Source organism: Streptomyces sp. YKOK-I1 (assembly GCF_054660435.1).
Map to the genome: position 1 here is coordinate 9441817 of NZ_BAAGDR010000001.1, position 113109 is coordinate 9554925.

97 protein-coding genes and 5 pseudogenes (2 of these 102 cut by a window edge) are annotated in these 113109 nt (G+C 73.5%); 57 read left to right on the plus strand and 45 right to left on the minus strand.

Features of this window, described 5'->3' with window-relative positions:
- A protein-coding gene (locus ACYQ8Q_RS42015; protein ID WP_460072332.1) for a glycosyl hydrolase crosses the window boundary here: on the plus strand, window positions 1-1560 show its 3' portion. 1455 nt of this gene lie to the left of the window's left edge; only the last 1560 of its 3015 coding nucleotides appear in the window; its start codon lies off the left edge, out of view; it ends in the stop codon at window positions 1558-1560.
- A 13-nt stretch (window positions 1561-1573) separates the two neighbouring features.
- Here ACYQ8Q_RS42015 and ACYQ8Q_RS42020 read toward each other — a convergent pair whose 3' ends face one another.
- The gene (locus tag ACYQ8Q_RS42020) at window positions 1574-2494 is read right to left on the minus strand and encodes an SGNH/GDSL hydrolase family protein (protein ID WP_460072334.1); all 921 of its coding nucleotides are present in this window, start codon (window positions 2492-2494) and stop codon (window positions 1574-1576) included.
- Window positions 2495-2674: 180 nt separating this feature from the next.
- A complete protein-coding gene (locus ACYQ8Q_RS42025; RefSeq protein ID WP_460072335.1) occupies window positions 2675-3562 on the minus strand; it encodes an oxygenase MpaB family protein in 888 nt (295 codons plus the stop codon).
- Between the two features lie 130 nt (window positions 3563-3692).
- On the opposite strand from ACYQ8Q_RS42025, the gene ACYQ8Q_RS42030 reads away from it, so the two are divergent.
- From ACYQ8Q_RS42030 to ACYQ8Q_RS42040, 3 genes and pseudogenes are all read left to right on the plus strand, one after another.
- Window positions 3693-4034 carry a WhiB family transcriptional regulator gene (locus ACYQ8Q_RS42030; RefSeq protein ID WP_460072336.1) on the plus strand — a complete coding sequence of 114 codons (342 nt, stop codon included), beginning with the start codon at window positions 3693-3695 and terminating at the stop codon, window positions 4032-4034.
- Between the two features lie 9 nt (window positions 4035-4043).
- Window positions 4044-4403, plus strand: a pseudogene (locus tag ACYQ8Q_RS42035) (SDR family oxidoreductase); the annotation flags it as partial.
- Between the two features lie 158 nt (window positions 4404-4561).
- A complete protein-coding gene (locus ACYQ8Q_RS42040; RefSeq protein ID WP_460072338.1) occupies window positions 4562-5353 on the plus strand; it encodes a LamG domain-containing protein in 792 nt (263 codons plus the stop codon).
- 12 nt (window positions 5354-5365) lie between these two features.
- Here the strand turns inward: ACYQ8Q_RS42040 and ACYQ8Q_RS42045 are convergent, their stop codons facing one another.
- From ACYQ8Q_RS42045 to ACYQ8Q_RS42055, 3 genes are all read right to left on the minus strand, one after another.
- Entirely contained in the window at window positions 5366-5740 is a 375-nt protein-coding gene (locus ACYQ8Q_RS42045; protein ID WP_460072340.1) for a roadblock/LC7 domain-containing protein, read from the minus strand.
- Between the two features lie 67 nt (window positions 5741-5807).
- Complete coding sequence (locus tag ACYQ8Q_RS42050) at window positions 5808-6665, minus strand: hypothetical protein (protein ID WP_460072342.1); 858 nt, start codon at window positions 6663-6665, stop codon at window positions 5808-5810.
- Window positions 6662-7012, minus strand: coding sequence for a hypothetical protein (locus tag ACYQ8Q_RS42055; RefSeq protein WP_460072344.1), 351 nt, complete (start codon window positions 7010-7012; stop codon window positions 6662-6664). The genes ACYQ8Q_RS42050 and ACYQ8Q_RS42055 overlap by 4 nt, the downstream gene beginning before the upstream one ends.
- A gap of 164 nt (window positions 7013-7176) precedes the next feature.
- Between ACYQ8Q_RS42055 and ACYQ8Q_RS42060 the strand changes: the two genes are divergently transcribed.
- The 3 genes from ACYQ8Q_RS42060 to ACYQ8Q_RS42070 all read left to right on the plus strand — a co-directional run bounded on the left by ACYQ8Q_RS42060 (window position 7177) and on the right by ACYQ8Q_RS42070 (window position 9445).
- The gene (locus tag ACYQ8Q_RS42060; RefSeq protein WP_460072346.1) at window positions 7177-7542 is read left to right on the plus strand and encodes a hypothetical protein; all 366 of its coding nucleotides are present in this window, start codon (window positions 7177-7179) and stop codon (window positions 7540-7542) included.
- Between the two features lie 418 nt (window positions 7543-7960).
- Window positions 7961-8137, plus strand: a complete 177-nt coding sequence (locus tag ACYQ8Q_RS42065; protein WP_199844660.1) for a hypothetical protein — start codon at window positions 7961-7963, stop codon at window positions 8135-8137.
- A 45-nt stretch (window positions 8138-8182) separates the two neighbouring features.
- The gene (locus ACYQ8Q_RS42070) at window positions 8183-9445 is read left to right on the plus strand and encodes an aminotransferase class V-fold PLP-dependent enzyme (protein ID WP_460072348.1); all 1263 of its coding nucleotides are present in this window, start codon (window positions 8183-8185) and stop codon (window positions 9443-9445) included.
- On the opposite strand, the gene ACYQ8Q_RS42075 is transcribed toward ACYQ8Q_RS42070, so the two are convergent.
- Together ACYQ8Q_RS42075 and ACYQ8Q_RS42080 are read right to left on the minus strand one after the other, a co-directional pair.
- The gene (locus ACYQ8Q_RS42075) at window positions 9426-10316 is read right to left on the minus strand and encodes a hypothetical protein (protein WP_460072350.1); all 891 of its coding nucleotides are present in this window, start codon (window positions 10314-10316) and stop codon (window positions 9426-9428) included. The two genes, ACYQ8Q_RS42070 and ACYQ8Q_RS42075, sit on opposite strands and share 20 nt — an antisense overlap.
- Window positions 10313-11971, minus strand: a complete 1659-nt coding sequence (locus ACYQ8Q_RS42080) for a serine/threonine-protein kinase (protein ID WP_460072352.1) — start codon at window positions 11969-11971, stop codon at window positions 10313-10315. The genes ACYQ8Q_RS42075 and ACYQ8Q_RS42080 overlap by 4 nt, the downstream gene beginning before the upstream one ends.
- Window positions 11972-12171: 200 nt before the next feature.
- Between ACYQ8Q_RS42080 and ACYQ8Q_RS42085 the strand changes: the two genes are divergently transcribed.
- From ACYQ8Q_RS42085 to ACYQ8Q_RS42100, 4 genes are all read left to right on the plus strand, one after another.
- Complete coding sequence (locus ACYQ8Q_RS42085; RefSeq protein WP_460072354.1) at window positions 12172-12864, plus strand: FG-GAP repeat domain-containing protein; 693 nt, start codon at window positions 12172-12174, stop codon at window positions 12862-12864.
- A 211-nt stretch (window positions 12865-13075) separates the two neighbouring features.
- A complete protein-coding gene (locus ACYQ8Q_RS42090) occupies window positions 13076-13483 on the plus strand; it encodes a hypothetical protein (RefSeq protein ID WP_460072356.1) in 408 nt (135 codons plus the stop codon).
- A gap of 766 nt (window positions 13484-14249) precedes the next feature.
- Window positions 14250-16370: an NAD-dependent DNA ligase LigA gene (gene ligA / locus ACYQ8Q_RS42095; RefSeq protein WP_460072357.1), complete on the plus strand. Its 2121-nt coding sequence runs from the start codon at window positions 14250-14252 to the stop codon at window positions 16368-16370.
- A 28-nt stretch (window positions 16371-16398) separates the two neighbouring features.
- Window positions 16399-16932: an AAA family ATPase gene (locus ACYQ8Q_RS42100; RefSeq protein ID WP_460072359.1), complete on the plus strand. Its 534-nt coding sequence runs from the start codon at window positions 16399-16401 to the stop codon at window positions 16930-16932.
- Between the two features lie 13 nt (window positions 16933-16945).
- Here ACYQ8Q_RS42100 and ACYQ8Q_RS42105 read toward each other — a convergent pair whose 3' ends face one another.
- The 5 genes from ACYQ8Q_RS42105 to ACYQ8Q_RS42125 all read right to left on the minus strand — a co-directional run bounded on the left by ACYQ8Q_RS42105 (window position 16946) and on the right by ACYQ8Q_RS42125 (window position 23862).
- The gene (locus ACYQ8Q_RS42105; RefSeq protein ID WP_460072360.1) at window positions 16946-17818 is read right to left on the minus strand and encodes a PaaX family transcriptional regulator; all 873 of its coding nucleotides are present in this window, start codon (window positions 17816-17818) and stop codon (window positions 16946-16948) included.
- Between the two features lie 52 nt (window positions 17819-17870).
- Window positions 17871-19247, minus strand: coding sequence for an alpha/beta hydrolase family protein (locus ACYQ8Q_RS42110; protein WP_460072362.1), 1377 nt, complete (start codon window positions 19245-19247; stop codon window positions 17871-17873).
- On the minus strand, window positions 19244-20593 hold the full coding sequence (locus ACYQ8Q_RS42115) for an MFS transporter (RefSeq protein WP_460072364.1): 1350 nt from the start codon (window positions 20591-20593) through the stop codon (window positions 19244-19246). Before ACYQ8Q_RS42115 ends, ACYQ8Q_RS42110 begins: the two co-directional genes overlap by 4 nt.
- A 78-nt stretch (window positions 20594-20671) precedes the next feature.
- Complete coding sequence (locus tag ACYQ8Q_RS42120) at window positions 20672-22345, minus strand: FAD-dependent monooxygenase (RefSeq protein WP_460072366.1); 1674 nt, start codon at window positions 22343-22345, stop codon at window positions 20672-20674.
- A gap of 38 nt (window positions 22346-22383) precedes the next feature.
- Window positions 22384-23862 carry a glutamate-cysteine ligase family protein gene (locus ACYQ8Q_RS42125; protein WP_460072368.1) on the minus strand — a complete coding sequence of 493 codons (1479 nt, stop codon included), beginning with the start codon at window positions 23860-23862 and terminating at the stop codon, window positions 22384-22386.
- Between the two features lie 319 nt (window positions 23863-24181).
- Between ACYQ8Q_RS42125 and ACYQ8Q_RS42130 the strand changes: the two genes are divergently transcribed.
- Window positions 24182-24742, plus strand: a complete 561-nt coding sequence (locus ACYQ8Q_RS42130; protein ID WP_460072370.1) for a histidine phosphatase family protein — start codon at window positions 24182-24184, stop codon at window positions 24740-24742.
- A 3-nt stretch (window positions 24743-24745) separates the two neighbouring features.
- Here the strand turns inward: ACYQ8Q_RS42130 and ACYQ8Q_RS42135 are convergent, their stop codons facing one another.
- Entirely contained in the window at window positions 24746-29737 is a 4992-nt protein-coding gene (locus ACYQ8Q_RS42135) for a hypothetical protein (RefSeq protein ID WP_460072371.1), read from the minus strand.
- Window positions 29738-30783: 1046 nt separating this feature from the next.
- On the minus strand, window positions 30784-32031 hold the full coding sequence (locus ACYQ8Q_RS42140; protein WP_460072373.1) for an ROK family transcriptional regulator: 1248 nt from the start codon (window positions 32029-32031) through the stop codon (window positions 30784-30786).
- Window positions 32032-32284: 253 nt separating this feature from the next.
- Here ACYQ8Q_RS42140 and ACYQ8Q_RS42145 point away from each other — a divergent pair, with 253 nt between their 5' ends.
- The 8 genes from ACYQ8Q_RS42145 to gap all read left to right on the plus strand — a co-directional run bounded on the left by ACYQ8Q_RS42145 (window position 32285) and on the right by gap (window position 41606).
- A complete protein-coding gene (locus ACYQ8Q_RS42145) occupies window positions 32285-33661 on the plus strand; it encodes an extracellular solute-binding protein (protein ID WP_460072375.1) in 1377 nt (458 codons plus the stop codon).
- A complete protein-coding gene (locus ACYQ8Q_RS42150) occupies window positions 33658-34584 on the plus strand; it encodes a carbohydrate ABC transporter permease (protein ID WP_460072377.1) in 927 nt (308 codons plus the stop codon). The genes ACYQ8Q_RS42145 and ACYQ8Q_RS42150 overlap by 4 nt, the downstream gene beginning before the upstream one ends.
- The gene (locus tag ACYQ8Q_RS42155) at window positions 34584-35480 is read left to right on the plus strand and encodes a carbohydrate ABC transporter permease (RefSeq protein ID WP_460072379.1); all 897 of its coding nucleotides are present in this window, start codon (window positions 34584-34586) and stop codon (window positions 35478-35480) included. Before ACYQ8Q_RS42150 ends, ACYQ8Q_RS42155 begins: the two co-directional genes overlap by 1 nt.
- Before the next feature lie 36 nt (window positions 35481-35516).
- Entirely contained in the window at window positions 35517-38597 is a 3081-nt protein-coding gene (locus ACYQ8Q_RS42160) for an alpha-mannosidase (RefSeq protein WP_460072381.1), read from the plus strand.
- Between the two features lie 13 nt (window positions 38598-38610).
- Window positions 38611-39156: a DinB family protein gene (locus ACYQ8Q_RS42165; RefSeq protein ID WP_460072383.1), complete on the plus strand. Its 546-nt coding sequence runs from the start codon at window positions 38611-38613 to the stop codon at window positions 39154-39156.
- Window positions 39153-39503 carry a hypothetical protein gene (locus tag ACYQ8Q_RS42170; RefSeq protein WP_460072385.1) on the plus strand — a complete coding sequence of 117 codons (351 nt, stop codon included), beginning with the start codon at window positions 39153-39155 and terminating at the stop codon, window positions 39501-39503. Before ACYQ8Q_RS42165 ends, ACYQ8Q_RS42170 begins: the two co-directional genes overlap by 4 nt.
- Window positions 39504-39520: 17 nt before the next feature.
- A complete protein-coding gene (locus tag ACYQ8Q_RS42175; RefSeq protein ID WP_460072387.1) occupies window positions 39521-40477 on the plus strand; it encodes a GlxA family transcriptional regulator in 957 nt (318 codons plus the stop codon).
- Window positions 40478-40607: 130 nt separating this feature from the next.
- Complete coding sequence (gap, locus tag ACYQ8Q_RS42180) at window positions 40608-41606, plus strand: type I glyceraldehyde-3-phosphate dehydrogenase (protein ID WP_460072389.1); 999 nt, start codon at window positions 40608-40610, stop codon at window positions 41604-41606.
- 20 nt (window positions 41607-41626) lie between these two features.
- Here the strand turns inward: gap and ACYQ8Q_RS42185 are convergent, their stop codons facing one another.
- Both ACYQ8Q_RS42185 and ACYQ8Q_RS42190 read right to left on the minus strand, forming a co-directional pair.
- Complete coding sequence (locus ACYQ8Q_RS42185; RefSeq protein ID WP_460072391.1) at window positions 41627-43375, minus strand: glycoside hydrolase family 3 protein; 1749 nt, start codon at window positions 43373-43375, stop codon at window positions 41627-41629.
- Window positions 43376-43400: 25 nt separating this feature from the next.
- Complete coding sequence (locus ACYQ8Q_RS42190; protein ID WP_460072393.1) at window positions 43401-44732, minus strand: MFS transporter; 1332 nt, start codon at window positions 44730-44732, stop codon at window positions 43401-43403.
- A 214-nt stretch (window positions 44733-44946) separates the two neighbouring features.
- Here ACYQ8Q_RS42190 and ACYQ8Q_RS42195 point away from each other — a divergent pair, with 214 nt between their 5' ends.
- The 3 genes from ACYQ8Q_RS42195 to ACYQ8Q_RS42205 all read left to right on the plus strand — a co-directional run bounded on the left by ACYQ8Q_RS42195 (window position 44947) and on the right by ACYQ8Q_RS42205 (window position 46465).
- Window positions 44947-45597: a TetR family transcriptional regulator gene (locus ACYQ8Q_RS42195; protein WP_460072394.1), complete on the plus strand. Its 651-nt coding sequence runs from the start codon at window positions 44947-44949 to the stop codon at window positions 45595-45597.
- A gap of 302 nt (window positions 45598-45899) precedes the next feature.
- Window positions 45900-46226, plus strand: a complete 327-nt coding sequence (locus tag ACYQ8Q_RS42200; protein WP_460072396.1) for a hypothetical protein — start codon at window positions 45900-45902, stop codon at window positions 46224-46226.
- Between the two features lie 17 nt (window positions 46227-46243).
- Window positions 46244-46465 (plus strand): hypothetical protein, encoded by a 222-nt coding sequence (locus tag ACYQ8Q_RS42205; protein ID WP_460072398.1) that lies wholly within the window; start codon window positions 46244-46246, stop codon window positions 46463-46465.
- Window positions 46466-46638: 173 nt separating this feature from the next.
- Here the strand turns inward: ACYQ8Q_RS42205 and ACYQ8Q_RS42210 are convergent, their stop codons facing one another.
- A complete protein-coding gene (locus tag ACYQ8Q_RS42210) occupies window positions 46639-47727 on the minus strand; it encodes a LacI family DNA-binding transcriptional regulator (RefSeq protein ID WP_460072400.1) in 1089 nt (362 codons plus the stop codon).
- Between the two features lie 231 nt (window positions 47728-47958).
- On the opposite strand from ACYQ8Q_RS42210, the gene ACYQ8Q_RS42215 reads away from it, so the two are divergent.
- Genes ACYQ8Q_RS42215 through ACYQ8Q_RS42240 form a run of 6 tightly spaced genes read left to right on the plus strand, consistent with a single transcriptional unit; the run spans window position 47959 to window position 57355 of the window.
- Window positions 47959-49248 (plus strand): ABC transporter substrate-binding protein, encoded by a 1290-nt coding sequence (locus ACYQ8Q_RS42215; RefSeq protein WP_460072402.1) that lies wholly within the window; start codon window positions 47959-47961, stop codon window positions 49246-49248.
- 5 nt (window positions 49249-49253) lie between these two features.
- Window positions 49254-50162: a carbohydrate ABC transporter permease gene (locus ACYQ8Q_RS42220; protein ID WP_460072404.1), complete on the plus strand. Its 909-nt coding sequence runs from the start codon at window positions 49254-49256 to the stop codon at window positions 50160-50162.
- Entirely contained in the window at window positions 50159-51010 is an 852-nt protein-coding gene (locus ACYQ8Q_RS42225; protein ID WP_460072406.1) for a carbohydrate ABC transporter permease, read from the plus strand. The genes ACYQ8Q_RS42220 and ACYQ8Q_RS42225 overlap by 4 nt, the downstream gene beginning before the upstream one ends.
- Before the next feature lie 28 nt (window positions 51011-51038).
- Window positions 51039-52286, plus strand: a complete 1248-nt coding sequence (locus ACYQ8Q_RS42230) for a glycoside hydrolase 5 family protein (RefSeq protein ID WP_460072408.1) — start codon at window positions 51039-51041, stop codon at window positions 52284-52286.
- Window positions 52283-54283, plus strand: coding sequence for an endo-beta-N-acetylglucosaminidase (locus ACYQ8Q_RS42235; protein ID WP_460072410.1), 2001 nt, complete (start codon window positions 52283-52285; stop codon window positions 54281-54283). The genes ACYQ8Q_RS42230 and ACYQ8Q_RS42235 overlap by 4 nt, the downstream gene beginning before the upstream one ends.
- 27 nt (window positions 54284-54310) lie before the next feature.
- Window positions 54311-57355, plus strand: coding sequence for an alpha-mannosidase (locus tag ACYQ8Q_RS42240; protein WP_460072412.1), 3045 nt, complete (start codon window positions 54311-54313; stop codon window positions 57353-57355).
- A gap of 58 nt (window positions 57356-57413) precedes the next feature.
- Here ACYQ8Q_RS42240 and ACYQ8Q_RS42245 read toward each other — a convergent pair.
- Window positions 57414-57924, minus strand: a pseudogene (locus ACYQ8Q_RS42245) (DUF2079 domain-containing protein); the annotation flags it as partial.
- Between ACYQ8Q_RS42245 and ACYQ8Q_RS42250 the strand changes: the two are divergent.
- Window positions 57880-58002, plus strand: coding sequence for a hypothetical protein (locus tag ACYQ8Q_RS42250; protein WP_460073781.1), 123 nt, complete (start codon window positions 57880-57882; stop codon window positions 58000-58002). The pseudogene ACYQ8Q_RS42245 and the gene ACYQ8Q_RS42250 sit on opposite strands and share 45 nt — an antisense overlap.
- Before the next feature lie 30 nt (window positions 58003-58032).
- On the opposite strand, the gene ACYQ8Q_RS42255 is transcribed toward ACYQ8Q_RS42250, so the two are convergent.
- Window positions 58033-58512: a nuclear transport factor 2 family protein gene (locus ACYQ8Q_RS42255; RefSeq protein WP_460072414.1), complete on the minus strand. Its 480-nt coding sequence runs from the start codon at window positions 58510-58512 to the stop codon at window positions 58033-58035.
- A 167-nt stretch (window positions 58513-58679) separates the two neighbouring features.
- Here ACYQ8Q_RS42255 and ACYQ8Q_RS42260 point away from each other — a divergent pair, with 167 nt between their 5' ends.
- Window positions 58680-59369, plus strand: a complete 690-nt coding sequence (locus ACYQ8Q_RS42260; protein WP_460072416.1) for a hypothetical protein — start codon at window positions 58680-58682, stop codon at window positions 59367-59369.
- A 35-nt stretch (window positions 59370-59404) separates the two neighbouring features.
- Here ACYQ8Q_RS42260 and ACYQ8Q_RS42265 read toward each other — a convergent pair.
- Both ACYQ8Q_RS42265 and ACYQ8Q_RS42270 read right to left on the minus strand, forming a co-directional pair.
- Window positions 59405-60083 (minus strand): annotated as a pseudogene (locus ACYQ8Q_RS42265) (Rossmann-fold NAD(P)-binding domain-containing protein); the annotation flags it as partial.
- Window positions 60084-60107: 24 nt separating this feature from the next.
- Complete coding sequence (locus tag ACYQ8Q_RS42270) at window positions 60108-60701, minus strand: TetR/AcrR family transcriptional regulator (RefSeq protein WP_460072417.1); 594 nt, start codon at window positions 60699-60701, stop codon at window positions 60108-60110.
- Between the two features lie 158 nt (window positions 60702-60859).
- On the opposite strand from ACYQ8Q_RS42270, the gene ACYQ8Q_RS42275 reads away from it, so the two are divergent.
- From ACYQ8Q_RS42275 to ACYQ8Q_RS42290, 4 genes are all read left to right on the plus strand, one after another.
- Complete coding sequence (locus ACYQ8Q_RS42275; protein ID WP_460072419.1) at window positions 60860-61876, plus strand: patatin-like phospholipase family protein; 1017 nt, start codon at window positions 60860-60862, stop codon at window positions 61874-61876.
- Between the two features lies 1 nt (window position 61877).
- A complete protein-coding gene (locus ACYQ8Q_RS42280; protein ID WP_460072421.1) occupies window positions 61878-63368 on the plus strand; it encodes a flavin-containing monooxygenase in 1491 nt (496 codons plus the stop codon).
- Window positions 63369-63515: 147 nt separating this feature from the next.
- A complete protein-coding gene (locus tag ACYQ8Q_RS42285; protein ID WP_460072422.1) occupies window positions 63516-64850 on the plus strand; it encodes a cytochrome P450 in 1335 nt (444 codons plus the stop codon).
- A 130-nt stretch (window positions 64851-64980) separates the two neighbouring features.
- Window positions 64981-66042, plus strand: coding sequence for a chitinase (locus tag ACYQ8Q_RS42290; protein ID WP_460072424.1), 1062 nt, complete (start codon window positions 64981-64983; stop codon window positions 66040-66042).
- A 74-nt stretch (window positions 66043-66116) separates the two neighbouring features.
- Here ACYQ8Q_RS42290 and ACYQ8Q_RS42295 read toward each other — a convergent pair whose 3' ends face one another.
- The 6 genes from ACYQ8Q_RS42295 to ACYQ8Q_RS42320 form a co-directional block, all read right to left on the minus strand.
- On the minus strand, window positions 66117-67352 hold the full coding sequence (locus ACYQ8Q_RS42295; RefSeq protein ID WP_460072426.1) for a cytochrome P450: 1236 nt from the start codon (window positions 67350-67352) through the stop codon (window positions 66117-66119).
- Between the two features lie 33 nt (window positions 67353-67385).
- Window positions 67386-68777, minus strand: a complete 1392-nt coding sequence (locus ACYQ8Q_RS42300; protein ID WP_460072428.1) for an NAD(P)/FAD-dependent oxidoreductase — start codon at window positions 68775-68777, stop codon at window positions 67386-67388.
- Window positions 68774-69016 carry a ferredoxin gene (locus ACYQ8Q_RS42305; RefSeq protein WP_460072430.1) on the minus strand — a complete coding sequence of 81 codons (243 nt, stop codon included), beginning with the start codon at window positions 69014-69016 and terminating at the stop codon, window positions 68774-68776. Before ACYQ8Q_RS42305 ends, ACYQ8Q_RS42300 begins: the two co-directional genes overlap by 4 nt.
- Window positions 69017-69129: 113 nt before the next feature.
- A complete protein-coding gene (locus ACYQ8Q_RS42310; protein ID WP_460072432.1) occupies window positions 69130-69771 on the minus strand; it encodes a hypothetical protein in 642 nt (213 codons plus the stop codon).
- Window positions 69772-69898: 127 nt separating this feature from the next.
- On the minus strand, window positions 69899-70399 hold the full coding sequence (locus tag ACYQ8Q_RS42315; RefSeq protein WP_460072434.1) for a GNAT family N-acetyltransferase: 501 nt from the start codon (window positions 70397-70399) through the stop codon (window positions 69899-69901).
- Window positions 70400-70447: 48 nt separating this feature from the next.
- Window positions 70448-72472, minus strand: coding sequence for a SpoIIE family protein phosphatase (locus ACYQ8Q_RS42320; RefSeq protein ID WP_460072435.1), 2025 nt, complete (start codon window positions 72470-72472; stop codon window positions 70448-70450).
- Window positions 72473-72695: 223 nt separating this feature from the next.
- Between ACYQ8Q_RS42320 and ACYQ8Q_RS42325 the strand changes: the two genes are divergently transcribed.
- The 3 genes from ACYQ8Q_RS42325 (at window position 72696) to ACYQ8Q_RS42335 (ending at window position 75615) form a co-directional block, all read left to right on the plus strand.
- A complete protein-coding gene (locus ACYQ8Q_RS42325; RefSeq protein WP_460072437.1) occupies window positions 72696-73196 on the plus strand; it encodes a hypothetical protein in 501 nt (166 codons plus the stop codon).
- Between the two features lie 226 nt (window positions 73197-73422).
- Complete coding sequence (gene ctaD / locus ACYQ8Q_RS42330) at window positions 73423-75063, plus strand: aa3-type cytochrome oxidase subunit I (RefSeq protein WP_460073726.1); 1641 nt, start codon at window positions 73423-73425, stop codon at window positions 75061-75063.
- 3 nt (window positions 75064-75066) lie between these two features.
- On the plus strand, window positions 75067-75615 hold the full coding sequence (locus ACYQ8Q_RS42335; RefSeq protein WP_460072439.1) for a hypothetical protein: 549 nt from the start codon (window positions 75067-75069) through the stop codon (window positions 75613-75615).
- On the opposite strand, the gene ACYQ8Q_RS42340 is transcribed toward ACYQ8Q_RS42335, so the two are convergent.
- The 4 genes from ACYQ8Q_RS42340 to ACYQ8Q_RS42355 form a co-directional block, all read right to left on the minus strand.
- The gene (locus ACYQ8Q_RS42340; RefSeq protein WP_460073728.1) at window positions 75612-76379 is read right to left on the minus strand and encodes a GNAT family N-acetyltransferase; all 768 of its coding nucleotides are present in this window, start codon (window positions 76377-76379) and stop codon (window positions 75612-75614) included. The genes ACYQ8Q_RS42335 and ACYQ8Q_RS42340 overlap by 4 nt on opposite strands.
- 64 nt (window positions 76380-76443) lie before the next feature.
- On the minus strand, window positions 76444-78117 hold the full coding sequence (locus ACYQ8Q_RS42345) for a serine/threonine-protein kinase (protein ID WP_460072440.1): 1674 nt from the start codon (window positions 78115-78117) through the stop codon (window positions 76444-76446).
- Between the two features lie 137 nt (window positions 78118-78254).
- On the minus strand, window positions 78255-81164 hold the full coding sequence (locus ACYQ8Q_RS42350) for a poly(A) polymerase (RefSeq protein ID WP_460072442.1): 2910 nt from the start codon (window positions 81162-81164) through the stop codon (window positions 78255-78257).
- On the minus strand, window positions 81164-83017 hold the full coding sequence (locus ACYQ8Q_RS42355; protein ID WP_460072444.1) for an RNA ligase family protein: 1854 nt from the start codon (window positions 83015-83017) through the stop codon (window positions 81164-81166). The genes ACYQ8Q_RS42350 and ACYQ8Q_RS42355 overlap by 1 nt, the downstream gene beginning before the upstream one ends.
- Window positions 83018-83168: 151 nt before the next feature.
- Between ACYQ8Q_RS42355 and ACYQ8Q_RS42360 the strand changes: the two genes are divergently transcribed.
- Together ACYQ8Q_RS42360 and ACYQ8Q_RS42365 are read left to right on the plus strand one after the other, a co-directional pair.
- The gene (locus ACYQ8Q_RS42360; RefSeq protein ID WP_460072446.1) at window positions 83169-83870 is read left to right on the plus strand and encodes an SDR family oxidoreductase; all 702 of its coding nucleotides are present in this window, start codon (window positions 83169-83171) and stop codon (window positions 83868-83870) included.
- A gap of 46 nt (window positions 83871-83916) precedes the next feature.
- Window positions 83917-84492: a TetR/AcrR family transcriptional regulator gene (locus tag ACYQ8Q_RS42365; protein ID WP_460072448.1), complete on the plus strand. Its 576-nt coding sequence runs from the start codon at window positions 83917-83919 to the stop codon at window positions 84490-84492.
- 299 nt (window positions 84493-84791) lie between these two features.
- Here ACYQ8Q_RS42365 and ACYQ8Q_RS42370 read toward each other — a convergent pair whose 3' ends face one another.
- Genes ACYQ8Q_RS42370 through ACYQ8Q_RS42380 form a run of 3 tightly spaced genes read right to left on the minus strand, consistent with a single transcriptional unit; the run spans window position 84792 to window position 86884 of the window.
- Window positions 84792-85247 (minus strand): Lrp/AsnC family transcriptional regulator, encoded by a 456-nt coding sequence (locus ACYQ8Q_RS42370; protein WP_460072450.1) that lies wholly within the window; start codon window positions 85245-85247, stop codon window positions 84792-84794.
- A gap of 60 nt (window positions 85248-85307) precedes the next feature.
- The gene (locus ACYQ8Q_RS42375; RefSeq protein ID WP_460072452.1) at window positions 85308-86207 is read right to left on the minus strand and encodes an amidohydrolase family protein; all 900 of its coding nucleotides are present in this window, start codon (window positions 86205-86207) and stop codon (window positions 85308-85310) included.
- A complete protein-coding gene (locus tag ACYQ8Q_RS42380) occupies window positions 86204-86884 on the minus strand; it encodes a TetR/AcrR family transcriptional regulator (RefSeq protein WP_460072453.1) in 681 nt (226 codons plus the stop codon). The genes ACYQ8Q_RS42375 and ACYQ8Q_RS42380 overlap by 4 nt, the downstream gene beginning before the upstream one ends.
- A 231-nt stretch (window positions 86885-87115) precedes the next feature.
- On the opposite strand from ACYQ8Q_RS42380, the gene ACYQ8Q_RS42385 reads away from it, so the two are divergent.
- From ACYQ8Q_RS42385 to ACYQ8Q_RS42395, 3 genes and pseudogenes are all read left to right on the plus strand, one after another.
- Window positions 87116-88078, plus strand: a complete 963-nt coding sequence (locus ACYQ8Q_RS42385; RefSeq protein ID WP_460072455.1) for a D-alanyl-D-alanine carboxypeptidase family protein — start codon at window positions 87116-87118, stop codon at window positions 88076-88078.
- A 137-nt stretch (window positions 88079-88215) separates the two neighbouring features.
- Window positions 88216-88663 (plus strand): annotated as a pseudogene (locus tag ACYQ8Q_RS42390) (sensor histidine kinase); the annotation flags it as partial.
- Window positions 88660-89232 carry a response regulator transcription factor gene (locus ACYQ8Q_RS42395; protein ID WP_460072456.1) on the plus strand — a complete coding sequence of 191 codons (573 nt, stop codon included), beginning with the start codon at window positions 88660-88662 and terminating at the stop codon, window positions 89230-89232. The pseudogene ACYQ8Q_RS42390 and the gene ACYQ8Q_RS42395, both read left to right, overlap by 4 nt.
- A 26-nt stretch (window positions 89233-89258) precedes the next feature.
- Here ACYQ8Q_RS42395 and ACYQ8Q_RS42400 read toward each other — a convergent pair whose 3' ends face one another.
- Window positions 89259-90638 carry a hypothetical protein gene (locus tag ACYQ8Q_RS42400; protein ID WP_460072458.1) on the minus strand — a complete coding sequence of 460 codons (1380 nt, stop codon included), beginning with the start codon at window positions 90636-90638 and terminating at the stop codon, window positions 89259-89261.
- Between the two features lie 113 nt (window positions 90639-90751).
- Here ACYQ8Q_RS42400 and ACYQ8Q_RS42405 point away from each other — a divergent pair, with 113 nt between their 5' ends.
- Window positions 90752-92011, plus strand: coding sequence for a molybdopterin-dependent oxidoreductase (locus ACYQ8Q_RS42405; RefSeq protein WP_460072460.1), 1260 nt, complete (start codon window positions 90752-90754; stop codon window positions 92009-92011).
- 301 nt (window positions 92012-92312) lie between these two features.
- Here ACYQ8Q_RS42405 and ACYQ8Q_RS42410 read toward each other — a convergent pair whose 3' ends face one another.
- Genes ACYQ8Q_RS42410 through ACYQ8Q_RS42420 form a run of 3 tightly spaced genes read right to left on the minus strand, consistent with a single transcriptional unit; the run spans window position 92313 to window position 94371 of the window.
- Complete coding sequence (locus ACYQ8Q_RS42410; RefSeq protein WP_460072462.1) at window positions 92313-93053, minus strand: methyltransferase domain-containing protein; 741 nt, start codon at window positions 93051-93053, stop codon at window positions 92313-92315.
- Window positions 93050-93670, minus strand: coding sequence for a TIGR04282 family arsenosugar biosynthesis glycosyltransferase (locus ACYQ8Q_RS42415; RefSeq protein WP_460072463.1), 621 nt, complete (start codon window positions 93668-93670; stop codon window positions 93050-93052). Before ACYQ8Q_RS42415 ends, ACYQ8Q_RS42410 begins: the two co-directional genes overlap by 4 nt.
- Window positions 93667-94371 carry a glycosyltransferase family 2 protein gene (locus tag ACYQ8Q_RS42420; protein WP_460072465.1) on the minus strand — a complete coding sequence of 235 codons (705 nt, stop codon included), beginning with the start codon at window positions 94369-94371 and terminating at the stop codon, window positions 93667-93669. Before ACYQ8Q_RS42420 ends, ACYQ8Q_RS42415 begins: the two co-directional genes overlap by 4 nt.
- Window positions 94372-94485: 114 nt before the next feature.
- On the opposite strand from ACYQ8Q_RS42420, the gene ACYQ8Q_RS42425 reads away from it, so the two are divergent.
- Together ACYQ8Q_RS42425 and ACYQ8Q_RS42430 are read left to right on the plus strand one after the other, a co-directional pair.
- Window positions 94486-95193, plus strand: a complete 708-nt coding sequence (locus ACYQ8Q_RS42425; RefSeq protein ID WP_460072467.1) for a response regulator transcription factor — start codon at window positions 94486-94488, stop codon at window positions 95191-95193.
- A gap of 2 nt (window positions 95194-95195) precedes the next feature.
- Entirely contained in the window at window positions 95196-96308 is a 1113-nt protein-coding gene (locus ACYQ8Q_RS42430) for a sensor histidine kinase (protein ID WP_460072469.1), read from the plus strand.
- Window positions 96309-96330: 22 nt separating this feature from the next.
- Here ACYQ8Q_RS42430 and ACYQ8Q_RS42435 read toward each other — a convergent pair whose 3' ends face one another.
- Window positions 96331-97332 carry an NAD-dependent epimerase/dehydratase family protein gene (locus ACYQ8Q_RS42435; protein ID WP_460072471.1) on the minus strand — a complete coding sequence of 334 codons (1002 nt, stop codon included), beginning with the start codon at window positions 97330-97332 and terminating at the stop codon, window positions 96331-96333.
- 125 nt (window positions 97333-97457) lie between these two features.
- On the opposite strand from ACYQ8Q_RS42435, the gene ACYQ8Q_RS42440 reads away from it, so the two are divergent.
- Complete coding sequence (locus tag ACYQ8Q_RS42440) at window positions 97458-98186, plus strand: flavodoxin family protein (protein WP_460072472.1); 729 nt, start codon at window positions 97458-97460, stop codon at window positions 98184-98186.
- A 23-nt stretch (window positions 98187-98209) separates the two neighbouring features.
- Here ACYQ8Q_RS42440 and ACYQ8Q_RS42445 read toward each other — a convergent pair whose 3' ends face one another.
- Window positions 98210-98722: an N-acetyltransferase family protein gene (locus tag ACYQ8Q_RS42445; protein WP_460072473.1), complete on the minus strand. Its 513-nt coding sequence runs from the start codon at window positions 98720-98722 to the stop codon at window positions 98210-98212.
- A gap of 22 nt (window positions 98723-98744) precedes the next feature.
- Here ACYQ8Q_RS42445 and ACYQ8Q_RS42450 point away from each other — a divergent pair, with 22 nt between their 5' ends.
- The 3 genes from ACYQ8Q_RS42450 to ACYQ8Q_RS42460 are packed head-to-tail and all read left to right on the plus strand — an operon-like array spanning window position 98745 to window position 101173.
- The gene (locus ACYQ8Q_RS42450) at window positions 98745-99341 is read left to right on the plus strand and encodes a helix-turn-helix domain-containing protein (RefSeq protein ID WP_460072474.1); all 597 of its coding nucleotides are present in this window, start codon (window positions 98745-98747) and stop codon (window positions 99339-99341) included.
- Window positions 99338-100570 carry an MFS transporter gene (locus tag ACYQ8Q_RS42455; protein WP_460072475.1) on the plus strand — a complete coding sequence of 411 codons (1233 nt, stop codon included), beginning with the start codon at window positions 99338-99340 and terminating at the stop codon, window positions 100568-100570. The genes ACYQ8Q_RS42450 and ACYQ8Q_RS42455 overlap by 4 nt, the downstream gene beginning before the upstream one ends.
- 9 nt (window positions 100571-100579) lie before the next feature.
- Complete coding sequence (locus ACYQ8Q_RS42460; RefSeq protein WP_460072477.1) at window positions 100580-101173, plus strand: 3'-5' exonuclease; 594 nt, start codon at window positions 100580-100582, stop codon at window positions 101171-101173.
- Between the two features lie 102 nt (window positions 101174-101275).
- On the opposite strand, the gene ACYQ8Q_RS42465 is transcribed toward ACYQ8Q_RS42460, so the two are convergent.
- Entirely contained in the window at window positions 101276-101935 is a 660-nt protein-coding gene (locus tag ACYQ8Q_RS42465; protein WP_460072479.1) for a maltokinase N-terminal cap-like domain-containing protein, read from the minus strand.
- A gap of 39 nt (window positions 101936-101974) precedes the next feature.
- Entirely contained in the window at window positions 101975-102940 is a 966-nt protein-coding gene (locus ACYQ8Q_RS42470; RefSeq protein ID WP_460072481.1) for a DMT family transporter, read from the minus strand.
- A 30-nt stretch (window positions 102941-102970) separates the two neighbouring features.
- On the opposite strand from ACYQ8Q_RS42470, the pseudogene ACYQ8Q_RS42475 reads away from it, so the two are divergent.
- The 3 genes and pseudogenes from ACYQ8Q_RS42475 to ACYQ8Q_RS42485 all read left to right on the plus strand — a co-directional run.
- Window positions 102971-103270: pseudogene (locus ACYQ8Q_RS42475) on the plus strand (GntR family transcriptional regulator); the annotation flags it as partial.
- 252 nt (window positions 103271-103522) lie between these two features.
- Complete coding sequence (locus ACYQ8Q_RS42480) at window positions 103523-104899, plus strand: aminotransferase-like domain-containing protein (RefSeq protein ID WP_460073730.1); 1377 nt, start codon at window positions 103523-103525, stop codon at window positions 104897-104899.
- A gap of 78 nt (window positions 104900-104977) precedes the next feature.
- A complete protein-coding gene (locus ACYQ8Q_RS42485) occupies window positions 104978-105943 on the plus strand; it encodes a D-2-hydroxyacid dehydrogenase family protein (protein ID WP_460072483.1) in 966 nt (321 codons plus the stop codon).
- Here ACYQ8Q_RS42485 and ACYQ8Q_RS42490 read toward each other — a convergent pair.
- The 3 genes from ACYQ8Q_RS42490 to ACYQ8Q_RS42500 all read right to left on the minus strand — a co-directional run bounded on the left by ACYQ8Q_RS42490 (window position 105871) and on the right by ACYQ8Q_RS42500 (window position 108342).
- Entirely contained in the window at window positions 105871-106098 is a 228-nt protein-coding gene (locus ACYQ8Q_RS42490) for a hypothetical protein (RefSeq protein WP_460073783.1), read from the minus strand. The two genes, ACYQ8Q_RS42485 and ACYQ8Q_RS42490, sit on opposite strands and share 73 nt — an antisense overlap.
- A gap of 123 nt (window positions 106099-106221) precedes the next feature.
- On the minus strand, window positions 106222-107439 hold the full coding sequence (locus tag ACYQ8Q_RS42495; protein ID WP_460073732.1) for a GNAT family N-acetyltransferase: 1218 nt from the start codon (window positions 107437-107439) through the stop codon (window positions 106222-106224).
- Window positions 107440-107781: 342 nt separating this feature from the next.
- Complete coding sequence (locus ACYQ8Q_RS42500) at window positions 107782-108342, minus strand: MFS transporter (protein ID WP_460072485.1); 561 nt, start codon at window positions 108340-108342, stop codon at window positions 107782-107784.
- 242 nt (window positions 108343-108584) lie between these two features.
- Here ACYQ8Q_RS42500 and ACYQ8Q_RS42505 point away from each other — a divergent pair, with 242 nt between their 5' ends.
- The 4 genes from ACYQ8Q_RS42505 to ACYQ8Q_RS42520 all read left to right on the plus strand — a co-directional run.
- Window positions 108585-109835, plus strand: a complete 1251-nt coding sequence (locus ACYQ8Q_RS42505; protein ID WP_460072486.1) for a tryptophan 2,3-dioxygenase — start codon at window positions 108585-108587, stop codon at window positions 109833-109835.
- 40 nt (window positions 109836-109875) lie between these two features.
- Window positions 109876-111159 carry a hypothetical protein gene (locus ACYQ8Q_RS42510; RefSeq protein WP_460072488.1) on the plus strand — a complete coding sequence of 428 codons (1284 nt, stop codon included), beginning with the start codon at window positions 109876-109878 and terminating at the stop codon, window positions 111157-111159.
- Between the two features lie 63 nt (window positions 111160-111222).
- A complete protein-coding gene (locus ACYQ8Q_RS42515; RefSeq protein ID WP_460072489.1) occupies window positions 111223-111477 on the plus strand; it encodes a phosphopantetheine-binding protein in 255 nt (84 codons plus the stop codon).
- On the plus strand, window positions 111474-113109 hold the start of the coding sequence (locus ACYQ8Q_RS42520) for an amino acid adenylation domain-containing protein (RefSeq protein WP_460072491.1). Its footprint extends 2801 nt past the window's final position; only the first 1636 of its 4437 coding nucleotides appear in the window; the start codon lies at window positions 111474-111476; its stop codon lies off the right edge, out of view. Before ACYQ8Q_RS42515 ends, ACYQ8Q_RS42520 begins: the two co-directional genes overlap by 4 nt.

Genomic DNA, 113109 nt, shown 5'->3' on the forward strand with positions numbered 1-113109 from the left:
ACCGTCCCCGGGGCGAGCTGGCCCGGCTTCGCCGCCTTCAGCCCCTACAACGGCACACCCGGCTACGGCGAGTCCTGGGGACCGCGCCAGCCGACCTGGCGCCATGTGAACGACATCGCCGACTACCTCGGCCGCGTCCACACCGTCCTGCAGTCCGGCACCGCCCGCGCGGACGTCGCGATCCTCCGCCAGACCGGCTACACCGCGACCGGCATCGGCGCCTCCTGGTTCACCGCCTCCGGGATCCCGCTCGGCTGGACCCACCAGTTCCTCAGCGGTCCCCTGCTGAACCTGCCCAACGCCACCGTGCGCGGCGGCCGTCTCGCCCCCGACGGCCCCGCCTACAAGGCCCTGTTCGTCGAAGGGGACTTCTTCTACGGCTCCACCCCCACCCTCGCCCTCACCGACGCCCGCCGACTACTGACCCTCGCCCGCGCCGGACTACCCGTAGTCCTGCTGGGCGCCTTCGACCAGGCGCTCACCCCCGGAGTGCCGGACGAGGGCGAGACGGACGGGCTGCGGGAGATCCTCGCCCGCCTGCTCGCCCTGCCCACCGTCGTCCGCGTCACCGACAAGGCGGCCGTCGGCGACGCCCTCGCCGGCCTGGGCGTCACCGCCGACGTGCGCCACGCCACCGCCTCCACCCTCCTCAACGCCCACCGTGCCACCGAGGACGCCGACTTCTACTACCTCTGCAACGGCAAGCACGCGGAGACCGTCAAACCGCCCGTGGCCGCGATCGACCACGACGTCACCCTGCGCCGCACCCGGGGCCGCACGAGCGTGCCGTATCTGCTCGACCCCTGGACCGGCCGGGCCGCGCGCCTCGCCCGCTACACCGAGGACGGCGACGACATCACGCTCCGGGTCGCCCTCCAACCCGGTCAGACCGTGATCGTGGCACTCGGCCGCCCCGGCCTCTTCGGCGACCGCCACGGGAACCGCCCGCACGCCGTCGCCACCGACGCACCCGAAGTCCTGTACGCGGACGGGAGGTTGGCGATCCGTGCGGCCGCTCCCGGCACCTACACCACCCGTCTGTCCACGGGGCGTACGGTCACCACCACCGTCGCGGCCGTGCCCGACGCGGTCACCCCGGAGCGCTGGGACCTGGAGGTCGAGGACTGGTTGCCGGGAGCCGGTCCGGCACAGACCGAACGCCTGCGCCGGACCCTCGTGCTCGACACCCTGCTGCCCTGGTCGCGCATCCCCGACCTCGCCGACTCCGCGGGCATCGGCCGCTACCGTACGACGGTCACCCTGCCGGACGACTGGACGGACGCCCACGACGCCCGGCTGGAGCTCGGCCAGGTCAGCGACACCGCACAGGTCACCGTGAACGGGACACGCGCACCGGCGGTCGACCGTCTCCACCCCGTGGTGGAGGTCGGCACGCTGCTGCGCCCCGGCCGGAACCTGATCGAGGTGGAGGTCGCGACCCCGCTCGTCAACCGTCTGAGGGTGGCGCAGCCCGCCGTCTTCGGCACCGTCGCCCGCCAGGACCACGGACTGTCCGGGCCGGTGCGGCTGGTGCCGTACGTCCGCCGGGTGCTGTCCTGACCGCAGGCAGGCGTCAGCGGTCGTGCCGTCCCTGGCCGAGGCGGTGCAGGACGGCCTCGGCCATGGCGGCCTCGCCCTTGGCGTTGGGGTGGGCGGGAGCCGCCGGGGACGCGGGCCGCAGCGGTTCGATCCAGCGGTCCGCCGCGGGCTTGCACATGTCGTGCCCGACGGTCGGCCCGTAGGTGTCGACGTACTCCGCCCGGCTCCCGTAAGCCACCAGACGCAGCATCAGATTGACGCGCTTCTCGGTGTCCCGGAGGTAGGGGAAGTCCCCCGCCGCGAAGGGCACCGAGGGAGCGCAGCCGCTGCCGTCGTCGGGCAGGAGGTCCGGATAGCCGACGACGAGCACCCGCGCGTGCGGCGCCCGGCGGTGCACGTCCCGCAGCACCTGGGCCACCTTGGGCGCCGTCCGGGCGATCGTGACGCTCAACTGGTCGACCCCGGAGGCCCCGTAGTACTTCTGGCAGGGGTTGCCGGCCGGGTCCTGCGCGGCCAGCGCGGCGCAGGTCCCGATGATGGTGCCGAAACCGATGTCGTTGCCGCCGATCTGCACGGTCACCAGGTCGGTGTTGCGGCCCACCGCGTCGAGCTGGGGACCGTTGGTGCCCTGCGCCTTCCACATCTCCTCGGTCGTCGCCCCGGAGCAGCTGACGTCCTTGAAGGGCGTCGTACCGAGCCGTGCGGCGACGAGTGAGGGGTAGTTGTGGTCGGACCGGGCGCAAGGGGCGTCCACCTGCTGGGGGATGAGAGGACCGGAGGTGTACGAGTCCCCGAGGGCCACGTACGCCGTCGTCCTCCCGCCGCCCCCGCCGCCGTGTGCCGCCGCGGGCACCGCCGATGCGGCGACCAGGGCGCAACCACCCAGGACCGCAAGGAAGGTGACCCCTCGGCGACGCTGTCCGACCGAAGTCTGTCCGCGTACCTCGCGCTGCATCGCAGCTCCTCCCCCGAGCCCGTCCGGGCCGGCGCCGGCGGCCCGGACGGCCGCCGTGCTGTTCGCCGCAGTTTGTATACCGCCCGGTAGCCCGCCAGGGCCAGAGGTGGGAAGGAGTGTGTTCGCGCGTCTGTACGGGAGTCGAGGGACCGGGGCCCGCGGGTGCGGGCCGTCACGGCATCAGCCGGCCGCCGTGGTCACGCGCTGCCGGGCCGGTGCCATCGCCCAGCGGATCGTCGCGGTCGTGGCGCGGCCGAGCGGCAGCAGGCAGACGTCCTCGACCAACGGCACTCTGGGCAGCCGCAGTTGCTCGGAAGCCCAACGCGGCAGCAGCGCCACGGCATTGGCGGCGAGCACCCCGTACGGGAGCCGCGCGACAAGCGGTACGGGAGGGTGCAGCAGCAGGAAACGCGCGGCCTCCCGGGCCTGTGCGGTGACCGCCAGCTCCGGACGGTACGCCGTCAGCCGCTCCGTGAGTTCCGCTCTGCTCCGGGGCGGACCGGGGATGCCCAGCTCCAGCGCCACCCGCGCCATGTCCTCGACATAGCCGTCGCACTCGTCGTCCGACAGGGGACGTGCGCCGTAGCGCTGATGGGCGCGCAGGAAGCTGTCCGTCTCGGCGAGGTGCACCCACCCGAGCAGATGGGGATCGGAGGCGTGGTACGGCTCTCCGTTCACGGTGAGCCCCCGCACCCGCTCGTGCACCGCCCGCACCCGGGCGCACGCCTGCTCGGCGTGTTCGGCGGTGCCGTACGTCGTCGTGGCCAGAAAGGTGCTCGTGCGCTGGAGCCGGCCCCAGGGGTCGCCCCGGTACCCCGAGTGGGCGGCGACGGCGGCCATGGCGAGCGGGTGCAGCGACTGCAGGAGCAGCGCGGACAGACCGCCGATGAACATGGAGGCGTCCCCGTGCACCCGGCGGACCGGGCGCTCCGGTCCGAACCAGCGCGGTCCGGGCGTGCCGTGGATACGGGCCCGGCGGCGGGCGCCGTCCGGCCCGGCGACCCGGGTGAACAGGCCCTCGCCCAGACGCTCGCGGGGGCCGCGGCCCCCGGCTTCGGTCGGTCTCATGCGTGCCGTGACCTCCTCGTCGCCGCGGGGGCGCCCGCCGCCGCCCACCGCCCGGAACCGAGCCCTCCGCGGCCATGGCCCAAACGGTTCCAAGTGCCTATATTTCTTTCTACCTCCGCCGGGTCCGCAGATGCGAAGGGCGTCGAAGGGCGTCGTCGTGCGGCCGGGCCGCCCTGCGGAGTCGGCGAAGCGGTCGCCGGAGGTGCCGATGAACTCCCTGCCCTTCCTGAACTGGCGTGAGGCGGCGGCCTGCCGTTCCGAGGACCCCGAGCTGTTCTTCCCGATCGGTGAGGACGGCCCGTCCCGGCGGCAGATCGAGCAGGCGCGGGCGGTCTGCCGCAGCTGCCCGGTGATGCGTGCCTGCGGGACCTGGGCGGTCCGGCACGGCGAGCGGTACGGGGTCTGGGGTGCGATGACGGCCGGGGAGCGCCGAGGTCTCGGGCTGAGCCGGCCGCCGGTCGGCGGGCCGTGACCGGGTGTCGCTCGGCGGGTGCGCTCCGGAGGCGCCGTCGTCTCCTTCTCCACCTCCGTGACCCGGCCGGCCTTCCCCGGCCATGCCGCCCACGCGGCGAGCGAGGGGGCCGTGGAGGCCGTGACGATGGAGCTCGCCCGTGAGCTGCGCGGCCGGGACGTCACGGTGAACGCGGTCGCCCCCGGACCCGCCGCCACCCCGCTCTTCCTGGAGGGCAAGGACGAGGAGTCGATCGCGTGCCTCGCCGCGCAGCCCCCGCTGGAGCGCCTCGGGAACCCGGAGGACATCGCCACCACCGTGGCCTTCCTCGCCGGTCCGGGCCGCTGGATCAACGGGCAGGTCCTGTTCGCCAACGGGGGCATCGCCTGAGCGGTGGCGGCAGCCGCCGGTCGGCGTTCCCGCTGCTGGGAGCCGTTCTTCATACTGCGAGGCGCGACACGCCGCGGCCGTCACTCACACGGGTTGTCCTCGCGGCGGATCCGCCGCCCGCCCGCATTCCCTGGACCTACGCGGAGCAGCATCCGGCCATGGAGAATCCCGCATCCGACAGTCCGCCCGAGGCCACCGCGGCCCGGCGCGGACCCGCGGCCGTCTTCACCGCGGACTTCACCTCCACCAGCCAGTGGGTGGCGGGGCGTTCGTGGGCGTATCCGAACGGCGGACCGATCAATCCCGACGACAACAAACTGGACTACCTGGTCTCGGATCCCGCCTACTCCCGGTCGGGGACGTTCCGGGCCACCCGTCGCCGCGACGGGAGGTGGAACGCGGGTCTGCTCACCACGGAGGGGAGCGAGGAGGCCTTCACCGTCCAGACTGGTGACGTGCTCGAGGCACGGGTGAGACTGCCGTACGAGATGGGGGCCTGGCCCGCGATCTGGACCTGGCGGGACGGCGACCAGGAGATCGACGTCTTCGAGTACCACCCCGACAACCCCGATCTCCTGGAGTTGAGCAACCACGTCCGCGGCGGCGGTTTCTACTACCGGGACCCGGCGATCCGCCCCGGCGCCTGGATCGACCTGCGCGTCGAGTTCGGCAGACGGTCCGTCGTCTGGTGGGTCGACGGCCGGCAGGTGTTCGTCGACCGGCGGGGAGTGGGCCGCGGCTGGTACGCGTACCTGATCGTCAACCTGTCGGTGTGCGCGGGCCGGTACCACCCGCCGCCCGAACCCGGGGTCACCGAGATGTCGTACGAGGTGTCGCGCCTCGTGGTCATGCGCCCGCCTTATCTGCTGGAGGAGGACGACGACGAGCCCGAGTGCGTGGAGGGGATCGAGGGGGCCGGGGAGGTGGAGATCGACGGTGATCCGGTATGAGCCGCAGGGCCGCTAGTCCGGGGTGTCGGAGTCCAGGATGCCGCCGAGTTCCGCCACCAGCGCGGGCATCTCCCGGCGGAACGCGGCCAGGTCCAGGCCCTCGTCCGCCATGACGGCGAGCAGCGCGCGCTCCCCGACCGCGGTGACGATCACATGCCCGGCGCTGCACTGGGCGCTCATCTCGCGCAGGGTGCCGGTGGAGGCCTGGTCGGCGAGGCGGCGCCCGAGGGACAGGGTGGCCGCGGCGACCGCGGCCATGGACTCCGCGTGTGTCTTGCTGACGTCACTGGCGACCACCAGCCCGTCGACGGTGGCGAGGGTGCTTTCGGTGACACCCATCACCTTGTCCCGCAGGGAGATGAGGATGTCGTTCACGGGGTCGCTCATGTCGTCTTCTTCCTGGTGAGCGGTGCGGGCGGGGACGGGAGGGGGCGCGACGGGGGAACCGGCCGGGTCAGGCGCGGGGCCCGGAGGAGTCCGGGGAGGCCGGCTGGGGGCCGGTGCGGCGCGGCAGGCGCCGGGGGAGTCCGGTCGTCGCGGGGGCGGTCGGGGCGGCGGCGGGGGTACGGGGCGCGGTGCTCGGGCGTCCGGCGGCGCCCGGCGGGGTCGTGTACTCGACGAGCCGCAGCCCGATCAGATGCCGGAGGTCGAGCAGGACGGCGAACAGTCCGCGGCCCAGCGAGAACGCGAGGTCCCGGGGGGTCCGGCGTCCGTCGACGGCGGTCAGGAGGTCCAGGTGGCGGGGAGAGAGGCGGGCGGTGGATTCCGGCAGGCCGGCGGAGGGGGTCGGGCGGACACGGTCGCGGGCGGACCGCGCGATCGTGGCGGGCTCCTTCTCCAGCATTCCGAAGCGGCGCGTCGTCTCGGCGACCAGCCGCTCCGGCGGCACCCCGGCCCCGGCGTGCAGCACGGGGACGGGATCGCCGACCTCCCAGTCCGCCGGCCGGTTGAGGGAGAGCGCGAAGGCCGCGTCGAACAGTGCGCCCAGGCAGACGACCTCCAGCTCCCCGGCCCCGATCAGCCCGGCGGCGACCAGCTCCCGCGCCAGATGCTCGTGGGTGCTGTCGGTGGCGCGGACGGCCGTCCACGCCTCCTCCGTGAGGCGGCCGGACCTGAGCAGGATCGCCTCGGCCCCGGGGGCGCCCGGAGTCTCCATGGCGACCACCAGGCCGTCGCGGACATGCAGGGTGCCGCCGGGAGTGCCGGTGACGCAGACGGTGCAGGAGCGGCGCTGCGCGTGCAGGCCGGACAGGAGGGCGGGGAGGTTGCGTGGGGCGGGGGACTTCTCGGCGTCGTCGTCGTTCCGGCTCATGCCAGCAGTGCGTCCGCGTGCCGGGTGAGGTCCTGCAGTACCCAGGCCAGGTTGGTCCGGTCCCGGTCCACGGTCGCGCACAGCAGGACCGGATCGCGGTCCCGGGCGACGCTCAGGGTCACATGGTGGGTGCTCGGGGTGGTGACGACGATGCTCTCCAGCTCGTCGGCGCAGCCCGCCTGCCGGAGACCGCCGTCGGCGAGACCGACGAGGTCGTGGGCGTCCTGGCTCGCGCCCGTTTCCCCCAGAGAGGCGTAGGAGAGGCCCGTCACCGAGTCGACCACAGCGGCGCCGGCGATGCCGGGCGTCTGCAGAACTCGGGCGAGGGCGGTCTCGAGTAGAGCCATTGGTTGCCCCTTCGCTTGCCCTGCCGAGCACAGTACTTTATTTGCCAACTATCGCAAGACTGGCCAAAGATGCGCTTGTTCGATATCAACGTTCCCAGAAATAACACTGGCTGTCGTTGTAAGCGATCAACACCGGACGGTCTGTACGGAAATGAGGCACCAGCGTGAACATTGAGAGCACGCTCAAGGAAGCGATGAGCATCGAGGGTGCCCTGGGGGTGGCCCTCGTCGACTACGAGAGCGGGATGTCGCTCGGTGTGCTGGGCGGTGGGCCCCAGCTGGACCTGGAGCTGGCCGCGGCCGGCAACACCGAGGTCGTCCGGGCCAAGCAGCGCACGCTGAAGTCGCTCGGTCTGCAGGAGGAGATCGAGGACATCCTCATCACCCTCGGCACCCAGTACCACTTGATCAGGCCCCTGTCCCGGGCGCGCGGCGGGCTCTTCCTGTACCTCGCGCTGGACCGCGGCCGCGGCAACCTCGCCCTCGCCCGTCACCGGCTCAGGGCGCTGGAATCCGAACTCGAGATGTGAATCCGGTAACACGCGGACCCCGCACCACGGAAGTGGTACGGGGTCCGTATCCGAGCGCCGGGCAGGCCTTGCACCTGCATTTCCCCGCAGGAAGCGGGGCGTCTTTCCTTGGACCACCAACGCGTCACCGAGGAACGGCAGTTCCGCTCTTCAGCTCTGGCCTTAGCTTAGCGCATGGTTGTGGCATCGCTGCACCATGAAACCGGAGTTGAAGTCTCCGATTTGTCACGGACGGCCATCCATGGTCATCGGCAAGGGCTGAACCGGGGACAATGCGATGATGTCGCCGACACCGGTTTCGCTGCGGGGCCGTCAGACGACGTCACGGCAGCGCCGATTCACCCGCCCGATCGGTGCCGTGTCCGAAGCCGTTCCACCGCGTCGGCCCGTCCGACCGTCCACGAAAGCAGAGCCACCCGTGTTCTCCGTCTTCGACGACACGCCGATCTACCACCGCCTCGTCAGTGAACGCGGCGACATCCCCGCCCAGGTGCGCGGCGAGGCCGAACGCATCAAGCGCGACCTGGACCGCGTCATGGCCGGCGGCCCCTCGATCAGCCCCGGACTGCCCGCGCCCAGGGGCTTCTTCTCCTGACGCCCGGCGCCCGCGACCGATGCCGAAGCGTGGAGAGGGAACACCATGAGCGAGGGTGACGTGCTCACCGCGCCCCGTCCGCTGACGCTGCCCGACGGCCGGCCCGCGACGGCGGGCTGGACCCTCGACCCCGGCCTGCGCCACCTCAACCACGGATCGTTCGGCGCGGTCCCGGGAGTGGCACAGGAACGGCAGAACGCGCTGCGCGCCGAGATGGAGCGGGCCCCCGTCGTCTGGTTCCCGACGTTGCCCGCACGGCTCGCGGCGGCGCGCGCGGAGATCGCCGACCGGCTGCGCACCGACCCCGGGGGCCTGGCGCTCGTCCCCAACACCAGCGCCGGAGCCAGCGTCGTCCTCGCCGCGCTCGCCGACCGGCCCGGCGGGGACATCGTGGTCACCGACCACGGCTACGGCGCCGTCACGATGGGCGCCGAACGGCTCGCCCGCCGCTGGGGCGGCCGGGTGCGCACCGCACGGGTGCCGCTCGCCGCCGACCCCGACCAGGCGTACCGGGCCGTGCTGGCCGCGGTGGACGACGAGGTCGCGCTCATCGTCCTCGACCAGATCACCTCCGCCACCGCACGGCTGATGCCCGTCGAGCGCGTCGCCGCCGAGGCGGCACGGCGCGGCATCACCCTGCTCGTCGACGGCGCGCACGCCCCCGGCCTCCTCGCCGCGCCCCTCGCGGGACTGGACTGCGACGCCTGGGTCGGCAACCTGCACAAATGGGGCTGCGCACCGCGCGGTTCGGCCGTGCTCGTCGCCCGCGGCCCCCTGCGGGACGAGCTCCACCCCCTGATCGACTCCTGGGGCGCGGCCGAGCCCTTCCCGGACCGCTTCGACCACCAGGGCACCCTCGACGCCACCGGCGCCCTGGCCGCGCCCACGGCGCTGCGCTTCATCGACGACACCTGGGGCTGGGACACGGCCCGCCGCTACATGGACGACCTGGCGGAGTACGGCGCCCGGGTCGTCGCGGCCGCCTTCGCCCGCTCCGGAACCCCGTCCGAACCCGTCGACGTGGGCATGCCCGTCCCCGGGATGCGCCTGGTCCGCCTGCCCGGCGGCCTGGGGGCGAGCCGGATCGCGGCCGACGCGCTCCGCGACCGGGCGCCCGCCGAACTGGGCGTCGAGGCCGCGTTCACCAGCTTCGACGGCCTCGGCTACCTCCGTCTGTCGGCCCATGTCTACAACACGCCCGAGGACTACGAGCACTTCGCCGAGACCTGCGTACCGGTCGTGGAACGCTGGGCCCGCGAGCAGTCCGGCCGGCGCGGACGCCGACCCGCTACGGACAGTCGTACGTGAAGGCGGCCCGTGCCGTCCTGGCGCCCGGGGACAGCACCCGCAGCTCGGCCGTCGCCGCGTAGTGGCCCGGCCCCTGGAAGGTCCACAGCAGATGCACCCGCACCTCCCGGCGGCCCTCGGCGACCGTGGCGTGCAGGACGTCGGACTCGGTGCCGTCGTTGCGGACCCAGCGGTAGGAGAGCCGGCCCGCGTGGCCGTCGGTGCGGACGATGCCGACGACGTCCGCCGTCGCGTCGCAGCCGGTGCTGTCCCGCTCGGCCGCCGCCGAGACGCCCCGTACCGAGAGGCCGGGCGTGTCGTACTGCCGCCAGAGCAGGAACAGGACGGCGGCGACCAGCACCAGCGCGGGCAGCGCGTGCCGGCGCAGACGGCGCAGACGGCGGTGACGGCGGACGGGGGGCGCGGCGGGCACGGTCACCGTGTGCACCCCGTACGCCGACCCCGCGGTCGCGCCCGGCCGGGCGGTGACGCCCGGCCCGAAACGCAGCACGGTCCCGTCGACCCGCCCACGCGGAAAGGCCTCGCCGCCACCTGAACCGGCCCCCGCCACCGCCGTACGGTCGTCGGAGCCGGGGTCCATCAACGCCGTACCGTGCTCGGACCGGTGGTCCAGCACCGCCGTACCGTCGGCCCGGTCGTCCAGCACCGCCGTACCATCCGCGGCCCCGGGGGCCATGACGGCCGTGCGGTCGTCGGTCGCGGGGGCGATCACCGCCGTGCGGTCGTCGGCCCCGGAGGCCATGACCGCCGTACCGTCGTCGGACCGCGCGTGCACCACGGTCGTGCCGTCCTCGCCGCGTTCGACCCAGAAGCTGTCCAGGGCGGTGGCGCTGTAGTCGTCCCGCTCGTAGTCCTCGTGAGGAGTGGTCATCGGAGCTGGCACCCCCGGGTCAGGAGTTGCTGGGAGGCGCCGCCGTCCGCGGAGGCGGGGCTGGTGGAGGCCTGCACGGTCCAGTAGCAGCCGGTTCCCTGGAAGGTGTGCTCGACGGTGAGCGAGTACTGACGGGCGCCGCTGCGCCGGTACGACTCGCTGCCCTCCGCCGTCCCCGCCTGTCCGGCCACGTTGCCCGTGAACCAGGCGAGGGTGATGGTGACGGGGCCGGTGCCGTCCGCGGTGACCGTGATGGTGGTGCTGGCGGTGGTGGTGCCCGTCTGCCGGAAGGAGGACACGGTCACGTCCTTGACGGCGGTGGCGGCGGACGGGGACGGCGACGGGGACGGGCTGCTCGTCGGGCTCGCGGAGTCGCTCGGGGCGGGCGCGGTCCAGGAGGCGTCCGGTGAGGCCGACGGGTCGGTGGCGACCGCCGACGGAGACGCGGAACCGTCACCGGCCGACTCCGACGGCGAGGCGCTGGGGAGGGCGGAGGACTCGGACGCCGACGGCGAGGCCGAGGCCGAGGCCGACGCCGTCGGTGGCGGGCCGGTGTCGGACACCTGGCTGGGGCTGGTCGTGGCCAGCGCCCGGGTCTCCTGCCGGGAGGCCGCTCCCGCGCCCTGGCCGACGCCCTGGCCCAGGAGGAGCGCGACGAGCACGGCGGCCGCCGCCACGGCCGCGCCCGGCACGGTGGGCCGCCACGGGCGCAACCGCCCGCCGGAGGCGCCCCCGCCGAGCACGGTGCGTGCCTCGTCGGTGGTGGTGCTCAGACCGGATCCGGTCCGGCCCGAGGGCAGGAGGAAGAGCAGCGACGCCACCAGGGCGGCCAGCCGTCCCCGGCCGCGTTCCTCCCAGTCCTCGCCGTACTGCCCCACGGCGGCCCGCTCCAGGTCGGCCACGAACTCCGACGCGTCCGAGGGGCGTTCCGCCGCCGTCTTGGCCAGTCCCCGGCGGACCAGGGCGCGCACGGCCTCGGGCACCTCCTCCACCGGGACGGGGTCCTCGGCGTGCTGCACCGCGAGCTGGGCCATGTTGTCGCCGGCGTAGGGCTTGTGGCCGGTCAGGCACTCGAAGAACGTGGCGGTGGCCGCGTACACGTCGCCGGTGGGCGAGGCCGGCGCGCCGGTCCACTGCTCCGGCGCCATGTAGGCCGGAGTGCCGGCCACGCCCGCGCTGAGGCCCGCGTCCACCGCGATCCCGAAGTCGACGAGCTTGGACGCGCCCTCCGGGGTGACCAGGACGTTCGCCGGCTTGTAGTCGCGGTGGACCACACCGGCCCGGTGGGCGTCGGCCAGACCGAGCAGCGAGCCCTTCAGGACGGCCAGCGCCGACTCCGGCGTCAGGGGACCCTCGCGGGCGAGCAGGGCCCGCAGGGACACGCCGTCCACCAGCTCCATCACGATGGCGGCGCCCTCGGTGCCCTCCACGTACTCGTAGAAGCCGGCCACGTACGGGCTGTGCAGACCGCCGAGCAGTTCCGCCTCGGCGCGGAAACCGCGCAGGAAACCGGGTCGCGTCCGCAGCGACTCGCTGAGGTACTTCACGGCCACCGGCACACCGGTCGGCTCGTGCAGGGCGAGCACCACCCGTCCGCCGGCTCCGGAACCCAGTTCCAGGGACTCGGAGTACCCCGGTACGGCCCATGTGCTCATCGCCACCCCCTCTCCACGGCGCGCCCGCGCCTTTCCGGCCCCGGGAACCGTCGGGCCACGGCTGCTGAGACACGTTTTCGGCCACCACGGTTGCACTCCCCGCCGTCGATCGCGAGGGGGCCGAACAACATCGGACCCGTGTGCGATAGTTGGGCGCCATGTTCTCCACGGCGCTTGATGGTCCGTACCGGACGAGACGCATGGGCAGGTTCACTCCGGGGGTCTTCGTCGCCGCGGGTCTGCTGTTCTTCACCGGCTGCGAGGATGTCCTGGGTCCGCCGCCCCCGCCCCCGGACGGGCCGTCCTCCGTCACGGCCTGTGTGACGGACTCCGGCGCACTCGTCGCGGACCTGAACGACGACGGCCGCGCCGACCGGGTCGCCGATCCGACGCACCAGGGCGTCGGCCTGGCCGTCACCTTCGGGTTCGGCACGCCGTACGAGAACAGGGCCGGGCGGCGCGCCCTCGCCGATCACGCCGGGACCCACCAGAACTACGTCCGGGCCGTCGTGGCCGACTTCGACCGGGACGGCTGGAGCGATCTGGTCGTCGTCGCCGGCCGGAACCAGTACGGCGACGACCCGGTCCCCCCGAACGTCGCCGAACTGCGCTTCGGCCCCTTCTCGAACACCGGCCGCGCCCGCCGGATCCAGCAACTGGACCTCGGCCCCACCAAGGACATCGAGGTCGCCGACTTCAACCACGACCGCTACCCCGACCTCTCGGCGTACACCTACGTCGGCGACGGCGTGTACGCCTGGGAGGCCCGCCTGGGCGAGCCCGGCCGCGGACTCGGTACCGACACCCGGGAGTTCACCGTCGACGACACGGGCCAGGCGGACCCGTCGTCCTTCCCGGCCACCGGCCTGGACCTCTTCTACCCCCGCTGCTGAAGGGGTTCGGAACGGGAGCCCGCTCCCGGCCGGGACCCCCGCCCTGCGTCTTACCCCCAGTACGGACAAAGCGGCGCATCCGGGAAGGCCTTCCCGTCGCGGCGCAACAGTAATGTCACTGTCGTGTTGAAGAATGCGCGGAACAGAGATCAACTTCGCTCCAACGGGGTAGACGGTGTACAGCCGTTGTCCCTGAAAGAGGTCGCCGCCCATGCCGCCCGCCGACGCTCCGCGCCTGTCCGACTCCCCTCGCCGCAACGCCCCGCTGACCCGGGCCGAGGCGGATGTTCTGCGGATCGTCAGTGATGCGAGCCATCCCGTCTTCGTGACCGTGCATACGAATGGGCGGCACCGGTACAGCTATTGGCGGCCGCTGGACTCCGTCACCGGCAAGGGCGGCTGCTATGTGGCCCTGCCGACCGCCGAGTGCGACCAGTTGCGCGCCACGGGCCGGATAACCCTGGGCGAGCCGGTCGCCGACCGGGGCCGCACGACCTACCGGGTGCGCGCCGTACGGCCCCAGGCGGCGCCCATGCGTCTCCAGGCCCCGCCCGTGTCACCGCCGGTGCCGGCCACCGTGCCGGTGCTCGCGGCACGGCGCCGGGCCCGCGCGGCCTGACCCACGTCGGCGGGGCGCGTCGTCGGGAGAGGCGGGAAGGGTCTCCAGCCGGGGGTCGGCCGGCAGACCGGCGATCAGCTCCGGCGACCCGCCGACGCACGTGCCGGCCAGGTCCACGTCCCCGCCCACGCACCAGGCCCGGTCCTCGGGCCACCACGGATCCGGCAGCTCGGCGAGCTCGTCCACGCGGACCGGCAGAGCGCCTCACCGAGCGACCCGGAGAGCAGCACCTCGTCCCGGCCGGGAGTGGGGAACGTGGGCGCCCCGGCGAAGTCCCGGCGGCCGTACCCCTCCCACTGGCCGAACCGGCAGCCGTCCGGCGTCCGCGTGCGCCGGGCCAGGACCGGACGAGGGCCCGCGCCACGACCGGCGGGGTCGGCCCCTCGTCGGGGTGCTCGTCCCACACAGCGGGCAGACCGTACTCCGACCCGTCGGAGTGGGCGCGGTCCACGGCGACGAGCCGGTGCCACCGCGCCCCCGGCCCGACCGTCCGACCGTCCGGCCGTACGCGGCGGCCATCTGTGACCAGCGCACCGGGCGCCCGTCGAGGGACGCCGGGTGCAGGACCCGTACACGGGAGGGGAAGCCCGGCGCGGCCACCCCGGCCACCGTGCCGAAGCCGCCGCCCCGCCCCGGCGCCCGCCGGGTCAGCCGGCCGGCCCCGGCTCCCCGGTGCACACCCGCAGGCGGCCGTACCACCGGCCGGCGGGGTCCCGTTCCGCCGCTCGCAGGGGCGTTGTCAGTGGTGGCAGGCAGGATGAAGGACATGACGACACCTGGTGCAGTTGCAGTGATTGCGGACGCCGAGGCCTACGCGCGTGCGGTGCGGGACGCGGTGCGGGCGGCCGCCGCCTACTACGCGGGCGGTACGTCGACCCTGGACGACGACGCCTACGACCGTCTGGTGCGCGCCATCGCCGAGTGGGAGGCCGGGCACCCCGAGGACACGCTGCCCGACTCGCCCACCGGAAAGGTCGCCGGCGGCGCCGCCGAGGGCGACGTGCCGCACACGGTCGCGATGCTCAGCCTGGACAACGTGTTCTCGCCGCAGGACTTCACCGCGTGGACCGCCTCACTGGCCCGCCGCGTCGGCCATGACATCACCCGGTTCAGCGTGGAGCCCAAGCTCGACGGCCTCGCGATCGCCGCCCGCTACACCGAGGGCCGCCTCACCCGGCTGATCACCCGCGGCGACGGGACGGCCGGGGAGGACGTCTCGCACGCGATCGGCACCATAGAGGGCCTCCCGGACCGGCTCACCGCACCCGTCACCGTCGAGGTGCGCGGCGAAGTCCTCATGACCACCGCCCAGTTCGAGCACGCCAACGAGGTGCGCACGGCACACGGCGGACAGCCCTTCGCCAACCCCCGCAACGCCGCCGCGGGCACCCTGCGCGCCAAGGACCGCGCCTACACCGTCCCCATGACCTTCTTCGGCTACGGCCTGCTGCCCCTGCCCGCCACCGAACCGGCGCTCGCCGAGTCCCTCGCCGACGCGGCGCACAGCGACCTGATGACCCTCACCGGCTCCTACGGCGTGCACACCACCGCCACCACCGCCGTCCCCGGCACCACGGCCGCCGACGCCGACACGGTGCTGGCCCGCGTCCAGGAGATCGCCGCGCTGCGCGCCGAACTGCCCTTCGGGATCGACGGGATCGTCGTGAAGGCCGACCTGGCCGCCGACCAGCGGACCGCCGGCTCCGGCTCCCGCGCCCCGCGCTGGGCGATCGCCTACAAGCTCCCCGCCGTCGAGAAGATCACCCGCCTGCTCGCGGTCGAGTGGAACGTCGGCCGCACCGGCATCATCGCCCCGCGCGGCGTCCTCGAACCCGTCGAGATCGACGGTTCCACCATCACCTACGCCACCCTCCACAACCCGGCCGACATCACCCGCCGCGATCTGCGCCTCGGCGACCACGTCATGGTCCACCGCGCCGGTGACGTCATCCCGCGCATCGAAGCACCCGTCGCCCATCTGCGCACCGGCGACGAACAGCCCATCGCCTTCCCCGAGTCCTGCCCCCGGTGCGGCGCCGGCATCGACACCGGCGAGCAGCGCTGGCGCTGTGAGAACGGCCGCAACTGCCACCTCGTCGCCTCCCTCTCCTACGCCGCAGGGCGCGACCAGCTCGACATCGAGGGCCTCGGCCACACCCGGGTGGTGCAGCTCGTCGAGGCGGGCCTGGTCGCCGACCTCGCCGACCTGTTCACCCTCACCCGGGACCAGCTCCTCGGCCTGGAGCGGATGGGGGAGACCAGCAGCGACAACCTCCTCACCGCGCTCGGCAGGGCCAAGGAGCGCCCGCTGTCCCGGGTGCTGTGCGCCCTCGGCGTGCGCGGCACGGGCCGCTCCATGTCCCGCCGTATCGCCCGCCACTTCGCCACGATGGACGCCCTGCGCGCCGCCGACGCCGAGGCGGTCCGGCGGGTCGAGGGCATCGGCACCGAGAAGGCCCCGTCCATCGTCGCGGAACTCGCCGAACTCGCCCCGCTCATCGACAAGCTCGCCGCGGCCGGCGTCAACATGACCGAGCCCGGCGCCACACCGCCGGCCGCCGCGGACACCGGGACCGCCGCCACGGACGGCGACGGCGACGGCGACGGTGACGCCCCGGCCGCCGCCGGTCCGCTCGCGGGGATGGCGGTGGTGGTCACGGGGGCGATGACCGGCCCCCTGGAGAAGCTCAGCCGCAACGAGATGAACGAACTGGTCGAACGGGCCGGCGGCCGCGCGTCCTCCAGCGTCTCCAAGAAGACCTCGCTGGTCGTCGCGGGAGAGGGCGCCGGGTCCAAGCGGACCAAGGCCGAGAGCCTGGGCATCCGCCTCGCCACCCCGGACGAGTTCGCCGTCCTGGTCGCGGACTTCCTCGGCCTGGGGGAGTGACGGGCCCGCCGGCGAGGTGACGCGCGTGATGGTGGGCACGGCACGGACCCGGCTCGTCCTGCTGCGCGGGAACTCGGCCTCCGGGAAGTCCTCGGTCGCGGCCGGTCTGCGCGAGCGCTTCGGACGAGGGCTGGCGCTGGTCGGCCAGGACAACCTCCGCCGGATCGTCCTGCGGGAACGGGACCGGCCGGGAGCGGCGAACATCGGCCTCATCGACACCGTCGCCCGCTACGCCCTCGACGCCGGCTACCACGTCGTCCTCGAAGGCCTCCTGTACGCCGACCGGTACGGCGACATGCTCGCGCGGCTGCGCGCCGACCACCGCGGCCCCACCCACGCCTACTACCTCCATGTGCCGTGGGAGGAGACGCTCGCCCGGCACGCGACCAAGCCGATCGCGCATGAGGTCGGCGAGCACGAGCTGCGGGAGTGGTACCGGGAGCTGGACCTGCTGCCCGGCGGTGCCGAGACCGTCATCGGCGCCGAAAGCAGTCTCACCGAGACCGTCGACCGGATCATGCGCGACACCGGTCTGGACGGCGTTGCGGCCCTGGAGCCTTGAGGGCGGCGGCCGTTCAGCGCGGCGGCGCGGTCTCCAGCAGTTCACGGGCCGCCCGCAGGGCGGGTGCCTCGGTCTGCCGGGCCACCTGACGGAACGTCTCCTGGGCGGCGCGGGCCGGCCAGGCGGGCGGCAGATGGCGGGCGGGGAGCCGGGGGTCGGTGCGGATGGTCCACAGCCATTCGCTGACCAGCCGCAGCCGGGTCCCGATCGGATCCTCCCCGGAGCCGGCGCCCAGATGCGCGGTCCAGCGCTTGTCGAAGGTGACGTACCGGGCGGCGATGCTCTCCAGGTCCCAGGTGTCGCGGATCATCAGCTCGATGTCAGTGGCCTGCCCGGCCCGCGCGTGGAAGATCTTGACGTGGTCCGCGAGCCCCAGCTCGTCGACCACGGCGGACACGTCCACGTCGCCCGGGGCGATCCACAGTCCGCTGTACAGCGCACCGAACCCGGACCAGGCGAGCCGGGAGCGCAGATCGTGGCGCTGGCGCTTCCAGGAGTCGGGGAGGGAGAAGCCCAGCAGGGTCCAGGAGCCGTCCCAGTCGTCGTTGACCGCGCCCTGCCCCCAGATGCGGGTGCGGCCGTCGTGAAGGATGCGCGTGGCGTGCGGGGTCAGGCCGAAGTACATCCGCCGGCCCTCCCGCTGGCGCCGCAGCAGACCCCGGTTGACCATCCGGGTCAGGGTGGACCGTACGGCCTGCTCGCCGACCCCGACCCGGCCGAGGACGTCGATGATGCTGCCCGAGTAGACGCACAGGTCGCCCTCCTCCAGCACGTGATTGCCGAAGAAGGCGAGCATGAGCGACTGCGGGCGCGACTGCGGGGCGTCCGCGGTGTCGTCGTTCGGGATGCCGTCGTTCGGGGTGTCCGGGATGTCGTTGTCCGCCACGGGAGCAAGCGTACGACCGCCCGCGGGTCCTGCCGCGGGCGGTCGTACCAGGTCACCGGCCGTCGGCCGGGTGGGCAAGGTCGTAGGGCCGCAGATACGGGGTGGGGCGGTAGGCCGTGTAGCGGGCGGGGGTCGTGGGATCGGCCGCCGCCGCACGGGAGTTGAGCGAACCGGCGTCCGTCGCCGGCCAGCGACCGGTGGTGAGCCGGTCCTCCAGGGTGTGCAGGGCGGCGAGCTGCTCGGCGGCGCTGAAGGTGCAGTGCCCGGCGTTGTCGGTGTACGCCTGCCGCAGCAGCGCCGACGACCCGGCGGCGGTGACGGCCCGGCGCAGGGCGCTCTCGGTCTGCACCGGGACCAGGGCGTCGCCGATCGTGTGGACGGAGAGCTGCGGCTTGGTCAGCTTCCCGGTGAAGGAGCTGGTCCGGCTCATCCAGGCGACGGCGTCCGGGTCGGCGCCGACGCGCGGGGCGCGGTTGAGGGCCGCGAGGTCCTCGCGCAAGGACATCCCGGCCTCCTTGTACAGCTCGGTGACCTCCTTGCGCACGGACGACCGGGCGAGGAGCCGCGCGTAGTCGACGCCGGTGTTCCAGGACATGGTGCCGCCGGCGCGGGCCTCGGCCTCCTGCCGCCGGTTGAAGCCGGCGTTCAGCAGGCCCCTGACGGCCGTGTACTGGTTGGCCTGCTGGGTGTCCCAGTCCGTCGCCGCGGGGCGGACCTGGGTGGGCTGGTTCCAGACGGGGATGTTGTGCAGGGCGGCGGCGAGCGCGATCCGGGCCCGGCCCGCGGCGGTCGTCTGCGCGGAGTCGACCGCCGCGGTCAGCGCGGTCGCCGCGGCGGTGGCGCTCTCCTGGTCCGGGAGGTCCACGAGCGGGATGCCGGAGTCCGGGGCGAGCAGGGTCTTGAGGGCGAAGACCGGGTCGAGGGTGTTGTTCCAGTTGGCGACGCCGCCGTGGACGAGTCCGCACAGGGAGAGCGAGCCGTCGATGCGCTGCGGGGCGCGCTCGGCGATGGCGGTGGTGACGAGTCCGCCGTACGACCGTCCCCAGGCGATCGTGCGGGAGGCCGCGCCGAACCGCTCGGCGAAGACACCGAGGGTGGCGAGCTGGTCGGGGACGGCGTCGGTGACCGCCCAGCCGGTGGTGGCGTAGGACGAGCCGACCAGGGCGTAACCCTGCTGGAGGAGCAGCGCCTTGGTCGCGTCGTCGGGGGCGTCCTGGGCGGGGTTGGCCGGGCCGGCCGCGTAGCCGTGGCTGAACAGCAGGACCGTGCCGTTCCAGTCGGCGGGGACGTCCATCAGGTACGTCGCCCCGGAGGGGAGCCGGCCCTCCACCCGGGCCGGCTCGGCCGTCGCCGCCCGGGCGGTCGCCTGCGGTGCGGTCAGTAAGAGCAGGAGCGCGGCCACGGAGGCGGTGCGGGTGCGGATCGTCATGCGGTGATCTCCTGGGCGTGGGGGGCAAAGGAGCTCTCGGCGGAGTCGCCGGAGAGGGACGTACGGCTGGTCTCGCGGACGAAGCACACGGTCAGCGCGGTGACGAGCGAGCCGCCGCAGAGCAGCAGGGCGACGGGGGTGCCGCTGTGGCTGCCGGCGACCAGGCTGCCGGCGATCATGGGGGAGAAGCCGGCGCCGATCAGGGTCGCGCCCTGGTAGCCGAGGGAGGCGCCCGTGTAGCGGACCCGGGTGCCGAACATCTCGCTGAACAGGGCGCCCAGCGGCCCGTACATCGCGGACTGGGCGATGCCGTGGCCGAGGACGACGGCCAGGATCAGCAGGCCCGGCGACTTCGAGTCGACCAGCGCGAGCACGGGGAAGGCGAGTGCCGCCGAGAGAAGGGCTCCGGCGAGGACGACCGGGCGGCGGCCGATCCGGTCGGACAGCGTGGAGACGCAGGGCAGGACGACCAGGGCGACGGCGGCGGAGACCGTGAGCGCGGTCAGCACCTGCGGCCGGGCGTAGCCGATGCCGGTGGCGTAGGCGATCAGATAGCTGGTCAGCAGCGACTGGGCGGTGAAGGCGCCGATGCCGACACCGCAGGCCAGCAGCACCGGGCGCGGCCGCCGCAGGACGTCGAGGACCGGCAGCCGGGCCTCGGTGCGCCGCTGCTTCACCTCGGCGAAGAGCGGGCTCTCCACCACCCGCAGCCGGACGAACAGCCCGACGCCGAGCAGCAGCACACTGAGCAGGAACGGCACCCGCCAGCCCCAGGCGGTGAACTCGTCCTTCGGCAGGGTGACGACGAGGGCGACGACGGCGGCGGAGATCAGGGAGCCGAGCGGGGCCCCCATCTGCGTGAAGCTGGACCACAGGCCGCGCCGCCGTTCCCCGGCGTGCTCGACGACCATCAGCGTGGCGCCGCCCCACTCACCGCCGATGGCGATGCCCTGCACCACCCGCAGGGTGATCAGCAGGACGGGCGCCCAGACGCCGATGGTGTCGTACGTCGGCAGCAGACCGATGACGAAGCTGGCGCCGCCCATCAGGCCCATCGTGAGCAGCAGCATCGACTTGCGGCCGAGGCGGTCGCCGAAGTGGCCGAAGAGGATGCCGCCGAGCGGGCGGGCGACATAGCCGGCGGCGAAGGTGCCGAACGCGGCGATGGTGCCGACGGCGGGATCGGCCCCGGGGAAGAACAGTTCACCGAAGACGAGGGCGGCGACCGTGCCGTAGACGAGGAAGTCGTAGAACTCCACGGCGGTGCCGAGCAGTCCGGAGAGGGCGACCCGGCGCAACTGGCGGGTCTGTTCGGGGGAGGGGGTGCGGGTGGGGGACGGGGACATCGCGGTCTCCCTTGAGCGAGGGGAGGGACACCGTGAAGTTAGGCTCTCAGATGATGGCCGTCAATAAAGTGCACAACATCAGTCGTGGGCGTGGCCGGATCGGAGCGTCGCGAGGTGGCCGGACAGGGCGGCGGCGGTCTCGGTGAGCGGGAAACGCGCGCCGAGATGCCCGTCCGGGCGGACGACGAGACCGGTCGGGCCGTCGAGCCGGTACAGCCGGGCGAACTCCCCGCCGGTGTCCCGGTACGCGGCGACGGTCAGCGTGTCGGGGGCCACCACGGCGGCCTCGCGGGCGAGGACGGCCACGGTCGCCGGCCGGGCCGCGGCGTTCCCGCTCGCCGCCCGCAGCGGTGCCACGACGGTCTCGACGGCGTCCGCCGCCTCGTCCAGGTCGCGGGCGTGGGCCGCGTACAGGAGCACGACGAGCCCGGCGCGGCCGCGCAGGACGTCGAGCAGCCGCAGCGGGAACGCCGCCAGGGGCAGCGTCAGCCCGGTGCAGTCGGGTGCCCGGTCGCCCGGCTGGGGCGCGTCGGCGGGCCCGTACGGCCGGCCGGCGAGCGGGCCGCCCCGGTAGCCGACCAGCAGCTGGGCCTCCCGCAGCACGACCGTCCGGGGGTCGTCCGGGTCGGCCTCGAAGCCCTGTGTGGCGTGCCGCACCGTCCGTCCGACCACCTCCTCGCCCACCGGACGGCGCTCGGCGTCGTACGTCTCCAGCAGCGCGGGCCCGGCCTGCCCCCGGACCACGAGGGCGAGCTTCCAGGCCAGGTTGCAGGCGTCCTGGATCCCGGTGTTCATGCCCTGGGCGCCGGTGGGCGGATGGATGTGGGCGGCGTCGCCCGCGACGAAGACCCGCCCGGCGCCGTACCGGTCCACGATGCGATGGCTGATCCGGAACACCGAGGACCAGCGCAGCCGGGAGAGGGTGGCCGGCTTCGGGGCGAGCCGGTCGACGACGGCCTGGAGATGCGGCAGTCCGGGGGCCCGTCCGCCCTCCAGGCCGTGCGCCACCCCGTCTCCCCGGCCGGACGCCCGCGTGGACAGCTCCGGCGGCACCAGCATCGACATGCGGTACCGGCCGGCCCCCGGCAGCGGGATGCACACCAGCACATCGTCCGTGCTGCCGTCCTCGGCGCGATGGCTGGACCGCAGTCCGTACCCGTGCGGCAGATCCCAGTCCGCCTCGACGTCGCCCAGCATGTACTCCTCCGCGAAGGCGTCCCCCTCGAAGGCGAGCCCCAGCCCCTTGCGGACCGTGCTGTGCGCCCCGTCGCAGCCCACGAGATACCCCGCCCGCAGCTCCTGCTCGGCACCGGAGGCGGTCCGCAACCGGACGGTCACCCCGTCCGGGTCCTGGCCGAAGGACAGCAGCTCGGTACCGCGCTCGACGACCGTGCCGAGTTCCGCGAGGTACTCCTCCAGCAGCCGTTCGGTCGTGTACTGCGGCAGCGCGGCGAAGCCGTACGGCACCTCGGGCGGCAGCGTCGTCTCGATGCGCGCCGTCTCCCGGCCGTTGACGTGGACGAGCTGGCCGCGCAGCACGGCCGCCGACTCCAGGACCGTTCGGGCCAGGCCCATCCGGTCCCAGAGCTCCAGGGTGCGCGGCTGGATGCCGACCGCCTTCGCGTACGGCAGCCGGGCAGGGAGCCGGTCGACCAGCCGGCACCGGACACCGTGCCGGCCCAGCTCGGCGGCGGCGCTGAGCCCGACCGGGCCCGCCCCCGCGATCAGCACGTCGACGGTCGGTGTGCCCACGGGTGCCTCCAGGTGCCTGAGGGCGCTTCAGCGACCGGTCAGTCGACCGGCCAGGTGTGCACGGGGGCGTTGAGATGCATGTAGTCGATGTACTGCTGGGTCATCAGCCGCAGCGCCTCATGACGGTCCAGGTGCGCGGCCGTGCCGATGCGGTGGAACATCTCCTTCTGCCAGACCGCCCCGTTGCGGACGGTGACACAGCGCTGCTCGATGACGCCGAGCAGCGGCTCCCGCCAGGCCGCGTCCATGCCCGACAGCTCCAGTCCGCGGTGCGCCAGCGGCAGCAGCCGACGCAGGACGAGTTCCGGCACCGGCACCTCGCCCATGCCCGGCCAGTACAGCGGGGCCTCGATGCCGTGGCGGGCGGCCGTGTGCAGATTGTCCTCGGCGGCCTGGAACGACATCCGCGACCACACCGGCCGCTCCTCCTCGACCAGGGCGCGGGTGAGCCCGTAGTAGAACGCGCCGTTGGCGAGGGTGTCGGCGACGGTCGGCCCGGCCGGCAGACAGCGGTTCTCCACCCGGACGTGCGGCTCGTCGTGGGCCACCGCGTAGACCGGGCGGTTCCAGCGGTAGATGGTGCCGTTGTGCAGGGTCAGCTCGCCCAGCTCCGGGATGTCGCCCTCGTCGAGGGTCCGGGCCGGGTCCTGCTCGTCGCACAGCGGCAGCAGCGCGGGGAAGTAGCGCAGATTCTCCTCGAACAGGTCGAACACACTGGTGATCCACCGCTCCCCGAACCACACCCGGGGCCGTACGCCCTGCGCCTTGATCTCCTGCGGGCGGGTGTCGGTGGCCTGCTCGAACAGCGGGACACGGGTCTCGTGCCACAGCTCCTTGCCGAACAGGAACGGCGAGTTGGCCGCCAGCGCGACCTGGACCCCGGCGATGGCCTGGGCGGCGTTCCAGTAACCGGCGAACTCCTGCGGGGAGACCTGGAGATGGAACTGGGTACTCGTGCAGGCCGCCTCCGGGGTGATCGTGTCGGCGTAGGTGCGCAGCCGGTCGACCCCGTCCATCTCGATCCGCAGATCCTCGCCGCGCGCCGCGAACACCTGGTCGTTGAGCAGCCGGTAGCGCGCGTTCTCCGACAGGGTGTCCTCGCCGACGTCCTCCTGGCGCAGGGTGGGCAGGATGCCGATCATGATGAGCCGGGCGTCGGCTGTCCTGGCCCGCTGGTCGGCGTGGTTGAGCGCGTCCCGGATCTCGGACTCCCAGGCGTCGGGGCCGCCCTCCGTGAGCCGCCGGGGCGGCACGTTGATCTCCAGGTTGAACCGGCCCAGCTCGGTCGACCACGCCGGGTCCGCGATGGCCTCCAGCACCTCGCTGTTGCGCATCGCCGGCTCGGCCTCGTCGTCGACCAGGTTCAGCTCGATCTCCAGCCCCACCCGGGGCCGCTGCGAGACGAACCGCTCCTCGCGCAGCATCTGCGCGAGGACCTCCAGGCACTCCTGCATCTTGATCCGGTAGCGGCGACGGTCCTCGCGGGTGAAGACCAGCGCCGGGACATCACGCCCCATCGATCCTCCCGGCTGCTCCGAGGACGCCCCTCACCTCCAGAATCCCACCACCCCTCGCCGCTGACCATGCGAGCCGGCCCGAGGGGGAGCCGCCGGGGCCCTCGGGGCTTCCCCGGGCCGCTCAGGGCATGCTGCGGCGGCTCGGGGCACTCTTCTGGCCGGCTCGGCTCGCTCGGCGGCTCTGGGCTTCCTCCTTCTGGCTGCTCGGCGCCCGCTCGGCCGCTCGGGGCTTCCTTCCGGCCTCGGCCTGCTCGGCTGCTCGGGCCTGCTCGGCCGCTCGGGGTTCCCCGCGGTCGCGTTCCCGTGCTTGCCTGGAGGCATGGGAGTGGAGATCGTCTACGAGACGCACGCCACGACGACCGACAATGAGGCCGGGATCGCCACGGGGTGGCTGCCCGGGGAGCTCTCCGAGGCCGGCCGGGCGCAGGCGAGGGAGCTGGGGATGCGGCGCCGGGACGACGGGATCGACGTCGTCCTCGCCTCCGACCTGCGGCGGGCCGTGGACACCGCGCGGATCGCGTTCGAGGGGACGGCGATGCCGGTCCGGCACGACCGCCGGCTGCGGGAGTGCGACTACGGCGAGTTCAACGGCTGCCGGGTCGCCGACCTCGCGGCGCTCCGCTCCCGCCACATCGACGTGCCGTTTCCCGGCGGCCAGAGCTACCGCCAGGTCATCGAGGCGACCGAGGACCTCCTGCGCGACCTGGCCGCCGAGCGGGACGGGCAAAGGGTCCTGGTCTTCGCCCACTCGGCGAACCGGTGGGCCCTCGCGTGCCTGCTGGGCGGAGCGTCGATCGAGGACCTCGTCGACGCCCCGTTCCGGTGGCGGCCGGGCTGGGAGTACACCCTTGGGACAGGGGCGCGGACCAGGTCACGGTGAGGGTCACTCGGCGTCCGGGCGGGTGCGGAGGTGGTTCTGCGGGTCCCGCAGCAGCTCGGCGTGGTCCGGGTCGGCCAGCATGCGGCGGACCGCGGGTGCCGGCATCCGGACGACGACCGGCTCGGGCAGTGTCACGTCCTGCACGGCCGTCGACCGCTTGCCGGAGCGCACCCGGTCGGTCACCTCCGCCACCACCCGCACGTCCAGCGTGAACTGCACCAGCACCGCCTCGGACTTGGGCTTGTGCAGCGGCAGGGAACCGGACGCGTTCACGGCGGTGGCGGTGGCGCTGCCGGACCCGTCCACGGTGCCCAGGAACTGGTTCATCCGGAACTCGTCGGCGTTCAGCGTGCCCGCGCCGAACAGACCGCGCGCCGACCGGCCGTGCTCGTTGGCCTGCTGACCGTCCGCACCCGTCGGGCGGGGCGCGTCCAGCCCGCTCTGCGCCACCGTCTCGAAGGTCATCTTGTCCCCGACGCCCAGCACCCGCCCCGCGCGCAGCCTGGCGTGCAGCGAGGTGCGCAGGTCCTGCCCCGTGGCACCGGTCGCGTGCACCGGCGGAAGATCCACGCCCGCCGAGGTCAGCAGGGGCAGGGCCGCGATCAGCCACTCCGTGGACACGGCCTCGCGCAGCAGATGGAACGCCGCCTCGCCGCCGGTGCGGAACCGCGCGCTCCCGCCCGCCCGCTCGACCGCGTCGTCCACCGCCTGCCGCACCCGGGGCGTGCCCGTGAACCCGTTGACCTGCGCCTCCATGGGCAGCCGGGCCCCCGTGCGGCGCCACGGGCCGAGCCGGTCGGCGCTCCCCTCCGCCGGGTCGGCCGCGTGCCGGCCGACCTGTTGCGGCGGCACCGGCGCCAGCCGCGAGAGGGCCCGCAGGTCGGACTCCAGGACGCGGTGCGTCAGGCGCAGACCGTCCAGACGCGCCAGGGCGATCCGGCGGTTGCCCGAGAAGATCTGCAGGCTCGCCTCGATCGGCACGTGCATCCGGGCCGACCGCGCGGCCGACGCCTCGGCGACGGTCTTCACCCCGAGCTGGGCCCGCCCGACGCTCGTCGACCGGCGCGCGTCGCTCGCCGAGAGGCCGAGCCCGGCGGCCGCGCCGACGCTCTTCACCTGACCGGTGCCGCCGTCCGGCTTCCCGGAACCCGCGAGGACCGCCTCGACGCCCCGGGTGTCGCTCTCGTCGTGGGCGGCGGCCCGCTGGGCGGCGGCGGAGGTGATGTACTCCATGTCCCGGCCGTCGGACGCCGTCTCGAGGAAGCTGCCCCGCCCGGTCCTGCGGATGCCGAACACCGCCCGGTAGGGCCGCTTGCGCCCGTCGAACAGCTCGACGTCCACACCCCCGTCCATGGCGCTCGACAGCAGACCCGCCGAACCGTCCCGGTCCAGCACCCGCAGCAGCCGCTGGACATTGTCGTTGCGGTCGGTCAGCCGGGTGCGCGGCAGCAGATCGTCGGCGAGCGAGGCCCCCAGCCGGCCGCGGATCCGCTCCAGCAGCGGCACGAAGTCCGGCAGGTCCTCGATCATGCCGAAGCCGAGGGGGAGCGATTGAGCGAGGCCCGGGACGGTGACCGGCGGCAGCAGGGACGAGCCCGCCGCCGCGCCACCGGAGGTCTCCGGGGCACGGCTCTTCCCGGCGGCCTTCGCGCCGCCGTCCCGCTCCGCCGGCGAGGTGCCCGACCCGGAGGCGGCCGCGCCCCCGCGGCCCTCCTCGCCCGGCACCCTCAGCCCCGCCGCCCGCAGCTGCCGCTCGGTCAGCCACACGCCGACGGCCGCCGGCACCGTACGCCCGCCCCGTGCCACGTTGGGATCGCCGCCGGCCACCGCGACCTCGGCGACCATCCGCACCACCAGATCGCACTGGACCAGGTACAGCGGGCTCTTGCGCGAGGTGTGCGCATTGCGTTCGACGGTGCCGACCAGGGTGGACGCCGTGGTGTCGCCGCCGGCCAGGGAACGGCTGGCCGTGACCCCCTCGGCGACCCGCCAGTCGGTGCCGTTCTCGGCCCCGGTCAGGCCGCCCTGGGCCGAGACCGTGCGGCTCGTGCCCTCCTGACCCGTCACCTGGTGTCCGCCCAGGACGAAGGTCTCGGTGCCCGCCCCCGTGCCCCGGTGGACGACCCGGGGCGCGGTCAGCGCGAGGCGGGTGCCGACCGCGCCGTTCAACGCGGCCAGCCGCCGCGCGTACCGCAGGTTCTGCACCACCCAGCCCGCGGAGACGGCCTGCCGCAGCGCCGCCGTCACCGCCTGGGGAGCGAACCGCTCCTCGATCGCCAGCCGGGGGGCCAGCCCCTCCGTCTGGAGCGCCCGGTCCTCCCGCGCCTCCCGGTTGCGGGCGGCCGCCCGTGCCAGCAGCTCGAACGCCAGGTCCCGCAGCGGCTGCCCGTCCCCGACGGTCTCCACCAGCGTCCAGTCCCGCACGCCCCGTACACCCGGCTGCCGTGGGGCGAGGCCGGCCAGGTCGCCGATGCCCGCCGCCGCGAAGTCGCCCGGTGCGCCGGCCCGGCCGGCCGTGCGCGCGGCGGTCGCGGTGTCCAGCCGGCCCTTGGCCTCGCCGTCCAGGGTGAACGCGGTGGGGGTGAGCAGCCGTACGTCCTGCGCGTCGAGGGGCAGCGTCGTCAGCTCCTCGGCCTCGGGCACGTCCCTGCCCGGAGCGCCGGGCGTGAGGGAGCGGGCCGCCTTGCGCTGTCGGGTCGTCATCGTCACACCGACGTTCAGGCTCAGGGCGCCGCCGAACACGCTCGCGTCCTCCGACCCGTTGGTGAGGACATCGGTGCGCAAGGTCGGCCCCGCCTGGCCGCGCCGGGTCGTCGTACGGCCCTTCTCGCCGCGCGCCGACAGGGTGAGCGCGCCCGGGACCAGCCGGAACTGCCCCAGCGCCATCCCGCCGACACTGCGTGAACTGGCGCGCCCGCTCTGGAGGTTGCTGGTGACACCGGAGTGGCTGCGCACCAGCCAGTCCTTGATGTCGCCCAGATGGCCGCTCTCCCGGAGCGAACCGGTCACCTTCAGCTGCACGTCGTGGGTGTGCAGGCGGGACTTGCGGCGCAGCCGCACCCGGATGCCGGTCGACAGCAACTGGTCCTTGTGCACACGCAGGTTGGTCTCCGACAGGGCGGTGACCAGTTCGCGGTAGTTGCGCCGCTGGACCTCCGCCTCCTCCGCGCTCGGCTCACGCGCCTGCGCCTCCTCGCCGAAGGCGGGCAGATAGCCGACGAGCCGGGCGTCCGTGGTGAACAACTCCCGTACGGCCCGCATCATCGGCGCGGTGTCCAGCCGGCTGATCGCCACACTGGAGCCCATCGCGCCGAAGGGCAGATGCCGTACGACGTGCTCGGGGGCCTCGGCCCGCTCATCCGCTGCTCCGGCCTTGCCCTTCGGGTCTCCCTCCTCCTGCCGCCGCTCGCCCTCGGTCTCCCGCGGGAGCTGTGGCGGACGCCTGACGAACTCCCCGGCGGTCACGCCCTCCGGCAGCGGCAGCCCCAGCTCCCGGGCCTCGTCGGCGCGCAGGCTGATCCAGACCTGCAGGGCGTGCTGTGCCGTACGGCCGCCGCCGCGGGCCCGGGTGAGGGGCGACGAAGGGCCGGTGCCCTCGATCGTGAAGAGCACGGTGCCCAGATAGAGCACCTTGTCGCCGCGCACCTCCGCGCCCTGCCGGCTGGACACGGTCTGCTCGGCCACGCTGAACCGGCTCTGGCGCGCACCCACGACGGGCATCACGGTTCCCCGGACGGCCGCCGCGTTGCCCAGGACCCCGAACCCGCCCGCCGGGCCGACGCCGAAGGCGCCGCCGCGCCCCTTGCCCGCGGTGTCCGTCACCCCGTGCTGCACCTGCTGGTGGGTGCGCAGCTGGGTCTTGCCGGTGCTCCAGCCGGGGGCCAGGGCGGTGATCGTGGCGTGCATCCGGTAAGTGCCGGTGGTGGTGCCGTCCCGGCTGGTCAGGTCCTCGCCCACGATCCCGTCCCGCAGCAGCCGCGGCAGGTCCTCCAGCACGGTCGCGGTGGCCGTGGCCTCGTACAGCCGGGCCCGGCCGGGGGCGCCGGGCCAGGTCAGCGACGGGTGCAGGGCCGAGGCGACCGCGTCGAACAGCCCGCCCCCGCCCTGGTGCGGTCCGGCGGTGTCGGAGACGGCGAGCGGGGCCATGGAGTCGGCGAGCGACACCGCCCGCGCGGCGTCGGCGGCCACCGGGGCGGGGCGGGGCGCCGGCCCGGCGGCGGCCGGCACCAGGTGCTCCACCGGCACCCGCATGGTGAGCGTGCCGGGCCCGTCGAAGTGCCGGGCCTCCCGTGCGCCGTCCTTCATGATCCGCACGCGGTAGCGGACCTTGCGCGGCACCTCGACGGACCCCTTGTCGCTGCGCAGCACGCGCGGCTCCGCGATGTTCCGCTGGCTGCGGGAGTCCCGGGAGGACTGGAACGGCTGGGCGTTGACGGTCGCCGCTCCGCCGACCCAGACGCCCGGCGCCACCGGCGCCATCCCGAACGCGGTGAAGGCCGCGCCCTTCGACGCGGACGAGCCCGTGCTCTGGGCGACCGTGGCGGCGGTGTTGTGCTGCACGTCCACCTTGGTGGCGGCGTCCTCGGCGCCGGGACCCTCGGGGGAGAAGAGGGCGTGCCGGTCGTCGTCGGCGCGGGCGACGCGGACCGTGACGTCGTAGCGGTCCGCGCCGCGCGCACCGGTCACGGCGAAGGCCCGGCCGCTCCCGTAGAAGGACTCGGGCCGCCCGGCGAGTTCGGCGGCGATCTCCGCGACCACGCCGTCGCGGCGCCCGACGGTGTCGGCCAGGGTGGTGGTGACGAACGCGGCACCGGTGAGGCCGTACGCCGTGGACAGCCCGGGCGCCGTCATGTCCCGCAGATACGGCGGGAGTTCCAGGGCTCCCTCCTCGACGACGGCCGGCAGCGCCGGCATCGGGGACCGGCCGCGGGCGGTGGACGTCCCCGCCCCGCCCAGGGCCGCGACGGTCGCCGCGTTGCCCGCCGTCTGCTGCAACCCCAGCAGGGGGTTCGGGCGACCGTTCCGGCCGGCCGGGCGAGGTGCCGGAGCCGTCAGAGAGGATCGGGGGGTGCCGTGGCGGTCGTGGTCCGCCTGGAGTGGATCTCGCACGCGCGTCAGCGTAAGGACGCCCGGCGTCGCCCGAGGCCTGCGTGCCGAGTGTTCAACTGCCGTACGCCGGAGGGTCGTTCGCACCACCACCGGGAGGGCTCCCGGCGGGCGCGGGTCCCGGCCTCCCGGCTCGGGGTGCGCCCGTGCGCGGGCCGTCGCAGACTGGCCGGGTGAGCCGAACGCACCCGCGACCCGGCGAGAGCGCGCTCGGCGCCGGCCGCGCGGCCTCCCAGCCGCTGGCGCTCGCCGCCATGATGTTCGCGGTCCGCCAGGGTTGACCAGGGTGGTCCGCCTCCTCCGGGCTCGCCCGCCTGGGTTGGTCAGGGTGGTCCGTCTCCTTCGGGCTCGGGTGGCCTCGCTCACCGGGGTTGGCCAGGACGGTTCGCCCTCTTCGGGCTTGGGCGGCTTCGCCTGCCGGGGTTGGTCGGGGTGGTCCGTCTCCTCCGGGCTCGCCCGCCGGGGTTGGCCAGGACGGTTCGCCCTCTTCGGGCTTGGGCGGCTTCGCCTGCCGGGGTTGGTCGGGGTGGTCCGTCTCCTCCGGGCTCGCCCGCCGGGGTTGGCCAGGACGGTTCGCCCTCTTCGGGCTTGGGCGGCTTCGCCTGCCGGGGTTGGTCGGGGTGGTCCGTCTCCTCCGGGCTCGCCCGCCGGGGTTGGCCAGGACGGTTCGCCCTCTTCGGGCTTGGGCGGCTTCGCCTGCCGGGGCTGGTCAGAGTGGTCCGCCCTCTCCGGGCCCGGGAGCGACCTTGCCCGCCGGGGCCGGTCAGGGCGGTTTCGCCCTCTCCAGGCTTGGGCGGCCTCGCTCACCGGGGTTGGTCAGGGCGGTCCGCCCCCTCCGGGCTCGGGCGGCCTCGCCCGTCAGGGGCGGAGCGGCGCATCGCCGGCCCGGCGCCCGTCAGGCCGGCGATGCGCCGTCACCCCCGCCGGCAGCGCCCTCAGACGCCCGCCCCGTCCGTGAGCATGCGCCAGCCCGGGGCGTAGTTTCCGTGCAGGACCAGTGACGCCGCGCCGATCGCGCCCACCGTGTCGCCGATGACGCTCTGCTCGATCACCACGGGGCGGATGGAACGGGCCACCGAGGTGCGGTTGACGGCGCTGTCGATCTCCTCCAGCAGGATCGGCTCGATGCCGCGCAGCGCCTCGCCGCCGAGAACGACCCGGCCCACGTCCAGCAGGCTGGCCGCACCGCGCGTGGCCTGGGCGATCAGGCGAGCGGCGCGTCGTACGACGTCACCGGCGTCGGGGTCACCGGCGCGGGCGGCCCGGCGCAGCGCCTTCCAGTCGTCGTGGAGGGAGGCGGGGACACCGGTCACCCCGATACGGTCGGCGGCGAGGGGGCCGTACCGCCGCAGCAGGTCGTCGATGATCGCGGCCGGGCTGCAGTAGGGGCCGAGGCAATCCGTGGCGCCGCAGTGGCAGACCCGGTCGCCGGGCTCGACGGGCATATGGCCGAACTCCCCGGCGTTGCCCGAATCCCCGTGCAGGACCGTGTTGTTGAGGACGATCCCGGCGCCGATGCCGGTCCCCAGGTAGATGAACAGGAAGCTGCCGGCCCGCGCCTCGCCGCCGATCCAGCGCTCGCCTATCGCGGCGGCCGTCGCGTCGTTGTCCAGGGCGACGGGCAGACCGGTGGCCTTGGCGAACATCTCGACGAGCGGCACCCGGTCCCAGCCGGGCAGGTTCGGCGGTCTGACGACACAGCCCGTGGAGCCGTCGATCGGACCGGGCGCGGCGATGCCGAGGCCGAGCAGCCGGGCCGGGTCCACCGCGGAGCGGACGATCAGCCGCTGCACGGCGCGCGAGACCCGGTCCACGACGTCCTCGGGTACGTCCGGGGCGGTGAGCCGCAGCCGGCGGCTGACGATCACCTCGCCCGCCAGGTTCACCAGCACGATCACGGCCGAGTCGGGATCGAGATGGACGCCGACCGCGTACGCGCCGTCCGGACGGGGGGAGAGCAGCGTGCGGCGCTTGCCGCCGCTGGACGGGGCGTGCCCGGTCTCGGTGACCAGACCCGCGTCGAGCAGCTTGCGGACGACGTTCGACACGGTCTGGTTGGTCAGGCCGGTGAGCGCGGCCAGTTCGACACGGCTGACCGCGCCGCGCGTGCGGATGGCGTCCAGCACCACGGCCTGGTTGTAGCCGCCCACGCGCGGCAGATTCGTGCCGCCGAGTCTCGTCACCTGTCCATCACCTGACCCCCGACTCATGTCCACATCGCGACGCTCCCGCCATCACACCACGCCGCACGGCCGGAAGTTTACATGCCGGAAGCGTTGACTTAATCCATCCATTGGATTTAGCTGTCGCCCACCAAACCGGGTCGAACGGTCCGGACGCGCAGGGTGACGCAAGGGAGGCGCCGCCCGCACCGAGCCGGCGCGTCCGCGTCCCACGCGGCTTCCCACAGGTTTTTTCGTTCCGGAGGAAACCCCAGTGCGCTCGAAACTCGCCATCGTCACCGCCCTCACCGCCGCCACCGCCCTCACCGCGACCGCCTGCGGATCGGGCTCCTCAGGGAGCTCCGGCAAGACGGTCAAGGTCGTCTACTGGCAGAACCTCAACAGCAGCAACAAGCTCCAGGCGAACTACCTCGCCTCGATGGTCAAGGAATTCACCAAGGCCAACCCCGGCACCACCGTCAAGCTCGTCCCCGTCACCGCCTCCGAGAACGACTACTACACCAAGATCCAGCTCATGATGCGGTCCCCCTCGACCGCCCCCGACCTGGTCTACGAGGACACCGCGCTGATCAACTCCGACATCGCGGGCGGCTACCTCAAGCCCCTCGACGCCTACACCGCGAAGTGGGCCGACTGGTCGCAGTACGCCACCGCCGCCAAGGGCGCGGTCACCGGCGCCTCCGACGGCAAGGTGTACGGCGTCCCGGACAACACCGACACCCGCGGGATCTGGTACAACAAGACGCTCCTCGCCAAGGCCGGGATCTCGGTGCCCTGGCAGCCCAAGACCTGGGACGACGTCCTCGACGCCGCCAGAAAGATCAAGGCGAAGCTCTCCGGCGTCACCCCGCTGAACATCTACACCGGCACCGCGGGCGGCGAGGCCTCCTCCATGCAGGGCTTCGAGATGCTCCTGTACGGCACCCCGGCCGGCGACAAGTCCCTCTACGACGCGAGCCAGAAGAAGTGGGTCGTCGGCAGCCAGGGCTTCAAGGACGCGCTGACGTTCGTCCACACCGTCTTCAGCGAGAAGCTCGGCCCCTCCGTGGACCAGGCCCTCGGCGCCAACTTCGGCACCACCGTCGGCACCGAGCTGATCCCCGAGGGCAAGCTCGCCATCGACATCGACGGCTCCTGGATGCCCAACAACTGGGGCTCGACCAGCGCCAAGCCGTGGACCGCGTGGGAGAGCACCATGGGCACGGCGGCCATGCCGACGCAGAACGGACAGGCCCCCGGGAAGACATCGATGTCAGGCGGCTGGGCCTGGTCGATCCCCGCGAAGGCGGGCAACGCCGACCTCGCCTGGAAGTTCCTGGAGTCCATCCAGACCAAGACCAACTCGGCGAAGTGGAACGCCCTCAACGCCACCATCGCCACCCGCACCGACGTCGCCACCGACGAGATGTACCTGAAGTCCGTCCCCACCAACGAGTTCTTCACCGCCCTCGTCGCCGACACCCACTACCGGCCGGGCCTGCCCGCCTACAACCAGGTCTCCACCGCCATCCAGAAGGCCATGGAGTCCGTGACCACCGGCCAGGCCTCGGTGGACAAGGCCGCCGCCACCTACGACAGCGACGTGGCCGCCGCCGTGGGCGACGACAAGACGGTCAAGGGCACCTCGTGACCGCACTCGCCCAAGCCCCCCGCGGGACCGACGGCCACCGCCGGTCCCGCGGGGTCCCCGCGCCCGTCCGCGGCCTCCTGCGGGGCCTGCCGCTGCTGCCTGCGGTGGTCCTGCTGGTCGTCTTCCTCGCCGGCCCGATCGCCTACTGCGTGTACTACGCCTTCACCGACATGCAGCTGACCGGCGCCGCCGGCACCCACTTCACCGGCTTCGACAACTTCACCCGCGCCTTCGGCGACTCCGACTTCCTCAACTCCGTACGCCTCACCCTGGTCTTCGTGATCGGCTCCGCGGTCGTCGGACAGAACACCCTGGGACTGGCCCTGGCCGTCCTGATGGAGAAGGCGTCCAAGCCGGTCCGCTCGCTCACCAACGGCGTGGTCATCGCCGCCTGGGTGCTGCCCGAGGTCGTCGCCGGCTATCTGATGTACGCCTTCTTCTACGACCAGGGATCCCTCAACTCGCTCCTCGGCACCCTGCATCTGCCGCGGCAGAACTGGCTCTACACCGCGCCGATCCTCGCGGTCTGCCTGGCCAACGTCTGGCGCGGCACCGCCTTCTCGATGATGGTCTTCTCCGCCGCCCTCAACGACGTGCCGAAAGAACTCGTCGAGGCGGCCGAGATGGACGGCGCGGGCCCCTGGCAGCGGCTGTGGCGGGTCACCCTGCCGGTCATCCGGCGGTCGATCCTGACCAACCTGATGCTGATCACGCTGCAGACCCTCTCCGTCTTCGGCCTGATCTACACCATGACCCGCGGCGGCCCCGGCAACAAGAGCGAGACCCTCCCCGTGTTCATGTACCAACAGGCGTTCCAGAACAGCCTCATCGGCTACGGCACCGCCATCGCGCTCGTCCTGCTCGTGGTCGGCGCCCTGTTCTCCGCCGTGTACATCCGGCTGCTCCGACTGGAGGACGAGTGATGGCCGTCGCCGTCAAGACGCCCACCGGCTCCGCCCGCCGCGGCCGGTCCGCCACCCGCCCCGCGTCCCCGCGACGCCGCTCCCGCCTCGGCCGGATCGGGGTGAACCTCGTCCTGCTCGCGGTGTCGGTGACCTACGTCCTGCCCCTGCTGTGGATGGCCCTCGCCTCCGTCAGCGACCTCAACACCTTCCGGCTGAAGTGGCCCGACACCTTCACCCTCGACAACTTCGACGCGATCCTCAACGTCGACACCACCTACCGGCCGATGCTCAACAGCCTGCTGCTGTGCGGCTTCGGCACCCTGATCACGGTCGTCGTCTCGATCCTCGCGGCCTACCCGCTGTCCCGCTACCGCTCCCGGCTGCGCCGCCCGTTCCTCTACACGATCCTGTTCTCCACCGGACTGCCCATCACCGCCGTGATGATCCCGGTCTACAGCATGTTCGTCCAGGTGAACCTGATCGACTCGATGCCCGGCACGACGCTGTTCCTGGCCGCCTCCGCGCTGCCGTTCGGCATCTGGCTGATGAAGAACTTCATGGACGGCGTGCCGATCGTCCTGGAGGAGGCGGCGCGCATCGACGGCGCGAACGCGATGCAGGTGCTGTGGCGGGTCGTCCTGCCGCTGATGCGCCCCGGCGTCACCGTGGTCACCATCTTCACCTTCATCGGCATGTGGGGGAACTTCTTCGTCCCCTTCATCCTGCTGCTGTCCCCGGAGAAACTCCCCGCGTCCGTCAGCGTGTTCACCTTCCTCAGCGCCCACGACCAGACGCAGTACGGACAGCTCTCCGCCTTCTCGCTCATCTACTCGCTGCCCGTCGTCATGCTCTACCTGCTGCTCTCCCGCAAGCTCGGCGGCGGCTTCGCCCTCGGCGGCGCCCTCAAGGGATGAGCACCCCTCCCACGACCCCCCACGGAGAAGACAGCCATGCACAACGACCGTGAACTCACCGAGCAGCGACTGCGCCGGGTGCTCGACGAGCGGATACGGCCCGCCGTCCACGCCCGCTCGGTCCCGCTGCACATCGAGGTCTGGGACGTCCCCGGCGAACCCGTGCCCGTGCACGAGGGCCTGACCGCCCCCTACCGCCCCGCCCGCACGGGCGACCGATGGGGCCCGGCCTGGACGACCAGCTGGTTCAAGGTGAGCGGCACGATCCCCGCCGACTGGGCCGGACTCCCCGTCGAGGCCGTCCTCGACCTCGGCTTCGCCACCCACTCGGCCGGCTTCTCCGCCGAAGGCCTCGTCTACCGCGCCGACGGCACCGCCGTGAAGGCCCTCAACCCCCGCAACACCTGGCTGCCGGTGACCGGATCCGCCGCCGGGGGCGAGGAGTTCACGGCGTACATCGAGGCCGCCGCCAACCCGGTCGTGATGCACACCGCCCCCGGTGAACTCACCTTCGGCCCGACCTCGGTGGGCGGCCGCGCCCCCTGGCTCGGCGACCCGGCCGCCGACCCGGGAGAACCCCTGTACCGGCTGCGGCGGCTGGACCTCGCCGTCGTCGACCGGCCGGTGTACGAACTCGTCCAGGACCTCGACGTCCTCGACCAGCTCATGCGGGAACTCTCCCCCGACTCACCGCGCCGCTGGCAGCTGCTGCGCGCCGCCGAACAGGCCCTGGACGCCGTCGACCTCCAGGACATCGGCGGCAGCGCGGCCGCCGCCCGGGCCGCCCTGGCCCCCGCCCTCGCGGCCCCGGCGCACGCCAGCGCCCACCGGGTCTCCGCCGTCGGCCACGCCCACATCGACACCGCATGGCTCTGGCCGCTGCGCGAGACCGTCCGCAAGGTCGCCCGCACCGTCTCCAACGTCACCCAGCTCATGGACGACCACCCGGAGTTCAAGTTCGTCATGTCCCAGGCACAGCAGCTCGCCTGGCTCAAGGAACACCGCCCCGAGGTCTACGCCCGCGCCCAGGAGAAGGCGAAGACCGGGCAGTTCCTGCCCACCGGCAGCCTCTGGGTGGAACCCGACACCAACATCAGCGGCGGCGAGGCCCTGGTCCGCCAGTTCGTCCACGGAAAGCGCTTCTTCCTCGAGGAGTTCGGCGTCGAGACCGAGGAGATGTGGCTGCCCGACACCTTCGGCTACAACGCCGCCCTGCCGCAGCTGATGAAGCTCGCCGGGGTGCGCTGGTTCCTCACCCAGAAGATCTCCTGGAACACCACCAACAAGTTCCCGCACCACACCTTCTGGTGGGAGGGCATCGACGGCACCCGGATCTTCAGCCACTTCCCGCCCGTCGACAGCTACAACGGCGAACTCTCCGGCGCCGAAGTCGCCCACAGCGTGCGGAACTTCCAGGACAAGGCCGGCTCCAACAGCTCCCTCATCCCCTTCGGCTACGGCGACGGCGGCGGCGGCCCCACCCGCGAGATGCTCTCCCGCGCCGCCCGACTCGCCGACCTGGAGGGCTCCGCCCGCATCGCCGTCGAGGGCCCCGCCGACTTCTTCCCGCGCGCCCACGCCGAGTACGAGGCGGCCGGTGGCGCCCCCGTCTGGTCCGGCGAGCTGTACCTGGAGTTCCACCGCGGCACCCTCACCAGCCAGCTCGCCACCAAGCAGGGCAACCGGCGCAGCGAACACCTCCTGCGCGAGGCCGAGCTGTGGGCCGCGACCGCCGCCGTACGGCACGGACACCCGTATCCGTACGACGCCCTGGACCGCCTGTGGAAGACGGTCCTGCTCCACCAGTTCCACGACATCCTGCCCGGCACCTCCATCGCCTGGGTGCACCGGGAGGCCGAGGAGACCTACGCGGCCGTCGCCCGGGAACTGGAGGACCTGATCGACGCGGCCCAGGGAAGCCTCACGGACGACGGCGAGGGCACCCTGGTCTTCAACGCCGCCCCGCACGCCCGCGCCGGGGTCGCCGCCCTGGGCGCCGCGCCCCGCACCGACGACCCCGCCGCCCCCGTGCGCCCGCGCGCCACCGACGACGGCTTCGTCCTCGACAACGGGCTCGTCCGCGTCACCGTCGACACCGACGGCCTGATCACCTCCGCCCGCGACCTGACCGCCGACCGCGAGGCCCTCGCCCCCGGCGCCCGCGCCAACCTCCTCCAGCTCCACCAGGACTTCCCCAACCAGTGGGACGCCTGGGACATCGACGCCTTCTACCGCAACTCCGTACGCGACCTCACCGAGGCCGACTCGGTCACCGCCACCGACGACGGCGCCGTACACGTCGTCCGCTCGTTCGGCGCGTCCCGCGTCGAGCAGACCCTCACCCTCCCCGCCGGGTCCCGGCGCCTGCTCGTGGACACGGTCGTCGACTGGTACGAGAGCGAGAAGCTCCTCAAGGCCGCCTTCCCGCTGGACGTCCGGGCCGCGCACTCCACCGCCGAGATCCCCTTCGGCCACGTCGACCGCCCCACCCACACCAACACCAGCTGGGACGCGGCCAAGTTCGAGGTCTGCGCCCACCGCTTCCTGCACGTCGGCGAACGCGACTGGGGCGCCGCCCTCGTCAACGACTCCACCTACGGCCACGACATCACCCGTGACGTCCGCCCCGACGGCGGCACCACCACCACGGTCCGTCTCTCCCTGCTGCGCTCCGCCCGCTTCCCCGACCCCGACCAGGACCGGGGCGTCCACCGGCTGCGCTACGCCCTGCTGATCGGCGCCGACCTCGCCGACGCCGTCCGCGAGGGCTACCACCTCAACCTCCCCGAACGCACCCGGCCCGGCCGCACCCCGGTCGCCCCGCTGGTCACCGTCGACCACCCGGGCGTGGTCGTCGAGGCCGTCAAACTCGCCGACGACCGCAGCGGGGACGTCGTCGTCCGGCTCTTCGAGGCCCATGGCGTCCGCGCCCGCGCCACCCTCACCCCCGGCTTCCCCCTCGCCTCCGCCGAGACCACCGACCTGCTGGAACGCCCCCTGCCCGACCCGGCGAGCCACCAGGTCGCCGACGGCGAGGTCCGCCTCACCCTGCGCCCCTTCCAGATCCTCACCCTCCGCCTGCGCCGCTCGACCGGACCCGATGTCAGTGGTGCCTGACACACTCGGCCGTATGACCGACACCCCCACACCGCTGCACTACGCACCCAGATGGAGCGACGACGACCGCCCCGCCCCTCCGTCCACGGGGGGCGAGCGGGAGACCCTGAGCGCGGTCCTGGACTGGCACCGGGCGACCTTCGCGCTCAAGTGCTCCGGCCTGACGCAGGAACAGCTCAACGACAGGGCGGTCCCGCCGTCCGCCCTGTCCCTGCACGGGCTGGTACGGCATCTGGCAGGTGTCGAACGCTGGTGGTTCCGCATCCAGTTCGCCGGCGAGGACGTCCCCCTCCTCCACTACTCCGACGACGACCCCGACCAGGACTTCGACGCGCTGGACGGCGAGGCCACCGAGGATTTCGCCGTCTGGCGGGAGGAGTGCGAGCGCTCCCGGCGGATCACGGCGGCGGCCTCCCTGGAGGAGACCGGCATCCGCAGGAGCACCGGTGAGCCGGTCTCCCTGCGGCGGATCCTCGTCGACATGATCGCGGAGTACGCCCGGCACAACGGCCACGCGGACCTCCTGCGGGAACGCCTCGACGGAGCGACGGGCCTGTGATCACCTACGACGACTCCGGCGATGTCGCCCTCCTGATCGACACGGAGGATCCCGCGGAGGCGGAGCGGCTCACGCCGCGGCTGCTCCGGGCCGTCGAACACCGGGCGGAGCTGGAGCGAAGAGCGGTCGACGCCGTGGTGCGCGAGTTCAGCGCGGAGCCGCCCACGGCCGAGGACCTGGCGGAGGCGGCGGCCGACCTGGTCCTCGACACGATGGTGGTCGACGGGGACGGCGAGCTGATGCTGCACTTCACGGATTCCTGCGGGAAGCACCTGCTGGACGGGTACTGGCCGGCGGTCCGCTTCGACGGGGAGGACACCGTGATCGACGTGACGGTCGAAGCCTGACCCGTAGGCTGTACGGCGTGTCGTCCTCCCGCCTCCGACGCGTCGCCGTCCTCGTGCTCGAAGGCGCCAAGCCGCTCGACGTCGGCATCCCCGCCCAGGTGTTCACGACCCGCGCCAGCATGCCGTACGAGGTCCGGGTGTGCGGGGCCGAACCCGGCCTGGTCACCGGCGGCGACGGGCTGTCGTACCACGTGGCCCACGGTCTGGAGGCCCTGGAGTGGGCCGAGATCGTCTTCCTCCCCGGCTACCGCTCCCCGGACCGCGAGGACCCGCCCCCGCAGGTCGTCGACGCCCTGCGCGCCGCCCACGCCCGCGGCGCCCGGCTGGCCGCCATCTCGACCGGGGCCTTCGCGCTCGCCGCGACCGGTCTGCTCGACGACAGACGCGCCACCACCCACTGGCACTACACCCGGGCCCTCGCGGCGAAACACCCGCTCGTACGGGTCGACGAGAACGTCCTGTTCGTGGACGAGGGCAGCGTCCTCACCTCGGCCGGCGCCGCCTCGGGCATCGACCTGTGCCTGCACATCCTGCGCGGCGATCTCGGTGTCTCCGCCTCCAACCACGCCGCCCGGCGGCTGGTCGCGGCGCCCTACCGCAGCGGCGGCCAGGCCCAGTACGTACCGCGCAGTGTGCCCGAGCCGCTGGGCGAACGGTTCGCCGCCACCCGCGAATGGGCCCTGCGCCACCTCGGTGAACCCCTCACCCTCGACACCCTCGCCCGGCACGCGGCCGTCTCGGCGCGCACCCTCTCCCGCCGCTTCGTCGAGGACACCGGCTACACCCCGATGCAGTGGGTGATGCGCGCCCGTATCGACCGCGCCCGTGAACTGCTGGAACGCTCCGAGCGCGGTGTCGAGCAGATCGCCGCGGACGTCGGCCTCGGCACCGGCTCCAACCTGCGGCTGCACTTCCAGCAGATCCTCGGCACCACTCCCAGCGAGTACCGGCGCACCTTCACCCGGGGCGAATAGCGGCGCCCCTGCGCGGCCTCCCGGAGGCCTGGCGAGGTGTGGCGAGATCCTTGCGAACCATGGCGCTCACGCCGTGGCCACCGACGTCCGCCGCACGCGAGGCTGGGGGCGACTCGAAGGGACACGATTCATGACTCGCATCGCCATCAACGGATTCGGCCGCATCGGACGCAACGTGCTGCGCGCGCTGCTGGAGCGCGAGACCGACCTCGAGGTCGTCGCCGTCAACGACCTCACCGAGCCGACCGCCCTCGCGCGCCTCCTCGCCTTCGACTCGACGTCCGGCCGGCTCGGCCGGCCGGTCACCGTCGAGGACGGCGCGCTGGTCGTCGACGGCCACCGGATCCAGGTGCTCGCCGAGCGCGACCCGGCGCAGCTGCCGTGGGCCGCGCTCGAGGTCGACATCGTGCTGGAGGCGACCGGCCGCTTCACCTCCGCCAAGGCCGCCCGCGCCCACCTCGACGCGGGTGCCCGCAAGGTCCTCGTGAGCGCGCCCTCCGACGGCGCCGACGTGACCCTCGCCTACGGCGTCAACACCGACGCCTACGACGCGGATCTGCACACGATCGTCTCGAACGCCTCCTGCACGACCAACGCGCTCGCCCCGCTGGCCGCCGTGCTCGACGAGCTGGCCGGCATCGAGCACGGCTTCATGACGACGGTGCACGCCTACACCCAGGAGCAGAACCTCCAGGACGGCCCGCACCGCGACCCGCGCCGCGCCCGCGCCGCCGGCGTCAACATCGTGCCGACCACGACGGGCGCCGCCAAGGCGATCGGCCTGGTGCTGCCGAACCTCGACGGCAAGCTGTCCGGCGACTCGATCCGGGTGCCCGTCCCGGTCGGCTCGATCGTGGAGCTGAACACCACCGTGGCCCGTGACGTGACCCGCGACGAGGTCCTCGCCGCCTACCGCACGGCGGCCGAGGGCCCCCTCGCGGGCATCCTCGAGTACTCCGAGGACCCCCTGGTCTCCGCCGACATCACGGGTAACCCGGCCTCGTCGATCTTCGACTCCGAGCTCACCCGTGTCGACGGCCGCCACGTCAAGGTGGTCGCCTGGTACGACAACGAGTGGGGCTTCTCCAACCGGGTCATCGACACCCTGGGGCTGCTCGCCGCCCGCTGACCCCCCGGCCTCCCGTCCCCCTACGGCACGTCGATGCCGTGACCGTAGGGGAAGACCGGGTCCTCGGTGTCGTTGGGCACGTCCGGGCGGGACGCCTCCACGGCGGCCATCGAGCGGGGGAGCTCGAACGGCAGCCGGCCCTCGGCGCGGGCCAGGCCGAACGCCACGTCCAGCAAGGCCGCGTCGGACGCGCCGTAGTCCGCGACCAGGGCCGCCGCGCGCTCCGCGATCTCGGGGAGCACGGCGGGCCGCTCCAGATTGACGCAGACCACGGTGGGCACGGTGTCCAGGAGCCGCAGGATCTCCTTCAGCTCCTCCTCGCCGAAGGCCAGCGACCCGGCGTGGAAGAAGGACTCGAAGGCACCGGGGCGCTCCTCGTACGGGGTGCGCAGCCGCAGCACGGCGACCTCCGCGTCGGCCGGGTCCGTGACGACATTGCCGTAGGCCGCGGCCGTCTCCGAGCTCATGCCCCGGACATACAGGTCGGGGCGCCCCCGCAGGGGCAGCAGGCCGCCGTTCGTGAGGACGGTGAGCGAGCGCCGCTGGGCCGCCTCGCCCGCCGCCGTGAACTCGGCGGCACCGACGATCTCCTCGGCGCGGTCGGGGTCGACGTACGGGTTCTCGAACAGCCCCAGCACGAACTTCTCGCGCAGCAGCCGTCGTACGGAGGCGTCGATCCGTTCCTCCGGGACGCGGCCGGAGCGCACCAGCTCCACGATCACCTCGGGGCACTGCTCCCCGCCGAACTGGTCGGTGCCCGCGTCCAGCGCCTTCGCCGCGCGCTCGGCGACGCTCAGGTGCTCGACGCCCCAGGCACGGGCCTCGGCCGGCTCGCCCAGGATCTCGGCGTCGGTGAGCAGACCCCAGTCGGTGCAGATCACGCCGTCGAAGCCGAGGCGTTCGCGCAGCAGTCCGGTCAGCACGTCCTTGTTGAAGCCGAATCCCACCTCCTCCCAGTCGGTGCCGACGGGCTGCCCGTAGTACGGCATCATCTGCGAGCACCCGGCCTCGATCGCGGCCCGGAACGGGGCCAGGTGGTACGCGCGCATCCCGCCCGGGTACACCTGCTCCTTGCCGTGCGGGAAGTGCGGGTCCTCACCGTCCTTCTGCGGCCCGCCGCCGGGGAAGTGCTTGACCATCGCCGCCACGGACCGCGGGCCGAGCCGCGGCCCCTGGAGCCCTCGTACGTACGCTGCCACCAGCTCGCCGCTCAGCTCCGCGCTGGAGCCGAACGTGCCCGACTGGCGCGACCAGCGCGGCTCGGTGGCCAGGTCGATCTGCGGATGCAGCGCGACCCGGAAACCGACGGCCAGGTACTCGCGGCGGACGGTGTCCGCGAACCGCTCCACCAGCGTGGCGTCCCCGATCGCGGCCAGCCCCAGCGGTTCGGGCCAGGCCGAGAACGCCCCCGAGTTGAAGGAGGCGCCCGGGTTGTCGGTGAACGCGTGCCGGGGGTCGGTGGAGAGCGTGACCGGGATGCCGAGGCGGGTCGCCGCGGCCAGCTCCTGCATCCGGTTGGCCCAGCGGGCCATGGCGCCCGCGTCGCCCTGGCCCAGCAGGTTGAAGTGGGTCAGATGACGGCCCGTGACCAGCTCGGTCGTGCCGTACCGGAGGAACGGGCCGTCCTCGGCGAGACCGCCGTCGGGCGCCATGGTCAGCATGGTGTGGAAGAGCTGGCCCGCTTTCTCCTCCAGGGTCATCCTGGCCAGCAGGTCCTCGACACGCTCGTCGACGGGCAGGTTCGGATCGCGGTACGCGGGGGTGGTCATCGGGTTGCTTTCCTTGGTGTGGGGGCTACTTGACCGAGCGGATGAACTGGACGGCGAGCGCGCCCAGGACGGCGGCGACCGCGCCGAAGAGGAACAGCGCGCCGTAGTTCCCGCCGCCGCCGATCGCCAGGAAGACGGGGGCGACGATGGGCACGAGGGACTGCGGCAGCGCGTTGCCGATGTTCAGCACGCCCATGTCCTTCGCGGACTCCTCGGGGTTGGGCAGCACCGCGGCGGCCAGCGCCATGTCGACGGAGAGGTAGAGCCCCTCGCCGAAGCCGAAGACGACCAGGGCGGCGACGTACGTCCCGAAGCTCTGCGCGGAGGCGATCAGCGCCAGGCTGACCGCCATGACCAGGGAGGATCCCAGCACATACGGCTTGCGGCGCCCGGAGCGGTCGGAGAGCTGACCGCCGAGGAGCGAGCCGGCGGCGATCGAGACGACCATGGCGAGGGTGCCGACCAGGACCTTCCCGGTGACCGCGGTGTCGTCGTACCCGAGGCGGTCCATCAGGAAGTACACCTGGTAGCTGGTCACACAGGAGGCGCCCGTGAAGACCAGGAACCGGCCGGCGAAGTTCCAGGCGAAGTCGGGGTGCCGGCGCGGGTTCACCCAGAAGCTCCGCAGGAACTCCCGGAGGCTGTACGGCTCGAAGGCGCCGACGCGGGCCGGCCGGTCCTTGATGACGACCGCGAGGCAGCCGACGGCGGCCAGGCCGATCACCCCGGGGACCAGGAAGGCCAGGGCCATCGAGCCGCTGAACACCTGGGCGAGCACCGAGCCGCCGATCATCGCGAGCGAGGTCGTGATGCCGATGAGGCCGGAGACCCGGGCCTGCTGCTGCGGCGGGATCAGATCGGGGACGCAGGAGGTCAGGGCGGCCAGGGTGGCGTTGATGCCGAGCTGGGCGACGGCCCAGCCGGCCATCAGCACCGGCACGCTCCCGCCGAGGGCGACGACGAGCAGCCCGACGAGCCCGGCGGCCATACCGCCGACCAGCCAGGGCCGGCGGCGGCCGAAGCGGCTGGTGGTGCGGTCGGACAGGGCGCCGAAGACGGGGTTGCCGAGCATCGCGAGCAGCGCGCCGACGCTCAGCACCTGCCCGAGGGCGGCGCCCCGGTCGGCCTCCGGCACGATCTGGCTGACCCGCAGCGCGAGGGTCACCATCACCGGGGTGAGCACGGCGAGGTAGGCGCCGAACTGGGCGAGGGCGAGGGCGAGGATCAGTTGGGGGGAAGCCTTGGGGGAGGCGTCGGAAGGGGAGACGGGAGTGACGGGGGCGACGGTGTGCGCGGCGGTGTGCGCGGCGGTCGGAGCGGGTGACTCGCCGAGCGGGGCGTCGTGGCTCAGTGCCATGGCGGCTCTCCATGGGGGACGGGGGCGGCTTCTTCGCCGCACCGGCCTGATCAGGGAAGCAGCAAAACCGAGTGGGTACTAGGTTTTGATCGAGTGGCCTGAATCACTCTGCACGTGGCTTGAAAAGCGGGGCCATTGGTCCGGTAACCGCCGGTCCCGGACATGTGCCCCACATCATGAGGGAGCGGTCTGTGGGCGGGCTATGGTGACCGGCATGGAGCAGAAGGAAAGCAGCAGGGCGGGCAAAGCCGCAGGCCGCGGAACATACGCCGTCGGTGACGAGCGGCGGCTGCGCATTCTGGACGCCGCCGTCGAGCACTTCGCCCAGTGGGGTTTCCACGCCTCCTCCCTGGCCCGGATAGCCAAGGACGTGGGCATCACCCAGGGAGGTCTGCTGCACCACTTCCGCAGCAAGGAGGACCTCCTCGTCCAGGTCCTGGAACGCACCGAGCAGCACGACAAGGAGAAGTTCTTCCACGAGGACTTCTCCACGGCCACCGAGTGCTACGCCAACCTGGTCCGGCTCACCGAGTACAACGCCGCCCGGCTCGGCCGCACCCGGATGTTCAACGTCCTCGCGGCCGAGGCCGGCGACCCCGGTCACCCCGCGCACCCCTACTTCGTACGGCGCTACGCCGAACTCGTCGCCGTCATGTCGGCCTCTCTCCAACACGCCGTGGAAAGCGGAGAGTTGAAGGAGGGCACCGATGTCGTCGAGGTGGCCGAGGAGACCGCCGCGGTGATGGACGGCCTGCAACTCCAGTGGGTCCTCGACCCCCGGCGCTTCGACATGGTCAGCCGCTTCCGCGCCTACGCCGACCGGCTGCTGCGCTCGATCACGGTGCAGGCGACGGGGCTGCCGTAGCGAGGCGACCGGGCTCCGGACGATCGACACCGCCCGGCCCGTCGATCGCGGACGGCCGAAGCCGTGGTCGAGGGCAGCCAGGCGGGCCCGTGAGGCGGTGGCCAGGATCAGGTGGTCGTCGCCGGTGAACGCCCCGTGCAAGGGCAGCGCCGGGTCGAGATCATCGGCCGGCTCAGGGCCGTGAGGGTCGCGTGCAGCTCGGCGCCGGAGGCGGGCCGGGTACGTGTCGGGACACGGGTGAGCGTGTCCGGCGCCGCGCTGTCCTCGCCCGCCCGGGTCGCCACCGGGAAGTCACCGGCGGGGTGTCCAGGACGATCTCCCCGGGCCCCGAGCCGCTCGGCGAGGGCCACGGACAGGACGACGGCCGCCTGCCCGCAGAAGGCCACTCGGCCGGCGGGCAGGCGGCCGTCGTGGACGCACAGTTCTCCGACCCCCGGCTCGCCGCCCTCCACGACCTCTCCTGTCCCTGGGACGCGCGCGGGGACTTCACGTTCTACCCGCCCTTTGTGATGGCCGTGTCCTCCGTCCTGGACGTCGGATGCGGGACCGGCGCGCTGCTGCGCAGGGCACGGGAGGACGGGCAAACCGGCCGGCTCCGCGGTCTGGACCCGGCCGCGGCACCGCGCTGACCGATGCCGGCAGCTTCGTGTTCGAGACCCGCAACCCGCTCGTACGGGAGTGGGAGGACTGGCACATCAGGTACTCGGGCGAGGTGGTGGACCCCGCGGGCGCGGTGGTGCACTGCGCCCGCGAGGTCGAGACCCTGACGGACGCGGGTCTGGTCGTGGTGGAGCGGTACGGCGACTGGGGCCGCGGCCCGCTCACGGAGGCCAGCCCGGAGATCGTCACGGTCGCGCGCCGGGGGTGACCTCGGGACCGGTCGGCGGTCGACCGCCGGGCCGTCAGCGGCTGCGGATCGCTGTCGTGGCGAGGAATCCGGTCGCGGCGGCGGTGATGAGGGCGCAGACGGCGAGCAGAGTGGTACGGCGCATGGAACAGCCTTTCCCTAGCGGGTGGAGGAGGTGTCCTGTACAACGCCGGTCATGCCGGAGTCGGCTTGCCGCGACCGCGTTTGCCACCCGCATGGACGCGCCCTCCCCCTGGTGGCGCAATCGGTCCAGCCCCCTCCCGCAGGACCCCGGTGCTGCCCCGCACGATCAACCCCGGCACCGGTACCCGCACGGTCCCCGCAGGCTCCCCGTCGAGCAGCGCCACCAGCTCGCGCGCCGCCGTCCGCCCGAACTCCACGCTGTCCCGGGAGAGCGCGGACAGCCACGGCTTGACCATGCGGCACAGGGCGGAGTCCTCCCAGGACACCACCGACACATCGGCCGGTACGGCGAAGCCCAGTTCGGCCGCGGTCGCGACCCCGGCGACGGCCATCACGTCGTTGTCGTAGATCAGGGCGGTCGGGGGAGCGGCGCCGCCGAGGACCGCGCGGGTGATCGCCGCGCCCTCCGCGTCCGAGTAGTCGGTCGGCACCGACCGCACCTCCGTGAGCCCGCGACGCTCCGCCTCGGCGCGCAGGGTGCGGATCCGGCGCCGGGTGTGGGCGAGGTCGGGCAGCCCGGCGATGTGCACGATCCGCCGGTGGCCGAGTGCGTACAGCTCGTCGACCACCGACGCCATGGCCCCGGCGTCGTCCGCCCACACCGTCGACAGACCCGGATGCCGTTCGTCGGGCGCGCCGCCGATCACCACCGCGGGCAGTCCGAGTTCGTCGAGGAGGGCGGGGCGCGGGTCGTCGGTGCACGGGTCGACGACCAGGACGCCGTCCACCCGGTTCTCGGCCCACCAGCGCCGGTACACCGCGCACTCCTCGTGGACGTCCCGGGCGATCTGGAACAGCAGCCCGAGGTGGCGCTCCGCCAGCACCTCCTGGATGCCCGAGACCAGCTGGAGGAAGAACGAGTCCACGCCCAGCGTGTCCGCCGGGCGGGCGAGCACGAAGCCCACCGTGGCGGCGCCCTCGCCGGACAGGGCGCGGGCGGCGGTGCTGGGCCGCCAGCCGAGCTGTTCGGCGACGCGCCGCACCCGGTCCCGGGTCACCTCCGAGACGCCCGGACGGCCGTTGAGCGCGAAGGACACCGCGCTCTGGGAGACACCCGCGCGCTGCGCGATGTCCTTCATGGTGGGCCGGCGTGCCGGCGACCGCCTCCCTGACAAGGAGTTTCCCCCATTTCCCCGATAAACCCCCGAACGGTTTCCGGCCAGTATGCACTAATGCGGTTCAGCTCAACCATCCTAAAGCGCATAAGCAACTAAACAAATTAGCTGGGTTTGCTCCATTGACGGGCCGGTCAACTGCCGTGCAGGGTCTGCGTCGTTGGCCAACTCCACGGCAAAGGAGGCCGTTTCACCGTGCGTATTCCCCGCAGAATCCTCGCCGTCGCCACCGCCTGTGTCGTCCTGCCGCTGAGCGCCTGCGGCTCCGGAGGCGACGGCGGCGATCCCCCCGATGCCTCGGGCAAGGTCGAGGGCGACATCACCTTCCAGACCTGGAACCTGCGCGCCAACTTCACGTCCTACTTCGAGGGCGTGATCGCCGACTTCGAGAAGGAGTACCCGGGCACCCACGTGAAGTGGGTCGACCAGCCGGCCGAGGGCTACGCCGACAAGATCAGCGCGGACGCGGCCGGCGGCACCCTGCCCGACGTCGTCAACGTCTCGCCCGACCTCGTCGCCCCGCTGGCCAAGGCCGGTCTCGCCCTCGACCTCGACAAGGCCGCGGGGAAGTACCGCAAGGAGTACCTGGACGGCGCCTGGGCAAGCCACCGGATACCGGGCATGGCCGGGACGTACGCCTTCCCCTGGTACCTCAACACCGGGCCGCTCTTCTACAACAAGAGCCTCTTCACCCAGGCCGGACTCGACCCCGAGCGGCCGCCGAAGACGTACGGCGAACTCTTCGCCGACGCACTCGAGCTGGCGGAGAAGAGCGACGGCAAGGTGGCCACCCTCGCCAACGTGCCCACCGTCGAGGACTTCGGCCGCTACGGCGTCCCCCTCATGAACGACGACGGCACCGGCTTCGCCTTCAACGACCCCAAGGGTGTCGAACTCCTCACCAAGTACAAGGAGTTGTACGACGCGAAGGCGCTCGACCCGCAGGCCCTGACCGCCACCCCCGAGTCCTCCGGCAAGAAGTTCCTCACCGGTGCCGTCGCCATGAACCCGGGCAGCGCCCTCGACCTGGGCAACTTCAAGAAGCAGGCGCCGAGTCTGTACGAGAACATCGGCATCACCGACCAGATCACCAGCACCGGCCACGTCAACATGTACGTGATGGGCGTCATGGTGAACGCGCGGAGCAAGCGCACGCCCGCCGCCGTCGCCTTCGCGCACCACGTCACCGACGCCGAGCACCAGATGTCGTTCGCGAAGCAGGTCGCCATCTTCCCGAGCACCGCCGGCTCGCTGGACGACCCCTACTTCGCGAAGGAGGACGGCACCGACGAGACCCGCGTCCGGATCGCCGCCGCCAAGTCCCTCAAGAACGCGGTCAATTACACGCCCGTCCTGTTCAGCGAACAGATGAAGACCGCGCTGCGCAACGAGGTCGCCAAGGCGCTCCAGGGCAAGGAGAGCCCGAAGGAAGCCCTCGACAACGCTGTCAAGGAGTGCGACACGCTGCTGAAGCAGCAGGGCTGAGCCGGATGGCCGCCGTCCCCGCCCCCGCCGCCGTCCCCGCGCGCGTCCGCCGCCAACTGCCCACCAGCCCCTGGCTGTTCGCCGCCCCGGGGCTGCTGATCGCCGCAGCCTTCGTGCTCTACCCGTTCCTGTCCACCCTGACCAACTCCTTCACCGACCGCCGCACCCTCCTCCCCGGCGGGTTCGTGGGCCTCGCCAACTACCGCGAGATGCTCCACGACGACATGTTCTGGACCGGACTGCGCAACAGCACGCTCTACGTCCTCGGCGTCGTCCCCGCCCTCGTCGTGCTGCCGCTGCTGCTCGCGCTGCTGGTGCAGAAGAACATCCCCGGCATCACCTTCTTCCGCTCCGCGTTCTACACCCCGGTCGTCGCCTCGATCGTCGTGGTCGGACTGATCTGGGTGTGGCTGCTCGACGAACGCGGGCTGGTCAACGCGCTGCTGGAGGCCCTCGGCGCCGGGCACGTCGGCTTCCTCAGCGACCAGTGGCTGCTCCTGCTGAGCGCCATGGGGGTCACGGTGTGGAAGGGCCTCGGCTACTACATGATCATCTATCTGGCGGCGCTGGCCGGCGTACCGCGCGAACTGCACGAGGCCGCCGCCGTGGACGGCGCGGGCGCGGTGCGCCGCTTCCTGACGGTCACCGTGCCCGCCGTCCGCTCCACCATGGTCCTGGTCGCCGCGCTGTCCTCGGTCGCCGCCTTCAAGGTGTTCTCCGAGGTCTATCTGATGGCCGGACCCAGCGGCGGCCCCGCGGGCGAGGACACCACCCTCGTCATGCTGGTCCAGCGCACCGGCACCGGCCTCACCGGCCGGGTCGGCTACGCCTCCGCCCTCTCCGTCGTCGTCTTCGCCGTGACGGTCGCGCTGATGCTGCTGGTGCTGCGCGCGGACCGGAGGGACGAGGGATGAGCGTCACCGACGAGCACGGCCGCCGGGTGCGGGGCCGGGAGCTCGCCCTGCGGTACGTGCTGCTGCTCGCCGTACTCGCCCTGACCGTCGGCCCGTTCCTGTGGCAGCTGTCGACCTCGCTCAAGGGACCCACCGAGGACATCTACGGCTCGCCGCCCGGCTTCCTGCCCGAGGACCCGACCCTGCACAACTACGACCGGGTCGCCGACACCATCCCGGTGTGGGACTACGCGGTCAACTCCCTGAAGGTCGCCGGCGCCAACGTCGTCACCAACTGCGTCGGTTCGGCCCTCGCCGGCTACGCGCTCGCCCGGCTCCGCTACCGGGGACGCCGGCCGGCCACGCTCGTCTTCGTGCTCGCCATGCTGGTCCCGGTCGAGGGCATCATCATCGCCCAGTTCACCACCATGCGGGAACTCGGCCTGAACAACACCCTGATCGGCGTGGTGCTGCCCGGCTGCGTCGGCGCGGTGAACGTCCTGCTCATGCGCAACGCCTTCCTCAACCTGCCGTACGAGATCGAGGAGGCGGCCTTCGTCGACGGGGCGAACGTGTGGCAGCGGTTCCTCAGGATCGCCCTGCCCTCGGTGAAGGGCACGGTCGCCGTCGTCGCGATCTTCGCCTTCATGGGCGCCTGGGACGACTTCCTGTGGCCGCTCATCGTGCTCAGCGACCCCTCGAAGTTCACCCTCACCATCGGCCTGAACTATCTGCACGGCACCTTCGCCAACGACGAACGCCTCGTCGCCGCCGGCACCGTGATCGCCGTGGCCCCGCTCATCGCCCTGTTCGCCTGCCTCCAGCGGTACTTCTTCCGCGGGGTCGGCGAAGGCGCCGTCAAGGGCTGACCGACCCCCCGTCCCGCGAGGAGCCCGTATGCCTCCTGCCGTGCGTTTCGGCGTCAACTACACCCCGAGCGAAGGATGGTTCCACCACTGGCTGGACTTCGACCTGGACTCCGTGCGCGCCGACCTCGACTCGATCGCCGCGCTGGGCCTGGACCACATCCGTGTCTTCCCGCTCTGGCCCTACTTCCAGCCCCACCGCACCCTGATCCGGCCCCGGGCGGTGGACGACCTCGTACGGCTCGTCGACGCGGCCGGTGAACGCGGGCTCGACGTCACCGTGGACGGACTGCAGGGCCACGTGAGCAGCTTCGACTTCCTGCCGGCCTGGACCCGCACCTGGCACCGCCGCAACCTCTTCACCGACCCCGACGTGCTCGACGGCCAGGCCGCCTATCTGCGCACCCTCGCCGCCGCCCTCGCCGATCGCCCCCAGTTCCTCGGCATGACCCTCGGCAACGAGATCAACCAGTTCTCGGCCGGGCCGCACCCCGACCCGGACCGCGCGACCGAGGAGCAGATCGACGCCTGGCTGACCCGGATGCTCGCCGCCTGCGAGGAGGGCGCGCCCGGCCGGCTGCATCTGCACGCCGAGTACGACGCCACCTGGTACCAGGACGACCAGCCCTTCACTCCGGCCCAGGCCGCCCGGCACGGCGCGCTCACCGCCGTGCACTCCTGGGTCTTCAACGGCACGGCCCAGCGCCACGGGCGGACCTCCGTCCCCACCGAGCACCACGCGGCCTACCTCGTCGAACTGAGCAAGGCCTGGGCAGCGGACCCGCACCGCCCCGTCTGGCTCCAGGAGGTCGGCGCCCCCGCGCCCCTCGTCCCGGCCGAGCACGCCGCCGCCTTCACCGAGGCGACCGTGCACAACGCCCTCGACTGCCCCGACCTGTGGGGCATCACCTGGTGGTGCTCCCACGACGTGTCCCGCGAGCTCGCCGACTTCCCCGAACTCGAATACGGGCTCGGCCTGCTGACCAACGACCGCCGACCCAAGGACCTCGCCCGCGCACTCGCCCGGGCGGCGGCCGCACCGCCGTCCACCCCCGCGCCCCGCGCCACCGCGCTCGTCGTCCCCGCCGACCCGTCCGCCCGCTCCGCCTGCGCCCCCGGCGGCCCGGTCTACGACGCCTTCTTCCGGCTCACCGCCGACGGCGCCCGCCCCACCACCGTCCTCGACACGCTCGCCGACGACAAGGACCACCTCGGCGCGCGCGGCATCACCGAAGTCGTCACCCCGGACCAGGCACTCCCAGGAGGGACCCGCCCGTGAACCCCACCAGACGCACCGTCCTGCTCGCCGCCGGCGCGGCAGCGTTCCTGCCCGCCCTGCCCGCTCCCCCGGCGCGGGCCGCCACCGGGGCCACCCCGCCCTACGCCGCCTACTGGTACCCCGACTCCCTCCCCTCGGGCACCCCCGGCACCGGCATCACCTGGCGCAGTCTGAAGACCTGGACCGCGGCCGACGACACCGACCTCGCCTTCAACGCCGCGTCCGTCCCGCTCGCCCCCCGCTTCACCCCGACCCCGGCCAACACCACCGCCCGCGCGGACCAGGCCCGCATCCAGTCCCTGGTCTCCTTCGGCCCCACCTCCCTCAACCCCTCCCAGGGATCCGCCACCGCCGACCACTACGCCTTCACCCACTGGGCGTACGCCGACGAGCTGGTCTTCTGGGGCGGCTCGGCAGGCGAGGGCCTGATCCTCGCCCCGAACGCGCCGATCGTCGACGCCGCCCACCGGCACGGCGTCCCGGTCCTCGGCAATGTCTTCCTGCCGCCCGTCGCGTACGGCGGACAGCTCCAGTGGACCCGCGACCTCGTCCAGAAGGACAGCGACGGGCACTACCCGCTCGCCGCACAACTCGTCCGGGTCGCCACCGCGTACGGCTTCGACGGCTGGTTCGTCAACGCCGAGACCAGCGGCGGCAACACCGCCCTCGGCACCGCCATGCTGGGCTTCCTGACCGAGCTGAAATCCCTCGCCGCGGCGCGGGGACAGCGGGTCACCTGGTACGACGCGATGACCGTGAACGGCACGGTGAGCTGGCAGGGCGCCCTCAACTCCCAGAACCAGGCCTTCTTCCAGAGCGCCGACGACCTGTTCGTGGACTTCCGCTGGTCGAGCGCCACCCTCGCCGCCTCCGGGACCAGGGCCGACCAACTCGGCCGCAGCCGCTACGCGTTGTGGGCGGGCGTCGACGTGGAGGCGAGCGGCTCGAACAAGTCCGTCGCCTGGGACGCGATCGTGCCCACCACCCAGGCCCACATCGCCTCCCTGGGCTTCTACCGGCCGGAGTGGACCCGCAACCACCTCCCCCCGGGCGGCAGGGCCCCGGCCGACTTCCACGCGGCCGACGACCGCTTCTGGACCGGACGTTCGCTCGACCCCTCCCGCCCCGACGCCACGGATCCCTGGCGGGCGCCCGCCGTGTCGGTCGCGGACCGCTCCACGGTGACCGGCGTGCCCTTCGCCAGCACCTTCAACACCGGGCACGGACTGCGCTGGTACGAGGACGGCGAGGTCACCTCGGACGCCCCGTGGAACCACCTCGGCCTCCAGGACCGGCTCCCGTCCCGGCAGTGGGCGGTGCGCACCGCGGGGACGCGGCCGGCCGTCGCCTTCGACTTCGCCGACGCCTGGCACGGCGGCAGCAGCGTGCTGGTCACGGGCGCCCTGGACGCGCCGGTCACCGTCGACCTCTACGCGACGAGGCTCCCGCTCACCGACGCCACCGTGGTCGAGCTGACCCACCGCACCGACACCGGCGCCGTCACCGTCGAGCTGGCCGTGGCCACCGCCGAGCCGGACACCCCGGGGACGACACCGCCGTACACCTGGCTGCCGGTGGAGACGGGCGACGGCTGGCGGACCTCGACGGTACGGCTGGCCGGGCTCACCGGTACCGTGCACGCGCTCGGCGTCCGGCTCACCGCGAGCGCGGGCCCCGTGGGCTGGCGGCTCGGCGCCCTCGCCGTACGCGAGGAGGCCGGTACCCCCGCCACCCCGTCCGGCCTGCGGATCACCGCCGCCTCCGGAGGAGACCTGCGCCTCGCCTGGGACGCCTCCCCGGACGGCGTACGGCATCACACCCTGCACCGCCTCCTGCCCGACGGCACCCGTCGCTTCCTCGGCGGCACCTGCCAGACCGCCTTCTTCCTCACCGGGCTCACCCCGGAGCAGGGCGAGGCGGTCGCGTGGTTCGAACTGCGCGCCGTAGGGGAGCTGTACACAGCGTCGGCCCCCGTGACCGTCTCCCACACCTGGTAACCGTCACCCAGCCTTGGAGCACCCCGAATGCATGACGACCGCACCCTTGTCGAAGCCCGTCTGCGGCGTGTCCTCGACGAACGCATCCGGCCCGCCGTGTACCCGCGGTCCGTGCCGCTGGACGTCGCGGTGTGGCACGCCCCCGGCGAACCGGTGCCGGTCGCCGAGGGGCTCGCGGCCGGGCCCGAACCGATCGCGGTGGGGTCCCGGTGGGGTGCTCCCTGGGGCACGAGCTGGTTCCGGGTGACGGGGGTGGTGCCGCGGGCCTGGGCCGGGCGGACCGTCGAGGCGCTCCTCGACCTCGGCTTCGACGAGAACATGCCCGGCTTCCAGTGCGAGGGCCTGGTGTACCGGCCCGACGGCACCCCCGTGAAGGGGCTGAACCCGCGCAACCAGTGGGTGCGGATCGGCGCGCCGGTCGAGGGCGGCGAGGAGGTGTGCCTGCACGTCGAGGCCGCCTCCAACCCGGTCATCCTCGACTACCATCCCTTCCTGCCCACACAGTTGGGCGACAAGGAGACGGCGGGCAGCGCACCGCAGTACACCCTCGCCCGGATGGACCTGGCCGTCTTCGACGAGACGGTGTGGCAGCTGGTGCTGGACCTGGAGGTGCTCGGCGAGCTGATGGCCGAGCTGCCCGTGGAGTCGGCCCGGCGCTGGGACATCCTGCGGGCGGTGGAGCGGGCCCTGGACGCGGTCGACCTCCAGGACGTGGGCGGCACGGCCGCCGCCGCCCGGTCACGTCTGACCGGCGTCCTGTCCGCGCCCGCCGTGCCCTCCGCGCACCGCATCAGCGCCGTCGGGCATGCGCACATCGACTCGGCGTGGCTGTGGCCGCTGCGCGAGACGGTCCGCAAGGTCGCCCGCACCACCGCCAACATGACGGCGCTGCTCGACGACGAGCCCGAGTTCGTCTTCGCCATGTCGCAGGCCCAGCAGTGGGCCTGGGTGAAGGAACACCGGCCCGAAGTGTGGGCGCGGGTGAGGAAGGCGGTCACGGACGGGCGGTTCGTGCCGGCCGGCGGGATGTGGGTGGAGTCGGACACCAACATGCCCGGCTCGGAGGCGATGGCCCGTCAGTTCGTGCACGGCAAACGGTTCTTCCTCGACGAGTTCGGCATCGAGAACGACGAGGCCTGGCTGCCCGACACCTTCGGCTTCGCCGCCGGGCTGCCGCAGATCATCAGGGCGGCGGGCTCCAAGTACCTGCTCACACAGAAGATCTCGTGGTCGCGGACGAACAAGTTCCCGCACCACACCTTCCGCTGGGAGGGCATCGACGGCACCCGGATCTTCACGCACTTCCCGCCGGTCGACACCTACAACTGCTCCATGAAGGGCGCCGAGATCGCCCACGCGGCCCGCAACTTCAAGGACAAGGGCGTCGCCCGCCACTCCCTCGCCCCCACCGGCTGGGGCGACGGCGGAGGCGGCACCACCCGCGAGATGGTCGCGAAGGCCGCCCGGCTGCGCGACCTCGAAGGCTCCGCGACCGTGACCTGGGAGACCCCGGCCGCCTTCTTCGCCAAGGCAAGCGGCGAACACCCCGAACCCCCCGTCTGGGTAGGCGAGCTGTACCTCGAACTGCACCGCGCCACACTCACCAGCCAGGCCGGCACCAAGCAGGGCAACCGGCGCAGCGAACACCTCCTGCGCGAGGCCGAACTCTGGGCCGCGACGGCCGCCGTCCGCACCGGATTCCCCTACCCCCACGAGGAGTTGGACCGCATCTGGAAGACGGTCCTGCTCCACCAGTTCCATGACATCCTGCCGGGCTCCTCCATCGCCTGGGTGCACCGCGAGGCCCGCGCCACCTACGCCCGGCTGGCCGCCGAGCTGACCGCGGTCATCGATTCCGCCCAGCGGTCCCTGGCCGGCGAGGGGAGCACCCCGCTCGTCTTCAACGCGGCCCCGCACCCCCGCGACGGCGTCCCGGCCGGCGGCGCGCGCACCCCGGCCCCCCGGGGCCGCACCACCCTCACCGCCCGCCCGGACGGCGGACACCTCCTGGACAACGGGCTGCTGCGCATCGAGATCGACGCCCGGGGACTGATCGTGTCGGCCTACGACCTCGAGGCCGAGCGGGAGACCATCGCCCCCGGCCGGGCCGCGGGCCTCCTCCAACTCCACCCGGACTTCCCGAACATGTGGGACGCCTGGGACGTCGACGAGTTCTACCGCAACACCGTCACCGACCTGGTCGACGCCGAGGAGGTCACGGCGGGCGAGGACGGCGCGTCGGTGCGGATCGTCCGGACCTTCGGCGCCTCGCGCGCGGTCCAGGTGCTGTCGCTGCCACCGGGGGAGCGGCGGCTGGTGATCGACACGGAGGTGGACTGGCACGAGACGGAGAAGTTCCTCAAGCTCGCCTTCCCGCTGGACGTGCACGCCGAACGGTACGCGTCCGAGACCCAGTTCGGACACGTCCACCGGCCCACGCACACCAACACCAGCTGGGAGGCGGCCCGGTTCGAGGCCTGCAACCACCGTTTCGTGCACCTGGAGGAACCGGGCTGGGGCGTCGCCGTCGTCAACGACTCCACGTACGGCCACGATGTGACCCGCACCGTCCGCGACGAACCCGGCGCCGACGGCGGCACCACCACGACCCTGCGGGTCTCCCTGCTGCGCGCCCCGCGCTTTCCCGACCCCGAGACCGACCAGGGCGTCCACCGCTTCCGGCACGCCCTGGTGCCGGGCGCGACGATCGGCGACGCCGTGCGCGAGGGCTGGCGGATCAACCTGCCCGCCCGCACCGTCACCGGCTCCGGGGCCGTCGCCCCGCTGATCGGCGTCGACCGGGACCAGGTCGTCGTCACGGCGGTGAAACTGGCCGACGACGGCAGCGGCGATGTGATCGTCCGCTTCCACGAGGCCCACGGCGCCCGCGCCCGCGCCACGCTCACCGCCGGCTTCGGCATCTCCGACGCCACCCCCACCGACCTGCTGGAACGCCCGCTCGGCGACGCCCCGGCCCTTGATGTCGAGGGCGAGCGGATCACCGTACGGCTGCGACCGTTCCAGCTGATGACGGTCCGACTGCGGCGGGCTGCCGCGCTGACCGTGGCCTGATGCGCGCCGCGGTCGTACGGCTGCCGGGGGCGTTGGCGTTCAGGAGCGGCGTTCCAGGGACGACGTACCCGTAGGCGGCGTCGACGAGGGTGTACCGGGCGTCCGGATGGAGCTGTCTGGCGTACGCGTCGATGTCGCGGATTCAGTGGCCCGTGTTGTCGAGAGCGAGGTAGTCGGGGGTGATGCTTCCGGTGTCGCCGGTCCAGAAGACCCGGCAGCGGGAGGTGAGACGGGTGGCGGGGCCGATGTGGGCCTCGACCGTCGCGCCGTCCGGGATCCGGTCCAGGAGGTGCTCGACGCGGGTGATGCGTACGGGGATGTCGTAGGCGGCGGCCTCGGTCAGGGCGGAGAGGGGGAGCGTGGTGGTCAGGGCCAGCGCCGCCGAGGGCGAGGGCCGCGACCGTCAGGCCCAGGTCCTCCTTCGCCAGCACCAGCGGGGCCGCCCAGAGCAGCGCGCGACGCCAGCGGCGGGACAGGATGTTCTCCAGGCTGAAGGCGACCAGGGGGACGGCGAAGCAGATCTCGTGGAAGTCGAAGTCGACGGCCGGCCGTCTTGCGCGGCGGACGCCGTCGCCCACGTCGTCTCCCGGCCGCCGCAGGTCGGCGTCAACGAAATCGTCGTACGGCCCGCCGCCAGTGCCCGGTGACCACGTCCGCCCGGGGCCGAAGGACCTCGCTCAGGAGTCCCGGCCGACGGGAGCCAGGCGTTCCGTCGGGCCGCCGAACGCGAGGTGGAGGGTGCGGGAGGTGAGGAGCCAGATGCCGTCGACCCTGCGGAACGTGTCCTCGTAGTGGCCGACGTTGGCGGGCAGCCGGGGGGCGACGAAGGTTCCCTCGGTGTGCCCGTCGACGCGGTACGTCGCGAAGTAGGTGAGGGCGGAGGCGGAGTCGGGGGAGTCGACGGTGACCAGGATGTTGGTGCAGATACGGCGGGAGAGGCGGTCGGCGGGGCGGGAGCCGAAGTACGCGCGGAGCGCCTCGCGGCCCTCGACGCGCCGGGAGTCGTACGGCCATTCCCAGCTCCCGTCGGGGGTGAAGAGATCGCAGACCGTGCTCGGGTCGCCGAGGTCGAGCCGGCGGACGAACTCCAGGATCACCCGCTCGCAGGCGCGTTCGGCGAGAAGTCGCTCCGTCGGGTCGAGGTCATGAGGGGTCATCTGCCCTTCCTACCAGGCGTTCCGACCGGGTCACGACCCGTTTGGCCCGGCCGTTCGGACCCGCGATTCGGACAAGTGGCCGTGGCCGTGCGGGCTGTGACAGGGCTGTGACTGGAAAAGTGACCTGCGTCACGGCCGGGGGGTCGCGCGCACATCAAGATCATCGGGTGCGAAGAAACTTCTTACCGGCCCGTCTGACGGGCCGTCCGGTCGTCGCGGGCGCGGCGGCCATCGGTGTGGTCGCGGGCGTGCTCATCGGCTGGCCGGGTCTCGACACCGTCAACGGCTGCGGGCTCGCGGTCAATCGCTACCCGTCGGAGACGGCGAAGGACTGGGTCCGGTACGCCGACGTGGTGGTCGTGGGCCGGGCGGTCGAGGAGCGGGAGAGCGGGCGGGAGGAACTGTCGGCCGGGACCTACAGCTACGAGGTGGAGCGGACGGTCCGACTGGAGGTCCAGGACAAGCCGTTCTCCTCCACCACCCGCTCCCATCCCACCGTGGGGTCCACCCTGGACTACATCGGCCTGGGCTGGAACGTGCTGCGCTCCGACGGCAAGACCCTGATCCCCGAACTCACCGGCGACGCCCCGCGGGTCGTGCCGGACCACACCTATGTCCTCGCCCTGCGCTGGGAGGACGAGCGCTGGGTGTCCCTGGGGGAGGGGGCGGTGGTCCCGTTCGACGGGCAGTCCGTCGGCAACGGCGAGTGGTGCGGGCAGGTCGTGGACACCGACGGCTTCGCCCAGGGCGAGCGGACGGGCCGCAAGAGCGACCGCAGCCTGGAGAAGACCTTGCTCGGGAAGGGACTGCCGGCTCTGAGGACCGCCCTCGACGCGGCGGCGAAGAAGTCGTCCTGAGCGATCCGCCCGGCCGTGCCGGCCATCGCCCGCGGTCACGTGAAGGCCGGGGCGTTGCGGCTCGCCCATGCGCTGAAGGCGCGGGCCGGGCGGCCCAGGAGACGCTCCACGTCCGGGCTGACGCGCCGCAGTGCGGGGGACGGCGCGCCGAGCATGTCGAGGGTGCGTGCCACGACCGGCTCGGGCATGAACCGCGCCATCGCCGCCCTGGCCTCGTCCCGGCTCTGTTCGACGAACCGCACCGGTTCGCCCAGCGCGTCCCCGATCGCGGCGGCCTGCTGCCGGGGCGAGACGGCGGCCGGACCGGTGAGTTCATAGGCGCGGCCGGCGTGGGCGGCGTCCCGCAGGGCCGTCGCGGCGACCTCGGCGATGTCGGCCGGATCGACGACGGGCAGCGCCACATCCCCGAACGGGGCGGTCGCCACGCGCCGTTCGCGGACCTCGTCGGCCCATGACAGCGTGTTGGAGTGGAAGCCGCTCGGCCGCAGCGGCGTCCACTCCGGACCCGACCGGGTGGTCCCCCGTGCCGACACCCTGCGAGGACAGCAGCACGACCCGTCGGACGCCGCCGGCCCGCGCCGCTTCGAGGGCCGGGCCGAGATCGCCGCCCGCCGTCATGAAGTCGCCGGAGGTCAGCACGAACAGCGCCGCCGCCGCGTCGAGGGCGGGCCCGAGACTCCGCGGATCGGCCAGGTCCCCCCGCTGGGGGGGGGCTGGATTGTGACGGAGACGCTCCGCCTATCCGTCCAGCCGCAGCACCAGTCGCAGCGTGTCGGTGAGGACGGCCGTCGGGACGGACGGGTCGGCCACGCGCTGAAGACCGAGGCCGATGCCCAGGCTGAGCAGGGTCATCGCGGCCTGCTCGGGCGGCATGGCGGGCGAGGTGCCCAGTTCCTGGGCCAGCGCCTCGATCAGCAGGGCCAGCGCCTCGCGGATCGCGGTGACCCGGGCCGTGATCTCTTGTCGGAGTTCCTCGTCGTGCCGTACGCCGGTGAGGAACTCGACCTCCAGTACGGTCCAGGTCTCGGCGCCGATATGGGCCTCGCTCCAGGCGGCGAAGGCCGCCAGCCGGTCCTCGGCTCCCGGGTCGCGCATCACGGACTCCGTGAGCAGCGCGAGCTGCTCGGCCCGGATGTCGTCGAGGACGGCCAGGCACAGATGGCCCTTGCTGCGGAAATTGGAGTAGACGGCGCCCTTGGAGTAGCCGGCGGTCTCCGCGACATCGCTGAGCGAGGTCACGCCGTACCCGTCGCGCAGGAAGAGCTCCCGCGCGGTGGCGACGAGCTGCTCGCGTGTGCGCTCCTGGCTCTCGACGCGGCTGAGACGGGCCATGTCTCGCTCCCTCTCCTCGGCTCCCTCGGATCTTAGCTCCGCCGAAGGACTGCCCCCGGCTTTCGGATACCGCTAGTATCCCGATCTCCCCGGTATCCCGGAGAGCCGGTATCGCGACGATCCGGTATCGCGACGAGTCAAGAGGGCGGAGAATCCACGTGACCGCGACGGGCACACGTACGACCCCACGTACGACCCCTTCCCGAGGACTGGTGCTCGGCTGCGGCGGAACGCTCGGCGCGGCCTGGACGGTCGGCGCCCTGCACTCGCTCCAGCGGGCCCTGGGGTGGGACCCCCGGCAGGCCGAGGTGCTGGTGGGCACCTCGGCCGGCGCGGAGCTGGCCGCGCTGCTCGGCGGCGGTGTCACCGTGGAGGAACTGCTGGCGGCGCAACTCGCCGCCAAGGACGCGCGTCCGGAACTGGTCCGGCACTTCGCGGGCCCGCCCCGGGCGGTCCCACCGCGGCCCGCGTTCTTCCCCGGGTCGCCGGAACTGGCGCGCCGGGCCCTGCGGCGCACGGCTCCCACGCTGGCCGGCCTCTCCGGCCTGCTGCCTCAAGGGCGGGGCGACAGCGGGTGGTTGGCGGCCCTGGCCGACGCCGTGGCCCCCGACGGAGGCTGGGTCCCGCATCCGGCGACCTGGCTGGTGGCCACCGACTTCGACACGGGACGCCGTACCGTCTTCGGACACCCCGACACCCGGCCCACCGTGCTCCGGGACGCACTGCGCGCATCGTGGGCGGTCCCCGGCTGGTTCCCGCCCGTGCGCATCGCGGGCCGCCGGTACGCCGACGGCGGCATCCTGTCCACCGCGTCCGCCGACCTCCTCGTCCCCCTGGGCCTCGACGAGGTGTACGTCCTCGCCCCCATGAGCTCGGTCGCGCCGGGGCCGCGTCGCGGACTGGGCCGGGCCGAGGCGCTGCTGCGCCGGGTCATGACCCGCACCCTCGACGCGGAGTGCGCCGCGCTGCGGGCCGCCGGCACCGAGGTCGTCCGGATCGAGCCCACCTCCGCCGACCTGGAGGTGATGGGCGGCAACTTCATGGATCCCCGGCGACGGCTCACGGTGCTGGAGACCTCCCTGCGCACCACGCGCGCGCTCGTCCGCGACCACCTCCGTCCGGCCGCGCCCGCCGCGCCTTCCGCCCCCGCCCCCGACGCCCGCACCGGAGCCTGACATGCCGCACCCCGACCACCGCGCCGCGACGACGAACCCCCGGCCCACCACCGTCGAGGCGCTGATCATCGGCAGCGGACTGTCCGGCATCGGGGCGGCCGTCGCACTGCGCCGGTCCGGCGTACGGGACCTCGTCGTCGTGGAGAAGGCCGACGACCTGGGCGGCACGTGGCGCGACAACACCTACCCCGGGTGTGCCTGCGACGTCCCCTCCGCCCTGTACTCCTACTCCTTCGCACCGAACCCCGAGTGGACCCGGGCCTTCGCCGGCCAGCCCGAGATCCGTGCCTATCTGCGCGACACGGCGGACCGGTACGGAGTCACGCCCCTCATCCGCTTCGGCACCGAGGCCCTGCGCGCCCAATGGGACCCCCGCGAGGCCCGCTGGCGGGTCGAGACCACCCAGGGCGTCCACCTCGCGCGCTTCCTCGTCGCGGCGGCGGGGCCCTGGCACGAACCCCTGCTCCCCGACATACCCGGCCTGGCGGACTTCCCCGGTGAGGTCTTCCACTCCGCGCGCTGGCGCCACGACCACGACCTGACCGGCGCCCGGGTCGCCGTCGTCGGCAGCGGGGCGTCCGCCGTGCAGTTCGTGCCCGCCATCCAGCCGCGCGTCGACCGGCTCCACCTGTTCCAGCGCACGGCCCAGTGGGTGCTGCCCAAGCCCGACCACCCGGTGCCGACCGCCGAGCGCCGGCTGCTGCGGCGCCTCCCGGGGGCCGGGCGGGCCCTGCGGGGCGCGGAGTACGCCGCTCTGGAGGCCCTCGGTATCGGCTTCCGCCACCCTTCCCTCCTGCGCGCGGTGCAGAAGGTGGGCGCGCTCCACCTCCGGGCCGCCGTCAAGGACCCGGGGCTGCGGCGCGCCCTGACGCCCGACTACACCCTCGGCTGCAAACGGCTGCTGCTGTCGAACACGTACTATCCGGCCCTGACGCGGCCCAACGTCACCGTCCACCCCACCGCGGTCCGCTCCGTCGAGGGCAGCCGGGTGATCGGCGCGGACGGCAGTACGGCGGACGTGGACACCATCATCCTGGGCACCGGCTTCCACATCCTCGACATGCCGATCGCCGGACGCGTGTTCGACGCCGACGGCGTGAGCCTCGACGACCACTGGAAGGGCAGCCCCGACGCCTACCTGGGCACCACCGTCACGGGATTCCCCAACGCGTTCATCCTGCTCGGCCCGCACCTCGGGACCGGCCACTCCTCCGCGTACACCATCCTCGAAGCCCAACTCGCCTATCTGACGGGAGCGGTACGGCATTTCCGGGCGGCGGGCCTGACCAGCATGGACGTGCGCCCCGAAGTGCAGGCCGCCTTCGGCGCGGAGGTCCAGCAGGCCCTGCCCACCACCGTGTACAACGCGGGCGGCTGCTCGAGCTACTACCTCGACGCCAACGGCCTCAACAGCTTCAGCTGGCCCTGGTCGACGGGCCGGCTGCGCCGCAGGCTCGCACGGTTCGACCCGGAGGCGTACGACGTCTCGTAGGGCTCGCGTCGGTGGCGTCGGCCGGTGGCGGGTCGGGTCCGCCGCACGCCTGGCCGAGGTGTCACCGCGCGTGCCTTCTCCCGTACAGTCCGTAGGGCCGTCGCTCCGACCCGGGTGCGACGGCAACGGCCGACCAGGAGAAGGTACTTGGACAGCGAAGCAGGTCTGCGCCCCCGCCCGGACGTTCCCGCGACGGGGTGCCCGGTCCCGGAAGCCGATCCGGGGCTCGTCGCCCGCTGGCGCGCGGCGGGAGGTGAACTGGTCGACCTGCTCACCCAGGTGCGGGAGGAGGTCGGCGGGGTCGCCGGGGTGCGGCTCGGGCCGGGCCTCACCGTGCTCGTCACCGACCCGGACGCGGTGCAGGAGGTACTCGCCCGGCGGCCGGACCGGTACGTCAAGCGCTCGCACCGGGCCCGGCTGCTGGTCGGTGACGGTGTCCTCTCCGCCACCGGCGAGGCCTGGAAGCGGCAACGCCGGCTGCTCCAGTCCCAGTTCACCGGGACCGGGATGCGCCGCTACGAGGGGCGGATCGCCGGGGCCGCCCGGACCGCGGCGGCCCGCTGGAGCGATTACGCCCGGACGGGGGAGGCCTTCGACCTCGGGCGGGAGATGCGCCGGTTCGCCCTGGACGCCATCTGGCGCTCCCTCACCGGGTACGCCGTCGACGAGGAGACCGAGCGTGAACTGACCTCGGTCGCGGCGGTCGCGGCCGCCCTGCCGACGCTGCCCGCCGACGCCGCCCACGCCCGCGACGCCGTCGCCGCCGACCTCGCACGGATCGACGCCGTCGCCCGGCGCGCCGTCGGGACGGCCCGCGCGGGGGAGGCGGGCCCCGACGGCCCCGGCCTGCTCCAGGTCCTGCTGGACGCCGCCGCCGAGCGCCCCGAGTACACCGATCGGCTGATCCGCGACGAACTGGTCACGCTCCTCGTCGCCGGGCACGAGACCACCGCCACCACCCTCACCTGGCTCCACCTCCTCCTCGACCGGAACCCCACCGCCCGCGAGGAGACCCTCGCCGCCGGTGCCGAGGGCTCCGCGCAGCGCCGCCGGGCGATCCAGGCCCTGGTCCACGAGACGCTCCGGCTGTACCCGCCCGCCTGGATCCTGCCGCGCCACGCCGCCGAGGACGACGTCCTCGCGGGCCACGCGGTCGAGGCGGGCACCGACCTGCTCGTCTGCCCGTACCTCACCCACCGCGACCCCGCACTCTGGCCGGACCCGGAGCGCTTCGACCCCGGCCGGTTCACCACACCGGAACGCCGCCCCGCGCACCCGGGCGCCTACCTCCCGTTCGGCATCGGCCCCCGCGCCTGCCTCGGCACGCAGTTCGCACTCCGTGAATCCACGGCCCTCCTCGAACACCTCCTCCCCGCCCACGCCGTGACCTTCCATCACGCGCCCACCAGGACGTCGTACGGCATCACGGTCCGCCCCGAGGGTCCCGCCCTCGTCACCCTCGCACCGGCTGAGGTCAGTTAATTGTAAAGAACCTTGACAGTTAAATGGTCTAGTCCAACGATGGTCGCTGTTCACCCAGCGGGCCGTGTGCCGTCACGCGGCCCCGTCACGTCCCTTCACCACGGGAGCGTCAGTGAGACGACCTGGTTCTGTGCGTACGTTGCTGTCCTGTCTGAGCGCGACCTCGCTGTCCGTCGGACTCATGGCCCTCGGGGGAGGGGCCGCGCTCGCCGCGCCGGACGCGCCGCCGGCGGCCGCGAAGCCCCGGCCGGCCCAGGTGGTGGCGCCCTACTTCGAGACCTGGACCGGGGAGAGCCCGGCCGAACTCGCCGCCGCCTCCGGCAACAAGTACCTCACCCTCGCCTTCCTCCAGACCGCCGCGCCGGGCTCCTGCACCGCGTACTGGGACGGAGACAGCGGCCGGCCGATCTCGAAGGACACCTTCGGCCGTGACATCGCGCGGCTCCAGGCGCGCGGCGGCGACGCCATCCCGTCCTTCGGCGGCTGGTCCGCGGACACCACGGGCACCGAACTGGCCGACAGCTGCACCGACGTCGACGCCATCGCCGCCGTCTTCAAGAGCCTCGTCACCACCTACGGCATCACCCGCATCGACCTCGACGTCGAGGGTGACTCCATCGACAACGCCGCCGGAATCGACCGCCGCAACAAGGCGATCGCCAAGGTCCAACGCTGGGCGGAACGCACCGGCCGCAGGGTCGAGTTCTCCTACACCCTGCCGACCTCCACGACCGGTCTCGAGGCCAACGGCCTGGCCGTGCTCCGCAACGCCGTCGACAACGGCGCCCGCGTGGACGTCGTCAACCTCATGACCTTCGACTACTACGACGGCGCCACCCACGACATGGCCGCCGACACCGTGACGGCCGCCACCGGACTCCACGGCCAACTCGCCGCGCTCTACCCGAAGAAGAGCTCCACCAAGCTCTGGAACATGATCGGCGTCATCGAGATGCCGGGCATCGACGACTACGGCCCCGAGGAGACCTTCACCACCGAGAACGCCGTCACGGTGGAGAAGTGGGCCGAGGCCCGCGGCATCAACACCCTCTCCTTCTGGGCCCTCCAGCGCGACAACGGCGGCTGCGTCGGCACCGGCGGCTCCGACTCCTGCTCCGGCGTCGCCCAGGACACCTGGTACTTCAGCCACACCTTCGAGGCGCTCACCGCGCACCGCCCGCGAACGGACTGATCGCAGAAGGTTCCCCCTTCAGGCATGCGGGTTGTCGGGCCCTGCCGGGTGCGCAGGGTCCCGGCAGGTGGTGGCTAGGCCCGGATCCCGTCGCACGCGATCCGCAGATGGCGGGGTCCGCGCAGCACCGCGTTCTGACGGTACGGCGGCGGGTCCTCCAGCAGCCGTGGGTTCTCCAGCCGCCGGGCCAGCTCCGACAGGGCGAACTGGGCCTCCAGCCGGGCCAGGGGCGCGCCGAAGCAGCTGTGGATGCCGCTGCCGAGGCCGAGGTGCTGGATGTCCCGGCGGTCGGGGTCGAAGCGGTCCGGGTTCTCGAAGCGCCGGGGGTCCCGGTTGCCGGACGCCAGCACCAGCCACAGGGAGGAGCCCTTGGGAACGGTGACGCCCCGCACCTCGACATCGGCGAGGGTGACCCGCTGAGGCACCAGCTGCACCGGCGGCTCGAAACGCAGCAGTTCCTCGACGACCGGTACGGCCAGCCGGGGGTCGGCCCGCAGCCGCTGCAGCACCTCGGGGTGGCGCAGCAGGGTCAGCATGCCGTTGGTGACCAGGTTGACGGTGGTCTCGTGGCCCGCGATCAGCAGCAGCGCGGCGGTGCTGAGCAGCTCCATCGTGGTCATCGAGCCGTCCTCGCCCTGGGCCGTGGCCAGCGCGGAGAGCATGTCGTCACCGGGGTTCCTGCGGCGCTCCTCGATCAGCCCGGCCAGGTACATGCCCAACTGCATCCGCGCGTCGTGCGCGCCCTTGCCGCGCTCGGCGGGATCCGCGTCCGGGTCGGGGTCCAGGCTCGCCGCGATCGCGTCCGCCCAGGCGTGGAACCGCGCCTCGTCCTCGCGGGGGATCCCCAGCAGCCGGCAGATCACCGTCACCGGGAAGGGGTACGAGAACTGGTCCACCAGGTCGAAATGGTCCGGGTCGCCGATGCCGTCGATGAGACCGGTGACGATGTCCCGCAGTTCGCCGCGCATCCCGTCGACCCGGTGCGGGGAGTGCGGCGGTCCGAACGGACGGTTCGTCATCCGGCGCAGCCGGTCGTGCTCCGGCGGGTCGAGCCGCAGGAAGCTCGGCGGCAGCGCGCTCTCCTGCTGCTCCGGCTCGGCCAGCGGATCGTGCGCGGTCTGCGCCACGGTCCGGGAGTCGGAGCTGACCCGCGGATCGTGCAGCAGACCGAGGATCTCGTGGTAGGTGCTGACGACGTACGGCCCGTCGTCCTCGTGATAGACCGGCGTCCTGCGCAGCTCCTCGTAGATCGGGTACGGGTCGGCGCGGTGGGCGTAGTCCAGGATCCGGTGCAGCGGCGAAGTCGTCATGGTGGGTCCTCGTGGGCTCGTGGCCGTGGCGGGTCAGTGCGCGGGGGCGAACGTCATCCGGCGGTCGGCCGGCGAGTACCCGCTGAGGGTCACGGTGGGGCCGTGGGTCGGCACCGACGGGTCGGGGAAGTCCGCGTCGAGCGGCCGCCGGCCCTCCGCGCGCCGGTCGACCGTGGCGAACTCCGGCGGGAACGGCGCGGTCGTCTCGATCAGCCGCTGGTAGAACGGCAGCCAGCGGGCCTGGTCGAAGGAGACCGCGCCGATGATCCGCCCCTGGTAGCCGTACACGCCGACGAACCGGCGCTCCTCCAGCGAGCCCTGGGCGATCAGGATCTCCGTCCCCAGCGAGGGCACGCCGACCGACTTGATGTTCACCCCGAACTGCGAGGACCAGAACGCCGGCACCTCCATGTGCGGGATCCGGTCGGTGCTCTCGCTGAGCATGTTGTGGGCCGCCACCCGTGCCTGGGAGACGGCGTTGCCCCAGTGCTCCAGCGACAGGAACTGGTAGCCGAACAGCGGGTGCGGGCAGCGGGCGACGTCACCCGCCGCGAACACGTCGTCGGTGACGATCCCCCGGATGTCGAAGGCACGGCAGCCCGCGTCGCAGGCGATCCCGCGGGGCCCGGCCCCGAGCCCCGACCCGGCCAGCCACTCGGTGTTGCGGGTGGCGCCCAGCGAGACGACCACCACGTCCGTCTCCACCGTCGAGCCGTCGGAGAGCCGCGCGGCCCGCACCCGCCCCGCCGCGTCACCCTCCAGCGCGGTCACCATCACCCCGCACCGCAGATCCACGCCGTGCCGCCGCTGCAGATCGGCGGCGACCGCGCCCACCACCCCGCCGAGCGCGCCGACCAGGGGCGAGGCCCCGCGCTCGGCCACCGTGACGGCCAGACCGCGTTCCCGGCACGCGGCGGCGATCTCCGAGCCGGTGAACCCGGCACCGACGACCAGCACCCGCTTGGGCCCGGCCGCCAGCCGCCGCGCGAGCGCCACGCCGTCGTCCCGGGTCCGCAGCACGAACACACCGTCCAGCTCCGCCTCCGCCTCGCGCGGCCAGGGCCGCGCCCGCACACCGGTGGCGATCAGCAGCCGGTCGTAGGGCACCTCGTCGCCGTCGGCCAGCCGCACCCGCCGGCCCGCCATGTCCAGCCCGGTCGCGGCGACGCCGAGCCGCCACGTCGCGTCGACCTCCTTCAGCCGGGGCAGCGCGGTCCGCTCGGCGGCCGCCCGGCCGAGCAGTACCGTCTTGGACAGCGGAGGCCGGTCGTACGGCTCGTACGGCTCGTCCCCGATCATCGTCAGGGAGCCCGCGAACCCCTTCTCACGCAGGGTCTCCGCGGCCCGCAGACCCGCCAGCGAGGCACCGACCACGACGACCCGGCCCTCCCGCCGGAGCCGTTCCAGGGATCCGTCGCCGCTCACCGGTCGGACACCGCCCCGGCCGCGGCGTCGGCCGTGTCCCCGGTCTCCACCGCGTCGACGAGCACGGCCTGCACCGGGCAGGCCGCGGCGGCCTGCGCCAGCTTCTCCCGCTGCCCGTCGTCCGGCGCGGGGTCGTAGAGCAGCGCCTCGTCGCCGTGCATGGCGAACACCTCGGGGGCGAGGAACGCGCACTGCGCGTAGCCCTGGCAGCGGTTCAGATCGACGGCAATCCTCGGCACGGGATCGGTCCTCTCCTACGGCCCTGTCCAGCCCCCTGCGGACCAGCCTCGGGGACCGCGGGGCGGGCGGCGACGAGGAGCGGCCCGTTCGGGTGAGGCCGGTGGGCGCCCCGTTACGCCGAGGTGGTCCGCCGCCCCGCCGCCGAGGCGCGCCGGCCCCGCAGGATGTCCAGGCTGACGATCAGCGCCCAGGCCGGGAAGACCAGCTCCGACCAGGGCAGACTCGCCCCCACCAGCAGCAGCGTCAGACCCGCGGCGAGACCGAGGAGCACCAGCGGGCGCGGCATCACGCCGAGCCGGCGGCCGATGGTCGAGGTCGTGAGGATGAACACCGCCGCCATCCGCATCGAGTACGTGGTCAGCAGGGTGTAGGCGAAGTGGCGGCCGAAGGGGGCGTCCTGCTGGTTCTCGTCCAGCACGGTCACCGCCGCCGCGGCGCACCCGAACAAGGTGGCGACGAAGATCAGCCCGCTGCCGAGGAACACCGTGGACACGAACCGGTCCTCCGCGTCCCCGGCCTGCTCGCGCAGGGCCCCCATGAACCACAGGAACGCGATCCCGGCGTACGGCAGCAGCCCCAGCGCCGTCTGCACGCTCTTGCGCTGCGCCGCGTCGACCGTGATGTGGTGCCCGTCGGCCCCGCCGGGCAGGGCGGTCCGCAACAGGACGATCGCCACGGCCAGCAGGATCGCGAAGACGACACCGGCGATCCCGGCGGCCCGCGGTGTCCCGAGGGGCTCGCGCTTGTGCTCCATGGTCTCCCGCTCTCTCCGCAGGCCTCTTGGGTCCAGACACCCGTGATCCGGGGAGTTCCGCCACCGGGACCACCCGGGAGGGAGAGAGCGGTGGGCCGTACAGGTCACCGCGCGGGGCCGGGACCTCTCAGAGGGCGCGCTCCATGCACACCAGCCGCTCCCGGCCGTCCCACGACTCCACCACGGTGAATCCGAGCCGCTCGTACAGCGCGATCGCCCCCGTGCGCCACTGCCACACCGAGAGCCCCACCGTGCGCACGCCGCTCTCCCCGGCCTGTGCCAGTGCGGCTCCGACCAGCGCGGACGCGACCCCGCGGCCCCGCTCGGCCGGCTGCGTCCACAGCCGCTTCACCTCGCACCGCCCGGCCACGGGCCCGGTCACCACCACGCAGCCCACGGCGGCGCCCCCGCTCTCCGCGACCAGCACCACGTCCTGCCCGAACGCGCCGAGCGGATCGCGGACCTCCGCCCGGTAGCGCTCCGGCAGCTCCTCCACCCGCTCGACGCCCTCGCCCTTCTCGTCCTGTGTCCGCAGGTGGTAGGCCGCCAGCAGCCCGGAGAGCCCGCCGTCGGGAGAGAGGTCCTGCCCCGCCCAGCGGACGACGGCGATCTCGTGCTGATCAGTCATGGCGCCAGCATCACACGCCGTCCCGGGAGCGAGGAGGCCCCCCCCGGGTCACTGCGGGCGGGCCATCAGCACCGCGACGTCGTCCTGGGCGGGGTGCGGCAGCATCTGTTCGAGGACGCCGTCGCAGAGCGCGGAGAGCGTCGGCGCGGGACGGCGCAGGGCCCGGGCGAGCCGGTCCAGGCCCTGGTCGAGGTCGCTGCCGCGGGCCTCGATCAGCCCATCGGTGTACAGCACCAGCAGGCTGCCGGGCGGCAGCGGGACCTCCTCGGTCGCGAACCGCCGCCCCCCGGTGCCCAGCGGGGTGCCCGGGGACCCGTCCAGGAAGGTGATCGCGCCGTCCGGGGTCACCACGGCCGGCGGCGGATGGCCGGCCCGGGCGATCAGACAGCCGCCCGTCGCCGGGTCGTGCACGGCGTACACGCAGGTCGCCATCTGGTCCTCGCCCATGTCGGCCACCACGGCGTCCAGCGAGCGGAGCATCCGGGCCGGACGGATGCCGTGCCGGGCCAGCGAGCGCACCGCCGCGCGGAGCTGGCCCATCACCGCCGCCGCATGGATGCCGTGGCCCATCACATCGCCGATGACCAGCCCGGTCCGGTGGTCCGGCAGCGCGATCACGTCGTACCAGTCACCGCCCACGTCGTGCTCACTGGCGGGCAGGTACCGTCCGGTGAGATCGAGCCCGGGCACGTCCGGCAGCGCGCTGTTCGTCAGGCTGCGCTGCAGCGTGAGGGCCGCCGCCCGCTGCCGGGTGTACATCAGCGCGTTGTCGATGTTCAGTGCGGCGCGCGCGGCCAGTTCGTCGATGAGCACGCAGTCCTGCTCGTCGAAGGGCTCACGGCTGCGCAGCCGGGTCACCACGATCGCGCCCAGTGCCTTGCCCCGGGCCACCAGCGGGACCAGCCGCGCCGAGCCCAGACTCATCAGGTAGGCGCGCAGTTCGTCGGCGCGGGGGTCGGTGACCAGGGCCCGGACGTCCGACCGGTACAGGTTGGTGGGGCGGCCCTCGGTGATGACCCGCTCGTACAGGGAACCCTGCTCCAGCCGGGACGTCAGGCCCGGGCGGAGTTTCGCGCGGGGCGCGGCGGGGTCGGCGAACAGGGCGGCCATGCGCCGGACCACCCCGTGCACGGCGTCGGTGGGCTCGTCGGGCGCCATCACCTCCTCCAGGAGCTGTACGTCGGCGGAGTCCGCGAGCTGCGGCACCAGCATCCGGACGATCTCCTCGGACGTCTGCCGCAGGTCCAGGGTGGTGCCGACCCTGGTGCCGGCCTCCGCGAGGAGCGCGAAGCGGCGCCGGGCGCGTTCCGCGTCGCGCTCGGCCTGCTGGCTCTCGGTGATGTCGATGAGGGACGCGATCAGCCCCAGCGTGCGGCCCGCGCCGTCGAGCAGCGGGGCGTACGAGCACGACCAGGTCCGCTCCCGGTGAGGGTCGGCCGAGGTGCGCCCGCTGCGGCGGACGTCGACGACGGCCGTGCCCCGGTCCAGCACCTCCTGCATCGTCGACTCCAGGGCCAGCGCGTTGACCCCGGGCACGACCTCGGTGAGCCGCTTGCCCACGTGCTCGGCGGGCGAGACCCCGTTCATCCGGGCGAGCGCGTCGTTGACCCGCAGGAAGCGCAGATCGGTGCCGAGCGTGGCCAGACCGATCGGCGACTGGCTGAACAGGCTCTCCAGGGCCGCCAGCGAGTCCCGCATCCGCAGGACCTGGGAGGTCTCCACGGCGATCAGCATCGCCCCGGCCCGCCCGTCCGGGCCGGCGGCCGGGACGATCCACATCTCCATCGTGACCTGATGCCCGTCGCGGTGCCGCACGGACAGGGTCCCGACGACCGTCTCCCCGCTGTGCACGCGGTACGTCAGCTCATCGGCCAGCTCACGGTTGCCCTCGGGCACCAGCAGCGCCGACGCGGGCCGCTCGAGCACGTCCTCGGCCCGGTACCCCAGCAGATCCTGGGCCGCGAGCGACCACTCCACGATCCGGCCGTCCGCGTCCTCCCGCCACAGCGCGATCGGCAGCAGCTCGCGCAGCACGCCCGCGTACCCGACCGCCTCCAACGGCTGTTCCGGCACCTGGCCCGTCCTCTGGGGAGCATCCACCGTATGACCTCACCCTGGGCGACATTTCATACGAAAACACCATATCCGGAACCGTGGCGACCGCCGTGTCCGGCGGCACCGGTGCCCGGCGCCGGGCCCGCCGCGCCGAGCGCTCCCGGTCAGGGCCGTTCGACCCTAGCCAGGCCCGCGGGCCCTGACTTCACTGATCGCGAGGACCGAACGGAAGGAGCGGTGGATGATCGCGGTGGTGGGCCACGCCGACGTGACCCCGGAGAGCCTCGGGCTGATCGAGGCCGCACTGGTGGCTCGGCTGGAGGGGGAGCCCGACGGCGACCCGGGAGTGGTGCGCGCCGGGGGAGGCGCCCCGGTGGCCTTCGCACGGGCGCTGCGGGTGGCGGGGCGGGACCTGGTCGTGGTGATCCCCACCAGCGGCATGGTGCCCGCGCTGCTGCCGGAGCGGGACCGGGTGCCGACGGGGGAGCTGCTGCTGCTCGCCCGGGAGGTACGGCTGCTGACGTACGACCCCGGCGACCGCGACGCGTGCGTCGGCGCCGACGAGGAGATCATCGCGGGCTGCCGGCGGCTGGTGGCCGTGTGGGACGGCTCGCCCTCCAACGGCCGGGACGCCACCGCGCATCTGGTGGCCTACGCCCGCGCCCGCGGCGTCGAGGTCGAGGTGCTCTGGCCGGCGGGCGCGAGCCGCACCACCCTGCGTGTGGCACCGGGGCGCGGGTGACGGCCGGGCCCTGATCCGGGACCCGATGCGGGCCGTACCCGCTGACGGGCCCTGCCCCGATCCGGAACGGGCGGGACCATCGGACCCCCGGGTCCGGGACCACCCGGGGCCGTTGGACCCTATCGGCGCCTCCCTCCCCTGCGGTGATCTTGGGTCGGCAGGAAGCCGAGCCGTCAGGCGACCAAGGGGAGGACACACACCGGTGGACGAGGCACGTACGGAACTGGTGGAGAGAGCGCCGGCGAGCGCCGCGGCGGCGCCGGACCGGCCCTCCTGGGTGGAGTGGCTGACGACCACCGACCACAAGAGGATCGGCACGCTGTATCTGGTCAGCGCGTTCGTGTTCTTCATCGTCGGCGGTGTCCTGGCGCTGCTGATGCGGGCCGAACTGGCCCGGCCGGGACTCCAGTTGATGTCGAACGAGCAGTTCAACCAGGCGTTCACGATGCACGGCTCGATCATGCTGCTGATGTTCGCGATGCCGCTGTTCACCGGGTTCGCCAACTGGATCATGCCGCTCCAGATCGGCGCCCCGGACGTCGCCTTCCCCCGCCTGAACATGCTGGCCTTCTGGCTCTTCCTGTTCGGTTCGTCGATCGCGGCCTTCGGCTTCCTCACCCCGGGCGGAGCCGCGTCCTTCGGCTGGTTCCTCTACGCGCCGCTGTCGGACTCCGTGCACTCGCCGGGCCTCGGCGCCGACCTGTGGATCATGGGCGTGGCGCTGTCCGGGTTCGGCTCGATCGCGGGCGCCGTCAACTTCATCACCACGATCATCTGTATGCGCGCCCCCGGCATGACCATGTTCCGCATGCCGATCTTCACCTGGAACGTGCTGCTGACCGGCGTCCTGGTGCTGATCGTGTTCCCCGTGCTCGCGGCGGCCCTGTTCGCGCTGGAGTGCGACCGCAAGTTCGGCAGCCATGTCTTCGACGCGGCGAACGGCGGCGCCCTGCTCTGGCAGCACCTGTTCTGGTTCTTCGGCCATCCCGAGGTCTACATCCTGGCGCTGCCGTTCTTCGGGATCGTCTCCGAGGTGATCCCCGTCTTCAGCCGCAAGCCGATGTTCGGCTACATGGGGCTGGTCGCCGCGACCATCGCCATCGCGGGCCTGTCGGTGACCGTGTGGGCCCACCACATGTACGTCACCGGCGGGGTGCTGCTGCCCTTCTTCTCCTTCATGACGTTCCTCATCGCCGTCCCGACCGGCGTGAAGTTCTTCAACTGGATCGGCACCATGTGGAAGGGCTCGCTGTCCTTCGAGACACCGATGCTGTGGACCACGGGCTTCCTCGTCACCTTCGTCTTCGGCGGCCTCACCGGCGTGATCCTCGCGTCACCCCCGATGGACTTCCACCTCTCCGACTCGTACTTCGTCGTCGCCCACTTCCACTACACCGTCTTCGGCACGGTCGTGTACGCGATGTTCGCCGGCTTCCACTTCTGGTGGCCCAAGTTCACCGGCAAGATGCTCGACGAACGCCTCGGCAAGATCACCTTCTGGACGCTCACGGCCGGCTTCCACCTCACCTTCCTGATCCAGCACTGGCTCGGCGCGGAGGGCATGCCCCGCCGGTACGCCGACTATCTGGCCGCCGACGGCTTCACCGCCCTCAACACCCTGTCCACCCTCGGGGCGTTCCTGCTCGGTCTGTCGATCCTGCCGTTCTTCTACAACGTCTGGAAGACCGCCAAGTACGGCAAGCCGGTCACCGCGGACGACCCCTGGGGCTACGGCCGCTCCCTGGAGTGGGCCACCTCCTGCCCGCCGCCCCGCCACAACTTCACCGTCCTGCCGCGCATCCGCAGCGAGTCGCCCGCCTTCGATCTGCACCACCCGGAGATCGCCGCGCTCGAGGCGGAGGTCTAGGCAGTGGTCCAGCCCGTCGCCGCTCTCGGCGCCGCGATGGTGACCGTGTCCGGCTGTGTCTGGTACCTGCCGGCCCTCGTCGACCTGCGGGCCGGAGCCGACCGCCCCGACTCCCGCCGCACCGCCGCGGCCGCCTGTCTGAGCGGCTGGAGCACCACCGGGATCATCGCCCTGCTGCTGTTCCTGGCGGAGGCCTGGTGGGCGCCCGTCGCGGCGGCGGTCACCGGAGCGGCCGTCACGGCGGTCCTGCGGGGCCGTGCGGTCGTCCAGCGGCGGCGCGAGGCACGGCAGACCGCGCTCGACTGGGCGGAGCTGCGCGCGGACCCGCGTCCCGCAGGCCCCGGCCGGGGCCGGCAGGTCGTCGCGGTGCTCCTCGCCTGCGGGCTGTTCACCGCGGCGACCACGGCGGCGCTGATGGCGGCCATGGCGGGGGAGGGCGGCGCATCCTGGCCGACGCTCGCCGTGGCGCCGGCCGGGATCGTCGCCCTGTCGGTCGCCCTCGCGGTCGCGTACGCGGGACCGGCCCGCCGCCGGGACGGGACGGGCGGCTAGCGGAGGCCGTAGAAGCGCAGGGGCGAGTTCGGTGCGAAGCCGATGCGGGGGTAGACGGGTGCACCGGCCGCGGTCGCGTGCAGGGTGGCCCGGGTCAGCCCGGTGGCCCGGGCGCCTTCGAACAGGGCCTTGCGGGTCACGGCCTCGCCGTAGCCCCGGCGTTCCCACCGCGGGTCCGTGGCGACCAGGACGACGAACAGCCGGCCGTCGGCCTCGACGGTCGCGGCGCAGGTCACCGGGGCCGCGTCCCGCAGACCGAGCCAGGCCTGCACCTCCCGTTTCCAGAGCGTGGAGCCGGCCAGTCCGTCGCGCCCGTCGGCCAGGGGGAAGCCGTAGGCCCGCGAGTTGAGGTCGGCGTAGGCGCACAGCTGTTCGTTGGTGCTCACGCGGACGAACGTGAGCTCGGGGTGGGCGGGTTCGGGGAGCGGGAGCAGGTCCCCGGCCATGCCGGTGCCGGGGAAGGCGTAGGCGAGGCCCGCCCGTTCGGCCGCCTCCGGGAGAACAGCGCGTGCCTCGTCGTCGAGGAGGTTCTCGAAGACCCACAGGAAACCGGGGTGCCGCTTCGCCCGCATGATGTCCGCGGCCTCCGCCAGGCGCCGTCGCGCCAGGCCCGCGTCCGCCCCCACCTCGGTGAGCGTGACGCAGTTCCAGAAGGCGAAGCGGCAGTCGGCCCAGCGGACGGCGATCCCCGGCAGGTCCCTGACGTCCGCTCCGGCGTCACGGTCGAGGACCATGGCCCGCCAGACGGTGGCGAGTTGCTCCATCGACTCGACCGAGTCGGCGAGATCCGTACGAGGGGTCACCCTGGCTCCTTCGATCGTCGTTCGTTCAGTCGGCCGTCACGAACCGCAGCCGGCGGCGGGCGCGGGGCGGGGTGGTGCGGCGGGCGCGGAGCTCCAGGAGGACCGCCGCGATCACGATCAGGCCCCAGGCGACCGAGAACACCCCGGTCTGGCCCTCGTCGTCGAAGGCCAGCCAGCCGACCCCGGTACCGCCCAGGGTCAGCGCGCAGGCCGCCGCGAGCGGTGAGGGGCTGCGGGGGAGCAGGGCGCGGACCAGACAGAGCACGGCGAGGGCGAGCAGCGGCGCGGCGAAGACCTCGACGCGGTCGATGCCGTCGAAGGACGCGCTGTAGTACTCGCTGCTGTAGGAGTCGTAGGAGTAGAGCGAGCCGTACCCGGAGGAGTAGTCGGCGTCCTGGTTCACCCCGCCCGCCGTGACGCTCGCGACGGCCAGGGCCCCGGCGCCCCACCACAGGCAGGTCGAGGTGAGCGGGAACCAGCGGAACAGGGCGAGTCCGAGCACGGCGGTTGCCGCCCACACGCCGATCAGCGGTTCGAGGGAGTCGTCGTACAGATCCTGGTAGCCGAGGGTGACGACACCGGAGGCGACGAGGCCCAGCAGGGCGACGAGCCGTCCGGCGCCGAAGGAGAAGCGGCGCACGGGGGACGAGGTGCCGTCGGAGGCGTCCGGGGCGGGCGGCTCACCCGGTGGCGGGCCGAACGGCCTCGGCGGCGTGGGCGCGGTCCGGGTCTCCTGCTCGGCCAGCGTCGTGTGCCCCGGTCCCGCCGGGGGATCGGGGGCCGTGCGGGCGGGCGGGACGGTGGGGGCGGGCGGCGCGGTCGGTGCGAGCGGGGCCGAGGCGGCGGGGTGCCGGGCCGGCGCCGTCACCGGCGCGCTCAGCGAGGCGAGGGTCTCGGCCAGCGCCTCCCGGAGCTCCGCCGCGCTGCCGAGCCGCTCCTCGCGGTCCTTCGCCAGGGTCCGCAGCACGAGCGCGTCGACGGCGGCCGGGATCTGCGGGCGCAGCCGCGACGGGACGAGCGGCTCCTGGCTGATGTGCTGGTGCATCACCGCGAACGGGGAGTCGCCGACGAACGGCGGGCGTCCGGTCAGCAGTTCGTAGAGCAGGCAGCCGGTGGAGTACTGGTCGGAGCGGCCGTCCACCGCCCGCCCCGTGAGCTGTTCGGGCGAGAGATAGGCGGGGGTGCCGACCGTCATGCCCGTGGCGGTGAGGCGGGTGGTGGTCTCCGCGACGACCTTGGCGATCCCGAAGTCCAGGACCTTGATGTCGCCCCCGGACGTCAGCATGACGTTGGAGGGCTTGATGTCCCGGTGGATGAGGCCCTGGCCATGGCTGTGGGCGAGGGCGTCGGCGACGTCCCTGCCGACGGCCAGGGCCCGTTCGACCGTGAACGGCCCCTCGATGAGCGCGTCGGTCAGCGTGCGCCCCTCGATGAACTCCATGACCAGGAACGGCGTCGTCTCGCCGTCCGTGGTGTCCTCGCCGACGTCGTGCAGCACGGCGACGTTGCGGTGGTTGAGCGAGGCGACCGTGCGCGCCTCCCGGCGGAACCGGACGCGGAACTCCTCGTGGCGGGTGAGGTCCGGCGGCAGGACCTTGACCGCCACCGTACGGCCGAGCTCCCGGTCCGTGGCGCGCCAGACCTCCCCCATGCCACCGCGCCCCACGGCCTCGACCAGTTCGTATCTCTCCGCGAGCACCCGGATGACTCTGCCCCCCTGACGGCATGCGGCAGCCCGGTGTCGTGCCGGCTGCCGTGGATTCGCCCGCCACCATACTGGCGAAAATCCGCCTTGGGGACATTCATGGACTTACCGCACAAATGTGCGTATGGGGATCAGTTCAGCGTGGGCACCGCCCCGCCCTCGACGCACTCCCACTCGACCCCGGGCAGACCCGTGAGCCAGCGGTCGGCGACGCTCGCGAGCCGCTCACCGGCACGCGGTGCGGTGCGCCCCAGCCCGATCGCGTACCGCGCGGCCGCCGGCTCGGCGAGCAGCGTCCGCGGCCAGGCGTGGGCCTCCGCCACGCCCGACTCCTCCAGCGCCGCGAGCAGCGCCCGCATCCGCCCCCGTACCCGCCCGTTCAGCTCGTCGAAGTCCTCCGGGCGACGGGCCCGGACCGTCACCACCGCCCAGGACGCGTGGCGCCGGTGCAGGGGCGGCGGGGACAGCAGCACCGGCCGGGGATCCGTCCCGGACCCGGCCGCGGTCTCCACGACGTCCCAGGCCCGGTACAACTCCTGGCTCAGCAGATCCCGCATCCCGGCCCCGACCTGCCCGGTGCAGGAGCGCACGGGCGCGCCGGGGGTCAGCACCGTCAGGGCGGCGCCGCCCCCGGCCCCCGGGTCCTGCCCGCTGAGGACGACGGGCTTCCGCCAGTCCCACGCGGCCCAGGTGCCGAAGAACCGCCGCAGCAGCGCGCCCTCGTCCGTGCCGACCGGCGCCTCCCGGACCGTACGGGCCGCGAGCACCGCCCACGCCACCCCGGGCAGCCCGCCGAACGGTGCGGAGTCCAGCCCGCGCGCCCGCGCCCACGCCTTCACGACGCGCGCCAGCGACGCGAACCCCGGCCCACCGTCCACGCTCACCGCCGCCAGGATCGCGTCGGCGTCGGACACCGCGCTCAGCGCGACCGCCGCGGCCTCGCCCAGCTCGGCCCGGCGCGCCACCGCGTCCTCGGGCGGCACCGGCCCCGCGCCCACGACCACCAGGTCCACGTCGAGCCCTTCGGCATGCCACCGCAGCCCCGGCACCCGCGCGCCGACGACCTCACGCAGCCGCACCGCGTCCGGCAGGGCCGCCGCGACCCGTTCCCGTACGGCCGTGAGGTCGACCGTCCCCGGCAGCACGGCCACCACGTCGAGGTCGGCGCCCGCGAGCGCGCAACCCATGCGCCGGGACCCGGCCACCTCGACCGCGCCCTCGGGGAACGCGTCCGTCAGGCGCCGTACGACGAGCTCGGCCGCCGCCCCGTCCGCGTCGGGCAGGACGTCCTGCCCGGCGGCGGGTCCGGCCCAGTCCGCCCAGTCCCGGTCGGGGCGGCCGACGGCGGGTTCGGGCAGCCGGCGCACCTCGCCGGTGCCGAGGGCGACCGTGGCCCGCGGCCGCATCGGTTCGTCTCCGCGCCGGGAGAGCAGGACCAGTTCTCCGACCCGCACGGTCATGGGGGAGAGCCGGGCCGCGCAGTCGACCTCGACCGCGTGCGGATCAGCGGTCCGGCCGAGGCTCAGATGCGGGGTGAAGCCCTCCTGGTGCCCCCGGCAGCGCGGGAAGCGCCGTACGAGGGCCTGCCACAGCTCCGCCCACGGCGTCTCGCCGGCCGCGGCGGGGTCCAGCCACACCGTGGCCCCGTGCCGGTGCCCGAAGGTGTGCAGCCCGTCGAGCCGGGCCGTGAACGCCTGGACCTGTGCGGCGGCCGTGGCGAGCAGCGGCGCCGCCCGCTCGAACTCCGCCTCGGGGACGAAGCCGAACAGCACGTTGACATGCGGCGGCCAGCGCCGGATCTGCACATCGTGGTCCCGGCGCACGTCCTGGATCGCGGGCCACAGCTCACGCGGCGGAATCCAGGCGAGCGCCGTACGGGGCGTCGGGGCGAGGTCGAGCACGTCGACGGGCGCCCCGGTGCCGCAGTACAGCTCGGCGGCGACCCCGTAGTGGTCGGAGACGTACAGCCCCTGCGGGGTGGGCGTGTCGCCGAGCAGCGCGGCGCCGGTCACGCGCGGGCCGTCGGCGGCGCGGACGAAGACCCGGTCGAGACGGGAGGCCCGGCCGCTGAGCGAGGAGACGGCGGCCAGCGGGTTCACACCGGGGTCGAAGGTGGGGGAGTCGTCGCCCGGTCCGTGGGCCTCGGTCCAGGCGTCGAGCATCCCGAGGGTGCGCGCCGGGCCCGGCCCGCCGTCGTTGAAGTCGCCGACCAGGACCAGACCGCCCGGCACACCCGACAGACCCTCGGCGAGCCGGGTCAGTTCGACGGCGCGCCGGTCCGGTCCGTCCTCGGAGTGGTCGCTGGTCAGATGGGTGGCGGCCACGGTCAGCGGTCCCGACGCGGTGTCCACGACGAGCGCGGTGACGGCCTTGTGATGCCCGAGGACGTGCACGGCCCCCTCCCGCACGGGCAGCCGGCTGAGCAGGAACAGCCCGCAGTCGTCGACGTCCTTGCCGTAGGGGTCGCCGGCGAGGGTGTAACCCGCCCGTGTCCACTCCGCGTCCAGCAGCATGGTCAGCAGCTCCGCCTCGACCTCCTGGAGGGCGATGACGTCCGCGTCGGAGCCCGCCAGCGCCTCGAGCAGCAGCGGGCGGCGCCGGGCGGTGTCGATGCGGTGGCTGTCGTAGCGGTCCCAGAGCGTGTTCCAGGTCAGGATCCCCACCCGGTCGCGCCCCGCGTCCGGCACCGAGGGCACCGGCGGCGGGGACGGCGGCGCGGGCCGCCATCGTCCGGCCGCCGCGTCCCAGGCATGCGGGGTGCGCGCGGTGAAGAAGGGCGCCCGCAGCAGCCGCGCCTCGCGCACCCGGCCCGCACCGGACGCGTCGACGCGGTCCACCCCGGTGGCGCGGTCCCACACCAGCTCGCCGTCCGCCTCCACGAACAGCACCCGGTGCCAGGGGATCTCGCCGCCCGGCACGAACGCCGGCAGCGGTACCCGCTTCGGCGCGGCATGGCGCTGGTTGATGCCGAGCACGAACCGCGCGGGGTCGAACCGCGGATCCCAGCGGACCCGGTGGTAGATCTCCTCGCTGGTACGCATCAGGCGTCCTCCCCCTCCAGTGTGCCGTCACGGTCCTGCACGGTCCCGTCCGCGCCGACGTACCAGGTCCGGTGCGCCTGGCCGGGGTACGGCGGCACGAACCGGCGCAGCTGCCCCGCCAGCACGTCGGCCGGCACCGGATGCGCACGCCCTGCGTTGCGGCGTACGAGCTCGTCCTCGGCCGTGACCAGCACGGCATGGGTGACCAGCGCGTCGCGGCGGCGGGCCACGGCGTGCACCAGGGACCGCTGGTGCGGGTTGAGCGAGGTGGCGTCCCAGACCACCACCCGGCCCGCGCCGGCCGAGAGCGCCCGCTCCAGCCGGTCCAGGCCCTCCCGCAGCACCTCCCCGTTGGCCTTCTGGTCCGCCCGCGCGCCGCGCGCCTCCCGCAGACCGTCCAGCGAGACGTACGCCGAGACGCCCTCCAGCCGCGCCGCGAAGGCGCTCTTCCCGCTCCCGGACGGCCCCACGAGCTGCACCAGCCGGGGCGACTCCCCGCCCCGCCACCGCCAGGTCGCCGCGACGGCCTCCGCCACCGTGCGGACCCGCCCCCGCGCGTACGCCTCCCGTGTCTCCGCCCAGCAGCGGTCCGCCGCCGCGCCGCCGATCCCGTCGCGCTCCAGCGCCTCGCGCAGCCCGGCCCGCAGCGCGCCGAGCGGCGCCTCGCCGAACAGCGCGGCCTCCTGCGCGTGCAGCGCGGACCACTCCACCTGTTCGCGCGCCTCGTCGTCCCCGGCGACCGCCCCCGCGAGGGCGTGCAGCACCCCGAGATCGGCCGCGAACGACATCCGCACGAGCCCCGCCCGCCGCTCCCCGTCCGGGTAGGGCCGGTGCAGCCCGCCGTGCAGCCCCACCAGATCGGCGACCCGCCGCGCGAGCGGCATCCCCAGCGCCCCGGCGGCCCCGCTCAGCAGCCTCGCCCGCGGTGTGCGGTGCAGCAGCGCGGCGAGCACCCCGGCGAGCCGGGCGTCCCCGCCACGACCGAGCCCGTCCAGCCGGGCGGCCACCTCCGCGGCGGCGACCGCGTCGAAAGCGGGGACGGCGCCGGCGCGGGGCGCTGCATCGAGGCCGGGGGCCGCACCCAGGTCGGCGTGCCCGCCGGAGCCGGGGGCCGCACCGGGCCCGGCGTGCGCGTCGGCGCCCGTCTTCGCGTCGGGGCCGGCCGGGCCGAGACACGCGGCCAGCGCCTCCGCGTCCGGTGCCGCACCGGACCGTACGGCCCACAGCGGTGCCGTGGGGCCGAGTCCGTTCGCCGTCACCGCCGTGTGCATCCAGTGCGTGTCCGTCGTGACGTGCCCGGAGCGGACCCACTTGGCGACCCGCCCGGCGAACTCCGCCCGTGCGAAGCCCTCCACCGTCCGTACGACGAAGCCCTCCTGCCGCCCCGTCTCCACCCGCAGCCGCCGCAGCGCCCGTTCGTCGAACACCCCGCGCCACAGCACCGGCGGCACCGGCACCCCCAGCCCGCGCAGGAACCGCACGGTCTCGTCCCAGCCCAGGCACCGGTCGCGGGCGTCCCAGACGGAGAAGCCGTAGAAGTAGCCGTCCAGGGTGTCGTACGGCAGGGAGTGGCGGGCGTACAGGTTCTCGCCGCACACCCGCCAGCCCGCCGGTATCCGCGCCGCCATGCGCCCCTGGAGCGCCTTGACCCACGCCCGTGACGGATGGTGCGCGGAATCCACGGACCGCGCGTGCAGTCCGTCCGCGTACAGGGTGGTGTTCTCCCCGTCGAGCTTCTCGGTGACGACGACCTCCCGCCCGGCGAACCCCTCGAGGCCGGCGGCCCGCACATCGTCGGCGGAGACACCGGGTGACCAGGGCAGATGGGGTGTCCGGGGGTAGGCGGTGCGCATGGCGGCCACTATAGGAGCGCGGGAAACGGGGGCTCCAACGGTTTACGGGACGGTGCGTGGGACAGGGGTGTTGAAGGAGGAAACCGATCGGTTTACGATGGTGCCCGACAGCCCGGAAACCGATCGGTTTCCTCCTTCCCTGGAGACACTCATGACTGCCATCAAGAACTCCGTCGTCCTCGTCACCGGCGGCAGCCGAGGCGTGGGCAAGGCCCTGGTCGAGGAGCTGTACGCGCGCGGCGCCGCCAAGGTGTACGCCACCGCCCGCGACCCGCGCACGGTCACCCACCCCGACGCCGTGCCGCTCGCCCTGGAGGTCACCGACGCGGACTCGGTCGCCTCGGCCGCCGCACAGGCGCAGGACGTCACCGTCCTGATCAACAACGCGGGCGCGTCCACCGGCGCCCGCTTCCTGACGTCCCCGCTCGACGACATCCGCCGCGAATTCGAGATCAACTTCTACGGTCCGCTCCTGCTCACCCGCGCCTTCGTCCCCGTCGTCGAGGCCAACGGCGGCGGCCATGTCCTCAACGTCCACTCCGTCCTGTCCTGGCTCGCCGACGGCAGTACCTACAGCGCCACCAAGGCCGCCGTCTGGGCGCAGACCAACGCCCTGCGACTGGAGCTGCACCCGCGCGGCATCGGTGTCACCGGACTCCACATGGGCTATGTGGACACCGATCTGACGGCCGGCCTGGACGTCCCCAAGTCGAGCCCGCGCGACATCGCGGTGGCCGCCCTCGACGGCGTCGAGAGCGGGGCCCACGAGGTCCTGGCCGACGACATCACCCGCTGGGTGAAGGGCGCGCTGTCGGGAGACGTGGCGTCGCTCTACGCCCAGCTCGCCCCGTGAGCCGCCCCGGTTCCGGGCCGGCGCTCCCCGGAGCTAGCCTCTCCCCATGACCATGGACGCGAAGCCCGGTTCCCGTGAGCGCCTGCTGGACGCGGCGGCCGCGCTCGCCTACACCGAGGGTGTCGGGATCGGTGTGGAGGCGCTGTGCCGCACCGCGGGGGTGTCCAAACGGTCGATGTACCAGCTCTTCGAGAGCAAGGACGCGCTGCTGGCGGCGAGCCTGGAGCGGCGGGCCGCCGCCTACGCCGCCCGGCTGCTGCCCGAGGGCGAGGGCGAGGGCGCCGGGACACCGCGCGAGCGGATCCTGCACGTCTTCGCGGAGCTGACGGCCCAGTCGGAGGCGCCGGAGTTCCGGGGCTGCCCGTATCTCGCGGTGCAGATGGAGCTCAAGGACCCGGAGCATCCGGCGAGCCGCGTGGCCCGGAGGATCAAGCAGGGCCTCACCGACTTCTTCCGCACCGAGGCCGTCCGCGGCGGCGCGCGCGACCCGGAGCTGCTGGCGCGTCAGCTCATCCTGCTCTTCGACGGGGCGAGCGCCCGGGCCGGCGTCGAGGCCGACACCCTGTCCGACCTGATCACACCGACCGTCGTCACCCTGCTGGACGCCGCGGACGTCGCATGAGGGCGGCCCCGGTCCCCCTCGTCGCAGGTGCGGGCGCGGCGCGGATGGGGCGCGGTGGTGCTGGAGTCCGACACCTCGCACAGGAGTCGGCGGTCGCGCAGCAGCCGTAGCCGGATGGGTGGTTCGGCGACGAACGACACCATCACACACGATGCCGACGCCCGTGGTCGAGAGCATGCCCCGGCGCTCCTCGCCGTCCACCCGCTGTCCTCCCGCCCTCACCGCCGGGCGCCGGCGGCGGTGCTGGAGGCGTTCGGGACGTTCCGGGGCGCACGCTCTCCTCGGCCGCGTCGTGGGTCTCAGTGGCCCACCGGGCGTCGGGGCAGGGGGGACGAGTACACGACGCTGGTCGTGACAGAGCCCAGGGTGCCGATGCGGCCGGTGGTTTCCTCCAGGTGGCGCATGGAGCGGGCCGCGACCTTGATGACGAAACAGTCGTCTCCGGTCACGTGGTGGGCCTCCAGGATCTCCGGCATCGCCTCGACCAGGTCGTGGAAGGGCTTGTAGTTGCCGTTCGGGTAGCGCAGCCGTACGAACGCCAGGATCGTGAGGCCGACCTTCTCCGGGTCCACGACGGCCGCGTAGCCGCTGATGATCCCCGCCTCCTCCAGCCGGCGCACCCGCTCGGTGACCGCGCTGGGCGACATCGAGACGGCCCGTGCGAGGTCGGCGAAGCTGGCCCGGCCGTCGCGCTGGAGGACATCGAGGATGCGCCAGTCGACGGCGTCGGGGGTGAACGGGGAAAGCGCGGTCATGGCGGAGAAGTAGCACGGAATCCCCGGCCGGGGCAATCAAACGCCGTGGACCCGCCGCGCTCACCCCAGCCCGAACAGGCGCGCCCCGTTGTCGTGGCAGACCCCCCGCAGCCATGCGTCGCCGAGCCCCAGACGCTCCAGCGCCTCCAGCTGACGGACGTACGGATAGGGGATGTTGGGGAAGTCGCTGCCGAGGAGGACGCGGTCGGCGAGGTCGGCGAGCCGGGGCAGGGCGACCGGGGGGAACGGGGCGAAGCGGTCCGCGAAGTCGGTGAAGGCCATCGTGGTGTCCAGCCTGACCTCCGGGTACCGCTCCGCGAGGGTCAGGAAGTCCTCGTACTCGGGCATCCCCATGTGCGCGACGATCAGCCGCAGGCGGGGGTGCCGGGCGAGGACCCGCTCCACCCGCTCGGGCCCGGTGTACTTGCCCGGTGCCGGACCCGAACCGCAGTGGATCACGATGGGGACCCCGGCCTCGGCGAGCAGTCCCCAGGCGGGGTCGAGGAGGTCGTCCGCCGGGTCGTACGCCCCCACCTGGACGTGGGCCTTGAACACGCGCGCGCCCGACTCGATCGCCTCCCTGACGTACGACTCGACGCCCGGCTCGGGGAACAGGGTCGAGGTGTGCAGACAGCCGGGGGTGCGCCGGGCGAAGTCGGCGGCCCAGCCGTTCAGCCACCGTGCCATCTCGCCCTTGTGCGGGTAGACCATCGACGTGAAGGCGCGGACGCCGAAGTCCCGGAGCACGGCGAGGCGTTCGGCCTCCTCCGCGCGGTAGGTGATGGGCCACTCGACGCCACCGGTCAGCGGGCCGAGCGCGTCGAAGTAGTCCCAGACCTTGCGCAGCACGTTCTCGGGCATGAAATGGACATGCACGTCGACGAGTCCGGGCAGCCCGAGCCGCTCCTGGAACCGCCGTACCGCGACCGCCTCGCCCGCCCAGTCGTGTGTGTCCGTCATACGTCCCTCTCGCAGTCGCCGGAGTCGCCGGAGTTCTCGGTGTCGTCGGCGTCAGGGGCGCGCCTGCGCCGGGGAGCCGCTCGGCCGGCCTCGCGCACCGCCGCGTCGAGCAGCGGGCCGAGTTCCCGGGACACGGTCGTCAGGGCCCGCATGTCCTGTTCCGCCCGGGCCATGATGATCGCGCCCTCCAGAGCGCTGATCATGAGCGTGGCGAGCGAGCCGGACCGCTCCCGGGGTACGCCCATACCGGTCAGCGCCTCCGTCAGCGGCGCGGTCCAGGCGGCGAAGGCGACGGCCGTGGCCTCCCTCGTGGACGCGGTGGCCTCGGCGCAGTCCACCGTGGCGGCGGCCAGCGAACAGCCCCCGGCGAAGCCGGCGGACTCGTACTCGTCCGTCCACTGGCGCACCAACGCGGCGAACAGGGCGCCCGGAGTGGGCTCCGGCAGTGCGGCCAGGAGCCGGGCGACGCGCCTGCCCGCGTACCGTCCCGCCCAGCCCACGGCCTCGTTGACGAGCTGTTCCTTGCCGCCGGGGAAGTAGTGCTGGAGCGAGCCGCGCGGTGCCCCGGCATGGGCGGCGACCTCGCGCATCCCGGTGGCGGCGACCCCGCCGCGCCGCAGCAGCTGGGCCGCGCTGATCACCATCCGCTCGCGCGGACCAGGCTCGGACCCGGCCATCCCTGACCCCCGTCCTTCGCTCGGCGGTGCGGAACCCGTACGGAACCATCCTATGACCATCGTCATAGGCGACGCCGTCGTCATGGTCGCTGGCCCGGACAACCACCCCGTCCGCCAAGGAGGTTGACGGGATCCGGACTCGGAACCTCCGTTCCTATCCCCTAGAGTGCCCTCAGCTCGGGGGCGGGCAGGAGGCAGGGCGCGTCCGCGTGGAGTCGAGAGAGGGCAACCATGCAGGACACACACGGCGATCCGGTCCCGGGCCGCCACAGAAGGCCCAGCCGGCGCAGGTTCCTGTGGCTGGCCACGGCCGGCGCCGGTGCCGTCGGCACGGCCGGGATCGGCTGGTCCGCGTTCGGCGACGAGACCCCGCCGCGGGTGTACTCCTCCCAGCAGGACATCGACGCCCGCGAGAGCGCCGTCACCGCCGTGCTGGCGGCCGCGGATCCGGCGGCGGTCGCGGCCTGGATCACCGGCACGGGCACCGCCCCGGACACGATCCCGACGGAGCTGGACACCCAGGTCAACGCCCTGGCGGACGCCGCCGCGGCCGGTACCGGCACCGACCGGGCCTCGGTCCTCGTCTCCCGGGTGCGTTCCGCCGCCACCCAGCGGACCATATGGGACCGCAAGTACGACTTCCTGCGCACCGGTTCGGGCGGCGCCGGCACCTTCGGCGTCATCACCGACGAGACCCGCGCCACGTACCCCACCGAGCTGGGCACGGACCCGCAGTGGGACCCCGACAAGGAGTCCCACCGCACGGTCTGGGCGTCGCTGACCCCGGACGAGCGCCAGATCGAGATACTCCGCACCTCGACCGCGCCGGGTGTCTCACGCCACCACCTCGGCTCCGACGCCGACTTCTTCGACACCACGCCGCAGAACTGGACGGACGGCGGCCCGCAGACCGCCCACTACGCCTGGCTGCGCGCGAACGCCTCCCGCCACGGCTTCCTCCAGACGTACACGGCCGCGTCGGCCCAGGACTCCCCGGCGATCAGCCAGGAGCGCTGGCACTGGTCGTACGCCCCGGTCGCGGAGGCGGTCCTGGGCTTCGTCCGGGCCAATGACGACCTGATCGGCGGCGCGCTGGACCGGCTGTGGAGCTACGACCCCGCGCGGTTCACCTACATCCGGGCGAACTGGCGCAGCTACATGTTCCACGTCAACGAGCAGGCCTACTTCGGCTGAGCACGGCCGGGGCCGCAGACGCCCCGCGGTGGCCGGCACCCGCTCGCGGGTCTTCCCGTCGTCCCCGCGCACGGTCCGGTCTCCTCCTCAAGGCTGATCCGCGGCGGACCCGCGAGTACGCCATGGCCCGCGCCTAACACGCCGACCGGCACCGGGAGGAGGAGGCGCGGCGTCGGGTGATGCAGGAACGCATGCGCATCGCCCGGGAACTGCACGACGTGGTCGCCCACCACCTCACCCTCGCCGACGCCCAGGCCGGCACCGCCGCCCACCTCGCCCGGCACGACCCGGACAAGGCCCACCGTCACCATCGAGGGTCCGGCCCGTGACCTCACACCGGTCCTCGATCTGACGGCGTACCGGATCGTCCAGGAGGCGCTGACCAACGTCGCGAAGCACGCCGCGCCCCGCACCGCACGGGTCCGGCCCGCCTTCACCTCCCGGTCGCTGACGCTGACCGTCACCCACCCCACCGCCGCCGGCCGTACGCCGGAACCGCCCGGTGCCGGCCACCGCCCCGACGGGGGCTTCGAGGTCTTCTGCACCCTGCCGCTCGACAGCCCCGACGAAAGCCGCGCCCCATGACCATCCGTGTCCTGCTCACCGACGACCAGGCTCTGCTGCGGGCCACGTTCCGTATCCTCATCGACTCGGTCGAGGACATGGCCGTGGTCGCGGAGGCGGCCGACGGACAGGAGGCCCTCGATCTGGCCGACATCCACCGGCCCGATGTGATCCTCATGGACCTGAACGTCGCCAAGGCGCTGCGCGCGGGAGCGAGCGGATTCCTCGGCAAGGGCGTCAGCCCGGAGGTGCTGCTGGCCGGCATCCGCACGGTCGCCGCCGGTGACGCCCTGCTGTCCCCGGCCGCCACCCGGTCCCTGATCACCCGCTTCCTGGCCACACCCGAGGCCCCCGAGTACGGCGACCTCCCCGCGGCCGTCCGCGCGCTCACCGAGCGCGAACGCGAGGTCATGGCGCTCGCCGCGCACGGCAGGTCCGACGCCGAGATCGCGGGCGAACTGGTCCTCAGCCCGCTGACCGTCCGCAGCCACATCCAGCGGGCCATGACCGAACTCGACGCCCGTGACCGCGCCCAGCTCGTCGTGATGGCGTACCGGAGCGGGCTGGTGAAGCCGGGTCCCGACGGCTGACCCGAGGGCGTGGACGCCCCCAGGTGTCACCAGCCGGTCCTCAGCAGATGGTTGAGGAGGAGCGCGAGCACGGCCTGGGCGGTGAGCCAGGCACGGGGACGGGGCAGGAACGCGCACGAGGGGAGAAGCCACATCGCGAAGGGAAGCCAGATGCGTTCCGTCTCCGCCTTGCTCATGCCGGAGAGGTCGGCGACCAGCAGGGAGAACAGGGCGGCGGTCACCAGGAGGGCGAGGCGGACGCTGTCGCGGTCCGCGGAGTGCCGCCCCAGCAGGACGGCCCCCGACCGCAGCAGGCCCGCCGCCGTGGCCAGACCCGTGATCAGGACCGTGCAGGCCGGATTGGCCCACACCCAGTACGCGTACGGCCGTACGCCGCCCGCGCCCTGCCGGTACCGGGTGACCAGCAGCCGGTACGCCTCCCACCAGTCGAACCCGGCGAGCGTGAACACCGCCGGGACGACGGCCGCTCCGGCGAACAGCGCGACCAGCAGCACCGGCCGCCTCCGCACACCGCGCCGCCCGAGCCACAGCACGGCCGCGGCGATCGGTGCGACGAGTGTCAGACCGTACGAGAGATAGCAGGTCAGGCCGGACAGGAGCCCGGCCGCCCCGGCCGCCACGGCGGAACCCCTGGTGACGGCCAGCGCGAGCAGGGCCACCGTCCAGGCCGCCACCGCCGCGAAGTACGCGTCCGCCGACGTGCCCATCCACACCGCCGCCGGCGCCAGCACCAGGAAGGGGGCCGCGCGTCGGGCCAGGTGCTCACCGGCCAGGCTGCGCACGGCGACCAGTACCGCCACGCACGCCGTCGCACCGACGGTGATGCACCAGATCCCGGCCCAGCCGCCGCCCCGCAGCCCGATCCGGTCGAGCAGGACGAAGGTGAGAGTGGCCGCCGGGGGGTGGCCGGCGACATGGGCGGGCCAGTTGTCGGGGGAGTGGAGCAGGATGTGGTGGGTGAAGTCCCGCAGGGTGCCGGGGATGTCGTGGAAGCGGTCGATGACCTGGAGGTATTCGTAGCGGGTGGTGAGGCGCACGGCGATGCCGCGCTGCCAGCCGTCGATCAGCGCCAGGGAGAACGTCCACGCCAGGGCCGTGCCCCAGGCCGCCGGGAGCAGGGCCCGCCAGGGGAGACGGGCCGCGAGGGCCGGTCCGTACGCCACGGCGGCGACCGCGACGATCACGGCCGCCGGGGTGCCCGGGCCGACGTGCGGTCCCCAGGAGGCCAGCAGCGGAGGCCAGTTGACGAACAACGTGTGACGGGTGTCCTGGAGATGGCGGCCGACCAGCACCGCCGCCGTCACCAGCAGGGCTGCGGCTGAGGCGGCGTACAGGTCGCGGCGCGGGTCTCGGGCCCGGCCGGGGCGCGGGGTGCGGGGTCCGGCGGGACGCAGGGTGCGGTTCACACCGGCACGCTAGGCCGACCGGCGGGGAACGGGCCGCGGTCCGGGCCGGACGTCAGCGTTTCGTCACAGGTCGTGGAGCCGTTCCGAGGGGTGGCCGGGCCTACGGTCGGCTCATGCAAGACGATCCACCGCTCCCTTCCTCCCCCTTCTCCCCTTTCTCCCCCCGTTTCTGGCGCAGTCCCCTGCGCGGGACCTGGTTCACGTCCGTGCTGGGCCTCGTCCTGCTCGTCGGCGTCACCGTGCTCTTCGTGACGGGCCTGCTCTCCTATGCCGCGTACAACCCGGACCTGTCGCCGGTGAACGACAAGACCCCGGACAAGGGGATCCTCGGCTTCTACCTCTTCGACTGGCCGACCGGGCCGCCCTGGCTGTACCGGCTCACCCAGGGGGTCCACGTCACCCTCGGCATCACCCTGATCCCCGTCCTGCTGGCCAAGCTGTGGTCGGTGGTACCGAGGCTGTTCGCGCTGCCGCCGGCCCGTTCGCTCACCCACGCCCTGGAGCGGATCTCCCTGCTGCTGCTGGTCGGCGGGGGGCCCTTCGAGTTCGTGACGGGAGTCCTGAACGTCCAGCTCGACTATGTCTTCCCGGGCTCCTTCTATCCGCTGCACTTCTACGGCGCGTGGGTGTTCTTCGCCGCCTTCGTGGCCCACGCGCTGCTGAAGACGCCCAGGGCGCTGCGCAGTCTGCGGCGCCCGCGGGAGGGGAAGCAGGAGGAGCAGGACGACCTGGTGTCCCCGGACCCCGCCGAGCCGACGGTCTCCCGGCGGGGTGCCCTGTGGTTCGTCGGGGGCGGCTCACTGCTGCTGTTCCTGACGACGGTCGGGCAGAGCTTCGACGGGCTGCGCCGCACCGCCCTCCTCGCGCCGCACGGCGGGGCCGACCCCGGCTCCGGCCCGAACGGCTTCCAGATCAACAAGACCGCCGCGTACGCCGGGATCGACCCGGCGGAGACGACCGAGGACGCCTGGCGGCTCGTCGTCGTCGGACGCGCCGGCACGGTCCGCCTCAGCCGGGCCCGGCTCGCCGGACTCCCGTTGCACAGCTCGGCGCTGCCCATCGCCTGTGTCGAAGGCTGGTCGACGTCCGACCAGTGGTGGCGCGGAGTGCGGCTGCGCGACCTCGCCGCACTCGTCGGCTACGAGGACGACCCCCCGGACCTGCTCGTCGAGTCCCTCCAGCGGCACGGCGCCTTCCGCCGCGCCGCCCTGAGCGCCGACCAGGTCGGCGACCCGCGCTCCCTGCTCGCCCTGTACGTCAACGGCGAGGACCTGTCCCCCGACCACGGCCATCCGGCGCGGATCATCGTGCCCGCCGCGCCCGGTGTCCTGAACACCAAATGGGTGGCCCGGCTGACGTTCGGAGACCTGTGATGCGCCTGCCGCGGATCCCTGTCGGAAGTCCCCTGCACCTCCTGCTGCTGGTCTGCTCGTTCGCGCTCGCCGCCTATGCCGGCGTACGACTCTTCGAGGACGACTGGTTCGGTGTGGCCCTGTGGATCGTGGGTGCCGCGCTGCTGCACGATCTCGTCCTGCTCCCGCTGTACGCGGCGGCGGACCGGGCGGTCGCGGGACGGCTCGGGGCGCGGACGATGTACGTCCGGGTCCCGGCCGCCCTCTCCGGTCTGCTGCTCCTCGTGTGGTTCCCGCTGATCGCCGGCCGGGTGGACCGGCGCTACCGGTCGGCCACCGGACTGTCGCCGGACGGCTTCCTCGCCCGCTGGCTGCTGATCACCGCCGCCCTCTTCGCCGGCTCGGCCCTGCTGCTGGCGCTGCGGCTGCGCAGGGCGAGGAAGCGGCGCCCCCCGGCCGACCACTGATCCGCCGGCACCCAGCCCCGCGCGCACCGCAGCAGGGCCGGGGTGCCGAGCCGTGCCCAGAGGAAGGGAGCGCCCACGGCGGCGCGGGCGTCGGCGAGACGGACCCGCACGCGTTCGTCGACGTCCACCGGCGCGGTCTCGGCGATCAGCAGCCCGCCGGGCGCGAGCAGGGCGGCCACCCGCGCGAGGAGCGCGGGCGGATCGCCGCCGATGCCCACGTTGCCGTCCATCAGCAGGACCGTGTTCCACCGGCCCTCCGCCGGCAGCGGATCGAAGACCGAGCGGCGCAGCGCCGGGCCGCCGAGACGGGCGGTGCGTTCGACGGCGGCCCGGCTGACGTCGACGCCGAGGACGGTCCGCCCCCGGGCGGCGAGCTCGGCGACCAGCCGTCCCGGTCCGCAGCCGACGTCCAGCACGGAGCCCTCGCACCGGTCCAGTACGTCGCGGTCGACCGCGTCGGCCCGCCCGCACCAGCGTTCGACGTCCAGCGGCAGCAGCCGGCCGTCGGCGCGGCGCAGGAACAACGGGCCGCGCCCGGCGTGCAGCGCGGCGTCGTAGGGGTCGGCGGCGGACCATGGGGGCACGGTGGTGCTCATCGGCGGCTCGCGGCCGGCGCCAGACGGGCCAGTCGCCGTGCGAACCGTCCGTGCGGGGCCAGAGCGGCGACCGCGTGGGCGTCGGCGGCGGTGTCGACGTCCCGCAGACACGGCAGATCGCGCACCCGCAGTCCGGCCGCGACGAGCCGCTCCCGTTGCACGGCCCCGGTCACCGGCGTCGACATGGGCACACCCCGCAGCAGGCGGGGATCGGGCTCGGCGAGCCCCAGCGCCCAGAAGCCGCCGTCCTCGGCCAGCCCGAAGCAGGCGTCACCGTCCGCGAAGTCCACGGTGAGCAGTTCCGGGGTCACCTGCGGGGTGTCCATGCCGATGAGCAGCGCCGGGCCCGCGCAGCGCGCGAACGCCTCCGCCAGCCGCTCGTCGAGACCGCCCGGGCACTGCGGGACGACGTCGAAGCCGGACGGCAGCCAGGCACCGGGGGCGCCGTCGAGGACCAGGACCCGTCGCGACACGGGCGCCGCGGCCACGGCGCGCAGGGTGTCGGCCAGCGCCGCCTCCGCCAGCTGCGCCGCCTCCTCGGGCGTGAACGGCGGGGTCAGCCGGGTCTTCACCCGCCCGGCCCGGGGTTCCTTGGCGATGACGAGCAGGGTGGTCACCGTGCGCCCCCCTCACCCATGGGTGCTTCCTGGAGAACGCGGCTCATGTCCCGTACGGCCTGCCAGGTGCCCCGCCAGGTGCCCGTCACCTTGGAGGCGCCGGTGCGGGGCAGATACGGCACATCGTGCTCGCTGATGCGCCAGCCCGCGTCGGAGGCCCGCACCACCATCTGGAGCGGATACCCGCTGCGCCGGTCGGTCAGGCCGAGGGCGAGCAGCGGCTCCCGGCGGGCCGCCCGCAGCGGACCGAGGTCGTGCAGCCGCAGACCGGTGCGGCGGCGCAGCAGCCGGGCCAGCGCCAGATTGCCCGCACGGGCGTGCGCGGGCCAGGCGGTACGGCCGTGCGGCCGGCGCCGTCCGAGCACCAGGTCGGCGTCGCCCGCGCGGATCTCCTCGACGAAGGGCACGAGCAGCCCGGGATCCAGGGAGGCGTCGCAGTCGCAGAAGCACACGACGGGGGCGCGGGCGGCGCTCAGCCCGGCGTGGCAGGCCGCGCCGAAGCCGCGGCGCGGCTCGTGCACGACGGTCGCGCCGAGGGCGCGGGCGATGTCCGCGGAGCCGTCGGCGGAGCCGTTGTCGACCACGAGGGCCCGCCAGCCGGCGGGGATGCGTGCGAGGACCCAGGGCAGTGCCTGGGCCTCGTCGAGGCAGGGCAGCACGACGTCGACGTCGGGAGGTGGGGAAAGGGTCACGGCTTTCACCCTACGAACGCGAATGCCGCATATCGGTCTTCGGGTCCTTACGAAACGCGGACGGCGCGGCCCCACGGGCCCTCGCGGTCCGCCCGGGCGCGGGGGCGGTGGGAGGCTGGAGGCATGCAGCAGCCAGACAGCACCGCAGGCTCCGCCCGGGTCCTGGTCGTCGACGACGACCCGACGGTCGCGGAGATCGTCGCCGGCTACCTGGACCGGGCCGGTTACGTCGTCGACCGTGCCGACGACGGCCCGACGGCCCTCACCGCGGCCGCCGCGCACCGGCCCGACCTCGTGGTCCTCGACCTGATGCTGCCCGGCATGGACGGCCTGGAGGTGTGCCGCCGCATGCGCGGCCACGGACCCGTGCCGGTCATCATGCTCACGGCGCGCGGCGACGAGGAGGACCGCATCCTCGGCCTGGAGGTCGGCGCCGACGACTACGTCACCAAGCCGTTCAGCCCCCGGGAACTGGTCCTGCGGGTCGAGTCCGTCCTGCGCCGCTCCCGTCCCGGCGCGGGCACCCGTCCCCTGCGCGCGGCCGGCCTCGCCGTCGATCCCGCCGCACGCCGTGCCACCCGTGACGGCACCGAACTCTCCCTGACGCTCCGCGAGTTCGATCTGCTCTCGTTCCTTCTGCGGCACCCCGGGCGGGCCTTCAGCCGGGAGGACCTGATGCGTGAGGTGTGGGGCTGGGACTTCGGCGACCTGTCCACCGTCACCGTCCACGTCCGCAGACTGCGCGGCAAGATCGAGGACGACCCGGCCCGGCCCCGCCTGATCCAGACCGTGTGGGGCGTGGGCTACCGCTTCGCAACGGGCGGTGAGTGACCATGGGGGACACCGTCCTGATCGCCCTCTACGCCTTCGCGGGCGCCGCCGTCACCGGCCTCGCCGGAGCCGCCGTGCTGCGGCCGATCCGCCGCCGTTCGCTGACCGCCTCGCTCGCCGTGGTCGCGGCGGTCGGGGTCGTCGCGATGCTCGCGGGCACGCTCGCCGTCGCCTGGGCGATGTTCCTCTCCGCGCACGACCTGACCGTGGTGACCACGGTCGTCGCCATGGCGGCCGTGGTCTCCCTGGCCACGGCGCTGCTGCTCGGACGCTGGGTCGTCGCCCGCAGCCGCGAACTCGCCGTGGCGGCACGCTCGTTCGGCGACGGCGGGGACTTCGCCCCGCCCGTCGGCCCCACGACCGCCGAACTGGACGGTCTCAGCCGCGAGTTGGCGGCCACCAGTGCGCGGCTCGCCGAATCCCGGGAGCGGGAACGGGCGCTGGAGACCTCGCGGCGTGAACTCGTCGCCTGGATCTCGCACGACCTGCGCACCCCGCTGGCCGGTCTGCGCGCCATGGCGGAGGCCCTGGAGGACGGTGTCGCCGCCGATCCCGACCGCTACCTCCGGCAGATGCGCACCGAGGTCGAACGCCTCGACGGCATGGTCGGCGATCTCTTCGAGCTCTCCCGGATCCACGCGGGAACCCTGCCGCTCGCGCCCACCCGTATGTCGTCGTACGACCTCGTCGGCGACGCGCTCGCGGGAGCGGACCCGCTGGCCCGGGAGCACGGCGTACGGCTGGTCGGAGGCCGTATCGAGCCGGTGCCGGTGGAGGTGGACGGCAAGGAGATGAGCCGGGTGCTGGGCAACCTGCTGGTCAACGCGATCCGCCGGACCCCGGCCGACGGCACGGTCGCGGTCGCCGCGGAGCGTGCCCCGGGCGGCGTGGTGCTGTCGGTGACGGACGGCTGCGGCGGCATCCCCGAGGCGGACCTGCCCCGCGTCTTCGACACCGGCTGGCGCGGCACGCACGCCCGGACGCCCCCGGCCGGGGCGGGCCTGGGCCTCGCCATCGTCCGGGGGATCGTGGAGGCGCACCAGGGCCGGGCCACGGTGTGCAACATCCCCGGGGGCTGCCGCTTCGAGGTGGTGCTGCCCGCCGCAGCTCCATGAACGCGGGCAGCACCACCGGCCCTCATGCCTCCCGCGTCCCGGCCCGCGCGAACTCCGCCATGCCGTCCTCGAAGGCGACCTCCGGCTTCCATCCCAGCTCGGCCCGCAGCCGTGAGGAGTCCGCGGTGATGTGCCGTACGTCCCCGAGCCGGTACTCGCCGGTGACGACCGGGTCGGGCCCACCGCACGCGGCGGCCAGCGCCCGGGCCATCTCCCCGACGGTGTGCGGCTCGCCGCTGCCGGTGTTGTACGCGGTCAACGCCCCGGGTGCGGACCCGGCCTCCAGCGCGACGGCGTTGGCCGCCGCGACGTCACGCACATGGACGAAGTCGCGCCGCTGCCGCCCGTCCTCGAAGACCCGGGGGGCCTCGCCCCGGGCGAGCGCGGAGCGGAAGAAGGAGGCCACACCGGCGTACGGGGTGTCGCGGGGCATCCGGGGTCCGTACACGTTGTGGTAGCGCAGCGACACCGCAGACCCGCCCGTCGACCGGGCCCAGGCGGCGGCCAGGTGCTCCTGAGCGAGCTTGGTCGCGGCGTACACGTTGCGCGGATCGGCCGGGGCGTCCTCGCCGACCAGGCCGGGGGAGAGGGCGTCCCCGCACAGCGGGCAGGCGGGCTCGAACCGGGCGGCGTCGAGGTCGGCGACCGCCCGTGGCCCCGGCCGTACGAGCCCGTGGCCGCGGCACTCGTACCGCCCCTCGCCGTACACCACCATCGACCCCGCCAGGACGAGGTTCCGCACCCCGGCCTCGGCCATGGCGGCGAGCAGCACGGCCGTGCCCAGGTCGTTGCGCGAGACGTACTCCGCCGCGTCGGCGACCCCGTCGCCGAGCCCGACCATCGCCGCCTGATGGCACACCGCGTCGACCCCGGCGAGGGCCCGGGCCACGGCGGCGGGTGCGCGGACGTCGGCACCGGGGTCCCGCCGGACGTCGAACACCACCGGCTCGTGCCCCCGCTCCCGCAGCGCGTCGACGACATGGGACCCGATGAACCCGGCACCGCCGGTGACCAGTACTCGCATACGGCCACGCTAGGACCGCCCGCCCGCGCGGGGCCGTGACCCGCCGGGTACGTCACCACTCCGTAAGACGCGCGGCGGCGCGTCGGACCGGGACAAAGCGGGCGTGGCGCGAGACGCTGCCCACCATGGACGCATCCCCTTCCACGCCCTCGTACCGTTACGACGACCTGACCGCCCTCTACGTCAACTGCACCCTCAAGCCGTCCCCGCAGCGCAGTCACACCCAGGGCCTGATCGACAGGAGCCGGGCCGTCATGGACGCCGCGGGCGTGACCACGGACCTGGTACGGGCCGTGGACCACGACATCGCGACGGGCGTCTACCCGGACATGACCGAACACGGCGCCGCCACCGACGTCTGGCCGGCGCTGTACGAGAAGGTGATGGCCGCCGACATCCTCGTGATCTGCGGTCCGATCTGGCTGGGCGACAACAGCTCGGTCACCAAGCGGGTGATCGAGCGACTCTACGCCTGCTCCTCCCTGCTCAACTCCCAGGGGCAGTACGCCTACTACGGCCGGGTCGGCGGATGTCTGATCACGGGCAACGAGGACGGCGTGAAGCACTGCGCGATGAACGTCCTCTACAGCCTCCAGCACCTCGGCTACACGATCCCCCCGCAGGCGGACGCCGGCTGGATCGGTGCGGCCGGTCCCGGTCCGTCGTACCTCGACCCGGGCTCGGGCGGCCCGGAGAACGACTTCACCAACCGCAACACCTCCTTCATGACCTGGAACCTCATGCACCTCGCCGCCCTGCTCAAACGCTCCGGGGGTGTTCCCGCCCACGGCAACCAGCGCTCGGAGTGGGACGCGGGCTGCCGTCCGGGCGCGGACAACCCCGAACACCGCTGATCCGTCGCGCGGTTCCGAGCGGTTCAGCTCAGCGTCAGCCGCATGAGCGTCAGATCGAGCCGGCGGCCGAACTTGAGGCCGACCTCCCGCAGGGTGCCGGCGTCCTGGAAGCCGAACCGCTCGTGCAGCCGGACGGACGCGGTGTTCCCCGTCTCGATGGCGGCGATCATGACGTGATGGCCGGCCTCGCGCGCCGCGGCGACCAGCGCGTCGAGCAGCGCCGAACCGATGCCGAGTCCGTGCCGGCCCTCGCGGACGTAGACCGAGTCCTCGACGGTCTCGCGGTAGCCGTCGAGCTCCCGCCACGGCCCGTAGACGGCGTACCCGGCGACCTCGCCGTCCACCTCGGCCACGAACGCCGAGCCGCGCTCCCGATGGGCGGCCAGCCAGGCGACCCCCTCGGCGGGGGACTGCGGGGTGTCCGTCCACAGCGCCGTCGACGTCTCGACCGCGTGGTTGCGGATCGCGCGGACCGCCTCGGCGTCGCCCGGCCGGGCCCGCCGGACGGTCACCGCCGTCGCGTTTCTCTCGTCCATGCTTCTCTCGTATATTGGATTCATGTCCAACATAGTAGATCCCCTGGTGCGGCAGATCGCCACCCGCGTCCGCACCGAACGGGAACGCCGCGGCTGGACCCTGGCCCGGCTCGCCGACGCCTCCGGTGTCTCCCAGGCCATGATCAGCAGGATCGAGCGCGGCGAGAGCAGCCCCACCGCCGTCGTCCTCGGCAAGCTGTCGGCCGCGTTCCAGCTCAGCGTCGCCTCCCTGCTCGCCCTCGCCGAAGCCGCGCAGGAGGACACGGGAGAGGGAGTGGGGGCGGGCGTACGCCGGGGCGCCGAGGCACCCGAGTGGCGGGACCCCGGCACCGGCTACCGGAGGCGCCAGATCACCGGCCCGCACTTCCCCGCCGAGGTCGCCGAGATCCGGCTGCCCGCCGGCGCCCATGTGCCGTATCCGGCCGCCGCCTTCGCCTTCGTACGGCAGATCGTGTGGGTCCTCGACGGACATCTGACCTTCCACGACGGCGACACCGTCCATGAGCTCGACGCCGGCGACACCATCGAACTCGGCGAGCCCAGCGAGCGCGCCTTCGCCAACACCACCGACACCGAGTGCCGCTACGCCGTCGTCCTCACCCGCGGCACCCGGCCATGACCCGCCCCCTGCCCCCGGGCGGCACCCTCCTCCTCGCCACCACCGCCGGTACGGCCCTCGCCAACAACTACGCCCTCCAGCCCGCCCTCTCCACGGTCGCCGCCGACCTGGACGTCCCCGCCTCCGTGATCGGCCTCGTCCCGACCGCCGCGCTCGCCGGCTGCATGACCGGCTTCGCCCTCCTGCTCCCGCTCGCCGACCGCCTCGCCCCCCACCGCCTGGTCGCCGCCCACCTCACCACGCTGGCCGCCGCCCTCACCGTCGCCGCGACCGCCTCCGGACCGGCCGTGCTGCTGACCGCCTACCTGCTCATCGGCGCGGCCGCCAGTGTCGCCGCCCAGGCCGGCAGCATCGCCGGCCGGCACGCCCCGCCCGGCCGCCGCGCGCGGGGCGTCGCCACGGTCGCCGCCGGGATGTCGGCGGGCATCCTGCTCAGCCGGCTCGCCGGCGGCGCCCTCACGGACCTGCTCGGCTGGCGGCGCATGCTGCTCGTGTTCGCCGCCCTCGCCCTGCTCTGCGCGCTCGCCGCCGCCACGCTCCTGCCCCGCGAGCGCCCGCACTCCCCGCACGGCTACCGCGCCACCCTCGCCGCGCTCCCTCCGCTGCTGCGCGCGTTCCCGCCCCTGCGCCGCGCCGTGCTCGCCGGCGGACTCTGGTACTTCGCCTTCAACCTCGTCTGGGTCGCCCTCGCGCTCGCCCTGGCCGCACCACCCCACTCCCTGGAACCGACCGCGATCGGCCTGTACAGCCTCACCGGACTGCTCGGCCTCGCCGCCCTCCCGCTCACCGGACGCCTCGCCGACCGCCGCGGCCCGGCCACCGTGATCGGCCTCGGCATGCTCGCCGCCGCGACCGGAACGGCCGTCCTGGCCACCGGCCTGGACACCCCGCCGGCCGTCGCCCTCGGCCTCGCCCTCTTCGACGCCGGCTGCTTCGCCGCCCAGGCCGCCAACACCAGCCGCGTCATCGCCCTCGACCCCCACCGCTCCGGCAGCCTCTCCAGCGTCTACCTCGTGCTGTACTTCACCACCGGCGCCCTCGGCAGCGCCCTCGCCGCGCCCCTGCTCGACACCCTCGGCTGGCGGGGCACCGCCCTCACCGCCTGCGCGGCCCTGTCCCTCGCCGCCCTGCCCGGAACCGCCGCCCCCGCACGGCCGGCTCCTCCTGCCGCGCGGAGCGGCACCGTCGGGGCGGAAATACGGATGCCGGACGGCCCGGCCCCCTCGTAGCCTCGCCCCATGCGCGACGACCGCCCGACCCTCCTGAACGTCATCGACGTCGAAGCCACCTGCTGGGACGGACAACCCCCGCCGGGCTCGGTGAACGAGATCATCGAGATCGGCCTCACGGTCGTCGACCTCCGGGCCCGGCGCAGGCTGTCCCGCCACGGCATCATGGTCCGTCCCACCCGGTCGACCGTCAGCCCCTTCTGCACCGAACTGACCGGTCTGACGCAGGCGGACGTGGCGCACGGCATGACCTTCGCCGAGGCGTGCCGCCTCCTCGTCGAGGAGTACGCGGCGGCGGAGCGGCCCTGGGCGAGCTGGGGCGACTACGACCGCCGGCAGTTCGCCCGCCAGAGCCTGGCCGACCGGGTGGCATACCCCTTCGGGTATCCCGTCGAGCGCGGCCACACCAACGCCAAGGCGGTCTTCACCACCGCCCACGGTCTGCGCAGGAAGCCCGGCATGAGCCAGGCCCTCAGGATCGCCGGGCTGCCCCTCGAAGGGCGCCATCACCGCGGCGAGGACGACGCCTGGAACATCGCGGCACTCGTCCTGGACCTGCTGGACCGCGGGGCCTGGCCGGCCTCCGGTCCGGCGGGCGGTTGACGGCGGACGGGTCGGACTTCCCTGCGGGTGTCACGTGCGGCGCCCGTCGACGCCGTCAGCACGCCCAGCCCGGCGATCCACCGGATGCCCGGCCAGGGAGGGTCACGCCCGGGTGCCGGTGTGCAGGACCGCGAACACGCCGCGGGCCCGGGTCTCGTCCGGGAGCCGCCAGCAGCCGGTGATCCGGCCTACCGCTCCCCGCGCGGCGACGGACGGGCCGTCCGGGGCGGGCTCGAGGACGCGGTGCAGACGCAGGGTCGTGCCGTGCGGCGAGGTGAGCGCGGTGCCCTCCCCGTCGTCGGCGGCGGTGAAGTCCGTGGGGAGGGGGCCCTCACCGGTGCGGGACGCGACGACCTCCCGGTCGGGGGTGTCGCTGACGTTCTGGTCCTGGGCCTGCGCGCGCCCCTCGATCAGGGCCGCCAACTGCCCTACCAGCACGGGGTCGTGGCAGCCGTCGTAGGCCCATCGCCGTCCCAGCACCCCGTGTTCCATCGTGCCGACGAGGGCGTGTTCCGCTCCTTCGAGCGGGGCGCCGCGATAGGTGAGCGGCAGCAGGTAGGCGATCGGAGCAGCGGCCGAGGTGTCCGTGACCACCATGAACTCGATCCCGACCTCGCCCTGCGGATCGTCCAGCCGGAAGCCGCCGGTCTTCGTCAGCCGAGGTTCGCCCGCGCCCCCTCGGTACCAGGGGCGGGAGGGCAGCCAGGCGGTGAGCAGTTCCAGCTTGGTCGGAGCGAGGACGGTGCGATGGATGACGGCCATGCAGGGGTTCTCTTCCTTCGGGCGAGTACGGGTGAACCCTCACACCTTCGCATCGGGGCGGCGCGGCGGCAGCGGAAATTCCGTGGGGCGCCAGCGCCGTTCCCCGGCGGGCACGCGGCGGGGGCGGATGCCGCCGACCAGGCCGAGGATCAGGACGACGATGCCCAGCCATACCGACGGGCTGGGCGTGCCGCCGCCGGAGACCGTGCCGACGACCGCCGCGGCGAGCGGGGCGATGCCGGTGAGCAGTCCGGCCCGGCCGGAACCCACGGCGCGGACCGTCGAGTACCACAGGACGAAGGCGACCGCCGTCACCATCAGCGCGAGATAGCCGACGGCCGCCCACTGGACGCCGGACAACTCCCCGACCGCGGACGGCCCTTCCGTCGCCGCGCCGAGCACCGCCAGCATCACGGCCGCCAGCCACATCGTGTGCACCGACACCCCCCACGGGGAATGCCGCCGCAGCACCGGTACGGCGAGCAGGGTGAACGCGGCCTCGCAGCCCAGCGCCAGCGCCGCCCACGCCACCCCGACGGCATCGGTGCGACCCGTACCCTCCACCAGCACCGCGCCCGCCATCACGACGGGCGCCGCCAGCAGCACCTGACGGCTCGGCCCGCGCCGCTCCAGCACCGGGCCCAGCACCCCGAGGACCAGCGGTACGCACGCGACCGCGACGGCGATCACCGCGGGCTCGGCATGGGCGACGCCCCGCACCACGGCCACGTTGAACAGCACCAGACCGCTCACCGCGATCCCCGCCAGCCACAGCCACTCCCGTCCCCGCGGCCGGAGCAGCCGGGCGCCGGCGACCCGCGCCATGAGCAGGAGGATCGCGGTCGCGGCCGTGTACCGGACGGCCTGGGTGGTGAACAGCGGGGCGTCCACGAGCGTGCGCGAGACGGTGACGCTGCTGCCGACCAGCGTCATCCCGACCATGCCGGGGACGAGCCGGGCCAACGAGGCGGACGAAGGCGTGGAAGGTGCGGAAGGTGTGTCCATGGCGTCCACGGTGCCCGCACAATGGACGCCATGGACAGGTCCAAGAAGTCACCGGTGAAGGGGTCCAAAACGGCGGACGCGTCGGCGGTGGGCGGAGCGGTCGGCTCGGACTTTCTCCAGCTGGACATCGGGCAGGCGCCGCCCGGCGGACGGATCGCCTGGCTCGCGGAGCAGCTGCGGTCCGCCGTCGCCGACGGCCGGCTGCCCGTCGGGGCGCGGCTGCCTGCCAGCCGGGTCCTCGCGGAGGAGCTGCACGTCACCCGGGGCGTGGTCACCGAGGCCTACCGCCGGCTCGCCGAGTCCGGACAGATCGTCGGCCGCGGCCGACTCGGCACGGTGGTCGTGGCGGCCCCCGCCACACCCCGCAGCCCCGCCCAGGGCCCGCCTGGATCTGCCGGGGGTGTGCCCGGCCCCGGCGGGGGCGCGCTCGGCCTCACCGGCGCGTTCGGCCCCGCTGGCGGCGTGCCTGGATCCGTCGGGGGCGTGTCTGGCCCCACTGGCGCGTTCGGCCCCGCCGACGGCGCGTTCGGCCCCGCTGGCGGTGTGCCCGGCCCCGGTGGCGTGCCCGGATCTGCCGGTGGCATGCCTGGCCCCGGCGGCGCGCTCGGCCCCACCGGCGCGTTCGGTCCCGCCGGCGGCGTGCCTGGATCCGTCGGGGGCGTGCCCGGCCCTGGCGGGGGCATGCCCGGTCCCACCGGCGGCGCGCTCGGTCCCGTCGGCGGTTCGACCGGCCCGAGCCGTGGCATGACCGGATCCGCCCCCGCACCCGTGTCGCGCGTCCGGGTGCCGTCCCTGCCCGTTCCCGGGCCCGCGGTCTTCCGCTCGGCAGACCGGGAGGGCGTCGTCGACGCCCTGCGCGCCACGCCCTGCCGTATCGACCTCTCCCCGGGCGTCCCCGACCTCGCCGCCTTCCCCCGCAGCGCCTGGCTGCGGGCGGAGCGAGCCGTCCTGGCGGGGGTCGGCCCGGCCGACTTCGGCTACGGCGACCCCCGGGGCGCCCCCGCCCTGCGCCGGGCGGTCGTCGGCTGGCTGGCCCGCAACCGCGGCATCCGCGCCGACCCGGACGAGGTCGTGGTGGTCGCCGGAGTGGCGCAGGCCCTCGGCCTGCTCGGGCGGCTCCTGTGGGAGGAGGGAATCCGCCGTATCGCCGTCGAGGACCCCGGGTCGCTCGGGGCGCGCCAGCAGCTCGAGTACGGCGGCCACTCCCTGGCGCCCGTCCCCGTGGACGCGGGCGGCCTCGACGTGGGCGCGCTGCGCGCCGACGGCGCCCGGGCGGTGCTGCTGACCCCGGCCCACCAGTTCCCCACCGGTGTCGTCCTCGACGGCGAGCGCCGCCGTGCCCTGCTGGGCTGGGCGGCCGACGGCGGAGTGGTGATCGAGGACGACTACGACGCCGAGCACCGCTACGACCGGCCACCGGTCCCGGCGCTGCGCTCCCTGCTGCCCGAAGGGGTCTGCTACGCGGGCAGCGTCTCCAAACTGCTCGCGCCCGCGCTCCGCGTCGGCTGGCTGCTCGTCCCGCCGGACCGGCTGGACGCGGTCGTGACCGCCAAACGGTACGCCGACCTGGGCAACGGCATCCTCACCCAGCTGGTCCTCGCCCGGCTGATGGACTCGGGCGACCTGGAACGGCATCTGCGCCATGTCCGGCGCCGCCACCGCCGCCGCCGGGACGTGATGCTGCGGGCCGTCGAGGAGCATCTGCCCGGTGCGCGGGTGCACGGGGCCGCCGCCGGGCTGCACCTCATGGTCACCTTCGACGAGGACGGCCCGCGCGACGTCGACCTGGCCGCGGCCGCCCTGGAACGGGGCGTCAAGGCACACCCCCTGTCCTGGCACCGTATCGCTCCCGGCCCGCCCGGCCTGGTCCTCGGCTACGCGGCGGGCTCCGCCCACGAGATCGAGGAGGGCGTCGCCGTACTCGGTACGGCCCTGCGGAGCCTCCCACCGGCCACCTGAGGAACCGTCTGCCCACCACCGTTTGCCCACGACCACCTGGCAACCGGGGTGATCCGGCCTGCCGGGCAGAATGGCCGCATGACCCTTCGCTGCGCCGTGCTCGACGACTACCAGGACGCCGCCCTCACCCGGGCGGACTGGAGCGTCCTCGACGGCAAGGTCGATGTGCGTGTCCTCCACGAGTACATCGCCGACCGTGACGTACTCGCCGCCGAGCTGGCCGACTGCGAGATCGTCGTGATCATGCGGGAGCGCACCCCGTTCGGCGCCGATCTCCTGCGCCGCCTGCCCAGGCTGCGTCTGCTGGTGACAACGGGCCTGCGCAACGCCTCCGTCGACCTCGCCGCGGCGGCGGCACAGGGGGTGACGGTCTGCGGCACGGCGAGCAGCCCGACCCCGCCGGTGGAGCTGACCTGGGCGCTCCTGCTCGGCCTGGCCCGGCACCTCACCACCGAGAACCGGGCCCTGCGCGAGGGCGGCCCCTGGCAGTCCACCGTCGGCCAGGACCTCTCCGGCCGGACCCTGGGCCTGCTCGGCCTCGGCAAGATCGGCACCCGGGTCGCCCGCGTCGCCACCGCCTTCGACATGCGGGTCCTGGCCTGGAGCCAGCACCTCACCGCCGAGCGCGCGGCCGAAGCGGGAGCCCAACTCGCCTCGAGCAAGGAGGACTTGCTGAGCCGCAGCGACTTCGTGTCCCTCCACCTCGTCCTGTCCGACCGCACCCGCGGCCTGCTCGGCGAACCCGAACTGCGCGCCATGCGCCCCCACGCCCACCTCATCAACACCTCCCGCGCCGCCCTCGTCGACCGCACGGCCCTCCTGCGCGCCCTGCGCGAGGGCTGGATCGCCGGAGCGGGCCTCGACGTCTTCGACACCGAACCACTCCCCGCCGACGACCCCCTGCGCACCCTGCCCACCGTCCTCGCCACACCGCACCTGGGATACGTCAGCGAACGGAACTACCGCACCTTCTACACCCAGGCCGTGGAGGACATCGCCGCCTTCCTGGCGGGCAGCCCGGTGCGGCAGCTGACGGCCGGCTGAGTTCTCGTCACGCTCGGATCGTCCGGGCCGGATACGGTCCAGCCGGTGATCTCCGCGACCTTCGGCGCGCCGACCTGGTGGATGAGCCGGCGCGCGTACGGCGCCACCGACTCGAAGTAGCGGCGCTGGGCCTCGGCGTAGATCGTGCCGAACACCAGTGCTCTCGGGCACCGCGGACGCGGACGTACGGGGCGTGGGGGCCGGGCATGGCGAAGGGCTCCGAACAGGTCGTGGGCCGAGCGAGGGGCAAACCCTGACATATTACGTACGGCGGTTGCTCAGAACCAGTGCAGACAGTGCGGCGGACGCTCGGCCCGGAAGAGGGCGTCGGCGAGCGGGGCCGCGTCGGCGTGGTGGGCCCGGATGTGGCCGGCGCGGACGAGTGTGCTCGGGGTGGTGCCGCCGAGGTAGACCGAGCCCAGGTCCCGCACGTCCAGGGAGAGGTCGGGCTCCCGGTCCGTCGGGACGCAGTCGGCCTTGCCGTCCCGGACGGTCAGCAGATGACGGCCGTGCTCGCCGAGGAACGGGTCGTCGACGTCGAGGACGAGCTCGCCGTCCGTGAACCAGCCGCGCGCGGCCAGCGCGCGGGGCACGTCCAGCAGCCGTACCCAGAGCCAGTCCATCGTGCCGCCCACCTGCCCGGCGCGGAAGTCCGCCAGCTGCCAGCACAGGGGATGCCCCGGCGGGACGTGCTTGAACACGACCTGGCCGACCAGGTCGTGTCCGAGGACGAACCGGGCCAGGGCCGTGAACACCGCGTCGTCGCCGGCGATGGTCTCGTCGACCGTCAGGGTGTCGGACTCGCCGATCGCATAGCTGGCGTATCCGTCCGGGACACCGTCGGCGTCCCGGTGGACGGCGATGTAGCGCTGGGCCGGAGAGACCGGGGGCTGCCCCGCGCCCCGGTCCCACCAGCGGTGCGGCCGGGACAGCGCGCCGGGCTGCGCGCGGCGGTAGCGGTCGTAGACCTCCTCCAGGATCGCGCCGCACTCGGCACGCCGCAGCACCTCGATCGTGCCGGTGTCCGGACCGGCCGTCCCGCCCGCCCGGGGCAGGGCGAAGGCGCCCCGGTGGCGCGGCACCGTCAGCTGGTGCGTGTAGGTCGCCGGTCCGTAGCCGAACCTGCCGTAGATGGAGGCCTCGGAGGCCAGCAGCACGGACAGGAACTCCCCGCGGTCCCGCGGCTCGGCGAGCAGATGCCGCATCATCGCCGTGAGCACACCCTGGCGTCGATGCGAGGGCAGGACCCCGACCATGCTCACCCCGCCGACCGGGACGGGGATCGCACCGGGCAGGGTGAGCTCGAAGGAGTACGCTCCGGCCGTCCCGACGGGCCTCCCGTCCGCCGCCGTCGCGAGGACACCGCGGTCCATCTCGACCGCCGACCACCACACGCCCCGGCCCTCGTCCGGCGTCTCCGGAAAGCGTCCGAACGCCGCATGGAGCGTGTCGACGTAGACCCCCAGGTCCTGCTCGCTCGTGGAACGGATCTCCATCGCCGCCGCTGCCTCCCCGTCACTCACACCCGCACCACCCGACGTGGCACCCGCCACCATGCGGCCCCACCCCACAACCAGGTCAAGCGAATTACCCCCGGGGGAGCACGGCCGGCCGAGGCCGATCGGGAGGTCACGCCCACGTCGCCCAGAGCCTGGACCAGCGCCGGCGAACCCGACACCCCGACCTCGGCCGCGACGCGACCGGCCACCTCGCCCTCGGCATCCCCTACTGCCTCGGCGCGCCCCTCGCCAGGCTGTAGACCGAGACCGAGACCGCGCTCCTCGATGCGGGCCCGCGGCCTGCGCGCGCTGCCCGTGTGCTTCTGGCGACGGGCCGGCTCAGGCCTCCACGGACGGGGCCGAACCGGGGAGGGGGCGGCCTGCGGATTTCGTGGTGAACCAGACCGCCACGCCGCCCACGACGGCCGCGGCCATCATGTCGTACGCGGGCATCATCATGTCTCCGGTCGCGCCGATCAGAGCCGTCACCACCAGTGGGGTGGTGCCGCCGAAGAGGGAGACGGAGACGTTGAAGCCGAGCGACAGCGATCCGTAGCGGACGTTCGTCGGGAACAGCGCCGGCAGCGTGGCCGGCATCGCCGCGGTGAAGCAGACCAGCGGCAGGCCCAGCGCGCCCATGCCCAGCGCGATCGCGAGCAGGCCGCCTCGGCCCACCCGGTCGCCGAGCGGCCCGAAGACCATCCCGCCGAGCGGGCGTACCAGGAAGGCCGCGGCGAACGCGCCGAAGATGGAGAGAAGCTGGGCGGTCGGATTTCCGGAAGGGAAGAAGACCTTTCCCGGAGTGACCGCGATATAGCTGTAGACGCCGAAGTCGAACCATTCCATCGCGTTCCCCGGTGCGGCGGCCTTCACGGCGCGTTTCACGAGTGCGGGAGGCAACGGCGCCGCTCACGGGCCGGACGCCCCCTGCCGGGAGCTGCCGCGGCGCAGTGTGTTGTGAGCTGTTTCGCTTCGCGGGAACGTGTCACGCGAACCCGGAACCGTATCCGCGTGACCGAGGCGGAGTGACCGGATATCGGTGACTTTATGGCCCGTGGCGGAAGACGGAGGATCTCGTCCAGAAAGACTCGTCCCGAGTAAAGGACACCTCTTCCATGGGCTCTCGAAATTCCCCTTCCCGTGTGCAGAATGCATACGACGTCGTCGAGGAACTGCGCGCCTGGACGGTGTCCGGGATTCCCGCGGAGTTCCCCTACACCCCGCTGCTCACCCATCTGCGCTCGGTCGGCAAGCACTTCCTCGACCCCGCGCTCCTGCGCCTGCTGGACGGGATACGAGGTGCGCTCCCCGCCTCCGAGGGCCCCGACGGACCCTCCTTCCTGCACCGGTTCCTCGACGTCGTCCTCGACAAGCACGACGACCGCTACGACTACGCCAGCTACACCGCCCTGTCCCTGCTGACCCGGCCCGCCCCGGCCGACCGGCGCGCGGCGCTCCGCTCACGCGACGAGGTGCTGCTGCTCCTGCTCGCCGACCTCCTGCGCTTCGAGCGACGGTCGGCGACGGACACCCCGGACGCGCCGCTCGGGATGCCCCCCTCGCCCGAACTGGTCGCCAAGCGCGCCCGGTTGGCCGTACGGGTGATGGAACCCGCCGCCCTGCGCACGCTGCCGCCGGGCCCGGCCGTCGACCCCGCGGCCGTCGCCGCGGTCCCCGGCCGCACCCCCGCCGGCCCGCTCGCGGCGGAGATCCTGCGCACCGCCGGTCCCGAGGAGGCACGGGTACTGGCGGCCAGCGCGCAGCCGGTCTACGTCCTCCACGACGAGTACCTGTTCCTGCGCACCCTCCAGTCGTTCGAGACGACGTTCACGTTCATGTCGTCCGCCCTGGCCGCGGCGGTACGGCGGCTCGACGGCGACCGGCCCCGGGAGGCCGCCGCACTCGTCGGCGCCGTCGCCGACATCCTCAAGGAGTCCCTGCCGCTGTTCTCGCTGCTGGCGACCATGCGGCCGGAGGCCTTCCAGACGTTCCGGGTGTTCACCGAGGGCGCGAGCGCCATCCAGTCCGCCGGCTACAAGACCTTCGAGTCCCTGTGCTCCACACCCAGCCGCGCCCGGCTCGCCTCCTCCGCCTACACCTCCGTGCCGCAGGTGCACGCCTGGGTGACGGACGGACAGGCCACCGTCGAGGACACCTGGCACGGGCTGATCTCCGCGCACCGGCTGGACCCCGCGGACGACGCGGCGCTCCGCGCGGTGGCCGACCGGCTGGAATCGGTCCACCAGCGGTGGAAGCAGACCCATTACCGCCTGGCCGTACGGATGATCGGCGAGCGTTCCGGCACCGGATACACCCAGGGCGTGCCCTATCTCGCGGCGGTCCTCGACAACCGGCTGTTCCCGGCCCGGGACCGGCACGGCGCCCTCGTCTGAACCGGCCCCCACGCACACCCGCCCGGAGGCGTTCACAGCGATGAGCAGACCAGCACAGCCCGGCAGGCCCGGAGCGGCCCGCCGGACCATGAACCCCGCGGAGAGCAACCGCCTCTTCGTGTACGAGTACGACCGGGGCAGCAACTACGAGGAGGACACCCGGCTCACCGCCGCGCTGTCGGCGCTGCTGCCCGAGGACGAACTGGTCCACCCGGACCAGCGGCTGTTCCAGACGGTCCATCTGATCACCGAGTACGCGTGGTGCGAGATGCACTACGAGATGCGGCGCGCGGCCCGGGGGCTGGGCGGGCGCGACTACCTGCTCGCCGCCCAGCTGCTGGAGCGCGCGGCCGCGACGGGGGACGTCGCGGTCCGGGCCCTGTGCGTGCTGCTGGACTTCCTCCCGCAGGAGAGCCTGCTGCGGATGCGCGAGACGTTCCCGGAGAACACCACCGGTCTCGACTCGCCCGGCGCCCGCAATCTGCGCCGTGCGGCCGCCGCGCTGTGGCAGGAGACGGAGGCCGCCCTCGCCCGTGAGGGGATCGGCATGCGGGACGTCGTCAGGGCGCAGGGCCGCGCCGCGTCCCCGGCCCGCGAGGACCGGGCCCCCGACCTCGCCCTCGTACGGCAGGCGCTGCTCAGGCTCGACGGGGCGGTCGCCGCGTGGAAGCACCACCATCTGCGGCTGGTGTGGTCCCAACTCGGCGGCCACCCCGAAACGGCCCCCGCCCGACCCGCCACCCCCACTGCCGCGCCGACTTCCAGCCCCACCACCGCCTCGGCCGTTGGCTCCGCTGCCGCGCCGGGCGCCAGCCTTGCCGCCGCCCCGGCCGTTGGCTCCGCTGCCGCGCCGGGCGCCAGCCCTGCCGTCGGCTCGGCTCCCGGCTCTGCTGCCGTGCCGGGCGCCAGCCCTGCGGCTGGCTCGGCCGTCGGCTCCGCTGCCGTGCCGGGCGCCAGCCCTACTGCTGGCTCGGCTCCCGGCTCCGCTGCTGCCCCCAGCCCTGCCGCCGCCTCGGCCCTCGGCTCTGCTGCCGTGCCGGGCGTCAGCCCTGCCGCTGGCTCGGCCGTCGGCTCCATCGGTGGGCTTTGCACCGGCCTCTCCGCCGACCCGGTCGGCGGTCCATCCGATGGTCGTGCCGTCGACCCGGCTGTCGACCCCTCCCTCGGTCGGGGCGCCCGTGACGACCTGCCCAAGAGTTTGCGCGGTCAGTCCACCGCGGGCGTCCGTGCCATGGCCGAGCGGAGCCTCTTCCCGCGGCTGTGGGACTCCGTGGACGACACCTACCGGGCGCTGGTGCCCGACGAGCAGACCCCGCCCGCCTGAGCGGACGAGCGCCGATCCCCCGCGGGACACGGCCGGGACGAGAAACGGAAGGACATGACTGCCGTGACGGCGACCGAATCCGAGACACGCGGCACCGGCGAGCTCACCGCCCTGGTGCGCCAGGCCTGGGCCGATGCGCTCGGGCACGACGAATTCACCGACGAGGACCACTTCTTCCAGGTCGGCGGCCACTCCCTGGGCGCCCTGCACGTGGTCAGGGACCTGGGCGCGGAACTGGACCGGAGGATCCCCGTACGCACCTTCTTCCGCAACCCCACGGTGCGCGGGCTGGCCGAGACGCTGGCGGCCGACGCATGAGCGGCCGCACGGCCGGGCTGCCGGTCTCGGCCGCCCAGACGGAGATCTGGCTCGCCGACCGCAGCGAGCCGGAGTCGGGCCGCTACAACGTACCGCTGGCCCTGGAGTTCCTCGGCGACCTCGACGTGAGCGCCCTGCGGTCGGCCCTCGCCGGCCTGCTCGTCCGACGGCCCGAGCTGGCCGGCCGCTTCGACACCGACGACGGGGAACTCCGGTTCCACCCGGAGCCGACGGCACCGCTTCCCCTGAGCGTCGTACGGCAATCCGGCTCGTGCCGCTCCGAAGCCGCGCGGGAGGAGGCGGTCCGGGCGGCGCAGCGCCCCCTGGACCTCACCGGCGCGCCCCTGCTGCGGGCCGAGGCACTGCTCCACGACGACGGCGCCCTGCTCGTTCTGACGGTGCATCACATCGTCGCCGACGGACGTACCTTGGACGTCCTCGCGGACGACGTGCTCGCCGCCTACCGTGCCCACGCGGCCGGCACCGGCACCGGCACCGGCACCGCGGCCGGCGTAGCGGCCACGGCAGCCGTGGCGTCCGGTCCCGCCGAGCACACACCGCCCGCCCACTGGCGTGACCTCCTCGCCGACGACCCCGTCACCCTCGGCCCGCTGCCCGACCTGGTCCGGTCCGAGCAGCGGCTGCGGGGCACGGCCGGCTGGGTCAAGCGCACCCTGTCCCCGGCGCGCCTCACCGCCGTACGGGAGGCCGCGGTCCGTCACTCCGTCTCCCCGGCTGTCGTGCTGCTGGCCGCCTGGAGCCTGCTGCTGCACGCCTGGTCCGGCGAGGCGGACGGTGTCCTGGGCATGCCCTTCGCGGGCCGTGACGCGCCGGGCGCCGAGGACGCGGTGGGCCTGTTCACCCGGGTGCTCCCGGTCCGCAGCCGCATGGCCGCCGACGACGAGTTCGCCACGTACGCACAGCGGTTGGGCGAACAGGTCCTGGACTCCATGGAGGCGCTCGCCACCGAAGGCCCCCCGCCCCCGGCGACGACTCCGCCGTACCGCGCGGTGTTCCTGCACCAGCCGCACACCGGCGGCACCCGGGAAGTGCCCGGCGCCACCGTACGGGTGGTGCACCTGGACACCGCCTCGGCCAAGTACGACCTCGCCCTGGCCGCGCTGGAGCACCCCGACCGACTGGAACTGCGCATCGACTACGACGCCGGCCTGTACACCGAGACCTCCGCCGCGTTGATGGCCGGTCAGCTCGACCGGCTGCTGTCGGCCGCCGGGCGCCCGGGCGCCCGCTGCGGGGAACTGCTCGCCGCGCTCGCCGGATCACCGGAAGGCGACGCCCGGGTCCCGGACACCGAGGACGGCGCCCCGCGCACCGGGGTGCCCGAACTGGTCCTGCGGGAGGCCCACCGCGCGCCCGACGCCGTCGCCGTCGTGCACGGCGAGGACACCCTCACCTACCGTGCCCTCACCGAGAACGCGGCCCGCGCCGCGCACTGGCTCCGCTCCGAGGCCGGCGTCCGGGAGGGGGACCTCGTCGCGCTGCTGCTGCGGCCCGGTACGCACACCATCACCGCGATGCTGGCCGTCGCCCTGGCAGGAGCCGCCTACCTGCCGCTCGACCCCGACCACCCCGACGCCCGGCTGCGGCTGGTCCTGGACGACGCCCGCCCCC

Excerpts from the sequence above, each read along its gene's own strand:
- ACYQ8Q_RS42040 (WP_460072338.1), top strand. The coding sequence starts at position 4,562 with ATGGAGAATCCCGCATCCGACAGTCCGCCCGAGGCCACCGCGGCCCGG.
- ACYQ8Q_RS42165 (WP_460072383.1), top strand. The coding sequence starts at position 38,611 with ATGACCGACACCCCCACACCGCTGCACTACGCACCCAGATGGAGCGAC.
- gap (WP_460072389.1), top strand. The coding sequence starts at position 40,608 with ATGACTCGCATCGCCATCAACGGATTCGGCCGCATCGGACGCAACGTG.
- ACYQ8Q_RS42085 (WP_460072354.1), top strand. The coding sequence starts at position 12,172 with ATGGGCAGGTTCACTCCGGGGGTCTTCGTCGCCGCGGGTCTGCTGTTC.
- ACYQ8Q_RS42315 (WP_460072434.1), bottom strand. The coding sequence starts at position 70,399 with ATGACTGATCAGCACGAGATCGCCGTCGTCCGCTGGGCGGGGCAGGAC.
- ACYQ8Q_RS42075 (WP_460072350.1), bottom strand. The coding sequence starts at position 10,316 with ATGACCACTCCTCACGAGGACTACGAGCGGGACGACTACAGCGCCACC.
- ligA (WP_460072357.1), top strand. The coding sequence starts at position 14,250 with ATGACGACACCTGGTGCAGTTGCAGTGATTGCGGACGCCGAGGCCTAC.
- ACYQ8Q_RS42365 (WP_460072448.1), top strand. The coding sequence starts at position 83,917 with ATGACCATGGACGCGAAGCCCGGTTCCCGTGAGCGCCTGCTGGACGCG.
- ACYQ8Q_RS42470 (WP_460072481.1), bottom strand. The coding sequence starts at position 102,940 with ATGGACACACCTTCCGCACCTTCCACGCCTTCGTCCGCCTCGTTGGCC.
- ACYQ8Q_RS42455 (WP_460072475.1), top strand. The coding sequence starts at position 99,338 with ATGACCCGCCCCCTGCCCCCGGGCGGCACCCTCCTCCTCGCCACCACC.
- ACYQ8Q_RS42370 (WP_460072450.1), bottom strand. The coding sequence starts at position 85,247 with ATGACCGCGCTTTCCCCGTTCACCCCCGACGCCGTCGACTGGCGCATC.
- ACYQ8Q_RS42445 (WP_460072473.1), bottom strand. The coding sequence starts at position 98,722 with ATGGACGAGAGAAACGCGACGGCGGTGACCGTCCGGCGGGCCCGGCCG.
- ACYQ8Q_RS42465 (WP_460072479.1), bottom strand. The coding sequence starts at position 101,935 with ATGGCCGTCATCCATCGCACCGTCCTCGCTCCGACCAAGCTGGAACTG.
- ACYQ8Q_RS42485 (WP_460072483.1), top strand. The coding sequence starts at position 104,978 with ATGACCCTTCGCTGCGCCGTGCTCGACGACTACCAGGACGCCGCCCTC.
- ACYQ8Q_RS42070 (WP_460072348.1), top strand. The coding sequence starts at position 8,183 with ATGAGCGAGGGTGACGTGCTCACCGCGCCCCGTCCGCTGACGCTGCCC.
- ACYQ8Q_RS42450 (WP_460072474.1), top strand. The coding sequence starts at position 98,745 with ATGTCCAACATAGTAGATCCCCTGGTGCGGCAGATCGCCACCCGCGTC.
- ACYQ8Q_RS42190 (WP_460072393.1), bottom strand. The coding sequence starts at position 44,732 with ATGGCACTGAGCCACGACGCCCCGCTCGGCGAGTCACCCGCTCCGACC.
- ACYQ8Q_RS42050 (WP_460072342.1), bottom strand. The coding sequence starts at position 6,665 with ATGAGCCGGAACGACGACGACGCCGAGAAGTCCCCCGCCCCACGCAAC.
- ACYQ8Q_RS42225 (WP_460072406.1), top strand. The coding sequence starts at position 50,159 with ATGAGCGTCACCGACGAGCACGGCCGCCGGGTGCGGGGCCGGGAGCTC.
- ACYQ8Q_RS42410 (WP_460072462.1), bottom strand. The coding sequence starts at position 93,053 with ATGAGCACCACCGTGCCCCCATGGTCCGCCGCCGACCCCTACGACGCC.
- ACYQ8Q_RS42220 (WP_460072404.1), top strand. The coding sequence starts at position 49,254 with ATGGCCGCCGTCCCCGCCCCCGCCGCCGTCCCCGCGCGCGTCCGCCGC.
- ACYQ8Q_RS42055 (WP_460072344.1), bottom strand. The coding sequence starts at position 7,012 with ATGGCTCTACTCGAGACCGCCCTCGCCCGAGTTCTGCAGACGCCCGGC.
- ACYQ8Q_RS42355 (WP_460072444.1), bottom strand. The coding sequence starts at position 83,017 with ATGCGCACCGCCTACCCCCGGACACCCCATCTGCCCTGGTCACCCGGT.
- ACYQ8Q_RS42435 (WP_460072471.1), bottom strand. The coding sequence starts at position 97,332 with ATGCGAGTACTGGTCACCGGCGGTGCCGGGTTCATCGGGTCCCATGTC.
- ACYQ8Q_RS42495 (WP_460073732.1), bottom strand. The coding sequence starts at position 107,439 with ATGGAGATCCGTTCCACGAGCGAGCAGGACCTGGGGGTCTACGTCGAC.
- ACYQ8Q_RS42360 (WP_460072446.1), top strand. The coding sequence starts at position 83,169 with ATGACTGCCATCAAGAACTCCGTCGTCCTCGTCACCGGCGGCAGCCGA.
- ACYQ8Q_RS42080 (WP_460072352.1), bottom strand. The coding sequence starts at position 11,971 with ATGAGCACATGGGCCGTACCGGGGTACTCCGAGTCCCTGGAACTGGGT.
- ACYQ8Q_RS42160 (WP_460072381.1), top strand. The coding sequence starts at position 35,517 with ATGCACAACGACCGTGAACTCACCGAGCAGCGACTGCGCCGGGTGCTC.
- ACYQ8Q_RS42025 (WP_460072335.1), bottom strand. The coding sequence starts at position 3,562 with ATGAGACCGACCGAAGCCGGGGGCCGCGGCCCCCGCGAGCGTCTGGGC.
- ACYQ8Q_RS42110 (WP_460072362.1), bottom strand. The coding sequence starts at position 19,247 with ATGACGATCCGCACCCGCACCGCCTCCGTGGCCGCGCTCCTGCTCTTA.
- ACYQ8Q_RS42460 (WP_460072477.1), top strand. The coding sequence starts at position 100,580 with ATGCGCGACGACCGCCCGACCCTCCTGAACGTCATCGACGTCGAAGCC.
- ACYQ8Q_RS42375 (WP_460072452.1), bottom strand. The coding sequence starts at position 86,207 with ATGACGGACACACACGACTGGGCGGGCGAGGCGGTCGCGGTACGGCGG.
- ACYQ8Q_RS42270 (WP_460072417.1), bottom strand. The coding sequence starts at position 60,701 with ATGGCCCGTCTCAGCCGCGTCGAGAGCCAGGAGCGCACACGCGAGCAG.
- ACYQ8Q_RS42425 (WP_460072467.1), top strand. The coding sequence starts at position 94,486 with ATGCAGCAGCCAGACAGCACCGCAGGCTCCGCCCGGGTCCTGGTCGTC.
- ACYQ8Q_RS42510 (WP_460072488.1), top strand. The coding sequence starts at position 109,876 with ATGAGCAGACCAGCACAGCCCGGCAGGCCCGGAGCGGCCCGCCGGACC.
- ACYQ8Q_RS42230 (WP_460072408.1), top strand. The coding sequence starts at position 51,039 with ATGCCTCCTGCCGTGCGTTTCGGCGTCAACTACACCCCGAGCGAAGGA.
- ACYQ8Q_RS42090 (WP_460072356.1), top strand. The coding sequence starts at position 13,076 with ATGCCGCCCGCCGACGCTCCGCGCCTGTCCGACTCCCCTCGCCGCAAC.
- ACYQ8Q_RS42280 (WP_460072421.1), top strand. The coding sequence starts at position 61,878 with ATGCCGCACCCCGACCACCGCGCCGCGACGACGAACCCCCGGCCCACC.
- ACYQ8Q_RS42430 (WP_460072469.1), top strand. The coding sequence starts at position 95,196 with ATGGGGGACACCGTCCTGATCGCCCTCTACGCCTTCGCGGGCGCCGCC.
- ACYQ8Q_RS42115 (WP_460072364.1), bottom strand. The coding sequence starts at position 20,593 with ATGTCCCCGTCCCCCACCCGCACCCCCTCCCCCGAACAGACCCGCCAG.
- ACYQ8Q_RS42125 (WP_460072368.1), bottom strand. The coding sequence starts at position 23,862 with ATGGGGCGTGATGTCCCGGCGCTGGTCTTCACCCGCGAGGACCGTCGC.
- ACYQ8Q_RS42325 (WP_460072437.1), top strand. The coding sequence starts at position 72,696 with ATGATCGCGGTGGTGGGCCACGCCGACGTGACCCCGGAGAGCCTCGGG.
- ACYQ8Q_RS42045 (WP_460072340.1), bottom strand. The coding sequence starts at position 5,740 with ATGAGCGACCCCGTGAACGACATCCTCATCTCCCTGCGGGACAAGGTG.
- ACYQ8Q_RS42155 (WP_460072379.1), top strand. The coding sequence starts at position 34,584 with ATGGCCGTCGCCGTCAAGACGCCCACCGGCTCCGCCCGCCGCGGCCGG.
- ACYQ8Q_RS42340 (WP_460073728.1), bottom strand. The coding sequence starts at position 76,379 with ATGGAGCAACTCGCCACCGTCTGGCGGGCCATGGTCCTCGACCGTGAC.
- ACYQ8Q_RS42350 (WP_460072442.1), bottom strand. The coding sequence starts at position 81,164 with ATGCGTACCAGCGAGGAGATCTACCACCGGGTCCGCTGGGATCCGCGG.
- ACYQ8Q_RS42130 (WP_460072370.1), top strand. The coding sequence starts at position 24,182 with ATGGGAGTGGAGATCGTCTACGAGACGCACGCCACGACGACCGACAAT.
- ACYQ8Q_RS42185 (WP_460072391.1), bottom strand. The coding sequence starts at position 43,375 with ATGACCACCCCCGCGTACCGCGATCCGAACCTGCCCGTCGACGAGCGT.
- ACYQ8Q_RS42020 (WP_460072334.1), bottom strand. The coding sequence starts at position 2,494 with ATGCAGCGCGAGGTACGCGGACAGACTTCGGTCGGACAGCGTCGCCGA.
- ACYQ8Q_RS42395 (WP_460072456.1), top strand. The coding sequence starts at position 88,660 with ATGACCATCCGTGTCCTGCTCACCGACGACCAGGCTCTGCTGCGGGCC.
- ACYQ8Q_RS42480 (WP_460073730.1), top strand. The coding sequence starts at position 103,523 with ATGCCTGGCCCCGGCGGCGCGCTCGGCCCCACCGGCGCGTTCGGTCCC.
- ACYQ8Q_RS42295 (WP_460072426.1), bottom strand. The coding sequence starts at position 67,352 with ATGACGACTTCGCCGCTGCACCGGATCCTGGACTACGCCCACCGCGCC.
- ACYQ8Q_RS42310 (WP_460072432.1), bottom strand. The coding sequence starts at position 69,771 with ATGGAGCACAAGCGCGAGCCCCTCGGGACACCGCGGGCCGCCGGGATC.
- ACYQ8Q_RS42255 (WP_460072414.1), bottom strand. The coding sequence starts at position 58,512 with ATGACCCCTCATGACCTCGACCCGACGGAGCGACTTCTCGCCGAACGC.
- ACYQ8Q_RS42380 (WP_460072453.1), bottom strand. The coding sequence starts at position 86,884 with ATGGCCGGGTCCGAGCCTGGTCCGCGCGAGCGGATGGTGATCAGCGCG.
- ACYQ8Q_RS42210 (WP_460072400.1), bottom strand. The coding sequence starts at position 47,727 with ATGAAGGACATCGCGCAGCGCGCGGGTGTCTCCCAGAGCGCGGTGTCC.
- ACYQ8Q_RS42030 (WP_460072336.1), top strand. The coding sequence starts at position 3,693 with ATGCGAAGGGCGTCGAAGGGCGTCGTCGTGCGGCCGGGCCGCCCTGCG.
- ACYQ8Q_RS42100 (WP_460072359.1), top strand. The coding sequence starts at position 16,399 with ATGGTGGGCACGGCACGGACCCGGCTCGTCCTGCTGCGCGGGAACTCG.
- ACYQ8Q_RS42385 (WP_460072455.1), top strand. The coding sequence starts at position 87,116 with ATGCAGGACACACACGGCGATCCGGTCCCGGGCCGCCACAGAAGGCCC.
- ACYQ8Q_RS42240 (WP_460072412.1), top strand. The coding sequence starts at position 54,311 with ATGCATGACGACCGCACCCTTGTCGAAGCCCGTCTGCGGCGTGTCCTC.
- ACYQ8Q_RS42440 (WP_460072472.1), top strand. The coding sequence starts at position 97,458 with ATGGACGCATCCCCTTCCACGCCCTCGTACCGTTACGACGACCTGACC.
- ACYQ8Q_RS42405 (WP_460072460.1), top strand. The coding sequence starts at position 90,752 with ATGCAAGACGATCCACCGCTCCCTTCCTCCCCCTTCTCCCCTTTCTCC.
- ACYQ8Q_RS42195 (WP_460072394.1), top strand. The coding sequence starts at position 44,947 with ATGGAGCAGAAGGAAAGCAGCAGGGCGGGCAAAGCCGCAGGCCGCGGA.